Consider the following 111,418-nt stretch of genomic DNA (forward strand, 5'->3'; position numbering starts at 1 on the left):
TCCCGTTCCGCGGCGGGAATCCGGCTGGCCGCCCAGGCCGCGCCCAGCGTCGCCAGCGCGGCCAGGCCGAGGCCAAGCGGCAGCGCCTGGCGCGGATCGGCGCTGTGGCCCACCACCAGCGCCGCGCCGGCGGTGCCGACCAGGGCGCCGGTCTGGCGGATGGCGTTCAGCACGGCGGATGCGGTGCCGGACAGCTGCGGCGGCGCGCTTTCCAGCACGGTGGCGGTCATCGGCGCGATGGCGAGCGCGGTGCCCAGCGCCAGCGGCAGCATGGCCAGCAGCGACCAGGCCAGCGCATGGCCGTCGGCGAGGGCCAGCAGCAGGTAGCCGGCGGCGGAGAGCAGCAGGCCGCCGCGCATCTGGCGGCGGGCGCCCAATCTCGGCAACAGGCGTCCGGCGACGATGTTGCCGGCGATCAGGCAGGCGGCCAGCGGCAGCATGGCCAGGCCGGCATGCAGCGCGTCCAGGCCCAGACCTTGCTGCAGATAGAGGCTGAGCAGCAGCAGGCTGCCGAAATAGGCGACGCCGATGGCGAAGCCCACCCAGTTGGCGGCGGCGAAGGCCGGATGGCGGAACAGCGCCGGCGGCACCATCGCCTGCGGGTTGGCTTGCTCCAGCCGCCAGAACAGCCGGCCGCTGGCGGCGACGGCCAGCAACAGGGCGAGCAGGACGGGAGCCGGCAGGCGCGGCCCCTCGATCAGCGCGTAGCTGGCCAGCGACAGCGTCAGCATGCCGGCGGCCTGGCCCGGCAGGTCCGCGCCGCGGGACGGCGACGCCTCCCGGAACGGCACCACGAAGGGGATGGCCAGCAAGGCGGCGAGGCCAATGGGCACATTGATCAGGAAAGCGCCGCGCCAGCCCAGCGGCCCCAGCAGCAGGCCGCCCAGCACCGGACCCGCCGCCGCGGCGCTGGCGGACAGGCCGCCGTACAGGCCGACGGCGCGCGCGCGCTCGGCGGGATGGGGGAAGGCGTGTCGCAGCAGGCCGAGCGAGCTGGGGATGAACAGCGCGGCGGCCATGCCTTGCAGCAGCCGGAAGAGGATCAGCGTTTGCGCGCCGGGCGCCAGTCCGCACAGCAGCGAGGCCAGCACGAACAGAGCCAGCCCCCAGGCCAGCATCCGCCTGGGGCCGAAGCGGTCGGCCAGCCAGCCGGCGCTGAGCATCAGGCCGGCGAAGCCCAGCGCGTAGGCGTCCACGATCCAGGTGAGCTGGCTGAGGCTGGCGTTCAGGCTGCGTTGCAGCGCGGGCAGCGCCAGGTTGACGATATTGGTGTCCAGCACCGCCATGAACATGCCGGCGCTGAGCGCCAGCAGGGTGGGCAGGCCGGTCTGGATTGGCTTGGAGTCGGACATGGATGAAGTCTTCGGAAGAAACATGCCGGCCATGCTAGGCGAGAACATAATGCGAAAAAATAGACAAATATGATGAATGGTGATGCAATTTCGCATCTATTCAGTAGCAGGCAGGCGCAAAATGAACTGGGACAACGCCCGTTATTTTTTGACACTCGTCCGCGCGGGCACGCTGCGCGCCGCCGCGCAGCAGTTGGGCGTGGACCAGGCCACGGTGGGCCGGCGCCTGCAGGCCTTCGAGGCCGAGATCGGCGGACGGCTGTTTTTGCGCACGCCGCAGGGCTACCAGCTGAGCGAGTCCGGCGCGATGCTGCTGGCCGACGCCGAGCGAATGGAAGCCGCCGCCGACGCCTTCAGCCGCAAGGCCGCGCACAGCGACCGCCAGCTGGCCGGGCCGGTGCGCATCGCCGCCACCGACACTGTGGCCGAGGCTTTCGTCATTCCGGCGCTGGCCGAGCTGTCGCGGCGGCATCCTGAGCTGGAGTTCACGCTGCTGACCGGCTTGTCGCTCAGCGACGTGGCGGCCGGCGAGGTGGATTTCGCCATCCGCAGCCTGCGGCCGGACAAGGGTGAGGTGCTGGTGCGCAAGCTGGCCGCCATCGACATGAGCCTGTACGCGTCGCCGGACTACCTGGCGCGGCGCGGGCGGCCGCAGCCCGGCGACGGCTTCGCCGGCCACGAGCTGCTGATGTTCCCGCGGGACACCGTGCCGCGCCACTGGCAGCGGCTGTGCGGCGAAAGCGTGGACCAGGCGCGCATCGCGCTGCAGGCCAATTCGCAGCTGGCCCTGCGGCAGGCGGCGCTGGCCGGCATGGGCATCGCCATGCTGTCCTGCTTCATCGCCGATCAGGACGCCGGGCTGGAGCGGGTGTGGCCGGATCGGGTGGATCCGGTGGACATGTGGCTGGTATTGCATCCGGATTTGCAGCGGGTGGCGCGGGTGAGGGCGGCGATAGAGGCGGTGGCCGGCTGCTTCGCGATGAAAAAAAACGTCCCGTCGCCGGGGCGAGGGACGTCAGCGTGAGGGCGGGACGGGAATCAGCGCATGAAGCTTTGCAGCACGGTCAACAGGCTGGTCAGGTTGTCGGCAATGCCGCCCTGGCCGACTTTTTCGGTGGCGGCGGCGCCGGCCATGGTATTCAGGCTGTAGATCTGCATGATGCCCTGGTTGGCCGCCGCTTGAGCCAGCGTGTTTTGTTGCTGCTGGGCCGCCACGGCGTTCTGGAACAGAATGCCGGTGGAGTGGGCCATGGTCTGGTAGATGGAACCCATCGCCATGGCGGGCGCTTCGCCGAGCACTTTCACGTTGGATTGGGTGACGGCGTCGGTGATTTGGTCTAGTGCCATTTCACTGCTCCTGGTTTATGGGTGGGGGATTAGCGTTGGTAGCTTTGCAGCACGGTCAGCAGGCTGGTCAGGTTGTCGGCGATGCCGCCCTGGCCGACTTTTTCGGTGCCGGCAGCCCCTGCCATGGTGTCCATGCTGTACACCTGCATCACGCCCATATTGGTGGAGCTTTGGGCCAGCGTGTTTTGCTGTTGCTGCGACGAGATGGCGTTTTCGAACAGGATGCCGGTGGAGTGGGCCATGGTCTGGAAGATGGAGCCCATCGCCATGGCGGGCGATTCGGCGAGCACCTTGACGTTGGTTTGGGTGACGGCGTCGGTGATCTGCGGATTGACGGTGGTTGCCATTTACGTGACTCCTTGTTTCGGGAAGAGGGCGATTAGCGGCGGAAGGACTGCAGCACGGTCAACAGGCTGGTCAGGTTGTCGGCGATGCCGGCCTGCGACATTTTTTCGGTGCCGGCGGCGCCCGCCATCGTATCCAGGCTGTAGATCTGCATCACGCCCATGTTGGCGGCGCTTTGCGCCAGCGTGTTTTGTTGCTGCTGCGCCGAGGTGGCGTTCTCGAACAGGATGCCGGTGGAGTGGGCCATGGTCTGGAAGATGGAGCCCATCGCCATGGCCGGGGACTCGGCCAGTACCTTGACGTTGGTTTGGGTGACGGCATCGGTGATTTGCTCGTTCACGATAGTGGCCATGTGTTGCCTCCTTCAGGTTGGATTGAGAGCGCGCGAGGATCGGGGCGGGATTATCGACTGGCCGTCGACCGTTCGCGCTGCTGAATGGACGCCTAGTCGATCGGCTTGTGAATCTCTTGCGCGTCAGGCGGCATGCCCGGAGATGGGGCGGGCGGTTCGATGCCGGGGGCGGTTGCTGCGGGCGCGTTGAGGGCGGCGGCGCGCTCTTTCGCCTCCATGCGGGCCACCAGCATCTGCAGTTGCTGATTCAGCGGGCCGAAGTATTGCTCGAAGCATGTTTTCACTTCCGCGCGCGCCAGCTTGGTTAGTTGTTCGCCGATCTGCGCCATGACCAGCTGGGTGCTCGGCCGCAGGCCGGCGCCGCCCTGCTGCAATGCCGCGGGGCGCAATTCGGCCAGGGTCTTGCTGCTCTCCAGCAGCTTGAGAATCGCCTGCTCTTCGGTTTCCTGCACTTGCAGCGCCTTGGCGGAGCCGGTCTGAATCGCCTGAAGGATCTCCTTCACGCTGGATCCGGCCTTGGCCTGGTTTTGGGTGATCGCCAGCTGCGCTTGCTGTTTCGCTTGCTGGGCGGCGCCCAGAGGCGCGGGAGGCTGGCTTTGAATGTTTTGCTGCAGGGCGAGCAGCTGTTCCATTTCTTCCGCTTGCAGCGCCCTGCCCAGATATTGTTCCGAGATCTGGCGCAAGTCGGGGTGGAGCGTGTCGTCAGCCATTGCGATCTCCTCGGACTTGGACACGCAGCGCGGGGAGGCCGTTGCAACGGCGGCGCGAAGCGGCGCTGGCGGGTCTGGTCTTGCCCAGGCGACGGGCAGGCGGGGAGTTCGGATGGCGAGGGGCGTCATGCATGGCGTTTCTCCGGACGGAATGGATGGGAAATCGGCGCGCGAGGCGTTGCCTGCGGGCTGACAGCAGGACGAGCGGGAAGGCCGCTTGTGAAGCGGGAGGCGGAAACCGGCCGCGGGGGGCGGCCGGCGGCGCGGATCAGTTGGTTGGCGACTCGGACTTGGGCGCCAGGAATTGCCGCAGGGAATCGAGCAGGGCGGGGGAGAAGCCGGTCAGCAGCTGTTGCAGATCCTCCTGGTGCACGCCCATGTTTTGCCGGGCGCGCTGGTGCAGCGCGTTGACGGCCAGCAGGTCGTCGGCTCCGCCGCGGGAGTCCAGCAGATTGCGCAGCAGTTCGTAGCTTTGCTCCCGCCACAAGGTGATCAGCTTCAACTGCCAGTTCAGCAACTGATGGCCGAATTGTTGGCTGATGTCCTGGCATTGCTGGCAATAGTCGAGCCAGCCGTCGGCGTCAATATGCTGACGCCATGCTTGCCGCCATTGGCTGCTTTCGCCTTGCTGCCATTCATCCAGCCGCTGGCGCTGTTCCAGTCCGGTTTGCAGCCTGCCTTTCCAGTCGTCGTGGCCGGGGATGCCGGCGAAAAAGAATTGGCGGAACATCGGGTGCCAGGCTTGCCAGCCGGTTTCGCCGTTTTGCAGCCAGGCGTTCAGCGGATGCGCTTCCATATCGAGTTTCCTTTTCATTGGAGAGGGCTGTCCAGACGCTCCACCATCGCGCGGATGGCGGACATCTGCGGCGCGGTTCGGGCGTAGAAGTCGGGCCGGACCGGATCCTTGCTGCTATAGCCCCAGAAGTCCCAGCAACCTTGCGGGTTGCGCTTGGGGTCGGTGCGGATCTGCGGGTACAGCACGATGATGCGGTTGCGGTCGGCCATCTGGTTGTAGCCGGTGCTGGTGTAGTAGCGGTTGCCGATGCGGCTGTCTTCCTGAGTGCAGCCGTGGAATACCACGTGCACGCGGCAGCTCTGCTTGCGGCAAGCCGCCGGGACGTAGACATGGCCGATGTCGGACAAACCGGTGTAGCGGCTCTGGGAGAATTCGGTCTGGTCGAAGTCCAGCAGTTCGCCGGACAATTTGGCCGCCGGCGGCTTCAGGTCGTTGCCGTACAGTTGGCGCAGGATGTCTTGCGATTGCATGAAGCCGCAGTTGTTGAGATTGGTCTTGGTGCTGCCGGCGGCGGGCGACACGTTGACGGGACAGGCTTCGTCCCCCGGGTTGGAGGTGAGCAGCGCGTGGCCGGCATTGACGGTGTCCACGTAGCGTATCTGCGATTCCGGCACGCCAGCGTTCAGGTAAAAGGCGCGCGTCTGGGCCACCACCTTGGGATAGACCACGCTGTCGGACGCGCCGGTGAAGATATACAGCCGCTGGCGCTTGATGTTGTCCACCGGGTCGATGGCGCCGTCCCGGGCGAACTGCTGCGCCTCCTTCCAGGCGGCCGCGCCGGAGGGCGCAGCGCCTTGCGGCCGCATGCATTGATTGCTGGCGGTCAGCATGAAGCGGTCTGCGCCGCCCAGCTTGTTCAGGCCGGCGCAATAGAACGGGCCGCCGGCGACGATGCCGGCGCCGGCTACGCTGGCTGAATAGGTGACGCTGTATTGGGCCGCCATGAAGGCGCCGGATGAGAGGCCGGATACCGTGTTTTGTTTGGGATCGGCGCCCAGCGCGGGCAGTGGCGGCGCGCTTGCCGCCAGTGCCTGGCCTGAGGCCAGCGCCGCCAGCAACGCCGCGGCGCGCGACAGGCGGATGAACGCATTGCGTGTTGGATGCATGGTTTGACTCTCCAGGGGGACGATGAGATTCACTGCTCAAACTTTTGCAATTCGTTGATGCCTGACCAGCCGATGAAGATCAGCCCTAGTGCGGTGGAACCAAATGAGTATGGCAGACCGGCCAGGATGCCCATGGCTAGCCCTTTGGCCAGGGCCACGCCAAGCCCATCCCTGTCCACCCAGCGTTGGGTCAGGGTGGCGCTGAGGGTGATGAGGCCCAGCAGCAGCAGGCCGGCGCACAGAAAGAACCGTTCCTTTTCCAGCGGAGGCAGAAGCCTGGCCATGTCCGGCAGTATCGTGTCCCACAGCTTGTCCGTGGCCAGCGCGACGAGGGCGGACAGCAGATGCACTGGACTTTTGCTTAGCCCAGGGAGAGGGCCGCGGGGGGCGTCCGTTGGGTCTGGCAGGCTCATGGCTGTTTGGCTGAGGGAGGTATTCATGGCTGGACGCGCAAACCGCCGGTTTGTGAGGCGGGGCAGGACGGATGCGCGCCGCGGAGCGGCGGTGGGACGCTCCGGATGAGGAGGTCGCCGGCGGGCTCCGCGCCGGCGTTGAGGCCGGCCGGAAGGGCGCCCTCAACCGCCGCGTTTGTCCAGCAAGTCCTGATATTTGCTCAAACTCTCGTCTATCCTGTCCAGGGCGAAGTGCGCCGCTTCGGCTTCTATCGCGCCGGCGGCGGCCGCCGCCGCGGCGGCGGTGCCGACCAGCAGGTCGGTGATCAGTATGCCCAGCGCGTCTTCCGCGGCGCCCTTCAAGTCCTCCGCGGCGAACTTCTCAGTCATGTTTTTCAACAGCACGCTTTTGCTGGCGAGAGCCAGTTTGCTGGCGCCGTCGAAGTAGTTGGCGCCGGCTTGCGCCACCAGGCCGCTGGCCTGGGTGATCATCATGTTGGGCGCGACCGCGATCTGGTTGCTGGCGTAAGCGGCGGTTTCGCTGTTGGTCAGCTGCACCGCCTGCACGATTTGGCTATTCAACGCCGAGGTGTCCCCGCTTCCGGTCGGAGAGATGCCGAGCTTGGCGGTGAATTCGCGCAAGGGGTTGGCGGAGGGCGGGGCGGATGCCGCGTCGCTCGACCGGGCGGAAGCCTGCCCGCCGGAGGGGGAGGCGCCTGCCGGCTCTTGCCGGGGGCTTGCCGCCGCGCCGCTGTCCGACGCGGATTTCGCGCCGGCATCCGTCTGGGGCGGCGGGCTGCCGCTGCCTTGCGGGCTCGGTTGCGCGGTGTCGGCAGCCGGCGTTGCGGGTGTCGCCGGTTTTTTCAAACCGAATATTCCTTTCCAGTCCATGGTTCAGTTCTCCTTGACGCGGGGCGTCAGACCTTCTCGCCGACAGAGAGGATCATGGACACCGCCTTGGAAATCACCGCGCTGTTGATCTGGTTCAGCGCCTGCTGGCTGTGCACCGAGTTTTGCAGCGCCAAACCGGCCGAGTGGCTGGCTACTTGGTACAGCGCGGCCATGGCCTGGGCAGGAGCTTCGGCCACGACTTTGACGTTGGTCTGGGTGACGGCGTCGGTGATTTGTCCATTGACTGTGGTGTCTGCCATGATTGCTCCTGAATCGCGGTTGATGGGGAAGAGGCGCCATGCGCTTGCCATACGGACGCGCCGCTATGAGCCCTGTGAAAATTTCCCTGCGTTACAAATCCGGGTTGTCGCCGGAATGGCACCGCGCCTGTCCCGCGAACGCGCGGGATGGAGAATCAGGATCGCCTTGCGGGCAAGGCGCGGCGCGAACATTACCGCTCCATCCGCTTGCGCAGCGATTTGCGCAGCAGTTCCACCCGTTTGCGCGCCAGCGCTTCGTTGATTCCCAGCAGCGAGGCGATCTGCGAATAGGACAGGTCTTCCTCGAACTTCAGCTTGAACAATAATTGCTGTTGCGGCTTAAGCCCAGCGAGCGCCGTGTCCATCCAGGCGAGCTGCTGTTTCAAAGAAAGCTGCTGTTCCGGGGTGGGGGTGCCGCCGGCGTGGGCATGGACAGGGGCGCTATCCAGGTCGGAATCCGGATCGATCACCCGTCCCTCCCGGCGTTGGCTGCGGACAAAATCCAGAAACGCGTGATTCAGGGCCAGGAACAGGAATCCGGCCAGGTTTTGCACGCGCTCCGGAGAGTGCTGCAGGTAAAGGTGGACCTTGAGGGCGGTGTCCGACAGCAACTCGTCGGCGCGATGGATATCTCCTTTGCACAAGTGGCGGGCGCGGCGCTGCAGCTTGGCGTGGATTTCTCGCCAGACCGGCTCGAAACAGTGGCCAAGATTGGAGGAGGAAACAACGTTTTGGTTAAGCATGTCGCCATCCGTTCATGACAATGGGGATTGCAGGATGGCGAAGCTGGGAAATCCGCTCAGTTACCGATGTGACATTTAAATATTTTTATCATTTAAAATATTTAATTTGCCTATCTGGGTATTGGGCGATCTGTCTGAGTCGGACCGGGTCGCAGACTTGCAGCATGTGGCGGGACAGCTGGATCAACCCATTGCGCTGCCATTGCTTAAGCTGCGCGTTAAGCCGAGGGCGGCTGGCGTTGAGCATGGAGGCGAGTATGGCCTGGTTCATGTTCAGCAGCAGGATGGGGCCGTTGGGGCCGGGATGGCCGCGAAGATCGATCTCCATCAACAGATGCCTGGCCAACCGGGCCTCCAGCCGATAAAGACAGACGGTTTCGACGAAGTTGCTGATGCGCTGCAACCGTCGGCACAGTTGCTGCTGGATGCGGGACATCAGTTGAGGCGCGTCTTGCAAGGCGCGGAAATGCTTCTGATCCAGCAGCAGCAGACGGCAGTCGCGGCTCAGTTGCGCGGTGCAGTTTCGGCGGCTCAAGTGCAGCAGCGCGCTTTCCCCGACTATTTCTCCGGGGCCTGAGCGGTCGATGATGACCTCGTGGCCGTCCGGTTCCTGCAGGGTGTGGTAGACGTTGCCCTGCAGCACCAGCGCGATGAACTCTTCCGTGTCGCCTCGCAAGAACAGCAGCTTGCTCTGCCTGCCGTTGACCGGCGTGGCATGGCGTTCGATATGCTGCATCAAATCCTGGGGCAGGTTCTCGAACAGCGGAAAGCTGTCGAGCCTGGCGGGCTGAGGGGCGGGACGTGAAACGGGCTTGGGAATATGCATCGTTTTTCCGCGGTCTGGCATCCGATTTGAAGCCGGCGGCGGAGGGGAATCAGCCGATGGCGACGAAGCGATGCATCAATGTTGCTGACATTGGCCTTGAATAGGGCGTTCCATGGAGAAAACGGCGCGGGCAAGCGTCTGTGAAGGGCGGGAACGGGCATCGCGCTCGAATCGCTCTTGCCGCAAATCTCATCGCTACGGCATGCCGATGCGGATTGCGGTTTCGATGGCGGACCGGCAGAGGAGGCATCGATCGGGAAGCGGGATCCGGCGCGAAGCGCTTTCGCGCGCCGCGAGGTGTTGACAGTTATATTGCGAGCCGATAAGATGCGCCGCTCTGGAGGGGTTACCCCAGCGGTCAACGGGTCCGGACTGTAAATCCGGCGGCTAAGCCTTCGAAGGTTCGAATCCTTCTCCCTCCACCAGACTCAAACAAAAAAAAAGCCAGGCTCTCGAGCCTGGCTTTTTTGCGTCCTGGGTCGGCCTCAGGCCAGCAGGTGGCGGGCGTGGAAACGCAGGTGTTCGTCGATGAAGCTGGCGACGAAATAGTAGCTGTGGTCGTAGCCGGCGTGGCGGTGCAGCTCCAGCCGCGCGTCGCCGCGGCGCGCCGCCTGCTGCAGGGCGTCCGGCCGCAGCTGCTCGGCCAGGAAGGCGTCGGCCAGGCCGATGTCCACCCTGAGCGGCAGCGGGCAGCCGCGCTCGGCCAGCAGCAGGCTGGCGTCCCATTCGGCCCAGGCCGCCTCGTCGTCGCCCAGGTAGGCGGCGAAGGCCTTGCGGCCCCACGGCGCCTGGGTGGGCTGGCAGATCGGGCTGAACGCCGATGCCGACACGTAGTCCTGCGGCCGCCGGATCGCGCAGACCAGCGCGCCGTGGCCGCCCATCGAATGGCCGGCGATCGCGCAGCGGCCGTTCAGCGGGAAATGGCGGCGCAACAGCGCCGGCAGCTCCTGGCTGACGTAGTCGTACATCCGGTAGTGGCCGCGCCACGGCTCGCGCTCGGCGTTGAGATAGAAGCCGGCGCCCTGGCCCAGATCGTAGGCCGGATCGTCGGCCACGCCTTCGCCGCGCGGGCTGGTATCCGGCATCACCAGCGCGATGCCGAGCTCGGCCGCCAGCCGCTGCGCGCCGGCCTTGTGGCTGAAGTTCTCGTCGGTGCAGGTGAGGCCGGACAGCCATAGCAGCCACGGCAGCTTGCCGTGCTCGGTCGCCGGCGGCAGGTACACGCTGAAGCGCATCCGGCAGGACAGCGCTTCCGAGTCGTGCAGCCATTGCTGCTGGCGGCCGCCGAAGGCCAGGTTGTCGGCTATCTTCTCCAGCCCGCTCATGCCGGCTCCGGCGCGTAATGGATCACCGAACGGATGCTTTTGCCCTCGTGCATCAGCTCGAAAGCCTCGTTGACGCGCTGCAGCGGCATGGTGTGGGTGATGAAGTCGTCAAGGCGGAATTCGCCCTTCAGATAGCGCTCCACGTATTCCGGCAGCTCGGTGCGGCCGCGCACGCCGCCGAAGGCGGAGCCGCGCCATACCCGGCCGGTCACCAGCTGGAACGGGCGGGTGGAGATTTCCTGGCCGGCGCCGGCCACGCCTATGATCACCGATTCGCCCCAACCCTTGTGGCAGCACTCCAGCGCCGCGCGCATCACCTTGACGTTGCCGATGCACTCGAAGGAGAAGTCGACGCCGCCGTCGGTCATTTCCACGATCACATCCTGGATCGGCTTGTCGAAATGGCTGGGATTGACGCAGTCGGTGGCGCCCAGCTTTTTCGCCAGCTCGAACTTGCCTTCGTTGATGTCGATGCCGATGATGCGGCCGGCGCCGGCCATGCGCGCGCCGATGATGGCGGACAGGCCGATGCCGCCCAGGCCGAAGACGGCCACGCTGTCGTCGGCCTTGACCTTGGCGGTGTTGACCACCGCGCCCATGCCGGTGGTGACGCCGCAGCCCAGCAGGCACACTTCTTCCAGCGGCGCGGCCTTGTTCACCTTGGCCAGCGAGATTTCCGGCAGCACTGTGTATTCGCTGAAGGTGGAGGTGCCCATGTAGTGGTAGATGGGCTGGCCGTCCTTGGAGAAGCGGCTGGTGCCGTCCGGCATCAGGCCCTTGCCCTGGGTGGCGCGGATCTTCTGGCACAGATTGGTCTTGCCGGACAGGCAGAACTTGCACTCGCGGCATTCCGGCGTGTACAGCGGGATCACGTGGTCGCCCACCGCCACGCTGGTGACGCCGGGGCCGATCGATTCGACGATGCCGCCGCCTTCGTGGCCGAGAATGCAGGGGAACACGCCTTCCGGATCTTCGCCGGACAGGGTGAAGGCGTCGGTGTGGCAGACGCCAGTGGCTACCATCTTCACGCGCACTTCGCCGGCTTTGGGCGGATGCACTTCGATTTCTTCGATGCTCAACGGCTGGCCGGCGGCCCAGGCCACGGCGGCCTTGCAGCGGATGATGTCCTGGCTCATCAGCGATTCCTTTTCCACGTTGACGGGTATTTGGATAATCGACCATTGTATTTTTTTGCTGGTTGTCGATAATCGGCCAGATTGGTAAATGATTTTTTCCATGGAGAAAAAATGGCCAGTTGGGAAGGAATGCAGGAATTCGCCGCCGTGGCCGATAGCGGCAGCTTTACCCGGGCAGCCCGGCGGCTGGGCATCTCCATCGCCCAGGTCAGCCGCCAGGTGGGCCAGCTGGAAGAGAGGCTGGGCGCGCGGCTGCTGTACCGCACCACCCGCCAGCTCAGCCTGACCGAGGCCGGCGAGTTGTATTTGACGCACTGCCGCCAGTTGCTGGAGTCGCTGGGGGACGCCGAGCAGGCGGTGTCGCAGTTGCAGGCCGAGCCGCAAGGCCAGCTGAAGCTGACCGCGCCGCTGGCCTATGGCCACAGCCATATCGCGCCGCTGGTGCTGGAGTTCATGCAGCGCTATCCGCTGCTGGAGGTGAGCCTGGATCTGTCCAACCAGGTGCAAGACCTGGTGCACGACGGCTACGATCTGGCGATACGGATAGGCCGCCTGACCGACTCCTCGCTGATGGCGCGCAAATTGGGGCAGCGGCGCCATCACGTCTGCGCGTCGCCGGACTACCTGGCCCGCCACGGCGTGCCGCGGCGGCCGCAGGAGTTGCTGCAGCACCAGTGCCTGCAGATCGGCAACGACGGCTGGCATCTGCAGGTGAACGGCCGCCGGCAGACCTTCCGGGTGCAGGGCCGGATGCGCTGCAGCACCGCCGCGCCGCTGGCCGAGGCCGCGGTGCGGGGCATGGGCCTGGCGCAGTTGCCCGATTACTACGTGGCGGCCTATCTGGAGAGCGGCGCGCTGGTGGAGGTGCTGGCCGACTACGCCGAGCCGGAGGAGGGCATCTGGGCGCTGTACCCGCACAATCGCCAGCTCAGCCCCAAGGTGAGGCTGCTGGTGGATTTTCTCGCCGACAGTCTGGCCGGCAGCGCTTGCCAAGCCGGCGGGGCGCGACAATAATCGCGCATTCTTTTGCGGGAGCGCGGCGATGGTGATAGCGGAATCTAGAGTGGAGTGCATGGTGGTGCACCGGGTGGGCAACCCGACGCGCGGCGAGCCGCTGCAGCTGTCCGAGCGCACCACGATGGTGGACGAGGCGGTTTCCGGCCTGTTGCTGGACGGCTATCTGAAGGGCATCGTCTCCGATCGCAAGAAGCACCAGTTCGTCCACGAGACCGATCTCAACCTGAACGAGATCTACCATTACACCCGCCAGTTCTTCCGCGGCGAGGTGGATTTCCTCGAGGTGTCGCAGCGCATCGCCAAGCATTTGTACGGCCGCTCGCAGCACCCCAACATCAGCGCCGGCGACCTGCTGGTGATCCAGTTCGCCGGCTTGTCCGACGGCGACCGCGACATGCGCGCGCTGGGCGTGTTCAAGTCCGAGATCCGCGACGACTTCCTCACCATCATTGACGGCGCCGGCGTGTTCGACATCAGCCACGCCTCCGGCATCAATCCGCGTTTGATCGACAAGGGCGCGCTGATTCTGGAGCACGGCCCGACGGTGTACGCGGTGGACCGCCTGAGCCGCGAGGCCAAGTTCTGGCTGGACGATTTCCTGAAGGCGCTGCGGGTGCCGGACAAGGCGTCCAGCAGCAAGATGCTGGCCAGCGTGGTGGAGCAGCTGTCGGGCGAGATTGAAGACCCGATGCAACAAGCGCGCTTCAAGGACGAATTGCTGCAGCTGGTGGAAAGCCAGCCGGAGGAGGTGCAGGCCAAGGCGCTGACCGCAGCCGCCGAGCGCTTCGTGCCGCGCGAGCAGGTGGAAGTGGCGCTGGGCAGCGCGGCGGAGTCGTACGGCTTCGAGCTGGACGACGAAGCCAGGCTGCCGGCCAAGGGCGTGGCCAAGCAACTGGAGAAGACGCTGTCGCGCTACGGCGTCGGCCATGGCATCAGCGTGCTGCTGCCGTCGGGCATCACCTTGAAGAACATCCAATCGCAGAACGACGGCGAGGGCGGGCTCAGCCTGACGCTGTTCCTGAACAAGCGCGAGCTGTAAGCCGGCTCCGGCGGCAACAAAAACGGCGGCGGTCGCGAGACCGTCGCCGTTTGCGTTTGTTCGGCTACGCGCCTCAGCGCATGGTGAACTCGACCGACCACTCCAGCGTGGCCATGTTGTAGTAGGTGATCTCGGCATTGCAGAACGCGCCGCCGCTGCCGGTGGCGGTCTTGTTCCACTGCGGCACTTTGGGAATCACGCCATTGTTCAACAGGCCGCCCGGCTTGGGCACATTGACGAAGGTGGTGCGGAATTCGCACTGGCGCGCGCCGTCGGTGTAGCGAACGAAGGCGTAGTTGACGTCGGGGCTGAGCGGGCTGGCGATATAGTAAGTGTCGCTGCGGCCTGCCGGCACTACGGAGACGGGTTTCGGCGAGGCGTTCGCCTGGGTTTCGATTTCATTTTTGCCGATCACCTGGTATCGGACATCGGTTTTGCCTTGGTTTTTGACGGTGACGGTAACGGTCGGGCCGGCAAGGGCGATGCTGGAGCTTAATCCAAGCAGTACAGCGGCAAGCGTGATCTTGTGCATATCGTCTGTTTGTCAGTTGCTTAGTTGGGGGTCTTGTCGTCGGCGGCTAGGGGGAATTTTTGGTGCCAGTCGAAACCGTCGTTTACGACGGCCGGCTCTCTCTGGATATGGGCCTGTAATTTCTGGCTGTAGCTTGCCGGATAGAGGGATTGTTCCAGCAGGGGCAAGGCTTGGTAATGATTCAATATTTCTTCGTAGAAATGACGCCGGGACCCCGTGGCCTCGCGCTCAGCCTGGCCAGCGGCCATGACTTGCCGGCGCCAGGCCTGTTCCATGTCATAAGCCTCCAAATAAGCGGCGCGTCGTTCATTCACGGTGTAGCGGCCGCTATCGTCTGATGCCACCGCATCCAGCTCCTCGCGGTTGAGCCCGGCAAACGGGTTCAGCGCGTGTTGGCTGTTTTTTCCATCCGCCTCGAGAAATGCGTTGGCGTCGGCCGCCAGTTTTTGTCTGGCCGGATCGGGATCGGATGGTTTTTGCTGGTAATGGACGGACTTGAGCGCGTCGTAGCCCGGGCCGCAAATCGCATTCAGCGCGGAGTCGGCGATGCTGGCCATTTCGCCGCGGCTCAGCGCGCTTTCACGCTGTTGCATCAGGGACATGCTCTCGCCGAGCAAGCGGGCGAGCGGAGAGATCTGCGTCTCCACGCTGCTTGGACTTGAGGCGTTCGCCGGATTGGCGGCGGCGGGCTTGGCCGCCTCGCTGCGCGAGCTTGTCGTTATCGGGGAGGACGATGGGCTGATCGCATTAAGCATGTGCATGCTCCATCAAGAGTGGCAAGCGGAAAGAATATTTTATTTTTAAAAATTAACCCATGTAAATATTTGGATGGCTGCGAGCCGCGATGGGTATCACATGGAAGGCCATGAATGTGGGAGCTGGCCAGACTGGCTAGGGATGGAGAACGGGGTGGTGGGAAATGGCCCGGTATCGGCAGCAGGAGAGCTAAGAAAGCGGCGAGGCTTGGCGCCGCTGGTCAAAACCGGAATTGGCACCGCATCGCCATGACGTGCTGAAGTTACAATCCCTGCCAGCGCGTATTGATCCTGAGGCCTGTGAGATGACGTGTTCCTGACTCTGCCATCGAGCGGCAGGCAGGCAAGCGTCGGGGATGATGGCGTTTGCCGAATGGCGGCGAGCCTCAGCGCGCCGTCAGCCACAGCGCCAGCAGCGGCGCCAGGTTGAACACGAACACCAGGATCTTGTACAGGCCGATGCCGCCGTAGTTGAGCAGATCGAACGCCGGCTCGGATAGGCTGAACCAGCGGCTGTGCAGCCGGTACAGCCAGCCGCGGCGGAAGAAAAACAGACAGAACCAGAGGATCAACACGGCGTAGTGGAAGGCCAGGCTGATCAGCAGAAGGCGTTCGAGGTTGGCGATGTCCATGACGGCGTTTCCGGTAGGGGTAGGCTTTCAGCATAGCCCTTCCATGCAAAACGCCCCGCGCGGACGGGGCGTTCGGCAAGGCGGATCAGGCCTGCAGCGCCAGCGTGCCGCTGCGGCCGGGAATCTCTCCCATCACCACCCGGCCGGACGGCAGCTTGGCGAGATCCTGGCTGTCGAACAGATCGGCGCAGCTGACCAGTTGGTAGCCTTGCCGCTTCCAGCCGGCGAGCAGGCGCTCGAACACTTCCATCAGCCGCATGCCTTCCAGCTCCGCGTGCAGCGTGTAGACGTGGCCGGTGGCGGTCTCGGCCTCGGTCAGCTGCAGCAGGCGCTCGTGGACGTTGTCGTTGCTCAGGCCATCCAGGCCGATCAGCTCGTCCAGCGTCGGCAGCGTGGTCGGCAGCTGCGGCACGCCCAGCGGCCGGCCGGCGGCGTCCAGCGGCTGGAACGGGTGGCTGCCGCGGCCGTCGGACGCGTAGCGCATGCCCAGCTCCTGCTGGTAGGCCAGCGCCGCGTCGTTGATCTGCCAGCCGGCGGCGCCGTGGGTGCGGGCCTCCTCGCCGAAGATCTCGCGGAAGCGCCGGGCGGCCTTGTGCATCTCGGCGCGGGTCCAGGCCGCGTCCTTGCCGGCGACGTAGTCCTGCCACTTGATGTGGTCCCAGCAATGGATGCCTACCTCGAAGCCGGCGTCGCGCACGCCGCGGAGCAGGGCCGCCTCGCGGCGGCCGATGTCCGGGCCCGGCAGCACGGTGCCGTACAGCAGCGTGCGGATGCCGTAGTGTTCGACGACGGAGGTGCGCGACACCTTGGACAGGAAGCCGGGGCGGAACACGCGCTTGATCGCGCGGCCGGTGTGGTCCGGGCCCAGGCTGAACAGGAAGGTGGCGCCGGCGTCATGCCGCTTCAGCGCCTCCATCAGCCGCGGCACGCCTTCGCGGGTGCCGCGCCAGGTGTCGACGTCTATCTTCAGGGCGAGTTTTTTCATTGTTATGGCAGGTTCAAGTATTCGGAATCGCTGGCGAGTTTACCGCGCGGCGGGCTTGCCGTGCGGTTTTCCGGCCGCCATCGCCAACACGGAGGCGATAAATCCGCTCTTCGCGTCAGTGTACGCGGCGCGGTCGCCACTGTGATCGTACGCCAGTTGCCGTTTCAGATCGGCATATTGCCCGGCCAGTGGTTCATCGGCGCGCAGCGCGTCGCGGAAGGCCAGCTTGTCGCTCCAGAAGGCGCTGTCCAGCGCCACCGCGTGCAGATGGACTTCGCGCGGATGGGCGGCCGGTTTGGCGAAGTAATGCCGATCCGGCATGGCGGCGGCCATCTGCGGCTGAAGATGGAAGCCTGCCGATTTCAGAGCCGGGATATACGGCGCTATGTCGTTGAGAGCGGGCAGTCCTAGCATGATGTCGATGATGGGTTTGGCGGCGAGGCCGGGCACGGCGGTGCTGCCGATGTGCTCGATCGCGCAGGAGTCGGCTAGCGGGCCGAGGGCGGACAGGATCGACTGACGCTCGGCTTGGAAGCGTTGCGGCCAGGTTGGGGAGTAGGGGACGATCTTGATGTGGCGGCGCGTGAAGGAAAGATTCGATTGGTGTGGAGAGAACGCTTTTCTTCAGGGACGGTTCGATAGCGGAAAGAAATGGAGTCCGCTGCGCGGACGATGATTTCGATGGCGGTTCCGCCCGCCGGACGGGCAAGGGGCTGTCTCGCCAGCCCCTTAGCAATCCCAGGCGACCCCTACGGCCCGAGAAACCCCGATGAAACACTCTTGAGCCAGGCGCCGCCGATCAAAAAAACGGCGGCTCAAAGGCCCCCGGCCCAAGAGTGTTTCACCGGCTCGGGCCAAAGGGGCTTAAGGTGGCTGCCGATCAACTATCCGCTATATATCGTTGATCGGCCTGCCGGGTAGTGCTTTACTCCGACAGGTCGCGGCTGGCCGCCACCTGGTCGCGGTAGTAGTCGTAGATGCCGCGCAAGGCGTCGGCCATGGTCACCGTCGGCTTCCAGTCCAGATCGGCCATGGTGTTGGCGATTTTCGGCACGCGGTTCTGCACGTCCTGGTAGCCGTTGCCGTAGTACTGGCCGGAGGTGGTTTCCACCACTTGCACCTTGTCGGCGTTCAGCTGGTATTCCGGATAGACGCGCGCCAGGTCCAGCATCATTTGCGCCAGTTCGCGGATCGAGTAGTTGTTGACCGGGTTGCCGATGTTGTAGATCTGGCCGGAGGCCTTGCCGTCCTTGTTCTCGATGATCTTCATCAGCGCGCTGATGCCGTCGTCGACATAGGTGAAGGCGCGCTTCTGGTGGCCGCCGTCAACTAGCTTGATGGTCTCGCCGCGGACGATGTGGCCCAGGAACTGGGTGATCACGCGGCTGGAGCCTTCCTTCGGCGTATTGATGTTGTCCAGGCCGCCGCCGATCCAGTTGAACGGGCGGAACAGCGTGTAGTTCAGGCCTTCTTCCATCGCGTAGGCGTGGATCACGCGGTCCATCAGCTGCTTGGAGCAGGCGTAGATCCAGCGCGGCTTGTTGATCGGGCCGTAGACCAGCTGGGAGTTTTCCGGGTCGAACTCGGCGTCCTGGCTCATGCCGTACACTTCCGAGGTGGACGGGAACACCAGGTGCTTCTTGTACTGCACGCACTGGCGGACGATGGGCAGGTTGGCCTCGAAGTCCAGCTCGAACACGCGCAGCGGGTTGTTGACGTAGGTGGACGGGGTGGCGATGGCTACCAGCGGCAGCACCACGTCGCACTTCTTGACGTGGTACTCGATCCACTCCTTGTTGATGGTGATGTCGCCTTCGAAGAAGTGGAAGCGCGGGTGGTCCTTCCACTCGGCCACGCGGTCATCGTGCATGTCCATGCCGTAGATGTGCCAGTCGGTGGTCTCGATGATGCGTTTGGTCAGGTGGTGGCCGATGAAGCCGTTCACGCCCAGGATCAGTACTTTTTTCATTGGATGTCCTCAACCGCCCGCGGGCGGAAAATCGAATTCGGTAATCGGTTCACAGCGCCAGCGCGTCGGCGGCGACGCGGGCGGCGAAGTTGTCGGCGGTCAGCGGCTGGCCGGCCAGCTCGGCTTCCAGCACCGCCAGGCGGCCGCCGTCGGCGCAATGCAGCCACAAGCGGCCGTCGGCGCAGCGCAGCTCGGCGCGTTCAGCCGGCGCCGCGCGGCCCGCCCGCAGCGTTTTCCACAATAGCAGGCGGCCGGCGGCGGTGTCGGCGAAAGCGCCGGGGAACGGCCGGGTCAGCGCGCGGGCGAAATCGTGCAGCCGCTCGGCCGAGGCCAGCGCGTCGATGCGGCCGTCTTCCGGCTTGCGGCCGCCGAAGTAGCCGCCCAGGCTCAGATCCTGCTGGACGTGCGGCGCGTCGCCGGCGATCAGGCCGGGCAGACTGCGCCACAGCACCATTTCGGCGGCGACGGTCACCTTGGCGAACACCTCGTCGGCGGAGTCGTCCGGCAGGATGGGCACCGCCATCTGGTCGACGACCGGGCCGTTGTCCGGCTTGACGTTCATCTGGTGCAGCGTGGCGCCGGTTTCGGTCTCGCCGTGGATGACGGCCCAGTTGATCGGCACCCGGCCGCGGTACTTGGGCAGCAGCGAGCCGTGCATATTGTACGCGCCGCGCCGGGCGGCCTCCAAGAGCGGCGCCTTCAGCATGTGGCGGTAGTAGAAGGAGAACAGGAAATCGGCCTGGCAGGCCTGGACCTGCTCCACCACTTCCGGCGCGTTGGGATCGTCCGGCGTGATGACCGGGATGCCGTAATCGCGGGCGACTTGGGACACGCTGGCGAACCAGATGTTCTCGTTCGGGTTGTCCTGATGGGTGACCACCAGCGCGACCTCGACGCCGCGGCCGATCAGCGCCTTCAGGCAGCGCACGCCGACGTTGTGGTAGGCGAAGACGACGGCGCGGCTCATGCCTGGCTCTCTTTCCGCTCCAGCACCGCCTGGATCACGTAGCGCGGGCGCGAGCGCACTTCCTGGTAGATGCGGCCGATGTACTCGCCCAACAGGCCGATGCCGAACAGCGCTAGGCCGATCAGGAAGAAAGCGAGGGCGAACAGCGTGAACACGCCGCCCACTTCCGGCCCCAGGATCAGCCGGCGCAGCAGCAGGTAGACCACCAGCAGGCCGGAGCCGGCCGACACCGCCATGCCCATCAGCGAGAACCATTGCAGCGGGACGATGGAGAAGCCGGTCATCAGGTCGAAGTTCAGCCGGATCAGGCTGTACAGCGAGTACTTGGACTCGCCGGCGAAGCGCTCCTCATGGCCGACGACGATCTCGGTCGGGTGCTGCGAGAACTGGTAGGCCAGCGCCGGAATGAAGGTATGCAGCTCGTTGCACTGGTTGATGGTGTCGATGATGCGGCGGCTGTAGGCGCGCATCATGCAGCCCTGATCGGTCATCTTGATCCGGGTGAGCTTCTCGCGCAGACGGTTCATCGCCCGGCTGGCCAGGTGGCGCCACATGCTGTCGTTGCGCTGGCGGCGGATGGAGCCGACGTAGTCGTGGCCCTTGTCCATCTCGGCCAGCAGCAGCCGGATGTCTTCCGGCGGATTCTGCAGATCGGCGTCCAGCGTCACCACGCGCTCGCCGCGGCTGTGTTCGAAGCCGGCGAGGATGGCGCGGTGCTGGCCGAAGTTGCCGTTGAACAGCACCACGCGGGTGACGTCGGGGCGCTGGGAGAACTGGTCGGCCAGCATCGCCGCGCTCTTGTCGCGGCTGCCGTCGTTGATGAACACGATCTCGTAGCGCAGGTTCAGCGCGTCCAACGCCGGGTACAAGCGGTCGAACAGCGCCTGCAGCACGTCCTGCTCGTTGTAGACCGGGATGACGACGGAAAGATTGATGTCGGTATTCATGTATCTCAGTGTAAAACGGCGCGCAGCGCGGCGCTGAAGGTTTGGCAGACGCGAAGCACGTCTTCGTCGCGCATCGCGGGGAACAGCGGCAGCGTGACGGTGCGGGCGCCGATGTCTTCGGCTACTGGATATTGCCCTTCGGCGTAGCCTTTGTCGCGGAACAGCGCGAACAGGTGCATCGCCGGATAGTGGACGCCGACGCCGATGTTCTCCGCCTTCATCCGGGCGATGAACTCGCCGCGGCTGACGCGCATCCGCTCCAGCGGCAACAGCGGCTGGAACATGTGCCAGTTGCTGTTCACAAAGTCTTCCGGCGGCAGTTCGCAGCCCAGCGAGCGGTCGAAATGCTGGAAATACAGCCGGGCCAGCTCGCGGCGGCGGGCGTTGAAGCCATCCAGCTTTTTCAACTGGCCGAGGCCGATCGCCGCGGCGATGTCGGTCATGTTGGCCTTGCCGCCCAGCACGTCCACGTCCATGGTGCCGTCCGGCAGCCGGGTGACGCCTTGCAGCCGCAGTTTCTCGAACAGTCGCGCCTCTTCCGCGTTGTTCAGCACCAGGCAGCCGCCTTCGCCGCTGGTCATGTTCTTGTTGGCGTGGAAGCTGAACGACACCAGGTCGCCGCCGCGGCCGATGGCCTGGCCGTTCCAGCCGGCGCCCATGGACTGAGCGGCGTCTTCCACCACCCGCAGCTTGTGGCGGCGGGCGATGTCGTACAGCCGGTCGCGGTCCACCGGCAGGCCGGCCAGGTCCACCGGGATGATGGCGCGGGTGTTCGGCGTAATCGCGGCTTCGATCTTGGCCAGGTCGATGTTGCGGGTGGCCGGGTCGGCGTCGACGAACACCGGCGTCGCGCCCACCTTCATGATGACGTTGGCGGTGGCGATCCAGCTCAGCGGGCAGGTGATGACTTCATCGCTGGGACCGATGCCGGCGATCTGCAGCGCCATTTCCAGCGCGGCGGTGGCCGACGCCGCCAGCCGCACCGGGCGGCCGCCGCAGAAGGCCGACAGCTCGGCTTCCAACTGCTGGCAGCGCGGACCGGTGGTGATCCAGCCGGAGCGCAGCACGTCGCCGACGGCGGCGATGGTGTCCTCGTCTATCGCGGGACGGGTGAAGGGCAGGAATTCCATGTCGGACCTTTGCGAAAATCAGCTGCGGGCGACCAGCACCACGCCGACGATGATGACGGCGATGCCGACGAGCTTCTGCGCGGCCAGCGCTTCGCCGAACATCCAGTAAGCCAGGAGCGCGTTGACCACGTAGCCGATGGACAGCATCGGGTAGGCGACGCTGACTTCTACCCGCGACAGCGCCATGATCCACACCACCACGCTGATCGCGTAGCAGGACAGGCCGCCGATGATGGGCAGGTTGGTGGCCAGCGACCAGGCCGTCGGCCAGGCGTTGGCCAGCGAGAAGTCGAAGTGGCCGATCTGGCGCACGCCGGCTTTCAAACACAGCTGCGCGGCGGCGTTGAGCAGCACGCCGAACAGTATCAATCCGAATTCAATCAGTTTCATTCATTCATATCCAAAGCTTGCTTCCCAGTCTCTGCCAGGGAGGGGTTACGGTTTCGCCACCACCATCCGCCGCGGGTCCTGGTAGATCACCTTCATCGGCAGGCCCTGCTTTTGCAATTCCCGGTAAGTGTCGTCGCCCAGCATCGCCACCGCCTTGGGCGCGGCGCGCCAGCGTGCGGCGAATTGTTCGAGGCGCGGCATCCAGCGTTGCGGCTCCTGCCCCTCGCCGAACTCGAACTCGTCGACGAAGTCCACCAGCGTCACCGGTCGGCCGACATAGTAGGGGAAGGTCTGATCGTAGTAGCGGACCGAGTAGATTTCGCTGTCCGGCGTCAGGTAGGGCTGGATCTGTGCGACGATCTCCTTGCTGCCCTTCAGACGGCCGTAGCTGTCGTGGCCGCTGGCCGCCAGCGTCACCGCGATCAGGCTGCCGAAGGACAGCGCGGCGAGGGCGGCGAGCATCCGCTGCTTCCCCAGCGCGCGCCAGGCCAAGGCCGCCGCGATCAGGAACGCCGCCGCGCCGGCGGCGATGAAATGGGCGAAGGGCAGGATCACGTCCGGCGGCGAGTCGACGCTGGCGAAGCGGCCAGCGAACGGCCAGGCTGCCAGCAGCGCCAGCCACAGCAGCGCGGGCAGAACGATGTGCTTTTTCAATTCGGCCGGCGCCATGCGGCTGAAGCTGTGCGCCAGCATCAGCGCCAGCGCCGGGAACATCGGCAGGATGTAGGACGGCAGCTTGGAGCTGGACTTGCTGAAGAAGGCGAAGATGAACACGCACCAGATCAGCAGCAGGCGGCCGACGCGCAGGCTGCGTCCCCGATCGGCCCAGGCATCCTTGACCACGCGCGGCAGCAGCGTGGTCCACGGCAGCAGGCCCAGGATCAAGTAGGGCGCGAAATACCACGGCGCGCCGGTGCGCTTGTGCTCGGTGGTGAGGAAGCGCTCGAAGTGCTCGCGGATGAAGAAGAAGTGGGCGAAGTCCGGATTGCGCTCCGAAACCAGCACGAACCACGGCGCGGTGAGCGCGAAGAACAGCGCCAGGCCGCTGAGCCAGTGCATCCGTTTCCAGAATGACCATTGCCAGTTGACCAGGCTGTACAGCACCAGCGTGGCGCCGGGGATCAACAGGCCGATCAGGCCCTTGCTGAGCACCGCGCCGGCCATCGCCGCCCAGGTCAGCCACATCGCCCAGCCGGTTTCCTCGCGGGCCGCCTCCTCGCGCTGCGCCAGCAGGAAGCCGCACAAGGCTACCGTCAGGAAGAAGCTGACGCCCATGTCCAGCGACAGGAAATGGCTGTTGGCGACGATCCAGGCCATGCCGCCGGCGGCCAACGCCGCGTAGCGCCCGGCGTCGATGCCCCACAGCCGCCGCGCGGTCAGCGACACCGCCGCCACGCTGAGGAAGCCGGTCAGTCCCGGCCAGAAGCGGGCGGCGAATTCGTTGACGCCGAAGGCGGCGAAGCTCAGCGCCCCCATCCAGTATTGCAGGATGGGCTTCTCGAAATAGAGCAGGCCGTTGAGGCGGGGCGTGATCCAGTCGCCGCTGTGCAGCATGAACAGCGAGATCGTCGCGTAGCGGCCCTCGTCGGCATGGATCAGGCCGCGGTAGCCCAGGCTGCCGAACCAGATCAGCGCGAACAGCAGCCACAGCGCGATCTCCTGCGCGCGCGGCACGACGGTGGCCTTGGTGGTGTGCATCGGTATTCCGGAATCGTCGATCGAAATCGGTCAAAAAGCGAACTGGCTAGGATAACCGATCCGCCGGCCCCTGTGCGTTGCCCGTTTGTAACCGGCGGCGACTCACACCCAATCGCGCGGCGGCAGGAAGTCGGTGTACAGCCTGGCCTCCGGGCTGCCCGGCTCTGGCTGGTAGCCGTATTCCCAGCGCACCAGCGGCGGCATCGACATCAGGATGGATTCGGTGCGGCCGCCCGACTGCAAGCCGAACAGCGTGCCGCGGTCCCAGACCAGGTTGAACTCGACGTAGCGTCCGCGGCGGTATAGCTGGAACTGGCGTTCGCGGTCGCCCCAGGCCTGTTCCTTGCGCCGGGCGACGATGGGCAGGTAGGCGTCCAGATAGCCGTCGCCGACCGCGCGGGTGAAGGCGAAGCTCTGGTCGAAGCCCCATTCGTTGAGGTCGTCGAAGAACAGGCCGCCGATGCCGCGCGCCTCGTTGCGGTGCTTCAGGTGGAAGTATTCGTCGCACCATTTCTTGTAGCGCGGATAGACCTCGCCGCCGAACGGCGCGCACAAATCGCGCGCCACCGTATGCCAGTGCACGGCGTCTTCTTCTTGCGGGTAATACGGGGTCAGGTCGAAGCCGCCGCCGAACCACCACACCGGCGCCTCGCCGTCCTTTTCCGCGATGAAGAAGCGCACGTTGGCGTGGCTGGTGGGCACGTGCGGATTGGAAGGGTGTATCACCAGCGACACGCCCATCGCCTCGAAGCGGCGGCCGGCCAGCTCAGGCCGGTGCGCGGTGGCGGACGCTGGCAACGCGTCGCCGTGGACGTGGGAAAAGTTGACGCCGGCCTGCTCGAACATCTCGCCATCCTTCAGCACCCGGCTGCGCCCGCCGCCGCCGGCTTCGCGGTTCCAGGCGTCTTCGGCGAACTGGGCTTTGCCGTCGGCCTGTTCCAGCGCCGCGCAGATGCGGTCTTGGAGGTCCAGCAGGAAGGATTTGACGGCGTCGCTATGCGGGTGGCTCATGGTGGAATCTGTCTCGCAAGGAAGTTGGGGCAGATTGTAGCAGAGGCGGCATCGCGGCGATGAGGCGGAGGGGGAATGAAAATTGCCCGCCGGGCGGCGGGCAATCGGCACGGCTTAGAACTGGTAGCTCAGGCCGGCTTTGAACAGATTGATGCCATTGGTTTTCAGGCCTGCATCGTCCCCTGCCTGGTAACGGGCGGCGATGTATTCGTATTCGCCGCGCACGGACAAGCTCTTGTTGACGGCGTAGCTGGCGCCGAAGCCTACGCCGGCTTTGACATTGCTTTTCTTCTCGGAGATGGCGCCCGCGGGACCCTGCAGCTTGGTGTCGGCATGAACATTGTTCAGGCTGAGTTTGCCAAACACTTCCAGATTGTCCGCCACCGGCAGAATGCCGAGGACAGCCACGCGCTCGGCGCGCAGAGCAATCGACGGCGTGAGGGTGCCGCGAGGGGTGGCGATGTCGCCTTGCATCTTGCCGAAATCGGCGTAGGACAGTTCGGTCGCCAGGTAGGGGCTGATGCGGTAGCCGGCGCCGATTTCCCAGCTGGCGCCGCCCGCTTTGTTGTTTTGCAGTTGCACGCCTCCGGTATCGCCGAACATTTTCATTTTGCTGGTGTTGTATCCCAGGTTGCCGAACACGTAGGCGCCGTTGTCGGCGGCGTGGGCGGTCAGGGCGGACAGGCTCAACACGGATGCGATAATGATGTGTTTCATTTTAATCATTAGGTTTTATTAATAGAGTAAACATTCTCTAGGAAGAACGCGGCGGATTTGTCTGGCTTGTGATGAGGGTGAGAGTAGGTTCTGTAACTAAATGTAAAACAGGACTTACATGAACAATTTGTCATGAAGAGGTTGGCCGGGACTTGTCTCTAGGATCCGGGCGCAAACAAAACCGCCCGCAGGTTGCGGGCGGTTTTGTTTGTTGGGGAGGGAGGCCTCAGGCCGCCGCGAATGCGGTCCAGCCGCAGGCCTGCTCGACCGGTTGCGTCGGCTTGGGTTGGCTGTTGAAGAACTTCAGGCTGCGCTGCAGCACTTCGGCGCGCTCATTGTCCACCATCACCATGTGATAGCTGTTGGACAGCGGCATGAAGTCCACCGGGCCGCCCAGGTATTGCATCAGGTGGTGGGCGGAACGCGGGCTGGTGATGTCGTCCTCGTCGGCGTGGACGATCAGCGTGGGACAGGTGATTTCGGCCAGACGCGGCAGCAACTGGCGGCGCAGGCGGTCCACTTCACGGATGCACATCAGCGGGATGTAGGCGTAGTGGAAGCGGTCGCCGCGCTCGAAACGCTGCTGGATCGCCTTGCGGATGCGGGCGTTCTTGATGCCGAACGGCGACACCTCTGGCACACGCATTTTCTTGGCCAGCCGGGGAACGTGATACACCGCGTGGCGCAGCCAGGTCAGCTTGGGCAGGCTCCAGCCGTCCAGAAACACCGGCGGCGCGTACAGCGCCAGCTTGTCCTGATGCTTCTCGCGGCGCGCCACTTCCAGCGCCACCAGGCCGCCCAGGCAGACTCCGGCCAGGTGAACCACTTTGTGCTTGGCCTTCAGCGCGCGGTATTCGGCGCGAATGCTTTCCACCCAATCCTCCCAGCCTACGCCGAGCAGGTCTTCCGGCGAGCCGCCGTGACCGGGCAGCACCGGGGAGTGGGTAACGATGTCGGCGTCTTCCAGGGTGCGGCCCAGCGCGCCCAGATCATAGGCCGTGCCGCCGAGTCCATGCACCAGCAACGCCGCCGGTCGTGAGGAAACCATTCTGCATATTCCTATCATTTCTAATGATGGGGATTATCGGCAAATGGCGGCGAGCGGTCTGTGGGCTTCCTGTCGATGCTTTGTGACAATGAGTGACTTATTGCCCGCAAGGGGCCGGCTGCGCAATGATCATGCGAAAACGCGCGCCGCCCAGCTCGCTGGAGCCGGCGCTGGCGTGGCCGTGGTGGTGCTCGGCGATCAAGCGCACGAAGGACAGGCCCAGGCCATGGCCGCCGGTGGCGCGGTCGCGGCTGCGGTCCAGCCTCAGAAAGGGCTCGAACACTTTGTCGCGGTCTTCCTCCGGGATGCCGCAACCGTCGTCGTCCACTTCCATGATCAATTGAGAGCCCTGGTGATAGACCCGCATCCTCACTTGCGAGTGGGCGTACTTGAACGCGTTCAGCAGCAGGTTGCGGGTGGCGATGTACATCAGCTTGCGGTCGAAGGCGCCGTCTTCGCGCGGGCATTCCAGCGACAGCGACAAGTGCGGCGGCTTCAGCGGCGTGACCAGGTCGATCAGGTCGTCGAACCAGTCGAACAGGTCCACGGTTTCCAGGTGCAGCGGCACCTCGCTGCGGCGCAGCTTGGCGAATTCCATGCTGGTGCTGATCAGTTCTTCCAGTTCCAGCATGTCGCGCTCCATGCCGTCGCGGTAGCGCTTCCACTCCGTCGGGTCTTCCTCCTCCTCCAGCATGGTCAGGCCGAAGCGCAGCCGGGCGATGGGCGTGCGGATTTCATGGGCGATGGCGTGCGACAGCGCCTGGCGGGTTTCCAGCTGGCGCTCCAGCCGCGAGGCCATGCTGTTGAAGGCCAGCGGCAGCGGCGCGAACAGCCGGCTCTTGGCCGAGCGGGCGCGGGCGCTGAAATCGCCCTCGGCGAACACTTCGGCGGTGCGCCGCACTTCCAGCAGGTCGGTCCACAGCGGGCGCAGGATGAAGTACAGCAGGGTGCCCAGCGTGGCGCCGGACAGCAACATCCAGATCAGCAGCACCTCGATGTCTTCGCTGATCCAGTTGCTGTCGCTGGACTGCATGTCCAGCGGCCCCAGCGCCAGCAGCCTGGAGCGCGACGGCGCGGACGCGTACAGGATTTGGCTGTCCGCGTCGAGGTAGGACTGGCCGTGGCCCAGCACCGCCAGCGCCTTGTCGTCCAGCTCGGCGGGCGGCTGGTCAAGCAGCCGGATCGGGTAGCTGAAGCGGCTGGCGATGGAGGCCAGCTCGGCGTTCCAGCGCTGCGGCGGCTGCTCCCGCAGCCTGTCCTGGATCAACGTCACGGTGCCGCGCATGAACAGGGTCTTGCCGGCCTGGTCGCTCTTCTCGTACAGCTTGGTTACCAGGAAGCCGAAGCCGATGATGATCAACAGCTGTATCAGCATGGTGATCAGAAAGTAGCGGGCGAACAGCGTTCCCAGCGATGGGCGCAGCCAGCCGCGCAGGTTCTTGGACGGCATCAGCTATTCCCAGTCGCTGCGAGAAAACAAATAACCTTTGCCGCGCACGGTCTTGATCCGCGCCGGCGCGTCCGGATTGTCGCCCAGCTTGCGGCGCAGCCGCGAGATGCGGGCGTCGATCGAGCGGTCGAGGCCGTCGAAGCCTATGCCGCGCAGCTCGCTCATGATGTCGTCGCGCGACAGCACCTGGCCGGCGTGGGTGGCCAGCAGCCACAACAGGTCGAACTCGGCGGTGGTCAGCTCGATCTGCTCGTCGCCCAGCAACGCTTCGCGGGTGGCCTGGCTGATGCTGAACTGGCCGAAGATGATGCCGTCGTTTTCGATGGCGACGCCGCCGCTCTCCTGGCGGGCGCCGCCGCTGCGGCGCAACAGCGCGCGGATGCGGGCCAGCAGCCGGCGCGGTTCCACCGGCTTGGCCAGATAGTCGTCGGCGCCCAGCTCCAGGCCCAGAATCTCGTCCACGTCTTCGTCGCGCGCGGTCATCATCAGGATGCGGCCGCCGTAGTGGGGGCGGACATCGCGGCAGACGTCGAAGCCTTCCTTGCCCGGCAGCATCACGTCCAGCACCACCAGGTCCGGACGGGTTTCCAGGATGAAGGCAGGCGCGGTGTCGCCGCGTCCGTGCAGGCTGACCTGGTAACCGTGCTTGGTCAGGTAGGCGGCGATCAGTTCGGCCAGTCTGGCGTCGTCTTCGACAATCAGAATGTGTTGTGGCATTGCGAGGTATCCCGATTTCCCAGCAAAAATAGTAACACGGGCCGTTCGGGCTGGCAGGCTTGTGTTTCGGCGGCTATGCCGACAGAATCAAAGCAGCAGTACCCAAGCCGGATCGCGGCGGACAGATGGGCTGCCGCCGCAAGCGCCGGGAGAAATAGAGAGAACAGGGACTTCCTTATGCAACAGGTCAAACAGTGCGTGGTCTGGCTGCTGGTGGCGCTGGCGGGGGCGACGGCCTTCGCCGTGATGGCGCTCAACCGCGGCGAGACGATCAACGCGGTATGGCTGGTGGTGGCCGCCTTGTCGGTCTACGCGATCGCTTACCGCTTCTATGGCCGCTTCATCGCCGAAAAAGTGCTGGAGCTCGACGCGCGTCGGCTGACACCGGCCGAGAAATTCAACGACGGGCTCGATTACGTGCCCACCGACAAGTGGGTGGTGTTCGGCCACCACTTCGCCGCCATCGCCGGCGCCGGCCCGCTGGTGGGCCCGGTGCTGGCCGCGCAGATGGGCTACCTGCCGGGCACCTTGTGGATCCTGGTCGGGGTGATGCTGGCGGGCGCGGTGCAGGACTTCCTCATCCTGTTCCTGTCGATGCGCCGCGACGGCAAGTCGCTGGGCGAGATGATACGCCAGGAGATGGGCGACATCGCCGGCGTGATCGCCTCCATCGGCGTGCTGATGATCATGGTGATCCTGCTGGCGGTGCTGGCGCTGGTGGTGGTCAAGGCGCTGGCCGACAGTCCGTGGGGCACCTTCACCATCGCCTGCACCATTCCGATCGCGCTGTTCATGGGCGTGTACACCCGCTTCATCCGTCCGGGCAAGATCGGCGAGGTGTCGGTGCTGGGCTTCATCCTGTTGATGCTGGCCATCGTCTACGGCGGGGACGTCGCCAAGAGCGCGACGCTGGCGCCGCTGTTCACGCTGAAGGGCACCACGCTGGCCTGGACGCTGATCGGCTACGGCTTCATCGCCTCGGTGCTGCCGGTGTGGCTGCTGCTGGCGCCGCGCGATTACCTGTCCACCTTCCTCAAGATCGGCACCATCGTCGGCCTGGCCATCGGCATCCTGATCGTGGCGCCGCCGCTGCACATGCCGTCCGTCACCAAGTTCATCGATGGCAGCGGCCCGGTATTCGCCGGCAACCTGTTCCCCTTCCTGTTCATCACCATCGCCTGCGGCGCGGTGTCCGGCTTCCACTCGCTGGTGGCTTCCGGCACCACGCCCAAGCTGATCGAGAACGAATCCCACGCCCGCATGATCGGCTACGGCGCGATGCTGGTGGAAAGCTTCGTCGCCATCATGGCGCTGATCGCCGCCTGCGTGCTGGACCCGGGCGTCTATTTCGCGATGAACAGCCCGGCGGCCCTGATCGGCAAGACCGCGGCGGAGGCCGCCCAGGTGATCTCCGGCTGGGGCTTCGTCATCACGCCGGACGCGCTGACCCAGCTGGCGGCCGACGTCGGCGAGCATACCGTGCTGTCGCGCGCCGGCGGCGCGCCGACGCTGGCGGTGGGCATGGCCCACATCCTGTCCGGCGTGATCGGCGGCAAGACCATGATGGCGTTCTGGTACCACTTCGCCATCCTGTTCGAAGCGCTGTTCATCCTCACCACCGTAGACGCCGGCACCCGCGTGCTGCGCTTCATGATCCAGGACCTGCTGGGCGTGTTCATCAAGCCGATGGCCAACACCGAGTCTTGGGCGGCCAACTTCGTCGCCACCGGCCTCGCCGTCGCTGCCTGGGGCTACTTCCTGTACCAGGGCGTGGTGGACCCGCTGGGCGGCATCAACACCTTGTGGCCGCTGTTCGGCATCGCCAACCAGATGCTGGCCGGCATCGCGCTGACGCTGGCCACCGTGGTGCTGGTGAAAATGCTGAAGACGCGCTACGTGTGGGTGACCGCGCTTCCCACCGTCTGGCTGCTGCTGGCCACGCTGACCGCCGGCTGGCAAAAGCTGTTCGACGCCAGCCCCAAGATCAGCTTCCTGGCCCACGCCGACAAGTTCTCCGCCGCCGCCGCCAAGGGCGAGGTGTTGGCGCCGGCGAAGAATATGGCGCAAATGCAGCAGATCATCTTCAATGATTATGTGGACGCCACGCTGACCGCGCTGTTCATGGCGGTGGTGCTGGCGATGCTGGTGTTCGGCATCCAGGTGATCCGCAAGTCGCTGGCGGTGAAGTGGGTGACGGCCAAGGAAGTGCCGGCGGTATACCGGGAGGGAGGCGCCAATGGCTGAACTGTGGCGGGCGGTGGTGCATACCGCCCGGTTGATGGTGGGACAGCGCGACTACGACGTCTATGTCAGCAGCCGCCGCCGTTTCGACCCCGAGGCCCAGGTGATGAGCCGCGAGGCGTTCTTCCGCTACTGCCAGGAGCAGCGCTATGGCGGCAAGAGCGTGAAGAAGTGCCCATGTTGAGCCCTGGCGGCTCGGCATAGAAAAACGCCCGGTTTCGCCGGGCGTTTTTTCATGCGTACTTTCTTGGCGTGGAGGGGCGTCAATGCAGCAGCGCCGCGACGCCGGCGTTGATCAGGCCGCCGCCGACGATCAGCCAGCCGAACAGCGCGCTGGCCAACAGCAGCGGCTTGGCGCCGGCCTGGCGGATGGCCGAGATGTGGGTGGTCAGGCCCAGCGCGCCCATCGCGGCGGCCAAGAGCAGGTTGTCCAGCGAGATGATCTGTTGCAGCAGCGCGCGCGGCAGCAGGTCGAAGGAGTTGAAGCCGGCCACGGCGAGGAAGGCGACGGCGAACCAGGGGATGGAGATCGGCTGCTTCTGCGTTTTGCCGCCGCTGTGCTTGGCGGCCAGCCAGGCGGACAGGCCGATCAGGAACGGTGCCAGCATCATCACGCGGATCATCTTGGTGATCACCGCGGTGTTCATCGCCGCGTCGCTGACCGATTTGCCGGCGGCGACGGCCTGCGCCACTTCGTGGATGGTGGAGCCGGCGAACAGGCCGTAGCTGAATTCGGAGATGCCCAGGTGGCGCACCGCGTCGTACATCAGCGGCCACAGGAACATCGCGGCGGTGCCGAACACCACCACGGTGGCCACCGCGACGGCCACTTTCTCCGCGTGGGCCTTGATCACCGGCTCGGTGGCCAGCACCGCGGCCGCGCCGCAGATCGAGCTGCCGGCGCCGATCAGGATCACGCTTTGCTCATCCAGGCCCAGTTTTTTGCGGCCCAGCCAGAAAGCCAGCAGGAAGGTGGAGGTCAGCACCAGCGCGTCGATCAGCACGCCGGAGAAGCCGACGGCGGCGATGTCCTGGAAAGTCAGCTTGAAGCCGAACAGGATGATGCCGGCGCGCAGCAGCTTCTGCTTGGAGAAGGTGACGCCGTGGTGGCTGGGCTCGGCGATGAAACGGTAGACAGTGTTGCCGACGATCATGCCGCCGACGATGGCGAGGGTGAGGGCGGACAGGCCCAGGCTTTTCATCGCCGGCAGCTCCGCGGCCCAGATGGCCGCGCCGGCCAGGCCCAGCGACAGCGCCAGGCCGGGAATCAGGTTGCGATAATTGGTCATATGCTAATGCCTCTTTGGTATATGTCCAAGATACGCCACTGTTGATAAGTAAAAAAACGGATAAAATTAATAGATATCATTAATAAAACTGCTTAGGAGCCGGCATGAGCCTGCGCATCAGCCTGAGGGAACTAGAGGTGTTCGTCGCGGTGGCGGAATTGGACACGGTGACGCGCGCGGCGGAGCGGGTGGCGCTGACGCAGTCGGCCGCCAGCCAGGCGCTGGACAAGCTGGAGCAGGGGCTGGGCGCCAAGCTGTTCGACCGCGTCGGGCGGCGGCTGCTGATCAACGAGCACGGCCGCCTGCTGCTGCCGCGCGCCCGCGCGCTGCTGGACGCCGCCGGCGACGTTCAGGGCCTGTTCGACGGCGGCGGGCTGGCCTTGCGCATCGGCGCCAGCACCACCATCGCCAACTACCTGCTGCCGCCGCTGCTGGCCGCTTTTCGCCGGGATTGGCCGCAGGCGCGGCTGGAGCTGGAGGTGGCCAATACCCGCGACATCGTCGAGGCGGTGGCGGCGTTCCGCGTCGATTTCGGCCTGATCGAGGGGCCGTGCCACCATCCGGAACTGTTGGCCAGTCCCTGGCGGCAGGACGAGTTGCTGGTGTTCGCCGCCGTGTCGCATCCGTTGGCCGGCCGCAAGGTGGCGGCGGCGGAGCTGGCCGAGGCGGAGTGGATACTGCGCGAAGCCGGTTCCGGCACCCGGGAGGAAGTGGAGCGGGTGCTGCTGCCGCACCTGATGCGGCTATCGATCAGCATGGAGCTGGGCCATTCCGAGGCGATCAAGCATGCGGTGGCGGCGGGGCTGGGCGTCAGCTGCCTGTCGCGGCACGTGGTGGCCGATCTGCTGGCCGCCGGCAGCGTGGTGGAGGTGGACGCCGACCTGCCGCGGCTGACCCGGACGCTGTACCGCGTCCAGCACCGCGACAAGGCGATCGGCCGAGGGATGGCGGCGTTTGCAGGTTTTCTGCACTGAGGGCTAATTTATGATTACTAGCATGGCGTTTGTAACTCATCTGAATGAAATAAAGTATTTACGAAGTATTTGGTATAAATTCAATAGTCTAGACTTGCGTTGGATGAGGGTGGAGCTAAAAATAGCTGATGTTGTTCTGTTTTGGAGTAAAGATAATGCCTTATTCTATCGGTGATGTTTTCGCAAAATTAGAAAATGGGTCAGTTAATATTAGGAAAAGGTCTTCGGCTTGTTGCTCGATTGCAACTATAGATTGCAATGAGGTGAGAAAGTTGGAAAGGCTGAAAGCATTAAGTGATGAGCAAGTTAGGGGAGTAATAGGTTGGTCTGCCAATCTGGAATTAATTGTTCAGAAGTTATTGGTGGGGCGCGAAGAGAATTTTCCGATTCAGATAACGAGAAGAGAGTTGGATAGTATTGTCGATGAATTTTCTTGTCCTGAGGGTGGGTTTGGATTGAGTTCAGATGGAGGAGTGGCGCGAATTGATTTTTAAATGGATGGTCGAAATATAAAAACGGGCAAGACCTAAAAAGGTTTTGCCCGTTTCGCCATTCTGGCAGAGGCTAGTGCGCGCCGCTATCGCCGCCGGCCGCCGTGAACGGCGGCTTGGCGAACCAGACCAGCGCGATCAGCAGCACGAACAGGATGCCGGAAACCCAGAAGATCTCGTTGGCGGCCATGATGTAGCCCTGCTTGGTGATCTGCAGCTGGGTCAACGCGTGCTGCTGGCTGGGGCCCAAACCCAGCTTGCCCATGGTGTCGAACCACGACACCGAGGCCGGATCGTACTGCGTCACATGCTCGGTCAGCTTGGAGTGGTGCTGCGCTTCGCGGCGGTCCCACATCGTCGTCGTGATCGAGGTGCCGATGCTGCCCGCCAGGATGCGCAGGAAGTTCGACAGGCTGGACGCGCTGGCGATCCGCGACGGGGGCAGGCCGGACAGCGTGATCGTCGTCAGCGGCATGAAGAAGCAGGCCACGCCTATGCCCTGCACCACCTGCGGCCACACCACGTAGGAAAAGTCCATGTCGGTGTTGAAGTTGCTGCGCCAGAAGAAGCAGATGGCGTAGACGCTGAAGCTCACCGTCACTACCCAACGCATGTCCCAGCGGTGGGCGTTCTTGCCGATGATCGGCGACAGCACCACCGGGATCAGGCCGATCGGCGCGGCGGCGAGGCCGGCCCAGGTGGCGGTGTAGCCCAGCTGGGTTTGCAGCATCAAGGGCAGCAGCACCACGGCGCCGAAGTACAGCATGAAGCCCAGGCTGATCGCGACGGTGCCGACGGTGAAGTTTCGCTGGCTGAACAGCGACAGGTCGACGATGGGGTGCTCCTCGCCCAGTTCCCAGATCACCAGATAAGTCAGCGCCAGGAAGGCGATCACCGCCAGGGTGACGACCTCGGCGGAGTTGAACCAGTCCAGCTCCTTGCCGCGGTCCAGCACCATCTGCAGCGAGCCGACGCCGATCACCAGCAAGGCCAGGCCGAGCTTGTCGATGGGCAGGTCGAAAGTGTCGGTTTCGCGGCTTTTCAGGATGCGCCAGGAGATGAAGGCGGCGGCGAGGCCCACCGGCACGTTGATGAAGAAAATCCAGCCCCAGTGCCAGTTGTCGCTGATCACGCCGCCCAGAATCGGGCCGAACACCGGCGCGACGATCACCGTCATCGCCCATAGCGCCAGCGCCATGCTCTTCTTGGCCGGCGGGTAGCACGACAGCAGCAGGCTCTGCGACAGCGGAATCATCGGACCGGCCACCGCGCCTTGCAGCACGCGGAAGAAGATCAGCATTTCCAGGCTGCCGGACATGCCGCACAGCCAGGAGGTCAGCACGAACAGCAGCGTGGACGCGGTGAACAGCTTCACCTCGCCGAAGCGCTTGGCCAGCCAGCCGGTCAGCGGCACGGCGATGGCGTTGGCGACGCCGAACGAGGTGATCACCCAGGTGCCCTGGCTGGTGGCGGCGCCGAGGTTGCCCGAAATGGTGGGCAGCGCCACGTTGGCGATGGTGGTGTCCAGCACTTGCATGAACACCGACATCGACAGCGCCAGCGTGATCCAGACCAGTTTCGAGCCGCTCAGTGGCGGATGGTTCATGGGTGGGCGTCCTTACTTGCCGGCGTTGGCGGCCAGGATTTCGGCGACCAGCTTATCGGCCTGCTTCAGGTCGGGCAGGGTGCCGTTGTGTTCGCTGACCACGGTTGCCGGGGCGGCTTCGGCCAGCGATTTGCCGTCCTGGTTGCTGGTGTCCACCACCGCGTCGATCGACAGGCCGACGCGCAGCGGGTGCTCCTGCAGATCCTTGGGGTCGAGCGCGATGCGAACCGGCACGCGCTGCACCACCTTGATCCAGTTGCCGGTGGCGTTCTGCGCCGGCAGCAGCGAGAAGGCGCTGCCGGTGCCGGCGGACAGGCCCTGCACCTTGCCGTGGTAGACCACCTTGCCGCCGTACAGGTCGGACTTCAGCTCCACCGGCTGGCCGATGCGGATCTTGGCCAGCTGGCCTTCCTTGAAGTTGGCGTCCACCCACAGGTGCTCCAGCGGCACCACGGCCATCAGCGGCGTGCCGGCGGCGACGCGCTGGCCCACCTGCACGTTGCGGCGGGCGACGGTGCCGTTCACCGGCGACTTGATCTCGGTGCGCTGCAGCGCGAGCCAGGCTTCCTTCAGGCGGCTGGCGGCGGCTTTGACCGCCGGCTGATGCGCGAGCTCGTCCTTGCCCACCAGCGCCAGGCCGGCCTTGGCCTGTTCCTGCGCGGCGGCCAGCGCGGCCTGGGCGGCGGCGGCGGCATCGGCGGCGTGTCCCAGTTCTTCGGCGGACATCGCCTCGCTGCCGGCCAGCTGCTTGCGGCGTTTCAGGTCGGATTCGGCGCGGGACAGCTCGGCCTGGCGCAGCGCCACCTGGGCATCCAGCTGCAGGCTGTTGGCCATCAGCTGGCGGGTCTGGCGCACGGTCTGGGCGAATTCGTTGCGGGCGCGCTCGAAGGCCAGCTGGGCGTCGCTGTTGTCGTAGCTGACCAGCACCTGGCCGGCCTTCACCGCCACGGTGTCGTCGACCAGGATCTTGGCGACGGTGCCGCCCACTTCCGGGGTGACCTGCACCAGGTGGCCGCCGACATAGGCGTCGTCGGTGTCTTCCTGGTGGCTCAGCACCAACGACCAGTAAGCGCCGTAGCCGATGGCGATGGCGGCGAACAGGGTGGTGGCCACCAGCAGGTTGCGTTTGCGGCTCTTCGCGGTTTCCAGTTTCTGATCCATTTGATGTGTGTCCTTAGCGGGTGGCGGTCTGGTTGTCGAAACCGCCGCCCAATGCGGTGTTCAGGGTGGCCCAGGCCAGGCGGCTGGCGGCCTTGGCGTCGATGTTGGAGGATTGCTGGCTCAGCAGCGCGTCCTGAGAGTCCAGCAGCGACAGTTTGTTGATCAGGCCGGCGCGCAGGCGGGCGGCCATCGAGTCATTGGCTTTGCGGCTGCTTTGCAGCGCGCGTTCGGTCTGCCGCAGCTGGCGCTGGCTGTTCTGCCAGCCGGACACCGCGTCGGAGGCGTCGCGCAGCGCGTCGAACACCGCCTGGTTGTATTGCTGCACCGCCATGTCGTAGCCGGCCTGCTGCTTGGACAGGTTGGACTGCAGCTGGCCGGAGTGGAAGATCGGCAGGCTGATGGCCGGCATGAAGCCCCACAGCGACGATTCGCTCTTCCACAGCTGGTCCATTTGCAGCGAGCTCTGGCCGGCGAACACGGTCAGCTTGACGTTGGGGTAGAACTCGGCGCGCGCTTCCTTGACCGAGGCGGACATCGATTCGACGCGGGCGCGCTGGGCGGCGATGTCGGGACGGCGGCCCAGCAGGTTGGCGTCCAGCTTGTCCAGCGCCGGCTCCGGCGCGGCGTCCAGTTGGCCCGGGTTCAGGCCGTCCTGTTGCTGCGGCGCCTGGCCGGTCAGCGCGGCCAGCGAGTGGCGGCTGCGGGCGATGTCGTTGTCCAGCGCGCTTTGCTGCTGTTGCAGCCGCTCGATCGACACTTCGTTGCCGCGCTGGTTGTCGCCCGGCAGCAGGCCGGCGTTGATGCGGGCCTGGGTCAGCTTCTGGCGGCTCTGGGCGATGGCCAGGCGTTGGGACAGCAGCTTGGACTGGGCCAGGCTGCGCTGCAGCTGGGTGTACTGAGCGACCACGGCCTGGGTCAGCAGCAAGCGGGTCTGCTGGCCTTCGTAGGCGATGGCCTGCTGCTGGCCGAGCGCGGCGCTGACGGCCGCGTGGTTCTTGCCCCAGAAGTCGAATTCCCAACTGCCCATCAGCGCCGCGGTGTAGGCGTTGATGTAGTCCTTGTCGTTGTGCGGGATGGCTTTGAGCGGGTCGGCGTGGATCTGCACGGCGTTGGCGAGCGCGTCCAGCTGCGGGCCGTCCTTGCTTTCCACGATGCCGACGGCGGCGCGCGCCTGGCGCAGGCGCGCGTCGGCCAGCTTCAGCGACGGCGAGTCTTTCAGCGTCGCCTCCACCAGGCGGTCGAGCTCGGGGTCGTTCAATTGGCGCCACCAGTCGGCGCGGACGTTCTGTTGGCCGACGACGGCCAGCTTGAGCTGGTCGGCGCCCACCATCTGGTCGGGGGCGGCGTCTGTGCCGAAGCTGGCGCAGCCGCTCAGCACAGCGCTGATCAGCAACACCCCGGCGGCTTGTGGCCAGGATTTCTTGTTCACCTTGTCGGTCTCCATCAATGATGCATGTCGGTCCGGGGCTGATTAATCCAGTAGATAATCACCCAAGTTATTATGTGAGCGAAAAAGCGCGGGCTCAGCCGCCGAGCTTGCTCAGCAGCTTGCGCATCAGCCGTTCCAGTTCGGCTTTCTCATCGGCCTCGAAGTCCGTCCACAGCGAGCGATGGATTTCGCGCGAGTAGGGCAGCAGGCCTTCCACCAGCGCCACGCCGGCGGGTGTCAGCTCCAGCACGATCTTGCGCCTGTCCTCGGCGCTGGCCGAGCGGGCGGCCCAGCCGTTCTTCACCAATTCATCCGCGATGCGGGTGGCGTTGGTGCGCGAGGAATCCAGCGTTTCGCTGATATCCGACGGATTCAGCATCTGGTTCGGACAGGCGTACAAGGCGAGCAGCGCCATCCACACCGTCTCGTTGAGGCCGTGCTGCTTCAGGCACTCGCACAGATGGGCGGTCAGCCGCGGCACGATGTGGAAGATCAGGCGGGTCAGGATCACTTCCTGGCGTGGCACGCCGGGGAAGCGGGCTTCGACGCGGCTGATCGCCTGCTCCAACTGGGAAAAGGACTTGTTTGGACTCATGCCGCCATTTTAGTAACGTACGGTATTATTTTTCAAGTAATAGTAATCCTGCTAATGAAATGGACAGGGAAAGTGTGGCGAAATGACAATGGTCTACCTGGTGGCCGCAGGGAAATCCGGGCGGGAGAGGCTAGAAAGAGAGAGGCGGGAAGGAAAAGGCGCGGCGGCTGCGGGAGGGCCGCCGCCGCATGGGTTTATTCGCCCAGAAGCTTGAGCACCTGCTCGGGCGGGCGGCCGATCACGGCGCGGCCGCCGGCGATGGCGATGGGGCGTTCGATCAGGCTGGGGTTGTCCACCATCGCGGCGATCAGGTGCTTGCGTTCCAGCGTGATGTCGTCCAGGTAGAGGTCGGCGTATTCCTCCTCTTTCTGGCGCATCAGCTCGCGAGGCTCCAGGCCCAGCATGCCCAGCAACTGGTCCAACTCTTCATAGCTGGGGGGATGCTTCAGGTATTCGATGACTTCGACCTCGGCGCCGGCTTCTTCCAGCAGGCTGAGGGCGGCGCGGGATTTCGAGCACTTGGGATTGTGGTAGAGACGGATCATGTGGCTTCTCCCTTGTGGTTGATCCGGGCCGCTGCGGCATGATTGGCAGCATAACCCGCTGTTTGTGGGTTGGGAAGGGGCGCGCATCGTGGCATGAAAGCGCCGGCCTGCCAAGTTTCCCGACTGGGTTTGGCAAGCGCGGCATCAACCGTTACCATTCGAACATTATCCGAGATTCTTACGTCATGTCCCGCTCTTCCCGCACACACTTCGGCTTGGCCGCGCTGCTGGCCGGCTTGTCCACCCTGGGCCCGTTTTCCATCGACACCTTCCTGCCGGCGATGCGGGCCATCGGCTCCACGCTGTCCGCGTCGCCGCTGGAAATGCAGCAGGCGCTGACGGTCTATCTGTTCTGCTACGCGTTGATGATGCTGTGGCATGGCTCGATTTCGGACGCGGTGGGCCGCCGGCCGGTGATACTGGCGACCACGCTGCTGTTCGGCCTGGCTTCCGTCGGGTGCGCGTTGTCCGATACCCTGGGCCAGCTATTGTTGTTCCGCGCGCTGCAGGGGTTGTGCGGCGGCGCCGGCCTAGTGGTCGGCCGGGCCATCATCCGCGACCGGCTGGAAGGCGTGGCGGCGCAGCGGCTGATGTCTCAGGTGACCATGTTGTTTTCGCTGTCGCCGGCGATCGCGCCGGTGGTGGGTGGCTGGCTGTTCGGCGCTTTCGGCTGGCATTCCATCTTCGCGTTCATGGCGCTGATCGGCTTCGCGCTGTTCGCGCTGTGCTGGTTCGGCCTGCCGGAGACCCATCCGAAGGCGGCGCGGCAGCCCTTGCATCCGCGCCCTCTGCTGGCCAGTTATTGGACGGTCGGGCGCACGGTCAATTTCCAGTTGCTGACCGCGGCGGTGTCGTTCAATTTCGCCGGCTTCTTCCTGTATGTGCCGTCGGCGCCGGTCTTTTTGATGCAGCACCTGCATCTGGGGCCGACCGAGTTTCTGTGGCTGTTCGGGCCGGCGGTGTCGGGGATCATGTTCGGCGCTTATCTGTCAGGGCGCATGGCCGGACATTTCTCGCCGCGGGAGGTGGTGTCGCGCGCTTATCTGCTGATGTTCGCCGCGGCGCTGGCCAATCTGGCGTACAACCTGTTTGCCGCCGAGCAGACGCTGCCGTGGGCGGTGCTGCCGCTGGCGCTGTACACCACCGGCATGTCGCTGGCGGCGCCGTCTATCACGTTGAACCTGATGGATCAGTTTCCGGCGCTGCGCGGGACCGCGTCGTCGCTGCAGGGCTTTTGCCAGACCATGGTGTCCAGTCTGGTGGCCGGCGCGATCGCGCCCCTGGCTTGGGCCAGCCCCTTGAGGCTGGCCCTGGTGATGAATCTGCTGCTGGTATTGGGATTCATCTGCCGGATGGGGTATCGGCGGCGGATCCAGGCGGCGGAGAGGGCGTGAGCCGACGGGAAGGTCGGCCGGGTTTTTCAATGCTCGTTGCGCAGCGCGAGAGCGGGAGCCGGAGCCGGCTCGGGCCGTTTGAGGGTTTGCCTGTCCCCGAAGAACTTGGCGTGCAGCAAGGAGCCCACGGCGCCAAACAGAAAGCCCAGCAGCAATCCGGTGGCCAGGATCAGGCTGCGGCTGGGCTTGCTTTTCAGTTCCGGGGGCACCGCGCTGTCCAACACTTGGATCAACGACGAATCCTTGGCTTCGTCTATCTTGGCCAGTTCGTATTGCTTGGCCAATAGCTCGAAAATGGTTTCCTGATATTTGACTTCTCTCAGGCGGCGCAGGTATTCCAGGCCGCTTTGCGCCACTTTTCCGGTGGGGACCATCAGGTCGCCGCGCCCCTCTTTTCCCGTTTCCAGTTTTGTCAGTTGTTCGCGCAGCCCGCTCAACTCCTGCTCCGTGCGGATGTATAGCGGATTCTGCTGCGTGGCGTAGCTGCGCATCGCTTCCAGTTGAACCTCCTTGGCGGCGATGCTGGCGCGCAACTGAGTCACTGAGCCGACAATGGCGGGTAGTTGGCCTTCCGGTTGGATCAGGCCGGTTTTTTCCTGGGTTTGGCGCAGGGCGGTTTCCGCGCTGGTCAATTGCTCTTTGGCTTGTTTCAGCTGTTGCTCGAAGAATAGACGCCGTTTGGCGGCATCCGTCATGGCCAGAACCTGATTCAACTGTTTCAGTTCGTCGATGTAGGCGTTGGCGAGCTGGGCCGCGAATCGTGGATCGGGGTCGTCGACATTGATGTTGATCAGTCCATCTTTGCCATTGATGATGACTGTTCGGCTTTTCAGGGCTTGACGGGCCCCGTCCAGCGTTTTCTGCTGATAACGCTCCTTCAACTGGAGGCGCTTGATCAGACGGTCGGCGATGGTGCGGCTTTGCAGCATGCCGATATAGAGATCGTTGGGATTTTTCAAGCCGCTGACCCCTCCCGCCATGCCAGCCAGCCCTCCCAGTTGTCCCAGCAGCGCGCCCATGCCGCTGCTCTGCTGCTGGGGAGGCATGATGGAGCTGCTGGCGGTGAAGATGGGTTTGGCCAGCAGGCCGTAAGTTAATGCGGCGCTGCCGAACAGCACGGTGCTGATGATGATCCAGCGCTTGTACTTCTGCAACGTTGACAGCAGTACCAGCAGGTCGATTTCATCACTGGCCTGGGAGGTATTTGTCGGGCTCGTCATTTTCATTCCCTCATGCTGGAGATTGGAACTTATTTCAATACCTTCAGGCCGGCAGCGCCGAGGCCGAACTGGTACAGAATGCTGGTCCATTCCTTCAGGGACTGGGTCCAACTGCCGCTATTGAGTTCTTCCGGAACCACGATGGTGTCGCCCGGATTGACCCTCTTGCCGCTGACGCCGGAGAACCAGCCGCCGCTGTCGCTGCTGGCGACGGTGCCATCGGCGCGTAATACATAGGTGGACGATTTGTCGCCGGAATTCGTTACGCCTCCTGCGAGCGAAAGGTAATCGCCAACCGAACGCTGGGGACGGTAGATGAAGGCATTGTTCTGGTAGACGGCGCCCAGTACGTAGACGGTGCCCGGGCGGCGGGGAATTTCGACTTGGTCGCCATCCTGTAGTTCCAGATCGGGCAGATCCTTGGCTTGTGCGTCCGCGTCTTTCAACTCCAGCACCACACGACCTTCCGACTTGATCGCGCGCATTTTTTTCGCGATCTGACGCTGGCCTTCTACTTCGGCATTGACGGCGGTGATGGTGTCTTTGTCGGTGAGTTTAGCCAGTTTCAAGGATGCGTTTTGCTCCAATTCTCTTTCAAACCGGGTGGCTACTTCATCCAGTTTTTGCTGCTGCATCTGGCGTATGCTTTCCCGCTTCATGGTGGTCGCGAAGACGTAGCCGTCTTCATCCACGCCGCCCAAGCGCATGATCAGCTGGCGCAACGTCTCTCCGCGGCGGATCTGGAAAGTGCCGGTCTGCTTGACCTCTCCGCCTACGGTGACGAACTCATCCCCCCGCAGCACGCCGACTGCCTGCGCGCCCGGGACATGCAGGCGGAAGATGTCACCCGCGTTCAGCGCGACGGCGCTCAGCCCCTGGGTGGAGCTCTGGTTGCGAACGAGGTTGACGAAGCGGTTGTCCACGTTTTTTTCCAGCAGCAGCTCCTTGCCTTCGGCGGCGGACTCCAGGCCGCCGGCCCAGTGCAGCAGATCGCTGGCGGTTTCGCCGGGGCGGAATTCGTAGATGGCCGGCGTCTTGACGTCGCCCAGCAGGGCGACGCGCGGGCCGGCTGCGGGAATCTGGACCACGTCGCCGTCGCGCAAGGTCTGATCGGCGGATTTGTCGCCGTTCACCAGGATGCCGTACAGGTCGACCTTGGAGACGGCGCGGCCATCCCGCATCAGGGTCACGCTGCGCAGGCTGCCGCTGTCGTCCGGTCCCCCTGCCTTCAGCACGGCGTTGAACAGGGTGCTCATCGCGTTCAGCGTATAGCTGCCGGGCTGGCGCGCGTGGCCGACGACATAGACCTGGACCGCCCGGCTTTGCAGCAGGCTGACGCTGAGGTCGAAATTGTTGAAGACGCGGCTGACGCTCTTCTTGAGCGTCGCCTGAAGATCCCGGTAGCGCACGCCCGCCACGGCGACGCTGCCTACCCGCGGAAGGTAAATCGTGCCGTTGCGATCGACTGTCAAAGTCAGGTCGATATCCACCATGCCCCAGCCCTTGACCTGCAATTGGTCGCCGCTGCCGATCACATAGTCCGGGTTGACTTGCACGCCGTCCGCTGCCTCGAAGGCATTGCCCGGATTGCGGAACAGGCGGCTACCGAACAGCGGCAGCGTTTGTTCCGTGGCTTTTCGCACGTAGTCGGTGAAGGGGGGGAGCTTGGGTTTGCCATCAAGCGCATTGATTGCATAACCGTTGTCGTCCACCTGGTAGCCTGACAAGTATTGCGACCGGCTGTCGCCGGACTTCTTGTCCGGCACCTGGGCGGACGATGGCATGTTATTTATCGATGGAAGACCATTTAGGTTGTCGGCCTCGTAGCTGGGCATGCTGGGGTTCGGATAATTGACGGTTCCGGATCCCGCCGCATGCAGATGGATGCTGCTGCTCAGCAGCCAGAGTGCCAGAAGGGGTTTTCCACTCGATTTCAGGATACGCGCAGTCATGGTCGGAATTCCTATTGTTCAGACTTATCGGAGAGGGACGTCGATTTGCACGCCCAGCTGTTTGGGCGTGGCGATCAGGCTGCTGCGGTATCGGCTGTCGTTGCGTTGGGCTTGCCACAGCCAGCTGCCCATCGCGTAGCCAAGCAGGCTGCCTGCCGTGACGTCGGACAGCCAGTGGTCGCGGCTGGCCGCGCGCCCCGCAGCGCCCAGCGCGGCCACGCCATACAGCCAGGGTTGATCGTATTCCTTGGCGAACGGCGTGACGGAGGCGAACAGCACGGCGGAGTGGTTGGAGGTGAAGCTGCTTTGCAGCCGCGATTCTCCCGGCTCCTGGGTGCGCCATGTGCTGTCGCCGCCGCTGCCAGGACGGGCGCGATTGACGGCTAGTTTCAGAACCGAGTTGCCGGCGACGGCGGCGACGCTCGACTCCAGCGCGATCAGCCCGGTATTGCTCAGCCTGTCGTCGCCCAGCGCGAACGCGGCGCCGGACAGAGCGGCCGCGGCGATGGGAAGATCCTTGCCCAGCTTGCCCCAGTTCCGGATCAGGCGATTGTCTTGGCGCTTGCTGAAAAACCGGTCTACCGGACGATCCAGGCCTGCTGCGGCGAACGTGGCGACGGCGGCGGCGGCCAGCGCTGCGCCCTTGTCATCCAACTCCAGCCAGCGATTGCCGCTGTCTTCCAGGCGCAGGCGGATCGCAGGCCAGGGATGGTAGCTGGGCAGAGGCGGAGTGACCTGCGGCAGGTTCTGTTCGTCCGGCCGTTCGGCGAAATTGCCAAGGCCGTCGTAGCTGTCGATGTCTCGCTTTGGATCGCTGAGAATTTCGTAGAGATCACCTGGCGTCATGACCATCTGACCGACATCTCGAGTCCATGGTGATAGTGAAAAGTCTCCTACGGTGCGGGCGTCGAAGGTCAGCAGACTATTGAGCGGAATCGATAAAAACATGCCCTTGTCGTTGTAGGGCTTGGCTGGGGTGCCGGGGTTGGTAATGTCGTTGCCGTTGGTTTTGGTATACCAGAATCCGGCTTCGATGCCCGAGCGGAAGCGGCGCTTGATTTCCAGTCGGACGCCATCGTCCTTGGCCAGGAAGCGGCCAGCGCGCATCGTTGCCGTGATGCCCATTGGTAATTTGTAATGAAACGAGGCCAAGGCGGTGGTTGTCTGGTAGTCGCGCTTGCCGAACCAACCATTCACGTCGCGTTGCTGCAGTCCATCAACCGATAGGTCCACCGCCCAGTTTTTATTGAAGCCCGGGTAGTACAGGATCTGGCCGCCGGCACCGCGGAACATCTCCTCGTACAAACCGGCTGACAGGCGGGCATAGGTATTTGGCGACAACGTCATGTACTGGTTCAGCAACAGACGGTTGAGCTTGGGGGATTTGACGCGCTTGTAATCCGCGATGTCGGAGCGAACGTGGGGCAGCAGGCTGTTGGAAGACTGCTTCACTGAGGTAATGGTGTTGTATAGATCGGCGCTCAAGGCGCTGTCCAGATACAGCCCCTTGCCCAGGCGGCGCTTGTAGGTAGCTTCCGCCATGATGTCGTAATGGAGCGCGCCGCTGGGATCGTTGAAATAAACGCCCATCTTGGGCGCGAAATGGAGACGGTTGTCTTCGGTATCGTCGCTGGTGACTTGTATCAGGTCGCCTTCCTGGTTGGTCAGCAGGTTGACATCTATGCCTTCGCGCAGCGTCAGCGCCAGTGTTTTGCTATCCAGCGGTTGTACTTCCTCATCGCGTCCAGATTTGATGTTGACGGTTTGCAGGAAGCGGTCGCGGCCGATCTTGCCCAGCAGATAGTCATTCAGTGTCGGCAGATCGTAGAAATTATAGGTGGCGACGGGCTGTTCCAGCTCGGTGTAGACCACCTTGATTTCCCGTGTTTCCAGAGGCGCGAAATAGAGAGCGGTACGCACAGCCCGGCCGACTGCTCTGCCGACATTGGAAATGCGGCTGTTGCCCAGTTCGATGACCAAGTTGCCGCGTTGCATTGCGATGCGGATGTTTTTGAAGTCCTGCTTGCCAAGAGCGGTGGCCAAAGCCTTGGCGCGATCCGGGTCGTTTTGCCATTGGGTTAGGGTCGGTCTGGATGGAAGATCCGGTTCGCCGGTGTAGTAGGCCGGCTCTTGTATCTTGGGAACAAATTCTTTCAGATTGAGAGGAATATCTATTTTTGCATTGATGCTGGAGTGTGTTTTTTGGCGAGCGACCTGCAAGCCTAGCCAGCCCCATTGATATTCCAGTCCGACTGCCGGGCCCTTGTTCCGTTCTGCGGCGAATGTTCTGTAGGAGAAGGGGTCGGATCGGTAGTCGTTGGCATCGTATTCCGCAACCAAGGACCAGTTGGGGAGAAAGCTGGGCGTGAAGCGCATGCCACCGAAGGCGCCGCTGATGCGTTGCTGGCCGTAACCGAGAGAAACTTCCAAGTTGGGCCATAGATTCTTACTGGCGACCAGATAATTGCTTTTCCAGAGGCGGTTGCCTTGGATATCGGTGGTACCGAAAGCGATGGAGGGCATCCATTCCGACTCGTCCCATAGTTTTAACTTCAAATCTATGGCTTTATCTTTGTAGCGACCGTAACCGCCGCCATACTGTTGATCGGTAAAGCCCGGAACACCTTCAATGGATGTATAGCGTCCAGAGACCTCCAGCCATGGCAAAACCGTGGTGGACGTCCAAAGGATGCCGTATGGTTTGTCGTAACCATAACCCAGACTGAAGGTGCCATCCTCGCCGACGCGAGCCGATGGCATGTTGATATAACCGATTTGCCCTGTCAGCGATGGCTGGGCAAACGCGTTGCAGGCGAGGAACAACGGCAGTCCCCCCCATAAAGCCCCCGTAACCAGATAAGACCTGGATTTATTATGCATGTACCGCGGTCCAAGCTTGGATGTAGCAGGTGCTACTTAAATATGCGCGCCCAAAGGCGGCCCCTAATGTCAAGTGAAGCTAGATACCAATTTTTGGTGTTTTATAAGTAATGGGTAATATTATTTTATGCCATTAACATTAAATTTTTATAAAGAAACCCAACAAAGAAAAGAGCCTTAAAGCGAAACCAAGCCAAGCGATCCGACTTTTTATAGTCGGGCCGCTTGGCTTGCCGATACCGCTTGGCTGCTTAGTGGTGAGTAGCCGCCGAGTGGCTCGACGAGGAGTTGCTGTTGCTGGAGACGGCGACTGCGGCGGCTACAGCGGCGCCGATGGCGGCGATGGTGCCGATGCTCAGGCCGGCGATGCCCGCAGTGGTGCCGGCAGCGCCTGCCGCTGCTGCGCTGGTCGTGCCTGCGGCCGATGAGCCTGCGGCGGAAGTGCCTGCGGCTTCCTCAGCTGCGAAAGCAGAGGTAGCCAGCATGGAGGCGAGGGCGATGGTGACGATTTTTTTCAGCAGCATGGTGAACCCTTTGCTCAAAAGTTGACCTACAGAAATTCAGTTATCAGGCTACTACTCGCTTCTGATGATATGTGAATCTTCACATTTTTCAAGGCAGATCTGATGACGTTATCGTGAATCCCATGCACGCTTCGCGCAATACTGCGTTTGGACAGTGTCACGCCAACCAGAAATCCTGCCTCTGGCGATGGGCCAGAAGCAAGCCTTGGAACACGGCCGGATCCTTGGTGTAGGTGAGTTCTCCGCTTGCCGGCTGGTATTGGTCCTGCAGCCGCGATACCCAGAAGCGAAGCGCGGCGGCCCTTAGCATGACAGGCCAGCAGTCGCGTTCGGCGGCTTCCAGCGTCCGTTCGGACTGATAACCTTCCAGAAAGGCTAGCGCCAATTCGTCGTCCAGTTCGCCATCGTCGCGCCGGGCCCAGTCATTGACGGCGATGGCCACGTCGTACAGCAGGATGTCGTTGCAGGCGTAATAAAAGTCGATGAAGCCGCTGATGTGGTTTCCATCCAACAAAACGTTGTCGCGGAACAGGTCGGCGTGGATCACGCCGCTGGGCAGGTGGTCGAAGCGATGGCCATCCTGGAACTGGATCTCCTCGCTCAGCAGCGCGGCTTGGTCGGCTGGCATCTGGGGATACAGCTGCCGGGCGGCCTGGCTCCACCACCGCGGGCCGCGTGGATTCGCCATCTGCAGCGGGAAGGTGGCGCCAGCCTTGTGCATCTGGGCCAGCATCTCGCCGACTGCGCGGCATTGATCGGGGTTGGGATGGCTGACGTCTTTTCCTGACAGGCAGCTGACCAGGCAGGCAGGCTTGCCGGCCAGCATCGAGGCGAAGCTGTCGGTGTGGTCGGCGATCGGCGCCGGGCAGGCGACGCCGTGCCTGGCCAGATGGCTCATCAGCGTCAGGTAGTAGGGCAGTTCGTCGAGCCGCAGGGTTTCGAACAGCGTCAGCACGTAGCGGCCGTGGGAGGTGGTGACGAAGTAATTGGTGTTGGTGATGCCCGCCGCGATGCCTTGCAGCTCCTGCAATTGTCCCAGCGCGTAGCCTTGAAGCCAGTGTCGCAGCGATTCCTGGCCGACCGTGGTGTAAACCGACATGCCGCCTCCGTCAGAATCGCACCAGGACCCAGCGCGGGATCACGATGCGGGTGGCGGGGTCGATCTGCCTCATGTTGCCGGAGCCATTGTCGTCTATCAGGTAGTAAGGCACCCCGTGGGCCGGCGTGACCTTGACCATGTACAGCTGGCCGTTCAGGCGGTATTCCTCGATTTTCTCGTCGCCCTTCTGGATCAGGCGCACTTCCGGTTCAGCCTCGGCGGCGTTGGACGGGCTGATCGCAGGCGGCGGCGGCACCACGGCTTTGGGCGGGGTGGCGGGCGTCTCGGCGGCCAGGGCGGGAGCTAGCGGAAGGAGAAGAAGCAGGGCGGAGAGGCGGCGCATGGTTTGTCCTTTTTCGTATGTGGTTTTAGTGTCTGTTTACGATGCTTTTGCAAGCGGCGCGGCCACCTCCAGGTTGGATGGAGACGGAGCGCTCCGGCAGGGAGACACCAAGTCTCGTCCGACGGCCTGATGGCTGGGCGGCCTTCAGTGGCGGTTTTCCGCCGGCGCATGGCTTGGTCGGACGCCCATGATACTGCGGAGAGGCGTTTTCGAGCCCTGCGTCCGGCGGAAAACGGCGGCCGCCGGAAAAAGACCGCAAGCAGACTACAGGTTGAGCAACTGTTCGCGTTCTTCGGGCAGCGCGTCGAAGCCGCGGGTTTCGTAGTGTTTGAAAATGGTGTCGACGATTTGCTGCGGGTCGTCGATCAGCTGGATCAGGTTGAGGTCGTCCGGGTTGATCATGCCTTCGCTGACCAGGCGGTCTTTCACCCAGTCCAGCAGGCCGGTCCAGAACTCGTGGCAGCACAGGATGATCGGAATTTTGCGGCTCTTGCCGGTCTGGATCAGCGTCAGCGCCTCGAACATCTCGTCCAGCGTGCCGAAGCCGCCGGGCATCACCACGTAGGCGATGGCGTGTTTGACGAACATCACCTTGCGGCTGAAGAAGTGGTTGAATTTGACCGACAGATCCTGGTAATCGTTGGGTTTTTGTTCGTGCGGCAGCACGATGTTGAGCGCCACTGACGGACTTCTGCCGTAAAATGCCCCCTTGTTGGCGGCTTCCATGATGCCGGGGCCGCCGCCGGATATCACCGAGAAACCGGAGTCGGAGAGGCGGCGCGCCACGTCTTCGGTCAATTTGTAGTATTTATGATCGCGCGGCGTGCGTGCGCTGCCGAATATGCTCACCGCCGGGGTAATGCCTTGCAGTTCCTCGGCCGACTCGACAAACTCCGACAATATCTTCATCACGTGCCAGGCCTCGCGGGAACGGAAGCGCTGCATCATGGCGTGACGGTCACTGGTCTGCGGCAACTTATCGGACAAGCTCATACTTCTGCCTCTTTATGAAAACATTGTTATTGATCGACGGCTCTTCTTACTTGTACCGCGCCTTTCACGCGATGCCCGATTTGCGTTCCCCGGATGGCCGCCCGGTGGGGGCTGTCTATGGCATGGTGAACATGCTCAGGCGGCTGGAGAAAGAAGTTGAATTCGATTATAGCGCCTGCGTCTTCGACGCGAAGGGCAAGACCTTCCGCGACGACCTGTACCCCGAATACAAGGCCAATCGCCCGTCGATGCCCGAGGAGCTTGCTTCCCAGATTACGGCGGTCCACGACGTGGTGCAAGCATCCGGCTGGCCGATGCTGGTGGTGCCGGGAGTGGAGGCCGACGACGTGATCGGCACGCTGGCGCGCCTGGGGGCGGCGGCCGGCATGAAGGTGATCGTTTCCACCGGCGACAAGGACATGGCGCAGCTGGTGACGCAGGACGTCACCCTGGTCAACACCATGACCAACGAGCTGCTGGACGAGGCCGGAGTGAAGGAGAAGTTCGGCGTGCCGCCGAACCGGATCATCGACTACCTGACCCTGATCGGCGACAAGGTGGACAACGTGCCCGGCGTCGACAAGTGCGGGCCGAAGACTGCGGTGAAGTGGTTGGAGGAATACGGCAGCCTGGACGCCATCGTCGCCCAGGCAGGCAGCGTCGGCGGCAAGGTGGGCGAGAACCTGCGCGCCGCGCTGGACTGGCTGCCGATGGGCAAGCGGCTGATCACCATCGATTGCGAGGTGAATCTGGAAACCGATCTGCCGCACGGCCTGCCGGGCCTGCAGCACGGCCAGAAGGACAAGCCGCGGCTGGCCGAGCTGTTCCAGGACCTGGGCTTCCGCACCTTCTACCGCGAGGTGACCGCGGGCGAAGAGATGCCGGCTGTCGCCCAGCGCGGCGAGGACGCGCCCGCCGCGCCGCGCGGCGATCAGGCCCAGGGCGACATGTTCGCCGAACCGGCGGCCGTGTCGTCGGACAAGGCAGCCCCGGCTGAAGGCGCGCTGGCGCGCCATTACGAAACCATTCTCACCGACGCGCAGCTGGACGCCTGGCTGGCCAAGCTGGCGGCGGCCCAGGTGGTGTCGTTCGACACCGAGACCACCAGCCTGGACCCGATGCAGGCGCGCATCGTCGGCGTCAGCTTCTCGGTGGAGGCCGGCCATGCCGCCTATCTGCCGCTGGAACACCATTACGCCGGCGCGCCGGAGCAGTTGCCGCTGGACGCCACCCTGGCCAAACTCAAGCCGTGGCTGGAGGACGCAAGCCGGAAGAAGTGCGGCCAGAACCTGAAGTACGACTGCCACGTGCTGGCCAACCACGGCATCGCCCTCGCCGGCATCGTCGATGATTCGATGCTGGCCTCCTACGTGCTGGAAAGCCACCAGCGCCACAATATGGACGACCTGGCGCGCCGGCACCTGGGCGAGAACACCGTCAGCTACGAGGACATCTGCGGCAAGGGCGCCAAGCAGATCGGCTTCGGCGAGGTGGACGTCGACATCGCCGCCAACTATTCGGCCGAGGATGCCGACATCACGTTGCGCTTGAACCAGCATTTCGCCGGCGAATTGTCCGGCGATCTGGAAAAGGTCTACCGCGACATCGAGCTGCCGGTGGCCGAAGTGCTGTTCAAGATGGAGCGCCACGGCGTGCTGATCGACCGCGACAAGCTGGTCGCGCAGAGCCACCAGCTGGGCAGCCAGATGCTGGAGCTGGAGCAGCGGGCCTATGAGCTGGCCGGCCAGCCGTTCAACCTGAACTCGCCGAAGCAGCTGCAGGAAATCCTGTTCGGCAAGCTGGCGATCCCGACCAAGGGCGTCAAGAAAACGCCGAGCGGCGGTTATTCCACCGACGAGTCGGTGCTGGAACAGCTGGCGCTGGATCACCCGCTGCCGAAGTGCATCCTGGAGTACCGCGGGCTGGCCAAGCTGAAGTCCACCTATACCGACAAGCTGCCGACGCTGATTTATCCACAGACCGGCCGCGTGCACACGACTTATGCACAGGCGGTGGCGATTACCGGGCGGCTGGCCAGCAATGACCCGAACCTGCAGAACATCCCGGTGCGCACCGCCGAGGGCCGCCGCGTGCGCGAGGCCTTCATCGCGCCGGCCGGCTGGCAGATCGTGTCGGCCGACTATTCGCAGATCGAGCTGCGCATCATGGCCCACCTGTCCGACGACGAGGGCATGTTGAAGGCGTTCGCCAGCGGCGAGGACATCCACCGCGCCACTGCGGCCGAGGTGTTCGGCGTGGAGCTGGCGGCGGTGACGTCTGACCAGCGCCGCGCCGCCAAGGCGATCAACTTCGGCCTGATCTACGGCATGAGCGCGTTTGGTTTGGCCGCTCAGCTGGACATCGAGCGCAGCGCCGCCCAGCAGTACATCGATCGCTACTTCATGCGCTACCCGGGCGTGGCCGAGTACATGCAGACCACGCGCGAGAAGGCGCGCGAGCAGGGCTATGTCGAAACCGTGTTCGGCCGCCGCCTGTACTTGCCGGACATCAAGCTCAGCAACCCGGGCCGCCGCGCCGGCGCCGAGCGCGCGGCGATCAACGCGCCGATGCAGGGCACCGCCGCCGATCTGATCAAGCTGGCGATGATCGCGGTGCAGGGCTGGCTGGAGAGCGACGGTTTGCAGAGCAAGCTGATCATGCAGGTGCATGATGAGCTGGTGCTGGAAGTGCCGCAGGCCGAGCTGGAACTGGTCAAGCGCCGTCTGCCGGAAATCATGGCTGGCGCGGCTGAACTGAAGGTGCCGCTGCTGGCCGAGGTCGGCGCCGGCGACAGCTGGGAAGCCGCGCACTGACGCATCCATCGCATCCGTCCGGAACGGCGCCATTCGGCGCCGTTTTGTTTTTGCGTCAGCGTCGACCTGCACTTTCGGATATGAGCGCCGCGCGGCGGCTCCGGCTTTCGTACAGGCGGCGCTGAGCGTCGTCGTCGGCGCTCTCAGACTGGCGACTTCCCATATCGGAACGGGGCACGCGATGGACAAGCCGTGTCAGGCTGGACTGAGCTTGCTGGAAATGATGGCCGCGCTGGCGATCGCCGCCATCGGCGCCTGCCTGGCGCTGCCCGCGCTGGGACAGGCTGTGGAGCGGCAACGGCTGCGCGGCCAGGCGATGGCGTTGATGGGCTGCCTGGAGCATGCGCGCGCCGAGGCCTTGCGGCTCAACCGGCCGGTGTATCTGTGCGCGGCCAATCTGAAAGTGAACCGCGAGTTGCAGGGCTGCCTGCCGCAGCAGGGAGGCAGCGGACAATCCTGGCCCGAGGGGGCGCTGGTGTATGCGGATCAGGGCGCGGCCAACGGCTATTACGACAGCGGCGAGCGCCTGCGCCTGGCGATGTTCGACGGCGACCGGGTGGCGGTGCGCGCGGACGCCAGGCAACTGGCGCTGACGGCCGAGGGACGGCTGCAGGCATCGAAGGCGATGCGTTTCTATCTGAACGGCCGCAGCCAGTGTCTAACGCTGACCGTGACGGCCAACGGCCGGGCCCGGCTGGGGGAGGCGGGCGATGCCTGCGCCTGAGCGGGGATTCAGCCTGATCGAGGCGCTGGTCGCATTGCTGATCTGGATGGTGGCGGTGCTGGCCTTCAGCGGCGTTCAGGCGCGCGCCTTGCTGCATGCGCGGGAAACCGAACTGGGCAGCCGCATCGGCGACGCGGCCGTCAACCTCTCCAGCGCCATCCTGGCCAGTCCGGAAAGCTTGTGGCCGCTGTATCTGGAGCAGGGCTACGACGACCATCGCGCCGGCGGCGGGTGCGCGGTCGGTTGCTCGGCGCAGCAGCTCGCCGACGCCAATCTTGTTCGCTTCAAGCATGAGCTGCGCCAGGCAGGCCGGAGCGAACAGGCGCGCGGCGTTGTTTGCCGCGGCGACAGCCGGGTGCGGCCGACGCTGGACAAGCCGGGCTGCGACGGCAAAGGCGAGTTGGCGATACGGGTGGCATGGCGCACCCGGCTGGACGGCGGCTGGCGGGAGCATGCGGGTGTCTGGCCGCTGCGGCCCTGAGCGGCAACGCGGCGCCCTGCTGCTGAGCGTGTTGCTGGCGGCGGCGCTGACGTCGCTGGTGCTGGTTTTGTCGCTGACCGCGCTGGCCGCGGTGCAGCGCGGGGTGAGTGCGGCCGAGCAAAGGCTGGGCCGGAGCCAGGACGCGCGCTGGGCGTTGCGGCAACTGGCGAGGGATCTGGCCGGCCATGGGCGTTCGGGGTGCAGGTCGCGGCCGTGGCGGGCCGGCGATTTCTCCGCCGGAGAATGGCGGCTGCAATTGTCGGGGCGGGAGCTGGAGATCGTCCGCATCAACCGGTCCGGAGACGACTTGGCCGGCGTGAGCTTGGCGCCGCAGCCGTCAGAGGCCTGGCGGCCGTGGTCCAGCGTCTGGCTGGGCAGTTGCGGCGGTGGCTATGCGCTGCAGGGAAGCCGCGCCCACTGGAGGGGCGAAGCCGGCGCGCCGGAACTGGCGCTGACGCCGCCGTTGCCGGTGTCGCCGCGGGCGGAGGGTGTGCACCTGTCCTCGTTGCAGCTGTGGCTGCCGCGGGAGCGGCGCTACCGTCTGGAAGCGGCCGCGCGCGGCCATCGGTTGCTGGCGCGGGACGCCGAGGGCGGTTTGGCCGATGGCGAGGAGAGGGTTTTGCTGGATGGCGTGCAGCGCCTGGGTTTGCAGCTGTTGGCGCGGGACGGTTGCGGCGAGTCCGCCCGCTGGAGCTGGCGGGAAGCGTCGCAGTGGCCTTCCGGGCTATCGCCGCAGGCCGCCCGCGTGAGTTTGGCATGGTATCCCGACGACAAGGAGAACGAGGTGAGTCTGTTGAGTCTGGATCTGGCGTTGGAGCCGGTTCCGCCTTGCGGGGTGTCGCCGTGAACGCGCGGTGCCAGGGCGGCGGCGCGCTGCCGCTGGTGATGTCGCTGCTGGCCGTGTTGGGCTTGCTGGTGCTGACTTCGTCGCGCCAGCTGACCGGCGCGGGCCGGTTGGCGGCCAATGCCCAGGACAGGCAGCGAGCCGAGATGCTGGCCCGCCAGGCCTTGTCGGGCGCGGAGCAGTGGGTGTGGCGGATGGACCGCCGCCTGGGGCTGGATGCCGCGGATCCGGCGAAGCTATATGGGGAGGGCAGGCTGTTCCCGCCCAGTTGCGAGGGGACCGAAGGCAAGGGCCTGTGCGAACCGATGGCTCCGCCTCACCGGCGCCGTGTCGGAGGCCAGCTGCTGCTGCATCCCTGCGGCAACAGTCGCGAATACGCGCTGGAGCCGGGATTGCCGCAGACCGGCTGCCCGCAGCGGGTGCGCGGCGGCGCGCTCAGTTGGGCCAATCCGCGCTACGTGGTGGAACTGGTCGACCCGCGTTTCGGCGAGGCGGCCAAGGACAGGCTGTACCGGATCACGGTGCGCGCCTGGGGCCATCATCCGCTCAGCGTGGTGACGCTGCAAAGCTGGTACCGGGTGGGCCAGGATGCGGACGAAGGGCGGCGGCTGGACTGGCGCGAGGTGGCGGAGTGAGGCGGGGCCTGGGACAGGGGTTCAGCCTGATGGAGCTGGCCGGCTGCATGGCCATTCTGGCCATCCTGCTGGCGCTGGCGGTGCCGAGCTATCGGCAGTACCTGCAGCGGGCGCGGATGGAGGAGGCCAGGGCAGCCCTGATGGAAAACGGCCACTTCATGCAGCGCTGGTACCAACTGCGCGGCGTTTACCATCAGGAAGGACCGCTGTCCTGGCCGCCGCTGCCGGTGCTGGAAACCGGCGCCTTCGTGATCGGCTTCAGCAGCGCCGGACCGTCCTCGGACAATATCGATCAAGCCAGTTTCATCATCGAGGCCAGGGCCAAAACCGGATCGGGCCTGGAGGAGTGGATGCTGAAGCTGGACCAGGACGGCAACATCCGCCAGTGCCGGCAGGAGGATGGCGTCGAGAATTGCCGGCTGTAGCCCGGCGGCTCAGGCTTTTTCCGGCGCGGGGTCGTCGCCCCACGGCGCCACCCGCACCAGCAGCATCATCCCGGGCAGCGCCAGCGCCGTGCACAGGAAGAAGAACGAGGTCCAGCCCACCGAGTCGACGATGTAGCCGGTGGCGGCGTTGGCCAGCGTGCGCGGCACCGCCGCCAGGCTGGTGAACAGCGCGAACTGGGTGGCGGTGTAGGCCGGATGGGTGCTGCGGGCGATGAAGGCGACGAAGGCCGCGGTGCCGAGGCCGACGCCCAGCGCCTCAAAGGCGATCACCACCGCCAGCATGGACAGCTCCGTCGCGCCGACGCTGCCGAAGCGTCCGTAGCTGGACAGCCAGGCGAAGCCCAGAATCGACACCACCTGCACCACGCCGAAGGCCCACAGCGCGCGGTTGATGCCCAGCTTGATCATCCACAGGCCGCCCAGCAGGCCGCCTATCACCGCCGGCCACAGCGCCGCGTGCTTGGCCACCAGGCCGATCTGCGACTTGGCGTAACCCATGTCGAGGTAGAACGGCGTCGCCAGCGAGGTGGCCATGCTGTCGCCCAGCTTGTACAGGAAGATGAAGCCCAGTATCCACAGCGCGCCCTGCCAGCCCTGGCGGGTGAGGAATTCGTGGAAGGGCTCCACCACCGCTTCGCGCAGCGTTTTCGGGCTGCCGGGAGCCTGGGCGGGCTCTTTCACCATCAGCGTCATCAGCGCGCCGGGCAGCATGAACAGCGCGGTGACCACGAACACGCTGCCCCAGTCCAGGTGGTCGGCCAGGATCAGCGACAGCGAGCCTGGCACCAGGCCGGCCAGCCGGTAGGCGTTGATGTGCACGGTGTTGCCCAGGCCCAGCTGGACGTCGCTGAGGATCTCGCGGCGGAAGGCGTCCAGCACGATGTCCTGGCTGGCGGAGAAGAAAGCCACCGCCAGCGCCAGTCCGGCGATGCTCCAGATGTCTTGTTTGGGATCGAATAGTCCCAGCAGCGCCAGGCTTCCCAGCAGCGCCAGCTGGGTGGCCAGCATCCAGCCGCGGCGGCGGCCCAGCAGCGGCAGCGCGTAGCGGTCCAGCAGCGGCGACCACAGGAATTTCCAGGTGTATGGCAGGCCGATCAGCGCGAACAGGCCGATGGATTTGAGATCGACGCCCTCGCTGCGCAGCCAGGCCGGCAGCAGGTTGATCAGGGTGTACAGCGGCAGCCCGGAGGCGAAGCCGGTGAACACGCAGACGAGCATGGTGCGCGAGAACACGTCGCGCCGCCAGTTGATGGTGGCCAGGGTCATGTGCTTGTTGTCGTGGTGGTGGACGGGCCGCCCGCGCGAGAGGCGCGGGCGGATGTCGGCGGAGGCGGGCGCGGGGTCCGCCGGGGCGGGGTCAGCGCCGCAGCGCCTGCTCTATCTTCTGGTCGGTCTTGTACTGGCTGAGCGCGTACACCGACCACAGCGCGGCCGGCAACCAGCCGATCAGCGTCAGTTGCAGGATCAGGCAGATTACGCCGGCGAACGGCCGGCCTATGGTGAAAAACTGCAGCCAGGGCAGGAAAATGGCCAGCAACAGGCGCATGCGTCTCTCCTTGTGCGAGGCGGAATCAGTCGCGGGCCACCCGATAAAACGCCAGGCTGCCGCGCAGGTTAGGCAGCAAGGATACCCGCTTGCCCTTGTCCATGACCACCCTTTGAACCACTCGGATGCCGTTCTTGGCGCAGAGTTCCTCGAAGTCGCCCAGCATGCACCAGTGGATGTTGGGGGTGTCGTACCACTGGTAGGGGATGGTGTCGGACACCGGCATGTGGCCCTTCAGGATCTGCAGCCGGTTTTGCCAGTAGCCGAAATTGGGGAAGGTGACGATGGCCTCGCGGCCGACGCGCAGCATCTCGTTGAGGATGGCCTCGGTATGGCGCATCGCCTGTATCGTCTGCGACAGCACCACGTGGTCGAAGCGCGCATCGCCGAATTCGCACAGGCCGGTTTCCAGGTCGCCCTGCACCGCGTTGACGCCGGCGGCGACGCAGCGCACCACGTTGGCGACGTCGAAATCGACGCCGTAGCCTTGCACCTGCTTGCCGTCCTGCAGCGCCGCCAAGAGTTCGCCCCGGCCGCAACCCAAGTCCAGCACCCGGCTGCTGGGCGATATCCAGTCGTAGATCATCCGCAGATCGGGACGGAGAGTCAGTGGTTTCATGCGTTCACCTCCCTGGCCACGCGGTCCAGGTAGGCGCGCATCAGGTCCACATACGGTTGGTCGGTCATCAGGAAGGCGTCGTGGCCGTGCGCCGATTCGATTTCGGCGTAGCTGACGCGCTTGCCGGCGGCGATCAGCGCCTTCACAGTCTCGCGCGAGCGCTCCGGCGAGAAGCGCCAGTCGCTGGTGAAGCTGGCCACCATGAATTGCGCCTGGGCCGGCTTCAATGCCGCGGCCAGGTCGCCGCCGCGGTCCTTGGCCGGGTCGAAATAATCGAGCGCCTTGGTCATCAGCAGATAGGTGTTGGCGTCGAAGTAGTCGGAGAATTTGTCGCCCTGATAGCGCAGATAGCTCTCGATTTCGAACTCCACGTCGTAGCCGAAGCGGTATTCGCCCGAGCGCAGCATGCGGCCGAATTTCTCGCCCATGCCGTCGTCGGACAGATAGGTGATGTGGCCCAGCATCCGCGCCAGCCTGAGGCCGCGGCGGGGGATGGCGCTGTGTTGGTAGAAGTCGCCGCCGTGGAATTCCGGATCGGTGAGGATGGCCTGGCGCGCCACGTCGTTGAAGGCGATGTTCTGCGCCGACAGTTTGGGGGCGGAGGCGATCACCAGCGCGTGGGCGACGCGTTCCGGGTAGGCGATGCTCCAGTGCAGCGCCTGCATGCCGCCCAGCGAGCCGCCTATCACCGCGGCCCAGCGGTCTATGCCCAGGCGATCGGCCAGCCGCGCCTGCGACGTCACCCAGTCCGGCACCGTCACCACCGGGAAGGCCGAGCCCCACGGCAGGCCGGTGGCCGGATTGACGCTGGAGGGGCCGGTGCTGCCATGGCAGCCGCCCAGATTGTTGACGCCGACGACGAAGAAGCGGCGGGTGTCTATCGGTTTGCCGGGGCCTATCATATTGTCCCACCAGCCTAGCGCCTTGTCGTCGTCGCGGTAGCGTCCGGCGACGTGGTGATGGCCGGACAGCGCGTGGCAGATCAGGATGGCGTTGCTCTTGTCGGCGTTGAGTTCGCCATAGGTCTCGAAGCGCAGCTGATAGCCGGGCAGCGCGGCGCCGCTGGCGAGCGGCAGGGGGGCATCGAATGCGGCATCCTGGGCCGCGACGATGCCTACCGAACAGTTGGTGTCGGTCATTAGGGCCTCTTCTATTTGTCCGCGTCCGTCGCCCTCTGCCGGGGCTGATCTGGATGCGGTCTCCTGCGGCTACCGGTCGATTATATCCATAACATAAGCTTGCGCGGGAGTATGGCGCGCCGGGATAATCGGCCGGGTTTCCGCCACGGTCCCCATCATGTTCGGACGTCTGTTCAAATTCTTCGCGTTGTGCCTGCTGGCCTGGGTGGTCGCCCGCTGGTTCCTCAAGCCCAGCCAGCGTCGCAGCCTGCATGAGCTCATTTCGGCGCTGGCCATCGCGCTGTTGATCAGCGCCGGCCTGTTCTGCGTGCTGTACTGGCTGGGCTGGCACAATATTTGATTCAACCAGTCCTTGATCGCGCGCATTCAGCCGCCGGCGGCTCGGCGCTAGACTGCGGCCTTTTGTCGGCAGCGCGATGGACCTCACCCGCCATATCCACACTTTCGGCCATTATCTGAAACGCCGCTTCGGCGAGACTGTGCACAAACTGTCGCTGGCCGGCGATTTCACCTGTCCCAACCGCGACGGCACGCTGGGGCGCGGCGGCTGCACCTTCTGCAATGTGCGCAGCTTCGGCCGCGAGGCCGCCAGCCTGTCCGTCGCCGAACAGATCGCGCGGGAAAAGTCCAAAACCGGCCGCGCCCGGCGTTATCTCGCCTATTTCCAGGCCTATACCAGCACCTATGCCGAGGTGGAGACGCTGCGCGCGTTGTACGACGAGGCGATGGCGGCGGCCGATGTGGCGGGCCTGTGCGTCGGCACCCGGCCAGATTGCGTGCCGGACGCCGCGCTGGACCTGCTGGCCTCGTACCAGGATGGCGGCGCCGAGGTATGGCTGGAGCTGGGGCTGCAGACCGCGCACGACCGCACCCAGGCCTTGATTCGCCGCGGCCACGGGCTGGCCGACTACCGCGACGCCGTCGCCCGCGCCCACGCAAGAGGCCTCAAGGTGTGCGCGCATCTGATCGCCGGCCTGCCCGGAGAGAGTGCCGATGATGCGCATGAGACCCTGGGGACGGTGCTGGACATCGGCGCGGAGGGGTTGAAGCTGCACCCGCTGATGATAGTCCGCGGCAGCCGGATGGCGGCGCAATACCGGCGCGGCGAGATCGCGCCGATGGATCTGGACGCCTATGCCGACCTCGCCGCCGATCTGATCCGCCATACGCCGCCGGAGGTGGTCTATCACCGGATTTCGGCCACCGCCCAGGCGCCGACCCTGATCGCGCCCGATTGGTGCGGCCCGCGCTGGGCGGCTTTGCAGGCGATAGGCGAACGATTGGCGCGGAACGGCGGGCAGGGCAGCGCGCTTGGCCGCGAATGGCGGCCTTAGCATCGCGCGCGGCTTGCGCTGGCTGATCTTGGCTCAGGTATTTTGCGAGCTTGTGTTAGCGGGGCTGGGCCGGACAAAACTGTTTGCATGCGCTACTGTCAGAATCCGGAGGATGATCCGACCAAATGGAAACGACAGGAGAGCCGTCATGTTGATCAGGAAACCCGCCGACCATTTGCCGTCGGACATCACCAGCGAGTCGGTGTATTTCAACCGCCGCCAATTCATGGCCGGCGCCGCCGGCTTGTTGCTGTCGGCGGAGACGCTGGCCGGGCTGGCAGCCAGGAAGAGCCCGTTGTCTCAGCTTGCCGGCAACGACAAGCTCAACAGCCTGAAAGACATCACCAGCTACAACAATTTCTACGAGTTCGGCACCGACAAGTCCGATCCGGCGGAGAACGCGCGCACGCTGCGCACCCGGCCGTGGAGCGTGCTGGTGGACGGCGAGGTTGCCAAGCCGCGCCGCTTTACCATCGAGGAGTTGCTGAAGTTTCCGCTGGAGGAGCGCGTCTACCGGCTGCGCTGCGTCGAGGGCTGGAGCATGGTGATTCCCTGGGTGGGCTTTCCGCTCGCCAGCCTGATCAAGCAGATGAACCCCACCTCGCGCGCCAAGTACGTGTCGTTCGAGACGCTGCAGCGGCCGAGCGAGATGCCGGGCCAGCGCCAGGCGGTGCTGGACTGGCCGTACCGCGAGGGCCTGCGCATCGACGAGGCGATGCATCCGCTGGCCATCCTCGCCGTCGGCCTGTACGGCAATGTGCTGCCCAATCAGAACGGCGCGCCGATCCGGCTGGTGGTGCCGTGGAAATACGGCTTCAAGAGCATCAAGTCCATCGTGCGCATCCGGCTGCAGGAGACGATGCCGGCCACCAGCTGGAATATGGCCAACGCGCATGAGTACGGCTTCTATTCCAATGTGAATCCGGATGTCGACCACCCGCGCTGGAGCCAGGCGTCCGAGCGCCGCATCGGCGAGTTCTTCAAGCGCAAGACGCTGCCGTTCAACGGCTACGCCGAGCAGGTGGCTGGCTTGTACCGCGGCATGGACCTGAGGAAGAACTTTTGATGACGACGCTGCGCATGAAACTGCCCGCCTCCTCGGCCGACCGCCGCCTCTCCATCGGCAAGGTTTTGCTATTCATCGCCTGCCTGCTGCCGCTTTCGCGCGCGGCGTGGATCGTGCTGTCGGGCGAGGCGGTGAACCCGGTGGAGTTCATCACCCGTTCCACCGGCACCTGGACGCTGGTGTGGCTGCTGGCCACGCTGGCGATGACGCCGCTGCGCCGCCTCAGCGGCCAGGCCTGGCCGCTGAAATGCCGGCGCATGCTGGGCCTGTTCGCCTTTTTCTACGCCAGCCTGCATTTCACCACTTATGTCTGGCTGGACCAGTTCTTCGACTGGCACCACATTCTCAAGGACATCGCCAAGCGGCCGTTCATCACCGTCGGTTTCGCCGCCATCGTGCTGATGTCGCCGCTGGCGCTGACCTCCACCCAGGGCTGGATGCGGCGCCTGAAGCGCAATTGGGGCAAGCTGCACCGGCTGGTCTACCCGGTGGCCATCCTGGCGGTCACCCACTACTGGTGGCTGGTGAAGAAAGACATCACCCAGCCGCTGATCTACGCCGCCGTGCTGGCCGCGCTGTTGGGGCTGCGGTTGTGGTGGCGCGCGCGCAAGGCTTGATCCTGCCGCTTGGCAAGGGGGCAGCCGGGTTTTAAAGTGTGGCGTTTCGCATTGGAAAGAACGTCATGTCCAGCAAGGCCCCCGTCACCCAGGCTATACGCGTGCTGCGCGAGCACAAGGTCGATTACACCGAACACCTGTACAAGTACGAGGACAAGGGCGGCACCACGGTGTCGGCGCGCGAGTTGGGCGTCGACGAGCATTGCGTGGTGAAGACGCTGATCATGGAGGACGAGAACAAGCGTCCGCTGATCGTGCTGATGCACGGCGACCGCGAGGTGGGCACCGGCATGCTGGCCAAGCAGATCGGGGCCAAGAAGATCCATCCCTGCGATCCCAAGACCGCCGACAAGCACAGCGGCTACCAGGTGGGCGGCACCAGCCCCTTCGGCACCCGCCACCCGATGCCGGTGTATATGGAGGCGGGCATCGCCGAACTCGATACCATCTACATTAACGGCGGCAAGCGTGGCTTCCTGATCGGCGTCAGCCCGCGCGACGTGATCCGCGTGCTGAATCCCACCCTGGTCAACGCGGCGGCGTAGCCTCGGGAAAGTGGCGCTGGTAGATCGCCTTCAGGCTGCCGTCCTTTTCCATCTGCGCCAGCGCCCGGCCGAAGTCTTCGCGTATGCGCTCCGCCTGCGGGTAGCTGCGCGAGAACATCAGTCCCAGCGGCGTATCCTTGTCCATCGGCGTCGGGATGTAGCCGAACTCTTTTTCGTGTTCAGGCATGATGTTGTGGATCAGGTATAGCCCGCGCTCCAGCACCATCGGCACTAGGTCCATATGTCCCAGTTGCAGTTGCCGCAGCGCGTTGACTTCGTCCGGGGTCAGCAGCGTGTTGAGCCGGTGTTGCTGGAACAGAGGGATATACCAGTAGCCCAGCTGGATGGCGATGCGGTAGCCGCGCAATTCGTCCAGGGATTTGAACTGTTGCGGGGGATGGGGCAGGTGGGGCTTGTGATAGAACAGGTAGCTGTTGGCGCGCATCAGCGGCGCGGAAAAGTCGAAATCCTTTTCCCTCTCCGGCGTCGGGCGGTAGGGGAAGGCCGCCGCGGCCTTGCCGGTCTTGGTCAGCCATTCGGTTTGCGGCCAGCTCTGGAACGTTAGCTGCGCCCGGTAGCCGGCGCGGCGGAAGGCTTCGCGGACGATCTCGGTGAAAGCGCCCTGGGCCGGAAGCTGCTGCGACACGTAAGGCGGCCATTCGCCGGTGGCCAGATCCACGGTCTGCTCGGCCGCCGACGCGCGGAACGCCAGCAGGAGAGCAAAAGCGGACAACAGCAGACGCCGCATGGCGACTCCTCGAAGAGGCGGGGATACTGTGTTATCGCACAGCCTCCCGCCTCAACCAAGCGCTCACCACCACCAGAACATGAAGCCCCAGGCGCAGTCGACCAGCGCCAGCGCGCCGCAGAACGGCAGCAGCGCGGCCCAGCGGCGCAGGCCGCTGTTCCAGCGCGACAGAATGCCGAAGGCCAGCCGCAGCGCCCACAGATTGGCCCCCGCCAGCAGCGCCAGGCGCGCGTCGTTGACCCAGTGCATGCCGAAGCCTTCGGCCTTCAACAGCGTCACCGTCAGCGCCGACAAGCCGAGGAACACGCCGCAGCCGGCCAGCGGGATCAGCGCCTGCGCCAGGTGGTGCAGCCGTTGGGTTCGCCAGCGGCCGGACGCGAGCACCGCCAGCGCCAGCGAGGCCAGGATGCCGGTGCCGAGCACCAGCGCGGTGGCGGCGACGTAGGCGATCAGCGACGCGCCGTCCAGCCAGGAGAACACGTCGTTGTGCTGCGGGTAGTGGGTGAGCAGCCACCACGGCGCCTCGGTGTCCAGCGGCCACATGATGTCGCGGTCCACCAGCCATTCGGCCGCGCCCTGTTTCAGCGCGACGAACCAGGGACTCATGGTCCAGTGGAAGGCGCCCATCGCCACGCCCAAGAGGCCGTAGACGATCAGCGCGGTCTGCCAGCCGTCGGCTTCCTTCTCCGCCACGCGCACCACCTCGTCGCTGGACGAGCGCAGGCTCAGTTCGATCGCGCCGCGGTGGTCGCTGCAGCGGCCGCACATATGGCAGCCGCTGCCGCCCTGCATGTGGCGCAAGGGTTGCAGCGGCGCGCAGTCCACCGCCGGCGTCCGCTCATGCGAGGCTTTCCAGGCGGCCTCGTCGACCCGGTAGTACAGCGGCGCCAGCTTGGACAAGAGGCCGAACACGCCGTTGACCGGGCACAGGTGGCGGCACCAGGCGCGTTTGCCGCGGGTGTAGACGAAGCCGACGGCGATGGCGGCTACGGTGGAGCCGCCCAGCACCAAGAGCGCCGCTTTCGGGTATTGGTAGACGCTGACCAGCTGGCCGTAGACCGTGGTCAGCACAAAGGCGACGAAAGGCCAGCCGCCCCAGCGCATCCAGCGCGGGATCGGCCGTCCCATGCCCTTGCGCGCCGCCCATTCCGACAGCGCGCCCTCCGGGCACAGCACGCCGCACCACAGCCGGCCGAACAGCACCATCGACAGCAGCACGAACGGCCACCAGATGCCCCAGAACACGAACTGGGCGAAGATGGTCAGGTTGTCCCACATCCGCGCCGTGTCTTCAGGCAAGGACAGGCAGGCGGGGACGATCAGCAGGAAAGCGTAGACCAGCACCACCGCCCATTGCAGCTTGCGCAGCAGGGCGGCGTGGTCGCGCAGCCAGACGCCCGCGAGCGCCAGCAGGCCGCGCGGCCGCCGCTCAGGGCTACAGGAGCTGCCGCCCGACGGGGCGGCGGCGATGGGAATCACCCGTTGCGGCGGGCGCTGGGCGCGGCCGGATTTCATGCGGCGACGGCCTGGCGGCGGTTGCGCCACTGGAACAGCGACCAGATCGCCGCCCAGAACAGCGCGTAGGCGAGCAGGCTGGTCAGCGCCGGGTGCGAGCGGTAGCCGGTCAGCGCGGCCACCACGCCGCCGAAGGGGCTCATGTCGTCAAGCAGCGCAGAGCTGTCCCACAGCGGGTCCACCAGCGCCGGCAGCACGTCCATCGAGATCAGCTTCTCCACGCCGGACAGGAACAGCGACGCGCCCAACAGCAGCAGCATGATCTCGGTGACGCGGAAGAACAGCCGCCAGGACAGCACCTTGCCGCCCAGCTGCAGCAGGTAGAAGGTGAGGAAGGCCAGCAGCAGGCCGATCAGGCCGGCCGCGCCCATCTTGGCGAGCTCCATGCCCTGGGCCTCGGCCAGCATGCCGTACAGGAAGACCACGGCTTCGCTGCCTTCGCGGGCGATGGCCAGCGCGGCCAGCACGGTCACGCCCCACCAGTTGTTGCTGGCGGCTTTTTCAGACAAGCCGCTTTCCAGCTCTTTCTTCAGCGTGCGGCCGTGTTCGCGCATCCACAGCACCATTTGCACGATCAGCGCGGCGGCGATGAACACCATGCCGGTCTGGAAGTAGTCCTGAGCGCCGGCCATCAGGCTGCCGGCGGTGAACAGCGCCACGGCCAAAGCCACGGCCATCGCCAGGCCCAGCGCCACGCCGCCCCACAGATAGGGCTTGCCGGCGCGGCCGGCCGGGTTGTGGTTCATCCAGGCATTGAGGATGCCGACCACCAGCAGCGCCTCGACGCTTTCGCGCCAGACGATGAAGAGTACCTGTCCCATTCGCGTTTACCTTTTGTGTTACTTGGCGACGATCACGCCCTGGCCGGTCTTCATGTGGAATTCGTCGAAAAACTTGTATTCGCCCGGCGCCAGCGGCTGGAACACCAGGAAGGATTCGGCGCCGGGGCCCAGCACCTTTTCCTTGCGCAGCGGCGTGCTCTCGAACTCGGCCGGAGTTTTGCCGGTGTTCATCACTTCGATCTTGAATTTCTTGTTGGCCGGCACCACCAGGCGGGCCGGAATCAACTGGCCGTCCTTCATTTGCAGCTTGAATACCGGCATGTCTTCGGCGAACGCCGGGGAAGAGAGCAGGCCGGCCAGCAGGGCGGCGGCCATCAGGCGCAGAACAGTCATCGTTTCGGAGTCCCGGAATGAGAAACAGCGCGGCAGGCCCGCGCCGTCTCCAATTGTATCGCAGTCAAGAATGCTTTGCGTTCACATTCTCACTATGCGGATCAGTAGCCGCCCTTCTTGCCGATGCCGGCGAAGGTGAACTCGTAGTTGACGTCGAACGGCTTGAACCAGGCGGCGACGCCGGTTTCCTTGTCGACGTGGCGGCCGAAGTGGGCGTGCTCATTGGCGGTCGGCGGCATGATGGTGTATTTCAGCTTGTACTTGCCCGGGCCTTGCAGCTTGATGTTGTCGCCGTAGTGCGGGCCGTCGTTGGCCACCATCGGCATCAGTTCGCCTTTCTGGGTCTTGCCGCCGACCTTGGTCAGTTCGTACTTGACCACCAGGTACGGCATCCAGGCGCCTTCTTCGAAGCCGTTCGGATTGTTCTTGGTGGCGTGGATGTCGGCTTCCAGATGCACGTCGGACGCTTCCGGCTTCAGCATCATGCCTTCCGGCTCCATCTTGGTCGGCTGCAGGTAGACGGCGCCGATTTCCATGCCGTTTTTCAGGGCGGGCTTGCCGATCGGGTATTCCTTGGCCATGGCGGCGAAGGAGGCGGACAGGGCGATGCTGGCGACAGCCAGCTGGCAGACAAAGCGACGCATCATGTTTTCCTTATTTAAGTAGGGCGGCAGTACCGGCCGCTGAACTGCATGATAATGCTAGTAATTATCGTTTGCAAACCTTGACCGGCTGGAAATGGCTTGAAAAATCATCAATATATATGATTTTGTCAATTTAATTGTTGAATGGCGTCCCGGATGTCTTGCCGGCTGCGGCGGCGGCCGGACTTGGTCGCCGCCGGGAGGAGGGGCGCTGATCAGCGCAGGGTTAGGCGCAGCTGCCGCAGCTGAGCCAGGCTCTGGTCCAGAATCAGCAGTTGCAGCATCTGCTCGGCCAGATGGCCGGCGCCGTCGCGATAGGCTTGGGCGAAGGCGTCCACCGCCGCGGCGTCCAGCTGCCCCTCGGTGGCCGCGGCCAGCCGCGCGCCCAGGCCGTCGAAGCGCGGGGCCAGGCTGGTTTGCAGCCAGCCGGACAAGGGCGGGTTGAAGCCACGCTTCTTGCGCTGGAAGAAGTCGGCCGGCAGCGCCGGGTGGATCGCGCGGCGGAAGATCAGCTTGGCCGGCTTGGTGTAGCGTTCGGCGGCGGAGGTCGCCAGCAGACGTTGGTAGAAGCCGTGGTCCAGCAGCGGCGCGCGGCCTTCGAGGCCGTGGGCCATCGTGCACAGGTCGGACTTTTGCAGGATGTAGTCGGGCAGGTAGTTGGCGAAGTCCAGCTCCAGCAGCTGGTGCAGGCCGGGCGCGCCGTCTTTGGGCTCCGGGCCGATGTCGTCGGGCGCGCGCCAATGGCACAGCTTTTCCAGCTTGCGGCCGCCTTGCAGGAAGCTGCGTTGTCCCGGCGTGAAGCCGGAGAAGCGCAGCGAATAGGCGCTTTTCCAGTCCATCGCCAGCTCGGTGGCCAGCTTGCCGCGCTTGCTGTCCAGCTGCGGCTTGATCGGCAGCGGCAGGCGGATGTTTTGCCGCCAGCGGGTGCGCAGATGCTTGCCCATGCGTTTGTAGCCGGCCAGCATTTCATCGCCGCCGTCGCCCACCAGAACTACCTTGACATGCTTGGTGACCTCCCGCGCCAGATACCAGGTGGGGAAGCTGGACGGATCGGCGAAGGGCTGGTCCAGGTCGGCGACGATGCGATCGAAATCGGCGGCCAGGTTTTCTGGCATCTCCACTCGCACATTGGGCAGGCCCATGCGCTGGGCGGAGTCGGCGGCGTCGCCGGACTCGTCCATGCCCGAGCCGGGGAAGGCGGCGGTGAAGCTGGAGAATTGCGTCAGCTGCTGGGTGGCGAGCCGGCTGGCGATCACGGTGGAGTCAATGCCGCCGGACAGCAGCACGCCCAGCGGCCGGTCGGCCACGGTGCGCATCGCCACCGCGCGGTCCAGTTCCGGCAGCCAGTCGCCGGATTCCGCCTTCGGCTGCCAGTAGCGCTGCTTGCTCAACTGGCGGCTGTTCAGGTCGAATTCCAGCCGGTAGCCGTTCTCCAGCCGCTGGATGTGGCTGAACACGGTGGCCGGGGAGGGGATGTAGCGGTGGGCGAGGTAGGCGTCTATCGCCGCCGAGTTGAAATCGCGCTGGTCGGCCGGCAGGAAGGGCAGCACCGCGCGCACCAGCGAGCCGTAGGCGAAGTTTCCATCCCGCAGCGAGTACAGCAGCGGCTTCTCGCCCATGCGGTCGCGGGCCAGGTGGACCTTGCCGCTGCGCTTGTCCAGGATGGCGAAGGCGAACATGCCGCGCAGCCGCGCGAGCAGGCCCTCGATGCCCCAGGCCTGGTAGCCGCGCAGGATGAACTCGGTGTCGGCATGGGTGCGGAAGACGGCGCCGCCGGCTTCCAGTTCGGCCTTGCCGGCCTCCCAGTCGTAGACCTCGCCATTGTAGCAGATCCAGACCTGGCCGTCGTCGCTGGCCATCGGCTGGTTGGCCACCGGGCGCGGGTCGATGATGGCCAGGCGGGCGTGCAGCATCGCGTTGCGGATGGCGTCGTCGCCGGCCGGGTTCAGCGCCGCGTCCAGCAGCAGCCGGCTGGCGTCATCCGGGCCGCGGCGGCGCAACTCGTCCAGCATCGCTTGCGGGACGGCGGGATTGACGGGGCTGCGCGAGAAAAATCCGGCGATTCCACACATGATGACTGCGTTTCCAAACGCGCGGGGCGGCCAGGCGCCCCGCTTGGGTTTTCAATGCCGCGCAGTATCCGGCGCGCCGCCGGACGGTGTCAAACCCTGGCCTTGCGATGCAGGTCCGGCAGCGCCACCGCCGCGATGCCCAGCAAGGGGAGGAAGGCGCACAGCTGGTAGACGAACTCGATGCCTCTGAGGTCGGCCAGTTCGCCCAGCACCGCGGCGCCGATGCCGCCGATGCCGAAGGCGAAGCCGAAGAACATGCCGGATACCATGCCCACCTTGCCCGGCAGCAGCTCCTGAGCGTAGATCAGGATGGCCGGGAAGGCCGAAGCCAGAATGAAGCCGATGGGCAGCGACAGCGCGGCGGTCCAGAACAGGTTGGCGTGCGGCAGCGCCAGCGCCAGCGGCGCCACGCCCAGGATGGAGAAGCCGATTACCCGCTTGCGGCCGATGGCGTCGCCGATCGGGCCGCCCAGCACGGTGCCGGCGGCCACCGCGAACAGGAACAGGAACAGGTACAGCTGCGCCGACTGCATGCCCACCTGGAAATGGTGGATCAGGTAGAAGGTGTAGTAACTGGTGATGCTGGCCAGATAGAAGTGCTTGGAGAATACCAGCAGGAGCAACAGCAGCAGCGTCAGCTTGACCCGGGCGGAGGACAGGTCGGGCGGGGCGACGACGCTGGCCTTCTTGGCCTGGCGCTGCTGATGCGCGTACCACTGGCCGACGCGGAACAGCACGTACATCGCCAGCAGCGCGGCCAGGCCGAACCAGGCCACGCTGCGCTGGCCCAGCGGAATCACGATCAGCGCCGCCAGCAGCGGTCCGGTGGCGCTGCCGGCGTTGCCGCCCACCTGGAAGATGGACTGGGCGAGGCCGGGACGGCCGCCGGACGCCATCCGCGCCACCCGCGACGATTCCGGATGGAAGATGGACGAGCCGGTGCCCACCAGCGCGGCGGCCAGCAGCAGCAGTGGGAAGCTGGAGGCGCTGGACAGCAACAGCAGGCCGATCAGCGTGGAGCTCATGCCGAATACCAGCGAGTAGGGCTGGGGGCGCTTGTCGGTATAGATGCCCACCAGCGGCTGCAGCAGCGAGGCGGTGCACTGGTAGGTGAAGGTCATCAGGCCGATCTCGGCGAAGCTGAGGTGGTAGTTGCCCTTTAGCAGCGGGTATAGCGCCACCAGCAGCGACTGCAGCATGTCGTTGAGAAAATGGGAAAAACTGATCGCGCCGAGCACGCGGAAGCGGGTGTCCTGCGGGGCGGCGAGCGTGGGACTGCTGGTGGTCATCGTGCAATACTCATTCGGGGTGGTGGAACCATGCTAGCAAGCACATTCCCGCCAGTCCTGCGAAAATGAGGCAACTATCTTATCGAAAGAGGCAGAGTGGACAGCCTGGAGCCCCGAGACGAGTTCGACCTGGGAGAGGAGCCGGTGGTGGGCAAGCCGCGCGACTACCCGGCCGGCAAGGAAACCGAACGCCATCGCCATCCCACCGCCCAGCTCTTGTACGCGGTGGAGGGCCTGATGCTGGTCGGCACCGAGCGCGGCCAGTGGGTGGTGCCGCCGACGCGCGCCATCTGGCTGCCGATCGGCACCTGGCACCAGGTGAGCATGGTCAGCCCGGTGCGGATGCGCAGCATTTACGTGCGCGGCGACCGGTTGGAGGGCCTGCCTGCCGACTGCAGCGTGCTGGAGGTGTCGCCGCTGCTGCGCGAGTTGATCGTCGCCGCGGTGGCGGTGGGGCGAGTCTGTCAGTCCGGTTCGCGCGACGAGAAGGTGATGGACCTGCTGCTGGCGGAAATCGGCCGCGCGCCGGTGCTGCCGCTGTCGCTGCCGCAACCGGCGTCCGCCGCGCTGCGCCAGCTGTGCGACGTCTGGCTCGCGCATCCGGACGACGCGCGCGGCGCGGCCGAGTGGGCGCGCGAGCTGGCGCTGGACCCGCGCACGCTGCAGCGCCGCTTCCGCCGCGAAACCGGCCTCAGCTTCGGCCAGTGGCGGCGTCAGGCGCGGCTGATGCTGGCGCTGCAGCGGCTGGCTTGCGGCGACAGCGTATTGAAGGTGGCGCTGGACCTGGGCTACGCCAGCCCCAGCGCCTTCGCCACCATGTTCAAGCGCGAGCTGGGCGCGCCGCCGAGCAGCTTCTTCGCCGCCTCGTAGGGTGCGTCACCCCGCAGGGGCGGTGCACCGTGTTGTTCCCGCTTCGCGGAGAATGGTTTTTGGTGGGGTTGACCGCAAGGCAGGCGGGTAGTATTGGGTAGGGGGATGTTTAGCAACGCGCGATGTTGTGTCCACTGCGCGGACGATGTGTTAGGTGCAGGTTCCGCCCGTTTGCCGGGTGGAACCTGAACTCCAACATCGTCCTGGACGCGGATTCCTGGCGCAATTTAACTGCGCCGCCGCTCGGCGTTAGTGAGGCTCTGCGTTCGCTACCGGCAGATTATGCCTGCAACGCTTGTGGGAGACGCTGGGCTTCATTCTATCCCGTCCCGGCTGCAGATATTGCCGGATATTATTTTTGACCCAGAGTGAAGTCAGGTTCCTTGGCTTGTTTAGCCGCTGCGGCAACGGCAGCAACCGTGCCCCTCACCGCATAGAATTGTCCTGAGCTGGGGCTAGCCGTAGCGTAGCCCTGAATGCCATCCAAGGCGTTGCGGGTCACATTCGCTGCGTAAACTAAGCCAGGGGCGCTGTTGAAGTTCCAGAACACCATGCCTTCATTCTGTATCCAGCGGCCGCCTCCAGACGAGTAGGTCCAAGAACCGTCTGCATTAAAGGTCCAAACCGTGGAGCTGTTGTGAACCGGGCTGCCTGTATTGCCCCAGTCGACATAGCCAGTCCAAGTACCAACAATACTCGTTGCGGATGACATATAAGTTCTCCTTGAAACGGATATCATGGTTGAGCACTGACGAATCCAGTGCATTGCGCAAAGCCGTAGCGGGCGGACATGCAAGGATACGCGCACTACGGCAGAAAACCGCCGGAAACCAGCGGAATCAGAAGCTGGAGGTAGCCCGCAAAATCATGAGGAAGCTTTTCGTCGAGAGGCTGATAAACCATTTGGCGTGGCTATTCCCAGAGACTCGCTGGAGAATCCATGCACTGAACGACCGGGACGCGATGAAGGCAAGATCGCAAAAATCCGCAGCAAGCCTGAAATATTCTATGCATGTGGCCACATGCCAAGTCGATCGGCGCGGGCCGTGCGGCAGACAGGCGCCATCGCATGGTTTATCGGATGGACAGCTATGCTCTATCTCGCATTGAAAATGATTGTGGGATGCGGGGTAGGCTAAGAGTTGGGTATTAAAATGTCAAATGAATTATTTGGGGGTGTGCGTAGCTGGCGTCATTGACGTGATTCTCCAATGGGGCTGGAGGGGCTGGCCGTTGGGCGGCCATGCCCGCATCTGGTGCAATGTGGATTTAGACCCGCTGACAAAACTCCTGATCCTGCGTCGCGCCTCCTTGTCGTATGACTGGTACTGCCTGCGCCGGCGCGCCTTGGCTCAGGCGCGAAACGGAATGTTGTAGGCCGCTCTTATTTTGCCGCCAACTTCTCCGCCAACTCCGCCAATCGCTTCCCCTGCGCCAAGGCCAGCGCCTTCTCATGCTCGCTGATCGGCCGGTCGCTCTGGGGGCCGGCCAGATGGCTGACGCCGTAAGGCGTGCCGCCGGTCTGGGTGGCGAGCAGCGCGGCTTCGGAATAGGGCAGGCCGGCGATCACCATGCCGTGGTGCAGCAGCGGGATCATCATGGTCAGCAGCGTGGCTTCCTGGCCGCCGTGCAGCGAGGAGGTGCTGGTGAACACGCAGGCCGGCTTGCCGGACAGCGCGCCCTGCATCCATTCGCCGCTGGTGCCGTCCAGGAAGTACTTCATCGCCGACGCCATATTGCCGAAGCGGGTGGGGCTGCCCAGCGCCAGGCCGGCGCAATCGATCAAATCCTGCCGCTCGACGTAAGGCGCGCCGCCGTCGGGGATGGCCGGCTCGACCGCCTCGCATACCGAGGAGACCTTGGGCACGGTGCGCAGCCGCGCCTGGCAACCGGGCACGCCGTCCACGCCGCGGGCGATCAGCCGCGCCAGTTCGCGGGTGGCGCCGTGCTGGCTGTAATACAGCACCAGAATATCTAGCATGATGACCTCTATATCGCATTTGATCGCCGCATGATAGGGCAAAGCGGCCTGCCTTGCCTCCCTTGCTTCGCGGCGGCTTTGGCATTACCTTTGCCGCCATGCAAGTTCAACGCCTAGAACCCTATTTCGGCTTCGCCCGCTTCATCTCGCGCCGCATGAGCTGCCTGCGCGTGCTGCAGGTGTCGGGCAGCCTGACCTTCACCACGCTGCTGGCGCTGGTGCCGCTGTTCACCATCGCGCTGTCGGTGATTTCGGCGTTTCCGGTGTTTTCCGACTACAGCACCCGCTTCAAGATCATGCTGCTGTCGACGCTGGTGCCGGAATTCGCCGGCAAGGTGATCACCGTCTACATGCGCCAGTTCGCCGACAACGCGGAAAAGCTCACCGCCGCCGGCATCGTGATGCTGGGCGTCACCGCGCTGATGCTGATGTCCACCATCGAACGCACCTTCAACGCGATCTGGGGCGTGCGCCGTGGCCGGCCGTGGCTGCAGCAGAGCATGGTGTACTGGACGGTGCTGACGCTGGGGCCGCTGGTGCTGGGCGGCAGCCTGCTGTCCTGGCGTTGGCTGTTCCGCGTCACCCGTTTCGAGAGAAACCTGCCGCTGCTGGCGGGGCTGGTGGAAACCGGCGGCACTATCGTGCTGACGGCGCTGGTGCTGGCGCTGCTATACCGCATCGTGCCCAACCGCTTCGTGCCCTTCCGCCACGCGGTGTGGGGCGCGCTGGTCACCGCGGTGCTGCTGGAGCTCACCAAGATGGGCTTCGGCTTCTACATCGGCCAGGTGGCCAGCTACCAGCTGGTGTACGGAGCTTTCGCCAGCATTCCGATCTTCCTGCTGTGGGTGTATTGCCTGTGGCTGGTGGTGCTGGCCGGCGCGGTGTTCACCTCGGCGCTGTCCTATTGGGAAGGCGGCGCGTGGCGCCGCCGCAACGAGCCGCACCGCCGCTTCCAGGACGCGCTGGAACTGTTGCTGCTGCTGGATGCCGCCCATGAGCGCGGCGAGGCGATGACGCCGCGCCAGCTGCGGGAGCAGGTGAAGGTGGGGTATGACGAACTGGGCCTGGTGCTGGACCGGCTGGCGCTGCGCGGCTATGTGCAAAAGGGCCACGGCGACGCCTGGGTGCTGATGCGGCGCGCGTCGGCCATCAATCTGTCGGACCTGTTCCAGCTCTTCGTCTACCGTCGCGACGCCAGCGGCGGCGACGCGCTGGATCAGACTCTGGCCGAGCTGCTGGGGCCGCTGACCGACCAGCTTCAGGCGGTGACCGTGGCCGACTTGGCGCGGCGGGTCGGCCGGAAATAATCGGCATTGTCGTAGAAGGCCGGGTTTTCGTTGTCCGGCCACCAGCCCGGGATGCCCAGAAGCGGCAACGGGCACAGCGCGCGCGGGCTGGCGAGAAAGCCGTCGTCGTCCAGCCGCGCGGCCAGTTCCGCGTCCAGCCTGTCCGCCTGTTCTTCGGCGAGCAGCTCGAAAAAGCCTGCCTCCACTTCCATGATCAGCGCCTTGCCGCACCAGCCCAAGTGCGGCGTCAGCCCGGTTTCCATCAGCGCGTGGCCCAGCGTGTGGGCGGCGATGCGCCGCCCCCAGTCGTCGCGGCGTTCGATGAACAGCTCGCGCCAGCGCATATCGTCCAGCAATTGGCCCAGTCGCGGATCGGCGACTGCCACGATGACTCCGCATTCGTCGAGCAGGGTGGCGGCGTCGCGCAGCGGGCCGCGCTTCGCCTCGCCGCGCGCGATCGCGCGGACGTGGCGGCGGTTCAGCGCCGCCTTGGCGCGCGGCCAGGCCAGCCAGGCCAGCGCGTTGAACCAGTCGTGCCAGTTTCGCGCGCGGCTGGGGACTTCGCCGGTCGCTCCGATATGCATCTCGTAATAGGCGTCCGGCTCCAGTTCGCAGACGAAGCGCAGGCCGGCCGGCAGCGGCGCGCCGGCGGCGCGGGCGCGGTCCCGCAGCGCATCGTAGCCAGCCTGGTCGGGCCAGTCGGCTAACGGAGGGACGAAGCGCCGCGCCGGGCAGTACAGCGGATGGGACAGGTAATCGGTATGCCAGCGGTTCACGGTCAAGCGGGGATGAGCGGTTGAAGCCGGCATTCTAGCCCGAATGGGCGGGCGCCGCGCCGCTGACGCGGTTGCGGCCGTCGCGTTTGGCCTGGTACAGCTGCTTGTCGGCGCGGCCCAGCACTTCGTCGATGTCGGTCTCATCGGCGCGGCGCTCGGCGACGCCGATGCTGACGGTGTAGCCCAGCGTGCCGGTGGCGGTAGCCAGCCTGGCGGAGGAGGTGAGGCCGCGCAGGCGCTCCGCCACCTGGCGCGCGTCGTCGAGGCTGGTGTCCGGCAGCACCGCGGCGAACTCTTCGCCGCCCAGGCGGCCGCACAGGTCGCTGGCGCGCAGCACTTCGCGGCAGACCTGGGAGAAATGGCGTATCACTTCGTCGCCGATGGCGTGGCCATAGTGGTCGTTGATGTCCTTGAAGCGGTCCAGGTCCATCATCAGCACGCTCATCCGGCCGCCGTGCCGGCGGCTGCGCTCGATCTCGCGGTCGGCCAGCTCGATGAACTGGCGGCGGTTGTTCAGCTCGGTCAATCCGTCCTGGGTGGCCAGCCGGTACAGCTGTTTTTCGTGGCCGTCGCGCTGCAGCGCGATGGCGATGATGCGGGTGATGCGCTGGGCCAGCGCCAATTCTTCCTGGGACGGGCTGCGCGGCTCGCGGTAGTAGGTGGCCAGCGTGCCCAGCAACTGGCGGTCGCTGGAGAAAATGGGCATCGACCAGCAGGCGCGCAGGCCGAACGGCTGCACCTTGTGCAGCGCGTGCGCCCACAGCGGGCTATTCAGGATGTCGTCGACGACGATGGTGCGCTTCCAGTGGGCGGCGGTGCCGCAGGAGCCGACGCTGGGGCCGACCATCACGCGCTCGGACAGCTTGCGGTAGGCCGGCGGCAGGCTCAGGCCGGCGGCGAAGCGCAGCGACTGGCCGTTTTCTTCCAGCAGCAGCACGGCGCACATCGCGCCAGGCTGTTGCGACTCCATCATCTGGCAGATCTGTTCAAGGGTTTGCGGCAGCGGGTGGTTGCCGGCGATCATTTCCAGCACCTCGTTTTCCTCGGCCAGCAGCCGCTCGCCCTGGCGGGTGGCGGTGACGTCGCGATCCACCGACAGGATGGATTTGAGCATGCCGGCCTTGTCGAACTCGGGGAACAGGCGGATCTCGAAGATGTGGCGCTGTTGGCCGTGCTGCAGTTCCAGCTCGAAGCGGCGCGCCTCCCAGTTGTTGATCAGCAGCTGGCATTCCTGCTCGAAGCGGGCGCTGGCCTCGTTCGACCAGCCTTTCTCGCGCGGCGTCTTGCCCAGATGTTCTTCCAGCGGCAGTTCGGAGAAGCGGCTGACGCTGCGGTTGATGAACAGGCAGCGCAGCTCCAGATCGTAGCGGGCGATGATGTCCTCGGCGTTTTCCACCAGGGTGCGGAACTGCTGCTCGCGCTGCAGCATCGCGGCTTCGTCGTGCTTGCGCGCGGTGATCACGCGGCAGATCGCAGTCAACTGCTGCACCTTGCCGTTGCGCCAGCTGGGCTGCAAATTCATTTCCAGCCATTCCCAGTGGCCGCTGTGGTGGCGGATGCGCATTTCGTAGCCGGTTTCCGGCGTGCCCGGCGGATGCTGGAGCAGGTTGGAGAACAGCTGGCGGTCTTCGGGATGCAGCAGCATCAGCCAGCGGGCGCAGTTCATGCCGCGGGTATGGGCGGGCAGCCCCAGCAGCCGTTGCAGGGTGTGGACGCTGCCGCGCACGTATTGCTGCGCCAGATCGAATTCCAGCAATCCCAGGCAGGCATCCTGCAGGGTGGCGCGCGCCTTGCGCCGCTGATTCCGGCCGTGCAGCCACAGCGCGCCGCAGCACAGCGCGGCCAGCCAGCCGGTCTGGCCCAGCAGCAGCGCGCGCTGGTCGGCCGCCAGCGCGGATAGCAGCAGAGGCAGGCACAGCAGGGCGGAAATGGCCGATTGGCGGACAAAGGTACGGGGAATCAAACTGCGCTCCACGGCGACGGCGGCGAATCGAAACGGGAATTTTGACATCAGCGAACCCTCGGCCCCCGTATGAGTCGGCTTTGCCGCGGTTTAGCGTCGTATTTATGCAACAAATACAGTATGCTTGGACGATATTGGCGCGCCTGGCGCGCGGCGCGCGGACAAGGCGGCAATCGCCCCCTGGCATGGAGTGTGGCATGGAGTTTTTCCCGATATTTCTCAAGCTGCGGGAGCAGCGCTGCCTGGTGGTGGGCGGCGGAGAGGTGGCTTTGCGCAAGACCCGGCTGCTGTTGGCGGCCGGCGCTTCGTTGCGGGTGGTCGCGCCGGAGCTGGCGCCCGAGCTGGCCGACCTGGCCGAAAGCGGCGAGCTGGAGCATGTCTCCGGGCGCTACTCGCCCGCGTTGCTGGACGGCTTGCGGCTGGTGGTGGCCGCCACCGACGACGCCGAGGTCAACCGAGCCGTGGCGGCCGACGCCGAGGCGCGAGGCATCCTGGTTAACGTGGTGGACGACGCAGAAGCGTCGCGTTACATCAGCCCGGCGATCATCGACCGCTCGCCGCTGATGGTGGCGGTGGCCAGCGGCGGCAGCGTGCCGGTGCTGGCGCGCTCCATCCGCGCGCGGCTGGAAAGCCTGATCCCGGCCGGTTACGGCCGGCTGGCGCGCTTCGGTTCCTCGTTCCGCGACGCGGTCAAGGCGCGCTTTCCCGATGTCGACGCCCGCCGCCGCTTCTGGGAGACGGTGCTGGAAGGACCGCTTGCCGACGCGGTGATGAATGGCGACGAGGCGGCGGCGCGGGCCGAAATGGAAGCGCGCATCGCCGCCGGCGGCGCGGACCGCGCCGGCGCGGTCTATCTGGTGGGCGCCGGTCCCGGCAATCCCGATCTGCTGACCTTCCGCGCGCTGCGGCTGATGCAGCAGGCCGACGTGGTGCTGTACGACAAGCTGGTGGCGCCGGAACTGCTGGAACTGGTGCGGCGCGACGCCGAGAGGGTCTATGTCGGCAAGGCGCGCGCCAATCACGCGCTGCCGCAGGACGACATCAATCAGCTGTTGGTGGATCTGGCGCGGCAAGGCAAGCGGGTGCTGAGGCTTAAGGGTGGCGATCCGTTCACTTTCGGCCGCGGCGGCGAGGAGATCGCCACGCTGGCCGAGCACGGCATCGCCTTCGAAGTGGTGCCCGGCATCACTTCCGCCAGCGGCGCGGCCGCCTATGCCGGCATCCCGCTGACCCACCGCGATTACGCGCAGTCGGTGACCTTCGTCACCGGCCACAAGCAGGACGGCTCCATAGACCTGGACTGGCAGGCGTTGACCCGCCCGCACCAGACTGTGGTGGTGTACATGGGCGTGTCCACCGCGGCAGAGCTGTGCCAGGCCTTCGTCGACAACGGCCGCGCGGCGGCCACGCCGGCGGCGGCGGTGGAGTGGGCCACTACCGAGCGCCAGCGCGCGGTGTGCGGCACTTTGGCCACGCTGCCGGGTCTGATGGCCTCGCACGGCATCGCGTCGCCGGCGCTGATCATCGTCGGAGAAGTGGTGGAATTGGCGGACAAGCTGGCCTGGTACCGCCGCAGCGAGAATTCAGCTGTTACAATTCAGGAAGATTGATTTCGCGGATGCGCGGCGCGCCGGTTTGTCCGGCGTCGCCGCGCGGTTCAAATCAAGCGGCCGGACGGGTTCTGGCCCATCAAATCGAAGACTCGGGCATGGTAGGTGTTCTGATAATTGCACATGGGGACCTGGGACGTAGCCTGGCGGATTGCGCCAAGCACATCCTGGGCCGAGAGCCGGATAATCTGGCGGTAATGGCTGTGGACAAAACCGAAGACCCGGAGCGCAAGCTGGCCGAGGCGCAGGGCCTGGTGGACGGGTTGGACGGCGGCGATGGCGTGGTGGTGCTGACCGACATGTACGGCGGCACTCCGTCCAATATCGCCAGCCGGCTGATCCGGCCGGGCCGCGTCGAGGCGGTGGCCGGCGCCAGCCTGCCGATGGTGGTGCGAGCGCTGTGCTACAGCAGCCAGCCGCTGGAAATCGTCGTCAGCAAGGCGATCACCGGCGGCCTGGAAGGCGTGCTTTATATAATCCCGGGGGAAGGTAATGCTGCGATCTGAAGTCGAAATCATCAACAAGCTGGGCCTGCACGCGCGCGCCTCGAGCAAGTTCACCCAGCTGGCCAGCCGTTACAAAAGCGATATTTTCATTTCCCGCAACAACCGCCGCGTCAACGGCAAGAGCATCATGGGCGTGATGATGCTGGCGGCGGCCAAGGGGGCCACGATCGAGCTGGAAATCAGCGGCGATGACGAACAACAGGCGCTGGAGGCGCTGACCGCGCTGATCAACAACCGCTTCGACGAAGCGGAGTGAGAGGCGAGGGGATGGGAGGCCGGATTTCCCCGGCTTTCAGGGAGCCCGCTTGAGGCTGTCGACCCGCATGCGCGGGCCGTCCGGGATGTGGGCGGCAGGCGACGGTCAGGCACCTTTCGGGCGGAGACAGCGGCAGGCACAGCACAATAACACCGGCCTGCCAGGGAGGGGGAAATGAGCATCATCCTGCACGGGGTAGCGATAGGCGGCGGCATCGCCATCGGCCGGGCCCACTTGATTTCGCGCAGCATGGACGATGTTGCGCATTATCTGCTGGAAGACGATGAGATTCCCGCGGAAAAGACGCGTTTCGACGAGGCGGTGAAGGCCACCCGCAAGGAGCTGGAGATGCTGTGGGGCAGCATCCCGGAGAACGCCCCGGCGGAGCTCGGCGCCTTCCTGTCGTTGCACATCATGCTGCTGGGCGATGTGACCATCTCGCGCGAGCCGCGAGAGATCATCGAAAAGCAGCGTTGCAACGCCGAGTGGGCGTTGAAGCTGCAGTGCGATCACCTGATCGAGCAGTTCGACGCGATCGAGGAAGACTACCTGCGCGAACGCAAGAACGACGTGCTGCAGGTGGTCGAGCGCATTTTCAAGAATCTGGACGGCGACGCGCCGCAGTTGCCGGCGCCGGAAGACCTGGTCGACGACCACATCCTGGTCGCGCACGACCTGTCGCCGGCCGATATGGTCTATTTCAAGGATTCCAACTTCGCCGCCTTCATCACTGACGTCGGCGGCGCCACCTCGCATACCGCCATCCTCGGCCGCAGCCTGGACTTGCCGTCGGTGATCGCGCTGCACCACTCGCGGGAGCTGATCCGCGAGGATGAGATGATCATCGTCGACGGCGAGCAGGGCGTGGTGATCATCAACCCGGACGCGCTGGTGCTGACCGAATACCGCCGCCGCCAGCGCGCCTGGCGCGGCGCGCGGCGCAAGCTGTCTTCCATCCGCAAATCCAACGCGGTGACCCGCGACGGCACGGTGATCGAACTCTTGGCCAATATCGAGCGGCCGCAGGATGTGGAGGAGGTGCGCGAGTCCGGCGTGGTGGGCATCGGCCTGTTCCGCAGCGAATTCCTGTTTCTGGGGCGCGACACGCTGCCCACCGAAGACGAGCAGTTCGAGGCCTACCGCCACGTGGCGACGGCGATGAAGGGCATGCCGGTCACCATCCGCACCATGGACCTGGGCGCGGACAAGAGCCCCAAGTGGCTGAACCACTGCCAGGCGGAGAACCCGGCGCTGGGGCTGACCGGTATCCGGCTGTGCCTGGCCGAGCCCTTGATGTTCCGCGCCCAGTTGCGCGCGCTGCTGCGCGCCTCGGTGCACGGCAAGATCCGCGTACTGTTTCCGATGCTGAACTCGCTGCCGGAGCTGAAGCAGGCGCTGGTCCAGTTCGAATACGCCAAAGAGGAACTGCGCGACGAGGGCATCGCCTACGCCGACGACGTCGAAGTGGGGGCGATGATAGAAATTCCTTCGGCGGCGCTGGTGGCCGGCAGCCTGGCCAAGCACGTCGATTTCCTGTCCATCGGCACCAACGACCTGATCCAGTACACGCTGGCCATCGACCGCAACGACGATACCGTCAGCCATCTGTACGATCCCATCCATCCGGCGGTGCTGAAGCTGATCCTGCACACCATCAAGACCGGCATCAAGGCCAACCTGCCGGTGTCTGTTTGCGGCGAGATGGCGGGCGACGCGCGCCTGACGCGGCTGCTGCTGGGCATGGGCCTGCGCAAGTTTTCGATGCATCCGGCCAATCTGTTGTCTGTCAAGCAGCGGGTGCTGACCAGCCATCTGGACGAGATCGCGCCGATTGCGACGCGCATGCTTAGATCAGAAGACCCTGATAAAATAGCCGATCTGTTGCAAATGCTGAATGCAGAGCCGGATTGATCCGGCTTTTTTTAATCATGCATTTATTGGCCTCTGGAGCTGGGTTGTGCGTGCCAAATGCCGCCAAATCCTGTGGCCAGGGGCGAACGCTTGTCCGTTTCTGCCGCCTCTCTCGGGGTGCCGGGTGTCGAGCTTCTTGCTGCGAGCAGGGGGATCGTATTCATCGCTTTTGTTTAGGGTTGTCGCCGTATTCATGATTCGTTTAGCAATCGTTCGCCAAAAATACAATCCGGCCGGAGGGGCCGAGCGTTTCGTCAGTCGCGCGCTGAATGCCTTGCGCGAGCACGGCGAGCTCGACCTGCATCTGATCGCCCGCCGTTGGGAGAAACTGGAGGGCGTGACCGCGCATCCGGCCTCGCCTTTCTACCTAGGTAATGTCTGGCGCGACTGGGGGTTTGCCCGGGCCGCAAAGCGTATTTGGCTGAGGGAGCGTTTCGATCTCGTCCAGTCGCATGAACGGATTCCTGGCTGTGATGTCTATCGCGCTGGGGATGGCGTGCATCGACAGTGGCTGACGCTGCGGGCTCGCCGGATGTCTTGGCTGCGTAGGCTGTCACTCTCGCTCAATCCTTATCACCGCTATATTTGCAGCACCGAGTCCGAGATGTTTCTTCATCCGCGGCTGAGGCTGGTGATTTGCAATTCCATGATGGTCAAGCGTGAGATCATCGACTATTTCGGCCTGCCTGAAAGCCGTATCGTGGTGATATACAACGGAGTCGATCTGAACGCTTTTCACCCGAGTCTCCGTCAGACGCACCGTCAATCGATGCGGCAGGAGTGGGGGATCGCGGAGTCGGCTCCCTTGTTGTTGTATGTCGGCTCGGGGTTTGATCGAAAGGGCGTCGCGCGCGCGTTGCGCGCGGCGGCGAAACAGTCCGAGGCGCATTTGATGATCGTGGGCGGCGACAAGCGCATCGAGCGCTATCGTAGCTTGGCGCGTCGATTGGGAATGGAGGCACGGGTCCGGTTCGCCGGACCGAGGCAGGATGTCAAGCCATTCTACGGCATGGCGGATGGTTTTATTCTGCCCACGCTGTATGATCCCTTCCCCAATGTCTGCATCGAGGCGCTGGCCAGTGGCTTGCCTATCTTAACCACGAAGCAGTGCGGCGGTGCCGAGCTGGTTCGGCAGGGATGGAATGGCTGGGTTTGTGACGCGTTGGACGAGTCGGCTTTGTCGAGCCAGATTGGCGAATGGTTGAGCTTGCGTTCCCGCTGGGCGGATTTGTCGGAGGCCGCGCGCCGCTCGGCGGAGCCGCTGAGCATGGAGGTGATGGGCGCGCGCCTGCTGTCCTGCTATCGCGAGTTGCTGGGAGCCGAGGGCCTGGATATGGGTCGTTCTGCCAGCGCCTCAGCGGGAGAGGAACGTTCGCAATGAAGAAGATCCTGATGGTATCCGATATCCTGTCGGGCTTCGGAGGGACAGAGGCCGCGATCGCGCGGACGGCGCGTTTGCTGGAGCGTGAGTGTGGCGCCAAGACGGAGGTTTTTCTCCATGGCCGGTCCGGCAGCGGCGACTTCGACTGGTTGAGGGATACGAAACATACGATCTGGGCGACTGCCGTACGCAACCACAAGCTGCAGCAGCTTTTGGCAGCTTGGGCGCTGGCGCGGCGGATCCGCCAGACGCGGCCGGACATGGTACTTGCCGTCACGCCGGTTTCGTGCCGGATTGCACGTTGGGGGGTGGGCTGGTCGCGTTTGCGTCTGCCACTTGTGTCCTGGATGCACACCTGTGTGGGCTATAAAAAGCAGTATTTGTTGCTGGCGGACAGCCACCTTGCGATTAGCACGGATATCGCCGAACAGTTTCAAGCGCTGGGCGCTGACGCTCACGATGTTCACATGGTTTTTAATCCAGTCAGTGCAAGCAACATGACGATTCCGCGTCCAGAGCGCGGAGCGGAACTCGTGTATGTGGGCAGAGTCAATTTTCGCTACCAGAAGAATTTGAAGGAGTTGCTGGATGGGTGCGCCAGGCTGGTGGGCGACTGGCGCTTGCATGTTGTGGGAGACGGCCAGGACGCGGAGATATGCAAGCAATACGCGGAGAGTCTAGGCATCGCGCCGCGCGTAATCTGGCATGGCTGGCAGAGGGATCCATGGCGCTACGTTCATGACGAGATTGGATGCGCGTCTTGCATGGTGTTGTGCTCAATGGAGGAGCCATTTGGCCTAGTGTTGGTGGAGGCTTTGGCACGAGGCGTTTTTTGCGTGTCAGCCCGTTGTGTAGGCGGCCCTAGGGACATTCTGAGAGATGGGGATAACGGCATGCTGTATTCCCCTAATGACGTGGCCGCATTGACGGTGTGTCTGCAAAGAGTGGTGGATGGAATGGATTTTCCCCCAGCTCAGTATCTGAAAAGCTCTGTTAGTTGTTTTCATGATGATAAGTTTGTGCGGAATTTTTACGAAAAGCTGATGCTGGCGGAGCAAAGCTATCATCAGGTCGAGGCTAAATAGCCTCAGGGTGGATATATGAAGATATTGGTAACTGGCGCGGCAGGTTTTATTGGTCGCGCGGTATGCGAGGCGTTGTTGCGCCGTTCTGGAGTCATGGTCTTCGGCATTGACAATCTGAATGATTATTACGCGGTTGAGCTAAAAAATGCGCGGCTGGCGACTTTACAGGGGTTGCCAGGTTTTTATTTCCATAAGTTGGATATTGCCGACTGGGCGGGAATGGAGGCGTTGTTTGCACAGGAAAGATTCGATTACGTAATCCATCTGGCGGCACAGGCCGGAGTTCGTTACTCCTTGCAGAATCCGCATGCTTATGCCGAAAGCAATTTGATGGGTTTTACCAATGTACTGGAAGCCTGCCGCCGATACCCGGTGAAACATCTGGTTTTTGCTGGCTCTTCGAGCATTTACGGTAGCCGGACAGAAGTACCATTCTCCGAGGATCAGCGAGTTGATCTGCCGGTTAGCTTTTATGCGGCCACCAAACGTGCGAATGAATTGATGGCAGCTAGCTACTCGCATCTTTATGGTTTGCCAACGACCAGTCTGCGTTTCTTTACTGTATATGGGCCGTGGGGACGTCCCGATATGGCGCCATGGTTGTTTGTAGATGCTATTTTACATGGGCGCCCAATCAAGGTTTTCAATCATGGCAAAATGCAGCGTGATTTTACCTATATCGATGATATTGTCGAAGGTATTGTGCGAGTGATGGAGCATGTGCCATTTGATGAGCTGCCTCATATGATCTTCAATATTGGCAATCATCAGCCAGTCGAGTTAATGAGATTCATTGAGATTACTGAGCAGGCTTGCGGGCGAGAAGCGGTGAAAGAATATTTCCCTATGCAGGATGGCGATGTACCGATCACCTATGCCGATACTGCACGCTTGAGGGCTGCGGTGGGTTTTGCGCCCTCGACGCCGTTGGATGTTGGGATGCAGCGTTTTGTTGATTGGTTTCGTGCCTTTCACCAGTAATAGTGGTATCTCATGTCCTGTTTAAGAGTGTATCTATTTCCTTTTCCGATTTTTTTAGCTTGTTGCTTATTGATTTGGGATCCCGCGATGGGACGTACTCTTTTCTATGAGCTATCGGGTATCTCGCTTTTATTGCTGCTTGTTGGGTGGTGGCAAGGTTATTTGCAATACGACAAGCGAATTTGGCTTTGGTTGGCGCCCTTGTTGGCTTATCTGGCTATTCTGCAGCTTTGGCTATGGCGGTTCCCCTCTCCGATCCTGGACGATTTGAATCCAGTGCATTTTCGTTATGGCTACCAATTAAAGCTATGGCTGTGTAGTTTGCCTATACTGTTGTTGCCTATGCTCTGGCCGGCGCCCACGGGTTGGCAATGGCCAAGACGTTGGTTGTTGGCGGGGCTGTGGTGTGCTTCGGTTGTGTTAGCTATAGCTTTGCTGTGGGTACGTATTAGGACCGATGGTGGGGTGCCGAGGGTGACTTTGAACGGCATAGTCGAAACTTTGATGGCATTTTTGTTGGTGCCGCTTCATTTGCTTCCCCTATTGTTGACTTTAAGAGGGCGGTTGCGTAGTTGGCAATGGGGTATGTTGTTATTGGTCGTGTTGTTGCAGTTTGGATCTGTGGTTGTCACAGGTACGCGTGCCGCAATGATCGGTTATTCGATTGCCGTGGCAGCTATTGCAGTTTGGCGTTATGGCTGGCGAGGTTTATTGGGCATGGGGGTCGCATTGTTATTGGGGCTGACTTTGGCATGGGGGGGGGTCGCACAAAGAATGGCTGATGTAAAGACAGATTTACATCAGTATGAGCAGGGGCAGATGATGACTTCGCTTGGCATACGTTTTTCTTTGTGGGATTTTGGATGGCAGGCTTTACAGGAACGGCCTGGTGGACAATCTCTCCAGGCTCGTGACGATCTGATGAAAAGGCTGGTCGCGGAAAAACGTGTTGATCACGCGGCGCTTGGGATGAGCACCATACATCTGCACAATGATACGTTGGAGCTTGGTTCGACGTTAGGTTGGGCAGGCGTAATGGGATGGCTTGCGGTGTTGCTAGGTTTCAGTCTGTATACATGGCAGCGTGGCGGAGCATTGGTACCGTTGATGGCATTGAGCTTGGGCGAAGTATTTTATTTTGGCTTGGCCGACAGCATATTATGCAACTGGCAGGCTCATGCACAAGCTTTATTACTCATTGCGATCAGTTTTTATTTGGCACCATTGCTCGATAATGATGGTTGGGGGAGAGGGGTGCGATAATTTCATGTTTTTATACTTGGATGTGAATGTCGGTATAGTATTTGGTGTCTGATAAGCACTTTCTTTTTGGGCGGATTCTTCTTGTTTACCAAGTTTTTGCTTTTAGATAATTTTAAGGATATCAGAGTACTATTTCCTCCCCCTCCTTCCGTTCAAGACTTTGGTTGGTAGGGAGGAGTGTTGCTATTGCTTACTTGGCTGATCGCTTTCTATAGCGACAATATGTCCGGTATAGAAATTGTTGCCAGCGGCCGATATGGACAACCGGGTGGGATAGTTGAGAGTAGTGTTTGCCGAATAGGTTTCGATGCTGATATGTTTGTCCGCTCTTGTCATAAATACTGTAGATAAAACCCATGTTTTTCCCTGCGATCAGATGACGATGGGGATAGCGGCTACGGACTGAGTGAATGGCTTTAGAGTAGGCGATGGGCCCTGTCAGACGGAGTACGCCCGGCTGTCCAGTTTTGTCAAAGATTGGATTGTAGCGTTTGACTCTGCCTAGAACCTGCAAAAGCACTTCCTTGATGAAGGGATGGCCAGGTACGCAGGCGATGAACCATTGGATGTATTCCCCACCTGGAATATGCTTCAATTCCTTATGCAGTCCCCAGCCAATATGGGGGCTTCCTTCACTGTGATCCCATTGGGACAGAAGATAGCTGTCGCTTGGCTGAATCAGCGTATCCAGAGGCTTGAAAATACTGCTTTTTATGTCTAGGTAGACTCCGCCGAAGTGATATAGGCACAGATAGCGAAATAGATCAGCTCTAGCGGCCCCGTAGGCGGGGTCTATTCGTTTCCATGTAGCAAGAACAGCAGATCCGAAAGTGTCGAGAATTAATTTTTCGATATCATTTTGATCATACAGTCTATGCTCCCAGGTTGGATTGATTTTTCGGATGTTGTTGATATTATTTTGCAAATCCTGAGGTATGCTACTGGCGGCGGTATAAATCTGGTGTATGAGCTTGGGAATGCCTTGTTCAGGCATTTTTTGAGGCTGATGATGCTTGATCGCCTGTATTGCGGACGAAAACGACATGATGACTTTCCTAAACTTCCTAGCCGGCAAGCTATGTGAAGCACAATCAGTTACTAAATCAGTGATAAATAATGGTCTACAACCGTTTGCAGCATAAACGGAGCCAGTTGTTCACTGGTGATGCCGGGTGGTGAATCCAATATTCGCCGCATAGCGGTTGCCAACGCCGCGGAGTCGAGAGAGCTCAATCCTGCGGCTTGCATTCCGGTCAGAATTTCAGCCGGCCCCACAGGGCAGTCAGTGCTGATCACAGGTGTGCCGCAGGCCAGCGCTTCGACCAGTACATTGCCAAAACCCTCGTAATCTGAGCTCAACACCAATGCCTGGGCTGCGCGCATATAAGTATAGGGGTTGTCGCTGAATCCGGCATAGACGACCTGATCGGCGATACCCAGCGTTTGTGCTTGGAGGCGCACAGAGTTAATGTCTTCGGGGTTGCCTTGGCCCAGCAGAACGAGTTTGCCCGCGTAGCCGCTGAGCTGAAACGCTTCCAGTAGACGGTCATGGCGTTTTTGCTGGTTGAAGCGGCCCACATGCAAGAGAAAATCCTGCCCGTCGAGCGGGCAGGAATCCTGGGCAAGCTGTTGAATCTTTTTCAGGTCGAATGGGTTGTAGATGGCAACCATCTGCGAAGGGCGAATACCGCAGTTTATGACGTCGCTCTGCAAGGCCCGGCAGACTGTGATCAGCTTGCGGCCGTTGTAGGTGCGAATCAGCTGGCGTTGTTTCAGCCAGCGCCGGAATCTGTTCCTTTCCTGCAATTGTCCTGCCGTCAGTGCGCAGTGCAGGCAAAACCATGCATCGCCTAACCTGGCGCTGGCTGCGACGATGCGGTCTGTCTTTGGCAGGTTAGAGATGGCTAAGTTGATGCGGCGGTCTGCGTAGTACTTGTGCAGCGCGGCGTCGAGCTGGCGCGCGCGGCGTATGATTTCTGTTTGACGCCGCAGCGGCCCCCGGTATCGGTCTTCCACCAGCAAATAATGCACCCCGTCTGGGATGGCATAGTCCAGCTGGGGGGAAAGCGAGGCGATGGTTACATCATGTCCGAGTCGGGCCATCTCTTCAGCAAGGGTCAATACAACTCGTTCGGCGCCACCTCCGGGCAATCCATCAATGACGAATAATATGGTTTTCCTGCTCATGAATGATCTTTCCGGGGCGTGGACAGCAGCTCTTGCGCGGCGGCCAGAACCGGCCCAAGAGGGATGTGGGTCAGGTATCTTTGTTCTGTTGAGGTATCGACAGTGTCGGCGTCGATCAGTTCGCCATAGCTAGCCGCATGAATCAGGCGATGGCGTGTCATCCATGGATGCCATTCATTGACTTTGCTGGGGCCGAACAGGGCGACCGTATCTATGTCCAGGGCCGCAGCCATATGCATGGGCGCGGAATCTACTCCGATAAAGAGTCTGGACTCGCTGATGACTGCGGCGAGCTGATTCAGCGTGAGCCTGCCTGCGAGGGACTGGATTCGGCCAGAACGGGTCTGGGACAGGATGGATGTCGCCATCTGCATTTCAGACAGACTTGGCGCCGCCGTGATGACGATGTGCCACCCAAGTCCGGCAAGCGCTTCGGCCAGTTTGGCGAATCTATCGTCTTCCCAGCATTTGAAGAACCAGCGGGAGGAGGGGTGGATGACGATGAATTCCCCCGTTATGCCCGCTTCGCCCAGCATCGTCCGAACGGCGCGCCTGTCGGCTTCGTTGATCGGCATGACGCAGCGCTGTTCATCGGCAGTCGGTGTGATGCCTAATGGGGTGAGGGAAAGCAGGTTTTGGCTGACAGTGTGCAGACTGTCGCTTGGCGCGATGGGCGCCAGTGCGGTGAAGAAGCGGCGCCAGGGACTGTTGCGCCGTTTCGGATAGTCGAAGCCGATGGCATGGCTGCTGGCCAGCAATTTCGCGAATAGCGCGCCCTGAGTCTGGTCGCTCAGGTGTATCACGATTTGATAGCGGCGACGGTGTAGGGACGCCAGCAGGCGCAACAGGGCAACCAGCTTGCGCCAACCGCGCAATTTGCGGTCGATGCTCCAGATGAGGCTGAGGTCTGGATTGTCTTGCAATAACGGCGCGGTTTCCTGATATACCAACATATCGATCTCGCATTCGGGATAGCGCGATTTCAATGTTCTGGCGACGGGAGTGGTCAACAGGATATCACCGTGATGGCGCAGCTTGATGAGCAGGATCCGGTTCGGAGCTTCAGTCTGTGGCATAGAGTTGATGAGCAAATGACAATTGCCCGCCCCGCGTCCAGTTGAGACTGGAGTACTTGCGGGGAAGGGGGGGATAACCGGCAGAAAGTTTGGAGAGCTTCTGCCGAGATGATTATATACGACATGAGCTGGTTCTTATCGATGCTTGCCGCTCAAGAGCATTGCTGCGATGATTGCGCCTCTCCATATGAACTGGCGGGATGTCCACATCGTTTATGCCGATCCGGTGGGGCGCCTGTTGCAGCAAGGCGCTTGGCAGGACCCGGCTTTTGCGGAGGTGTCCCGACTAAGGTGAAATGGCGAGTAGATGAATGAGTTTGGTAAGGTGAGACACAATGCGTAATCTGTCCGATTTCGGCATGATGGAATGGCTGAGGCTGCTGCCGTGCCACGATGCGCTCAAACAATGGCGCAACGATGCATGGCAGGCCGCTTACATCGCTAAGCGGGTGGAGGGACAAGAGCGTCTGGTGTCTGAACTCCGGCAGGGCAAGGGTGCGCTGGGGTTGGTCGTGGCGTTTGAGCAGCCATGGGCGCTGAATTGGCAATTGACCCTGGCGAGCAAGAATACCCCGGATACCACAATGGTGGTGTTCGATAACTCCCGGCGACCGGAAATGCGGAGGCAAATCGCTCAGGTCTGTCTTGATAGGCAAGTGCCTTATCTGGCCCTGCCGGCCAATCCGACCCGGCATGTCAATCGTTCCCATGGTTTCGCGATGAGCTGGATCTACCACAACATCGTGCTTCCGGCCGAACCCCGTAGTTTCGCTTTCATCGATCACGACATGATTCCGGTAGCGCCCAGCCGACTGCTGGTCGATCTCGACGACCAGCCGGTGTACGGACTGCCTAACCACAGCGAGTGGGGTTGGCATTTGTGGGCCGGGTATTGCGCGTTCCGCTTCGACCACATGAAGCGACGCCGGCTCAATTTTCTGTATGACTTTTCCAATGGCCTGGATACCGGGGGCCGCAATTGGCGTTCCCTGTACCGGGAGCTCGATGCTTCCACTCTAAGAATGGCGAAGCATCGCATGCGCGAGATCACTGATCCAGTGAGCGGGCACCCCTTCACTATCCAGGTGATCGATGATTGCTGGTACCACATCGGCAGCATCAGCTATAACAATGGTTTTGAATCGCAGTTCGAGCTGTGTCAGCACCTTGAGGCCGAACTGGCGGCGGGGCGGCCTTGGGCTGAACTGTGCCCGCCCGAAGGTTGATGGGCATCCGCATGTCTGAGTTCATATTATTCTCCGAGTCTTCGCCCAATGTGGGAGGGCAGGAGTTTCAATTGATGCAGCAGATGGCCAAGCTGGGCGAGGCGGGCTACCGGCCGGTGCTGGCGTGCCGTCCTGGCACGGCGGTGGCCGATGTCGCGCGAGACAAGGGTTTGGCCATCCTGCCCTTGCGCTTTCGAAACAGCGCGCATCTGCCCACCATCGTGGGCCTATGGCGATGGATGCGGGAGCACCGGCCCAGGCTGGCGGTCTGCCACAGCGGGCATGACAGCAATAATGTGGCCCTTGCCGCCAGAATGCTGCGGGACCGGCCGTTTCTGCTGCGATCCCGTACTTACCAGGCCGGTTACCCGTCGACCTTGACCTACAATCATCTGATTGATGCGACGATGCTGCCGAGCGAGTGCTTGAGGCAAAGCCTGCTGGCGAATCCGGCCATCCGGGCAGATCGGCTGCATGTCGTGTATCCGGGGATCGACTTCGAGCGGCTGGACCAGGCTGCCGAACAGCCTTTGCCGCCGCGGATTGCCGATTGGCTCTCTAGCGGGACCGGCCCGGTGCTGGCGCATGCGGCGATGTTGCGCGGCGAGAAGGGACATCTGACTTTGCTGGGCGCGCTGGCCGAATTGAAAGACGCGTGGCCTGGCTTGCGTTACGTCATCGCCGGAGACGGCGGGGAGAGGGCGCGCATCGAAGCGGAAGTCTCTCGTTTGGGATTGCAGGAGCGTGTTTTGCTGGCCGGCATCGTCAATCCGGTTGCGGCTTTGCTCGCCAGGGCCGACATCGTCGTCATGCCTTCCACTTACGAGCCGCTGGGCATGTCGCAGATCGAGGCGCTGGGTTTGGGCATTCCCGTCATCGCCAGCGATACCGGCGGCATTCCAGAGACGGTTTCCGATGGTGTGACCGGCCTGTTGGCTGCGTCTGGCAGCGTGTCCGATTGGGCTCGCGCGCTGGCGGAAGCCTTGGCCGACTTGCCCAGGATGCGCGCGATGGCCGAGATGGGGCGTGAAGATGTCCGTCAGCGTTTCTCGGTCGAACGCAATTTGGAAAGCATTCTTCAATTAGCAGGGTTGCCGCGCTGGCCGCGCCGATGACAGGGTTTTGAATGAAAGATTCGTTTAAGAATAGTTGGGCTATATACCGGCGGCTGCTCGGATACTTGTTTGGTTACTGGAAAGTGCTGTTGCTGTCGATCCTATCGATGACTGTTGCGGCGCTGACCGAGCCTGCCGTCGCCAAGCTGCTCAAGCCGCTGATCGACGGCGGCTTTGTCAATAAAGATCCCCAGGTGATCATGTGGGTGCCGCTGACCATCATCGGCATCTACCTGATACGCGGAATGGCCGGCTTCATCAACGAATACACCGCCAGCTGGCTGACCGGGCAGCTGGTGCAGGCCTTGCGGCAGCAGATGTTCGCCAAGCTGGTGCGTTTGCCGGCGCACTATTACGACGAGCACCAGTCCGGCAGGCTGATGTCGCGGATCACCAATGATGTCAACCAGGTTACCGAGGCGGGCTTCAACGTGATCACCGTCACCGTGCGCGACGGCTTGACCGCGCTTGGCATGCTGGGCCTGATGCTGATGACCGACTGGCAGCTGACGCTGATCTGCCTGGTGGTGATGCCGGGGGTTACTTATTGCATGCGGCTGGTGGGCAAGCGTCTGCGCGGATTGGCGCGGCAGAACCAGCAGCATATGGCGCAGATGACCCAGGTGTTGGCGGAGAGCATCCAGTGCCAGCGCGCGATCAAGGTATATGGCGGCCAAGAGCGCGAAATGGCGCGGTTCGACGATACGGCGACGTCGGTGCGGCGCAACCAGGTCAAGCAAAGCGCGGCCAGCTCGGCCAATACCGGCGTCACCCAGCTGATGATCGCGTGCGCGCTGGCGGCGATCTTGTACTTTGCCGGCCTGCGCGCCCAGCATGGCGCGCTGACCGCCGGCGACTTCATGGTGTTTCTGACGGCGATGCTCGGCCTATTCGCGCCGGTCAAGCGCATTTCCAGCGTATCGCAGGCGATGCAGCGCGGCCTGGCGGCGGCGGAGTCGGTATTCTCCTTCATCGACGAGCCAGGGGAGCCCGACAGCGGCGATCGAGCCCTGCCCACGCCCAGTGGGCAGCTGCGCTTTGACGGCGTCAGCTTCGCCTATCCCAATGTGGACAACCCCGCGTTGTCCGGCATCGACTTGACGATACAGCCCGGCGAGACCGTGGCGCTGGTGGGGTCTTCCGGCAGCGGCAAGACTACGCTGGCCAGCCTGGTGCCGCGTTTCTACGAGCCGTCTTCAGGACGGCTGCTGCTGGACGGCGTGGCGCTGTCCGACATCCCGTTGAGCCAGCTGCGCGGGCATATCGCGCTGGTCAGCCAGCAGGTGGAGCTGTTCAACGATACCGTGGCGGCCAATATCGCTTACGGCCGGGAGGATGCGTCGCGCGAAGCGATCATCGATGCCGCCCGCGCGGCCAATGCGCTGGAGTTCATCGAGGCCTTGCCGGAGGGGATGGATACCATCATCGGCGAAAATGGTTCCCGCTTGTCGGGCGGCCAACGGCAGCGGCTGGCGATCGCGCGCGCGCTGTTGAAGAACGCGCCGCTGCTGATCCTGGACGAGGCGACATCGGCGCTGGACACTCAGTCGGAGCGTCTGGTGCAGGCCGCGCTGGAAAACCTGATGAAAAACCGAACTACGATCGTGATCGCGCACCGGCTGTCCACCATCGAGAACGCCGACCGCATCGTGGTGATGCATCAGGGGCAGGTGGTCGAGCAGGGGCGTCATCAGGCATTGCTGGGGCAGGGCGGCTTGTACGCCAGGTTGCACAGCCTGCAGTTCAGCGAACCGAAGGCGGTTTGAGCCGCCCAGCCCCATCGCTCTTGGCGGAAAACGACAAGGCTGCCCTGGGGCAGCCTTGTTTCGTTGGGCATTGCGCTTAAGCGCTGGAACTCAACGTTTGGAGAACAGCGGCTCCTGGGGCGCCAGTTCGCGGCCGTTTTCCCGTATCGTGTGCCAGACCGGCTGGCCTTGCACTTGAGGGTGGACGTCGCGCGCGAGCGACACATAGGCCTTGCTGTCGCGGGCGTTGGAATACGCGCGCAGCAGGGCGACTTTGGCGTGGAGATTGTCGGGATCGTCCTTCAGGGAGTCCTTCAGGACTCGGACGGCTTCGCGGGTGCGGCCATAAGCCAGGAAGACTTCGGCTTCTCCGACAGGGTCGATGCCGCGTTGAACGGGCTTGATGTAACGTAGATGACGCCAGAACTGGCGCAGCGAATAATAGACGAGCATCAGGGCCAGACTGCTGGCCAGTGCCGTAAAGACATCCATTCTATTTCTCCCCCCCTCGTGTGAAACAACATCTTATTTAGTCTGTTGATTATTCTGACGAGGCGGGCGACTTGGCAATTCGTATAAATCCGTAGCCAGGCCGCCTGGACAGCCGGGATCAGCTGTTTTCGCGCAGAATCCGGTCCAGCAAGGCGGTGTTCAATCCCGACTCTATCACGGCTTGGCCCAGCGAGCGCAACAGCACGAAGCGCACGGTGCCGGACTCGACCTTCTTGTCGTGGCTCATCAGGCTCAGCCATTGCTCGGTCGGCATGGAGGGAGCCTTGACCGGCAGGCCGGCGGCGGCGATCAGCCGGCGCACGCGCTCTAGGTCGTCCCGGCTGATCCAGCCGAGCTCGGCGGAGGCCGCGGCGGCCAAGACCATGCCGACGGCTACCGCTTCGCCGTGCAGCCACGCGCCATAGCCCAGTCCGGCCTCGATGGCGTGGCCGAAGGTATGGCCCAGATTCAAGAGCGCGCGCACGCCGTTTTCCTTCTCATCCTCGGAAACGATGGCGGCCTTCATTTCGCAGCTGCGCTTCACCGCGTATTGCAGCGCTTCGCCGTCGCGCGCGCGCAGTTTGGCCATATTGGCTTCCAGCCAGGCGAGGAAGCCGGCGTCGCCGAGCAGGCCGTACTTGATCACTTCGGCCAGGCCCGCGGACAGCTCGCGGTCGGGCAGGGTGGCCAGCAGATCCATGTCGGCGATGACGGCCTTCGGCTGGTAGAAGGCGCCGATCATGTTCTTGCCCTGCGGATGGTTGATCGCGGTTTTGCCGCCGACCGAGGAGTCCACCTGCGCGAGCAGGGTGGTGGGAATCTGGATGAAGGGCGCGCCGCGCTGGTAGCAGGCGGCGGCGAAGCCGGTCATGTCGCCTATCACGCCGCCGCCCAGCGCGATCAGCGTGGTCTTGCGCTCGGCGTTGCCCGACAGCAGCGCGTCGAAGATCAGATTCAGCGTCTGCCAGTCCTTGTGCCGTTCGCCGTCGGGCAGCACTACGCTGGCGCAGGCCACGCCGCGGGCTTCCAGCGCTTGCTGCAGCCGGGGCAGATAGAGCGGCGCGACGGTGGCGTTGCTGACGATGGCCACTTTGGGCAGCGGCAGGAGGGGCAGCAGCAGATCGACCTGTTCCAGGAGTCCGTGGCCAATGTGTATCGGGTATCGGGTATCGGGAAGGATCAGGTCGAGGGTGATCACTAGTCGGTTTCCTTGGGATGGTGCGGTGAAGCCAACAGCTGGTCGAACAGGCGGGCGACCAGCAGATTGACGTTCTGCTGGGTGGTGTCGATGATGATGTCGGCGATCTCGCGGTACAGCGGATCGCGCTCGTTGAACAGGCTTTCCAGCTTGGCGCGCGGATCGGCGATCTGCAGCAGGGGGCGGTTCTTGTCGTGCTGGGTGCGGGCGAGAAGATCGTCTATCGCGGCGCGCAGGTAGATCACGGTGCCATGGCTGGCCAGAACCTTGCGGTTTTCCTCGCGCATCACGGCGCCGCCGCCGGTGGCGAGCACGATGTCGCGCTGCTGGGCCAGGTCGCGTATCACGCAGGCTTCGCGATTGCGGAAACGCAGCTCGCCTTCGATGTCGAAGATGGTGGCCACGCGCACGCCGGTGCGCGCCTCGATCTCCTGGTCGGAATCGTAGAACGTCTTGCCGGTGCGGCGCGCCAACGCCCTGCCCACCGTGGTCTTGCCCGCGCCCATCAGACCGACCAGAAAAAAGTTGCCTGCCAGTTTCTCCATGGCAGGCATTGTAGCTGATCGTTAATGAGTCTGTCTTGGCCCTTCAGCGCGATGCGGCCACCAGGTCGTTGATCACTTTCGGGGTGATGAAAATCAGCAGCTCGCTGCGCTTGTCTATCTTCTGCGAGCTGCGGAACAGCGCGCCCAGCAGGGGGATGTCGCCGAGGAAGGGCACTTTGTTGACCACATTGTCCAGCTGCTGTTGATAGATGCCGCCTAGCACTACGGTGCCGCCGTTGTCCACCAGCACCTGGGTGGTGATTTTCTCGGTCGACAGCGATGGCGTGCCGTTCACCGTCTGCTGGAAATTGGCCGAGTCCTTGTTGACGGTGATGTCCATCATCACGTGGTTGTCGGGCGTGATCTGCGGTTTCACCTTGAGACTGAGCACCGCCTTTTTGAACGCCACCGACGTGGCGCCGCTGGAGCTGGCTTCCTGATAGGGGATTTCGGTGCCCTGCTCGATGGTGGCCTCCTGGCGGTCGGCGGTCATCACCCGCGGGCTGGATATGATGCGGCCCTTGTCTTCGGCCTGCATCGCTTGCAGTTCCAGGCCCAGGATTACCGAGTGGCCGACGTTGTACAACGCGGACAGCGTGCCGGACGGATTGGTGATCGGCAGGTTGACGCCGGCGGGCGTGGTCTGGATCACATAGGGCTGATTGGTGTTCAGGTTGGTGACGTTGTTGACGTTGGTGCCCAGCGGATTGCCGGAGATGATGCCCTTGGGGTCGGCGCGGTCATAGGTGAGCTTGATGCCCAGATCGCGCTCCCAGTTGTCAGTGGCCTCGACGATGCGGGCTTCGATCAGCACCTGTTTAACCGGGATGTCGGTCTTGGCGATCACATCGCGGATCTTATCGATCGCGGTGCCGATGTCGTTGACGATCAGGGTATTGGTCTTGGGGTCGATCAGAACGCTGCCGCGCTCCGACAGCAGGCTTTCCTTCTTGCCGGAATTGTTGTCGCCGTCCAGCACTTTCTTGAAGTCCTCGGCCGAGCGGTAGCGCAGCACGAAGGTTTCCGAACGCAGCGGCTCCAGCGTGGCCAGCTGTTGCCGCGCCTCCTGCACTTGCTTGTCGCGCGCCAAGAGTTCGTCCCGCGGCGCGATCTGGATGATGTTGCCGTTGCGGCGCTGATCCAGCCCCTTACTTTGCAGGATCAGGTCCAGCGCCTGGTCCCAGGGCACGTCCTTCAACCGGAGCGTGATGTTGCCGGTGACCGAGTCGCTGGTGACGACGTTGAGGCCGGTGAATTCGGCGATCACCTGCAGCACGGTCCGGATCTCGATGTTCTGGAAGTTGAGCGACAGCTTGTCGCCCTTGTACAGCGGTTTGCCGGCATCGCCGCCGCCCGTCATTGTCAGCGCGGGGCGCCGCACCTCGACCACCAGCTTGCCGTCGGTCTGGTAAGACGAGTACTCCCAGTCGCCCTGTGGTATCACGGTGACGCGGATGTTGCGGCCCAGATTGGCGGCGTCCACCTTGGCTACCGGGGTGCCGAAGTCTGTAACGTCGATGCGGCGCACCAACTGGGGCGGCAATGAGGCGCTGGCGATGTCGACCACCAGGTTGGCGCCGTCGCGCCGGATGTCCACCGGCGTATTGGCGCTGGGTAGCGCCAGCTCCACCCGACCCTCGCCGTTGCGGCCGCGGCGGAAATCCAGGCCGGCCGTGCCGCCCGCGGCGCTTTGCGCCTGTATGTCGGCGCGGACGGTCGGCGCGATTTCCTGAGGCGTGGAGGATGCTTGCTCTGAAGAGGTGGAGCCGTCCAGCGTCAGCAGCAGGCGGTTGCCGCTGATCTCGCTGCGGTAGCTGGCGTTGCGGGCCAGGTTGAGCACCAGCCGAGAGCGGCCGCTGGCCTCTACCGCGACGGCAGAACGCAGCAACGGACTGTCGACGCTGAGCGAGGGTTTGGACATCTTGACGCCGGTGTTGGCGAAGTCCAGCGCGATGCGGGGCGGGTTGGACAGGGAGAAGCTGTTGGGCTTGACCGCCGGGCCGTCGAAGGTGATTTGCAGCGTCTGCCGGTTGCCGTCCACCTTGCCCGCGTCCAGCGCGGTGATGGACGGCGCGGCGACGGCCAATCCCCCGGCCAGGCACAAGGCCAGGCCTGTCCACAATGCGATGCCGAGTCTTTTCATTTGTTCTGCCCTTGTTCTGCAAGATGCAGGCTGCTGCTGCGCTGCACCCACTCTCCATTCAGGTCTTCGACGGTTTCGGCAAGTTGCACTTCCGCATCGCTGATCGAGGTGACCTTGCCAAAGTTCAGCCCCAGGTAGTTGCCGGGCTGCACTCGGTAGACTGATCCTTCCGGCGTGCGGATCAGCGCGTAGATGGCGGCGCTCCGTCGTATCGTGCCCACCATCTCCAGTTTGTCCAGATCGTAATTTTCCAACGCCTCCCTCGGGCGGCTCAGGTCCGGCGCGTTGGCCGAATTCTGGCGCTTGCCCGCCTGCAGCTTCTGCGGATTGAACGGATCGGTCAGGTCGTAGGCCTGATAGTTGAATGGTTTATAGGCCTGCACTTGCGGCAACGGTTCGATCTGGCCGCGCAGGCCCAGGCTGCTGTTCGCCATCCACTGCTTGAGGTCGTCGTTGCCGCCGTCTCCGCAGGCGCCCAGCAGCAGCGGGAGCAGGCAGATCGCTATTCTTCTCATCGTCATCACTTCTGCGCCATCGCGCCGAGGCGTTCGCCAGGCTCCAGCGCCCGGTAAGTGCGGGCCGTCGCGTCCATGATCAGCCGGTTGTCCTTGCCGCTGCTTGGCGTGAGATTGATCTCGCCGATGGTGACGATGCGGGACAGTTGGGCGATGTCGTTGACGAAGGCAGCCAGGTCGTTGTACGAGCCGGTCAGGCGGATGGTGATCGGCACTTCGGCCATCTCCGCGGTGCGGGTCTCGGCTCCGGGTTTGAACAGGTCGAATTGCAGCCCGCGGCCGATGCCGGCCTGATTGATTTCTGTGAGCAGGGTATCCATGTCGGACTTGGTCGGCAGTTGCTTGAGCAAGGCGCCGAAGGAGGCGTCGATTTCCTTCAACTGTTGTTCCAGCGCGTCCAGGTTCACTGCTTGGCGTTTCTTGTCGATGAAGGTCTGCTTCAGCGTGGCTTCCTGCAGGCGGGACTGGCCCAGCTTGTCCAGTTGCTCGCCCAGCACAAAGAAATAGCCCAGCCCCACCACCAGCAGCAAGAGCAGGAACAGCATCAGCATCTGCGCCTGCAGCGGCCAGTTGGGCATGTCCTTGGGATCGAGCGCGCGCAACTCGTCCAGCGTCATGGCGTGGCTCCGGCGGGTTTGTTTGAGGGCAGGCCTTGCTTCATCGTGGCATTGAGCGTAAACGCGCTGACGCGCTGATTGTTGACGATGATCGAACTGACTTCGACCAGCACCGGCGCGTCGAAGGTTTCCGACTGGCCGAGCTGGCGCATGTAGCTGGAAACCCGGGCGCCGGATTGGGCGTAGCCGGTCAGCGTCGCCTGGTTGCCGATCTGCTTGAAGCTTTTCAGATACACGCCGTCCGGGGTCTGGCGCACCAGCTGGTCGAACAGGTGCACGGCGGAGTTTCGCCCTTCCTGCAGCCGCTCCACCAGCTGCTTGCGCGCCAGCAGGTCATCGCGTTGTTTCTTCAGCTTGCCGATGTCCTTGATCTGCCGGTCCAGCTTGCCGATTTCCGCCTGCAGCACGTGATTGCGCGCCTCCTGTTCCGAAATCTGGTGTTGCAGCACCATATAGCCTATGGTCAGCAGCACCAGCGAAACGAGGGCGGCGGCGCCCAGCAGAAGCTGGAAGCGCAGCCGGTGCGCGGCTTTCTTCTGTTCGCGGTGGGGGAGGAGGTTGACCCGGATCATTCAGTCGAACCTCCTGAGCGCCAGCCCGCAGGCGATCAGCAGCGAAGGCGCGTCCATCAGCAGCTCTTTCAGCCGGATGCCGGGCGCCTGGACCAGGGTGGTGAACGGGTTGGCGATCATGGTGCTGATCTGGGTGCGGCCGGCCACCGCGTCGTCCAGCCCGGGCAGCATGCTGCAGCCGCCGGCCAGCAGGATGTAGTCGACGCGCAGATATTGCGACACGCTGACCGTGGTGTAGAAGAATTGCAGCGCGCGCTGGATTTCCTGGGCCAGCGAGTCGATGAAGGGATGCATCAGCTCGGATTCGTAGCCGTCGGGCAGCGCCATGTTGCGCTTGCCGCTTTCGGCTTCCTCGAAGCTGATGTTGTAGCGGCGCTGGACGTCGCGCGTCAGCTGGTGTCCGCCGAACATCTGCTCGCGATAGTAGATTTGCTGGTTGTTGCGGATGATGTTGCAGTGGATGCGGGTGGCGCCGATGTCGAACAGCGCGAAGGTCTGGTTCATGCCTTCGTCCGGCAGCTGCTGCTGGATCTGCTCGAAGGCCGTCATCATCGCGAACGATTCCACGTCCACCACCTGGGCGCGCAGGCCGGCCATTTCCACCACCGCCACGCGCTCTTCCACTTTTTCCTTGCGGGCGGCGCACAGCAGCACTTCCAGATCGTCCAGGCTGGACGGCGACGGGCCCAGCACCTGGTGGTCTAGGTTCACCTCGTCTAGCGGAAAGGGGATGATCTGGTTGGCCTCGGACTCGATCAGATCGTCCATGTCTTCGGTCTGGCTGGCCGGCACCAGCAGCTTCTTGTAGATGGCCATCGGCGTGGGGATGGCGATGGCGACGCTGCGTATCGGGCTGCCCAGGCGTTTCCAGCCGTGGCGCAGCGCTTCGGAGATGCCGTCGATGTCGACCAGATTGCCGTCGTTGACCGCGTCCTTGGGCAGCGGCTCGGTCACGTAGCGCTCCACCTGGATGTTGCGGCCGTTGCGGGAGAGCTCGACCAGCTTGATCGCGGTGCTGCTGATGTCCAGCCCAAGCAGCGGCGAATTGTGGGATTTCCCCAGCCCCAGTTGTTCGAGCAAGGAGCGCCCGAGCCTCAATTTATCGATTAGCATCCGCGCCTCGATCAGGTCTCATGCAACAGAAATTCGAACTGTTGCCGCCATTGTTTGTCTTGTTGGCTTTCACAAGACGTTATAATCCGGTTTCCAGTGAAAGCCCATCGTAAATATGCTCAGACGATTTCTTGCTATTTTGGCAGGCGTATTCCTAGGTGGCGTGGTGTTGCTCGCGGGTGCCGCCGCGATTGCAATCATCATAACCTACCCGCGCCTGCAAAGCCTTGATGTAATCACGGACTACCGTCCGAAAATTCCGCTCCGCGTCTACTCCGCCGACAACCAGTTGTTGGGCGAATTCGGCGAAGAGCGGCGTTCGTTTTCCCGCATCCATGAAGTGCCGCAGCTGATGAAGCAGGCGGTGCTGGCGGCCGAGGACGAGCGCTTCTATCAGCATAGCGGCATCGACTACCTCGGCATCATGCGCGCCGCCGTCGGCAACCTGGTGTCCGGCCATGCCCGCTCCGGCGCCAGCACCATCACCATGCAGGTGGCGAAGAACTTCTTCCTGTCCAGCGAGAAAACCTTCACCCGCAAGTTCAACGAAGCGTTGCTGGCGTTCAAGATCGAGCACACGCTGAGCAAGGACCAGATTCTGGAACTGTACTTCAACCAGATCTACCTTGGGCAGCGGGCCTACGGCTTCGCCGCCGCGGCGCAGACGTATTACGGCAAGACGCTCAACGACCTGAGCCCCGCCCAGATGGCGATGCTGGCCGGCCTGCCCAAGGCGCCGTCGGCTTACAACCCCATAGTCAATCCCGACCGAGCCAAGTTGCGCCAGCAATATGTGCTGCGTCGCATGCGCGAGCTGAACTTCATCACCCAGGAGCAGTACGACCAGGCGCTGGCCGAGCCGCTGCATCTGGCCGGCCAGGTGGCGGAAACCAGCCAGCCCGGCCAGTATGTTGCGGAAATGGTACGGCAGGCGATGTACGAGCGTTACAAGGAAGCGGCGTACACCGAAGGCTTCAAGGTCTACACCACCGTGGACAGCCGCCACCAGAAATGGGCGTACGACGCGCTGCGCGCCGGTCTGATCGACTACGACCGCAAGACCGGCTACCGCGGTCCGGAGAGCTTCCTGGATCTGCCGGCCGGCGACGGCGAGGACGCCACCGAGGCATTGGACGAGGCGATGGGCGATCTGCGCGACAGCGGCGACATGCTGCCGGCCATCGTGCTGTCGGCCAGCCCGTCCGAGGTGCGCGCCTACATGCGCGGCGGCAAGATCGCGTCGATCAAGGGCGCGGGCCTCGATTTCGCCCGCCGGGGCTTGAGCAGCAAGGCGTCGCAGCAGCTGCAGATCCGCCGCGGCGCGGTGATCCGCGTGCAAGCCAACGCCAAGGGCTATTGGGAAATCGTGGAGATGCCGGAAGTGGAGGGCGCCTTTGTGTCGCTCGACACCCGCACCGGCGCGATCAAGTCGCTGATCGGCGGCTTCGACTTCAACCGCCGCAGCTTCAACCACGTGACCCAGGCCTGGCGCCAGCCGGGCTCCTCGTTCAAGCCCTTCATCTACTCGTCGGGCATCGAGCGCGGCATCACGCCGTCCACGCTGATCAACGACGCGCCATTGTCGGTGCCCGGGGTCAACGGCCAGATGTGGACGCCCAAGAACGACGACGGCAAGTTCTCCGGCATGATCACCCTGCGCCAGGGCCTGACCCGCTCCAAGAACCTGGTATCGGTGCGCGTGCTGATGGCGGTGGGCACCGACTACGCCCAGCAATACCTGCAGCGCTTCGGCTTCTCCGCCAAGCAGCATCCGGCCTATCTGCCGATGGCGCTGGGCGCGGGCTCGGTGACGCCGCTGCAGATGGTGGAGGGCTATTCGGTGTTCGCCAACGGCGGCTACCGCACCAAGGCCTTCTTCATCGACCGCATCGAAGACCAGTCCGGCCGCGTGCTGGCCAAGACCGTGCCCACCGTGGCCGGCCAGAACGCCCAGCAGGCGATCGATCCGCGCAACGCCTTCATCATGCGCTCGATGATGGGCGACGTGGTCCGCTACGGCACCGGCTTCCGCGCGATGAGCTTGGGCCGCACCGATCTGGCCGGCAAGACCGGCACCACCTCGGACTGGAAGGACGCCTGGTTCGTCGGCTTCAATCCCAATCTGGCGGCAGCCACCTGGGTGGGCTTCGACCAGCCGCGCTCGCTGGGCCGCTACGGCTACGGCGGCACCGCCGCGCTGCCGATCTGGATCAACTACATGGGCAACGCCTTGAAGGGACAGCCGGAAGTGGAGCTGCCGGTGCCGCAGGGCATCGTGGTGAAGCCGGGCGCCGGCCAGCGCGGCGGCGACGAGTACTACTACGAAGAGTTCCAGAAGACCAATCCGGAGCTGCATATCGACAACCAGGGCTCGGTGCCGGGCGGCGAAGGCGACGCCAGCGCGCCGCAGGCGGACACCGACAGCGGCAAGCCCGCCGCCCAGGACGCGGTGGAGAACGTCAAGGATCAGCTGTTCTGATCCCCTTCTCCGGGCGCAAACAACCGGCGGGACATCCCGCCGGTTTTTTTTATTGTCTGAGCCGATGCGCGGTTTCGGCGATAATCGATGCCTTTGACATGGCAGGGGGCCGGGAATGAAAGTCGCGCAATTGACCGATCTGCACCTGTTCGCGGACAAGCGGGGCCGCCTGCTGGAGCGGGATACCCACGCCGCGCTGGAAGCGGTGCTCGCCGCGGCGGCGCGGGAGCCGGGCCTGGAGGCGGTTTTGCTGACCGGGGACGTGTCGCAGGATGAATCGGAGGCGTCGTACCATCTGGCGGCGGAAGCGTTGGCCGAGCTGGACGTGCCGGTGCACTGGATCGCCGGCAACCACGACGACCCCGCGGCGATGGCCCGGGTGTTCGCCGGCTATGATTTTCTGCGGCCGCTGGAGACGCTGGCGCTGGGCGGCTGGACCTTCATCGGCGTCGACAGCTGCGTGGCCGGGCAGGATGGCGGCCGGATCGGCGACGCCGAGCTGGAGCGGCTGCGCCAGCGGCTGGACGCGGCGGGAGAGGGGTCGGCGGCCGTGGTGCTGCACCATCATCCGCTGGCGGTGGGCACGCCCTTGCTGGACGATTGCATGCTGGCGCAGGCCTCGCCATTCTGGCAGGCCGCGACGGCGGCGGAGGCGCTGAAACTGGTGATCTGCGGCCATGTGCACGGCGAGCACAGCATCGCTTACCGCGGCAAGACGCTGGAGGTGGGGCCGGCAACCTGCTTCCAGTGGAGGCGCGGCGCATGCGACATCGAGATCGACGATCGGCGCGGTTACCGGCTGTTCGACTTTTCCGCAGGCAGCTATTCGGTACGAACGGTATTTGTCTGAAAGGGTCCAAATTGCTGAAGATGCGGCCATTTTTTGTACCTTGCGGCCAGTTTCTACCCGAATAAGCCTGCGCTGATGGTCCTGTCGTTTTACAATGTCGCTCTGATTGTCTGGAGTTGCCGATGCCTTATTTCAAGATTCTGGTGGTGGCGGTTTTCGTGCTGTCCACCCTTTACGTGCATTTCCGCGGCCGCGTGCGGCTGGGATTCTGGCGCCAGTTGAGCGACCACTCCACCATCATGGCGCCGATCAACTGCTTCATGTATCTATTTTCCAAGGTGCCGCCCAAGCCCTATTTGCCGGTGGCGCGCTTCCCCGAGCTGCAGGCGCTGACCGCCAACTGGGAAAAGATCCGCGAAGAGGCGGTGGCGCTGTACGACCGCGGCAATATCAAGGCCTCGGACAAGTACGACGACCTGGGCTTCAATAGCTTCTTCAAAACCGGCTGGAAACGCTTCTACCTGAAATGGTATGGCCAGGATCACGTGTCCGCCCAGGCGCTGTGCCCGTACACCACCGAATTATTGAGGCAGTTTCCCAACATCAAGGCGGCGATGTTCGCCGCGCTGCCGCCGGGCAGCCGCCTGGTGCGCCACCGCGACCCGTTCGCCGGTTCGGTGCGCTACCACCTGGGCCTGATCACGCCCAACGACGACGGCTGCTTCATCGATGTGGACGGCGAAAAATACAGCTGGCGCGACGGCGAGGCAGTGATCTTCGACGAAACCTATCTGCACTATGCGGAGAACACCACCGATCAGAACCGCATCATCCTGTTCTGTGACGTGGAGCGGCCGATGTGGTTCTGGCCGGCGCGGGTGATCAACCGCATCGTCAGCCGCGTGCTGGTGGGCGCGGCCAATTCGCCGAACGAGGCGGGCGACCGCGTCGGCGGCCTCAATCGCGCCTTCCGCTACATCCAGCAGGTGCGCCTGCTGGGCAAGAAGATCAAGGCGCAGAGCCGCTTCACCTACTATCTGCTGAAGTGGCTGATCCTGGGCGGCCCCATCGTGCTGTGGCTGTTCTGGGGCGCTTGGCGCTGAGAATGGCTTCGCAGTGGAGCATGCAAACCGCGCTTGCTGGCGCGGTTTTTTCATGTTTGTTCAGGACAAGGTCTAGCCGGCGGCCGATCCCTCCCGCATGGCGCTGGCGACATGGAATAGCCAGCAATCTTTCCATGTATTTCAAAGCGTTAGTTATTTATTAGCCCGCGTATGCCGACAGGCGAAACCTTTGATTTGGCGCAACGTGGGGAAAGCATTGTCTCAACTAGGCTGAACTCGAGTGACGGTGAAAATTTACTAGATAAAACCAATGTCGGCAGAGAGCCGCGCCGCACGCCACTAGAAGGAGCGCGGGGATGCGCATGAATGACAGCGCGGGGCGGGGGGCCGCAGAGACTATACGATTGGGATTGCTGGCGCCGCTGAGCGGCCTGGTGGGCATGTATGGCGAGGAAATCATCCGCGCCGGGTCCATCGCCTGCGACGAAGTGAACGCAGAGGGCGGTGTGCTGGGGCTACCGCTGGAACTGGTGACTGCGGACGACGGCAGCTTTCCGGCCAGCGCGGTGCCGGCCGCCCTTGGCTTGGTGGACTTTTCCGGCTGCGCGGCGCTGATAGGCAACCTGCTGACCAACTCCCGCATCGCGGTGGCGGACAAGGTGGCCGGCCAGCGGCGCGTGCCCTATCTCAACTTCGCCTTCTACGCCGGCGGTATCGCGTCGCGTTATTTCTTCCATTTTTCCGCGCTGCCCAATCAGCAGATAGACAAGATGATCGCCTGGGCCGCCTCGTGGCTGGGGCAGAAGATGTTCTTCGCCGGCAACAACTACGAATGGCCGCGCGGCTCCATCGACGCCGCCAAGCGGGCGCTGATTCGCGTGGGCGGCGAGCCGGTGGGAGAGGTTTACCTGCCGTTCGACGCAGGGCCCAGCGCGATCGATGCCTTGCTGGATGAGGTGAGACAGTCGGGCGCCGATGTCTTCGTGCCTTACTTCGCCGGGGCCAACCAGATCGCGGTGCTGAAGCGCTTCGCCGAACGCGGCCTGAAGCGGCAGATGGCGGTGGTGATGGGCCATTTTGATGACCTGATGGCCAGCCTGCTGCCGGAAGACGCGCGGGAAGGCCTGTATGGCTGCAACACCTATTTCATGTCGGTGGACACCGGGCACAACCAGCGGCTGCTGGCGGCACTGGCTCGCCGGCCCGGCGTGGACGGATTGTGGCCGAAAGGCAATGGCTTGCTGACCAATTTCGGCGAGGGCGCCTATCTATGCGTGCATGCCTTCGCCCAGGCTGCCAGGGCAGCCGGCTCGCTGGAAACCGGGAAGCTGCTGGCCGCGCTGGAGTACGTCATCGTCAACGGGCCTCAAGGCACGGTGGTGATGGATGCCGCCAGCCATCACGCGGCGGTCAGCTGCTTTCTGGCGCAGTGTGGCCGGGAGGGCGGCTTCCGTATCCTGGAGAGCTTCGGCTGCCATGCGCCGATGATGCCAGAGCGCTGTGCTCAGTCGCTGTTACCGGCTCCATCCCGTCAGAGCTTGGCTTCGGATGGGGCGCACTCCGTCGACGGCATCGACTCGGACCAGGTGCAGCAGATACTCACGCTGGTGGACATGGCTGTTCTGTCCGCCGATGAGGAAGGCGTGATCATCGACGCCAATCCCGCCGCCTGCGAAATGTTCGCCTATACCGTGGATGAAATGCTGGGCATGCCGGTGCACCAGCTGCTGCCGCTAGCCCTCAGGCAGCGGCACGCCGAGATGATGAAGCAATTCATCACCAGCGGCGACGTGATCCGGCGCATGGCCAGCCGCAGCAATGTCACCGGCTGTCGCAAGGACGGCAGCTATTTCCCGCTGGAAATCTCCATCGCCAAATTCCGCAAGGGCGAGCGCTGGACATTGATCGCCACGCTGCACGACGTCAGCGCGCAGATGCGGACCCAGGAAGAGCTGCTGTGGAGCGCCACCCATGACGCGCTGACCGGCCTGGCCAACCGCGCACTGCTGCTGGAGCGGCTGGAGCGGGCGCTGCAGCGCTCGCGCCGGACCGGCGCCGGCATGGCGCTGTTGTTCATCGACCTGGACAACTTCAAGCTGATCAACGATACCCATGGCCACGGAGTGGGCGACCAGTTGATCCAGGCCATCGCCACCCGGCTGCTGACGCAGCTGCGGCCTGGCGACACTGTGGCGCGCTTCGCCGGCGACGAGTTTGTGGTGCTGTGCGAGCAGGTGGTACGGCCTGAGGACATTTCCGCGCTGGCGGAGCGGATCAACGTTGCGCTGCGGGAGGAAATCCGCCTGGGCGGCCTGCCGCTGGCCTGCACCGCCAGCATCGGCATCGCCATAGGCAACGGCCGTCAGCACCTAGCTGATGATCTGCTGCGGGCGGCGGACATCGCGATGCACGCGGTGAAACAGAAGGGGCGGGATGGCTGGCGCTTCTTCAACGACAGCCTGCATGGGCAGGCCAGGCAGCGGTTTTCCATCATCCAGGGCCTGCGCTCGGCGATAAAGCGGGAAGAGCTGCACGCGCGCTACCAGCCCATCGTCGACGCGGATGGCGGCAGGGTGGTCGGCGCGGAGCTACTGCTGCGCTGGCACACCGCCGGAGGAGAGATCCCGCCGGCCCTGTTCATTCCCATCGCCGAAAGCTGCGGCGCCATCGTCTCCATCGGCTACTGGGTATTCCGCCAGGCTTGCCTGGCGGAGGCGGACTGGCGGCGGCGCTGGGGCGCCGACGCGCCTTATGTGTCGGTCAACCTGTCGGCCAGGCAGCTGGACGAGGCGCGGCTGGCGGACGAGTACCGGCGCATCTTGCAGGAAACCGGGGCAGATCCGGCGCGAATCCTGCTGGAAGTGACGGAAACCGCGCTGATGGCGGACATCGACGTCAACCTGAAAGTGCTGCAGGCGCTCAATGCGCTGGGGCTGCGCGTGGCGGTGGATGATTTCGGCACCGGCTACTCCTCGCTGGCGCAACTGACGCGTCTGCCGGTAGAAGTGCTGAAGATAGACCGTGCCTTCGTGGACGGCATCGGCCGCAAGCAGCAGGACGTGACGCTGATCCGCGCCATTATCGGCCTGGGCAAGGCGCTGGGCCTGAAACTGGTGGCGGAGGGTGTGGAAAGCGACGAGCAACTGCAGACGCTGCGCCAACTGGGCTGCGATCTGATCCAGGGCTATCTGTTCCACCGGCCGATGCCGCTGGACGCGCTGCTAAGCGTGGTGGAGAACAGCTGCTCCGCCGGACGGGACGCCGCCCAGGCCTGCCCGTTGGGCGAGGGGGACGTCGAGCCGCGGTGACTGCGCGCGGGAAGCCTCGGATGCCCACCTCTGTGGCGATGCCTATCTTCGCGTTGTAGATCAGCTTCTATTTAGCCTATGTGCAGGGAAGAGCGGACGCGATTGTGGAGGTGGCTAGGAGGGGGACGTCGAGTCCTTGCGCGTCTGCTCGGCTTCGCTGCGCAGCGCCTCGGCGGTCTGGACGCGGCGGGCGGCGTTGTCGGCCAGGGTTTGCCAGGCATTGAGGTCTTGCTCGAAAGCGGCCAGGCGCTCGGTCAGGCCGGCGACGGCGAAAGCCACGGTTTCTTGGGTATTGGGGTTCTGGATATGCATGTTCTGAGTCCGGGTGCGTTTGTTGGGGGGGTAGGCGTGGCGGGAGGCGATGCGTCCAGCCATCCAGACATCGATCTCAGACGACAGCCAGGCCACGCTTTTACCGCCCAGCGGCACCGGAGCCGGAAAGCTGCCGCGCTTGATGGCGTCGTACACCGACGAGCGGGACAGGCCGCAAGTGGAGATGACTTCCGGCAAGCGCAGAAAGCGCAGCGGCTGGGCGGTGAGCGAAGGGGTAATGGTAGTCATGGGGTTGTCCTTATCGTTTTGTCTGAATATCGGTGGATGCAATCGGACACGCCGATCAGCGAACGCAGTATTTCAGAAATATCAAATCGAGTTTGGCGGGCTTGTTGTGTGGAATCGCCACACAACAACGAAACTTGAAAAGCCGGAAAAACTCAGTTTTGGCTATTGACGACAGGCGGGAAAAGCAAAATAGACAGCGGAAAATGTGAATCACAGGACCGCATCGGACTCATACGGACGGCACCGGACATACTCGGCGGCCAATTTTAGCGGGGAGCGAAAGGAAAGGGCGGAAAGGTCAATCAGCGAAAAGCGCGGCTGCATGCATGGAGTGCATGAAAACGCATGAATTGCGGCAGGGAAAAAACTAAGCGCCAGCCTATACAGCAAGGGGCTGGCGCGGGTTCATGCAGGTGCATGATTAGCGGCACATGAAGCGCGGGGGCGAGGCGGGGCTTCGATAGCGCGCGCAGGGGGCTAGGTACTTTGCTTTGATATAGTCTCTAAATACTCTTTTGAGTGAGAGAAGATTTGCTTGTAACTTGCCCTAACTATACGTTGGTTTAGTTCGGAAACCTGTAATGCTGATATGCCATGTTCAGGGTAGGTGGGGTCTTGATTAACCTCGCATAATATTAAGGCGAGGCTGGGTGATATTGGGTAGTAGATAGAAAACTCATCTTGCTGATTTGTTTCTTTTGCTTTGATGTTGATGGCAGGCTGATCACCTGTTATGAATGGAGTATTTGTGTTGTTTTCAATAATTACAAGTTTCCGTCTTTGCCTCTCTGCAAATAGGCTCCACCCAATATTTACTGCGAACATGTGAATCATCATATTCCACATTGGTGTTAAGTCGGGTAGGTTGGAATTGATGTTGGCCTGGATGGTTTTCTCTTTGATTCCTTTGGTTCGCATGTACTGAGTACATATGTAATGTAGGAAATCTATACATGAATCATCACTTAAATAAAAGCGAGTGTCTTTCTGTAAGGCTTGTTTTAGGTATGGAGCAAAAGAGGCTTCAATTTTGGCATGATAATCCTCTAGTGCATTAAGCGAGTAATTATTTAGATGTTCGTTTATTTCTTCTTGGGTTAAAGTTTTTTTTGCAATTTCCATAATTTGATATGGTGCTTGTACCATGTCAATGAAGCTGTGATGGTTTTTATCCAGAGTTTCATTGTTCCCGAAGGAAAAAAATTTCTTTAAATATATTGTCTGTGAATTATTTAGTCTGGAAACTTTGTAAAAATCTCTCTCAATAGCAACTACAGTTGTTCCTGTTGAGAATATTTTTCCGTCTTGTAGGCACCAAATCGAACCATTATTTGTCCATGGCTTCAGGTAGTGTTGCCATACGTGATGATGTCTGCGCTTAGGGTTTTGTGACTTTGACATTTTAATATCTGAGTTGGATTGAGGGGTTGGAGTTAGATGTTATGTATTCTGCCCACCACTGCATCATTTCTATTCTTTCTTTCATATATTCAGCCCTGTTGTATGCTGCGCGAACTTTGTTTGTTTCGATATGAGATAACTGGCGCTCAATTGCATCCGGGTTGAAGCCTTCTTCGTTCAGGATGGTCGATGCTGTGGAGCGGAAGCCGTGGACATCGGCTTTGCCTCTGAAGCCCATGCTGTGAAGCGCGCGGCGCAGAGTTTCCGGCGACATGGGGCGTCGCGGACTGTTGCGGTTCGGGAAGATATGTTCGCGACCGCCGCTGATGGTGTGGAGCTGGCGCAGCACTTCCAGGGCTTGCTTGGATAGCGGGACGAGATGAGGTGGCGCGGTTTTCTTGGATTTCTCCGGCAACTTGCGATGCTCTGGTGGAATGGTCCACAGTGCCTTGTCGAAGTCGATCTCTTCCCACCTGGCTACGGCCATCTCTCCGACACGGGTGAAGGTCAGCAGCATTAGCTTCATCATCAGCTTGGTTTGCATGTTGCCATCGTATTTCTCCAGCGCTTCGAGAAAGGCGGGGATGTCCTCGCGCATCAGCGCCTTGCGCGGGGTGGATTGCTGGCTCTTGAGGGCGTCGGTCAGCGGCGCGGCCGGGTCGCTGTCGCAGTGGCCGGTCAGGATGGCCAGGCGGAAGACTGCTGAGCAGCGTTGCCGCAGGCGTTTCGTGGTGTCGATGTTGCCGGCGCTTTCCACCTTGCGCAGTACTTCCAGCAGTTCCAGCGGGCGGATGTCGTTGATTGGCCTGTCGCCGATGTAAGGGAAGATGTGGGTCTTCATGGCTGACAGGACGCGCTCGCTGTGGGCGGCGGACCATTCGTGGCTTTCCCTTTCATGCCACTCCAGCGCGATGGCTTCAAATGTGTTGGCGGCAGCTGCCAGCTTGATCACCTTATCCATCTTGCGCATCGCAGCGGGGTCTTCGCCATCGGCGATCTGCTTGCGGGCGTCATCGCGCTTCAGTCTGGCTTCCTTCAGGCTCACTTCCGGGTAGACGCCCAGCGCCAACAGCTTCTCTTTGCCGTTCATCCGATACTTCAGCCGCCAATACTTCGCGCCGGTGGGCATGACCCATAGCGACAGCCCCTGTCCATCCGTGAGCTTGAGGTGTTTGCCATCCTCGCGGGGCTTGGCGCTTTTGATGGCGGCGTCGGTAAGGGGCATGGGGGTACTCCTTGTGGTGGGGGTATCGAAATATGGGGGTACACAAGATACCACCAATCATACCCCCACGTACCCCCGGCTTTGTCTGGATGGTTTCGGATGGCTTTGGACGTAAAAAAACCCGCAAAGCCTTGTGCTGTGCGGGTTTCTGGATTTTATTGGACTGCTTTGGAAGTGCTGGTGGTGCCCCCGACAGGAATCGAACCTGTAACTGCCCCTTAGGAGGGGGCCGTTATATCCATTTAACTACGGAGACGCTACAGAAAACTGGGTGCGGTCAGGCGCTGCGGTCCACCGATAGGCGGGCCAATTCGATCAGGGCCTGGCGGACTTTCGAATCGGGAATGTTCTGCAAGGAGGCGATGGCCTGTTCGGCCATTTTCACGGCTTCGTTCTTGGCGTATTCCAGCGCGCCGCAGGATTGTACCGCATTCAATACATCGTGGAAACGGTCGCGGTTGGCGTTTTCCAGCGCGTCGCGCACCAGGGCGGAGGCTTCCGGGCTGCCGTTGCGCATGGTGTAGATCAGCGGCAGGGTGGGCTTGCCTTCGGCCAGGTCGTCGCCCAGGCTCTTGCCTATGGTGTCGGCGTCGCCGCTGTAGTC

General features: G+C 63.5%; 109 protein-coding genes and 2 tRNA genes (1 of these 111 cut by a window edge). 37 read left to right on the forward strand and 74 right to left on the reverse strand.

Features of this window, described 5'->3' with window-relative positions:
- A partial coding sequence (locus VL52_RS05550; RefSeq protein ID WP_160298915.1) for an MFS transporter occupies positions 1-1,352 on the reverse strand: 1,352 nt, incomplete at its 3' end.
- Positions 1,353-1,473: 121 nt separating this feature from the next.
- Here VL52_RS05550 and VL52_RS05555 point away from each other — a divergent pair.
- Positions 1,474-2,376 carry a LysR family transcriptional regulator gene (locus VL52_RS05555; RefSeq protein ID WP_046156118.1) on the forward strand — a complete coding sequence of 301 codons (903 nt, stop codon included), beginning with the start codon at positions 1,474-1,476 and terminating at the stop codon, positions 2,374-2,376.
- 14 nt (positions 2,377-2,390) lie between these two features.
- On the opposite strand, the gene VL52_RS05560 is transcribed toward VL52_RS05555, so the two are convergent.
- From VL52_RS05560 to VL52_RS05610, 11 genes are all read right to left on the reverse strand, one after another.
- On the reverse strand, positions 2,391-2,699 hold the full coding sequence (locus VL52_RS05560) for a RebB family R body protein (RefSeq protein WP_021476926.1): 309 nt from the start codon (positions 2,697-2,699) through the stop codon (positions 2,391-2,393).
- A 29-nt stretch (positions 2,700-2,728) separates the two neighbouring features.
- Positions 2,729-3,046 carry a RebB family R body protein gene (locus VL52_RS05565; protein ID WP_021476925.1) on the reverse strand — a complete coding sequence of 106 codons (318 nt, stop codon included), beginning with the start codon at positions 3,044-3,046 and terminating at the stop codon, positions 2,729-2,731.
- Positions 3,047-3,078: 32 nt separating this feature from the next.
- Positions 3,079-3,396, reverse strand: coding sequence for a RebB family R body protein (locus VL52_RS05570; RefSeq protein WP_046156119.1), 318 nt, complete (start codon positions 3,394-3,396; stop codon positions 3,079-3,081).
- Positions 3,397-3,488: 92 nt separating this feature from the next.
- Positions 3,489-4,235, reverse strand: coding sequence for a hypothetical protein (locus VL52_RS05575; RefSeq protein WP_160298916.1), 747 nt, complete (start codon positions 4,233-4,235; stop codon positions 3,489-3,491).
- 139 nt (positions 4,236-4,374) lie between these two features.
- Positions 4,375-4,902 carry a hypothetical protein gene (locus VL52_RS05580; RefSeq protein ID WP_046156120.1) on the reverse strand — a complete coding sequence of 176 codons (528 nt, stop codon included), beginning with the start codon at positions 4,900-4,902 and terminating at the stop codon, positions 4,375-4,377.
- 14 nt (positions 4,903-4,916) lie between these two features.
- Complete coding sequence (locus VL52_RS05585) at positions 4,917-6,008, reverse strand: extracellular catalytic domain type 2 short-chain-length polyhydroxyalkanoate depolymerase (RefSeq protein WP_046156121.1); 1,092 nt, start codon at positions 6,006-6,008, stop codon at positions 4,917-4,919.
- A gap of 29 nt (positions 6,009-6,037) precedes the next feature.
- Entirely contained in the window at positions 6,038-6,358 is a 321-nt protein-coding gene (locus VL52_RS05590; protein WP_046156122.1) for a hypothetical protein, read from the reverse strand.
- A gap of 225 nt (positions 6,359-6,583) precedes the next feature.
- Positions 6,584-7,291: a hypothetical protein gene (locus VL52_RS25175; protein WP_046156123.1), complete on the reverse strand. Its 708-nt coding sequence runs from the start codon at positions 7,289-7,291 to the stop codon at positions 6,584-6,586.
- A gap of 26 nt (positions 7,292-7,317) precedes the next feature.
- The gene (locus tag VL52_RS05600) at positions 7,318-7,551 is read right to left on the reverse strand and encodes a RebB family R body protein (protein WP_021476918.1); all 234 of its coding nucleotides are present in this window, start codon (positions 7,549-7,551) and stop codon (positions 7,318-7,320) included.
- Positions 7,552-7,742: 191 nt separating this feature from the next.
- On the reverse strand, positions 7,743-8,294 hold the full coding sequence (locus tag VL52_RS05605) for an RNA polymerase sigma factor (protein WP_046156124.1): 552 nt from the start codon (positions 8,292-8,294) through the stop codon (positions 7,743-7,745).
- An 88-nt stretch (positions 8,295-8,382) separates the two neighbouring features.
- Positions 8,383-9,120, reverse strand: coding sequence for a Crp/Fnr family transcriptional regulator (locus tag VL52_RS05610; RefSeq protein ID WP_046156125.1), 738 nt, complete (start codon positions 9,118-9,120; stop codon positions 8,383-8,385).
- Positions 9,121-9,459: 339 nt separating this feature from the next.
- Between VL52_RS05610 and VL52_RS05615 the strand changes: the two genes are divergently transcribed.
- A tRNA-Tyr gene (locus tag VL52_RS05615) sits at positions 9,460-9,545 on the forward strand.
- A gap of 60 nt (positions 9,546-9,605) precedes the next feature.
- Here the strand turns inward: VL52_RS05615 and fghA are convergent.
- Positions 9,606-10,436 (reverse strand): S-formylglutathione hydrolase, encoded by an 831-nt coding sequence (fghA, locus tag VL52_RS05620; protein ID WP_046156212.1) that lies wholly within the window; start codon positions 10,434-10,436, stop codon positions 9,606-9,608.
- A 5-nt stretch (positions 10,437-10,441) separates the two neighbouring features.
- Positions 10,442-11,581 (reverse strand): S-(hydroxymethyl)glutathione dehydrogenase/class III alcohol dehydrogenase, encoded by a 1,140-nt coding sequence (locus VL52_RS05625; RefSeq protein ID WP_046156126.1) that lies wholly within the window; start codon positions 11,579-11,581, stop codon positions 10,442-10,444.
- A gap of 111 nt (positions 11,582-11,692) precedes the next feature.
- On the opposite strand from VL52_RS05625, the gene VL52_RS05630 reads away from it, so the two are divergent.
- Together VL52_RS05630 and VL52_RS05635 are read left to right on the forward strand one after the other, a co-directional pair.
- Positions 11,693-12,595 carry a LysR substrate-binding domain-containing protein gene (locus VL52_RS05630; protein WP_046156127.1) on the forward strand — a complete coding sequence of 301 codons (903 nt, stop codon included), beginning with the start codon at positions 11,693-11,695 and terminating at the stop codon, positions 12,593-12,595.
- A 28-nt stretch (positions 12,596-12,623) separates the two neighbouring features.
- On the forward strand, positions 12,624-13,637 hold the full coding sequence (locus VL52_RS05635; RefSeq protein ID WP_046156128.1) for a nucleoid-associated protein: 1,014 nt from the start codon (positions 12,624-12,626) through the stop codon (positions 13,635-13,637).
- Positions 13,638-13,710: 73 nt separating this feature from the next.
- On the opposite strand, the gene VL52_RS05640 is transcribed toward VL52_RS05635, so the two are convergent.
- From VL52_RS05640 to VL52_RS05720, 16 genes are all read right to left on the reverse strand, one after another.
- Positions 13,711-14,169, reverse strand: a complete 459-nt coding sequence (locus tag VL52_RS05640; RefSeq protein WP_046156129.1) for a hypothetical protein — start codon at positions 14,167-14,169, stop codon at positions 13,711-13,713.
- Positions 14,170-14,189: 20 nt separating this feature from the next.
- Positions 14,190-14,924 carry a hypothetical protein gene (locus tag VL52_RS05645; RefSeq protein WP_144410167.1) on the reverse strand — a complete coding sequence of 245 codons (735 nt, stop codon included), beginning with the start codon at positions 14,922-14,924 and terminating at the stop codon, positions 14,190-14,192.
- Between the two features lie 386 nt (positions 14,925-15,310).
- Positions 15,311-15,556 (reverse strand): DUF6868 family protein, encoded by a 246-nt coding sequence (locus VL52_RS05655; protein ID WP_046156131.1) that lies wholly within the window; start codon positions 15,554-15,556, stop codon positions 15,311-15,313.
- Positions 15,557-15,641: 85 nt separating this feature from the next.
- On the reverse strand, positions 15,642-16,541 hold the full coding sequence (locus tag VL52_RS05660) for a 4-deoxy-4-formamido-L-arabinose-phosphoundecaprenol deformylase (RefSeq protein ID WP_046156132.1): 900 nt from the start codon (positions 16,539-16,541) through the stop codon (positions 15,642-15,644).
- Positions 16,542-16,580: 39 nt separating this feature from the next.
- Positions 16,581-17,114 (reverse strand): GrpB family protein, encoded by a 534-nt coding sequence (locus VL52_RS23760; RefSeq protein WP_046156133.1) that lies wholly within the window; start codon positions 17,112-17,114, stop codon positions 16,581-16,583.
- Positions 17,115-17,466: 352 nt separating this feature from the next.
- A complete protein-coding gene (locus VL52_RS05670) occupies positions 17,467-18,510 on the reverse strand; it encodes a bifunctional UDP-4-keto-pentose/UDP-xylose synthase (protein ID WP_052717499.1) in 1,044 nt (347 codons plus the stop codon).
- 49 nt (positions 18,511-18,559) lie between these two features.
- A complete protein-coding gene (locus VL52_RS05675) occupies positions 18,560-19,477 on the reverse strand; it encodes a formyltransferase (protein ID WP_046156134.1) in 918 nt (305 codons plus the stop codon).
- Positions 19,474-20,424, reverse strand: coding sequence for a glycosyltransferase (locus tag VL52_RS05680; RefSeq protein WP_046156135.1), 951 nt, complete (start codon positions 20,422-20,424; stop codon positions 19,474-19,476). The genes VL52_RS05675 and VL52_RS05680 overlap by 4 nt, the downstream gene beginning before the upstream one ends.
- Positions 20,425-20,429: 5 nt before the next feature.
- The gene (locus VL52_RS05685) at positions 20,430-21,554 is read right to left on the reverse strand and encodes a DegT/DnrJ/EryC1/StrS family aminotransferase (protein WP_046156136.1); all 1,125 of its coding nucleotides are present in this window, start codon (positions 21,552-21,554) and stop codon (positions 20,430-20,432) included.
- Between the two features lie 18 nt (positions 21,555-21,572).
- A complete protein-coding gene (locus VL52_RS05690; protein WP_021476900.1) occupies positions 21,573-21,944 on the reverse strand; it encodes an SMR family transporter in 372 nt (123 codons plus the stop codon).
- Between the two features lie 45 nt (positions 21,945-21,989).
- Positions 21,990-23,642: an ArnT family glycosyltransferase gene (locus VL52_RS05695; RefSeq protein WP_046156137.1), complete on the reverse strand. Its 1,653-nt coding sequence runs from the start codon at positions 23,640-23,642 to the stop codon at positions 21,990-21,992.
- Positions 23,643-23,744: 102 nt separating this feature from the next.
- Positions 23,745-24,653, reverse strand: a complete 909-nt coding sequence (gene hemF / locus VL52_RS05700; protein ID WP_046156138.1) for an oxygen-dependent coproporphyrinogen oxidase — start codon at positions 24,651-24,653, stop codon at positions 23,745-23,747.
- Positions 24,654-24,767: 114 nt separating this feature from the next.
- Complete coding sequence (locus VL52_RS05705; RefSeq protein WP_046156139.1) at positions 24,768-25,370, reverse strand: outer membrane beta-barrel protein; 603 nt, start codon at positions 25,368-25,370, stop codon at positions 24,768-24,770.
- A gap of 226 nt (positions 25,371-25,596) precedes the next feature.
- Positions 25,597-26,418 carry an alpha/beta hydrolase gene (locus VL52_RS05710; RefSeq protein ID WP_046156140.1) on the reverse strand — a complete coding sequence of 274 codons (822 nt, stop codon included), beginning with the start codon at positions 26,416-26,418 and terminating at the stop codon, positions 25,597-25,599.
- 97 nt (positions 26,419-26,515) lie between these two features.
- Entirely contained in the window at positions 26,516-27,868 is a 1,353-nt protein-coding gene (locus VL52_RS05715; protein ID WP_046156141.1) for an ATP-binding protein, read from the reverse strand.
- 3 nt (positions 27,869-27,871) lie between these two features.
- Positions 27,872-28,585, reverse strand: coding sequence for a winged helix-turn-helix domain-containing protein (locus VL52_RS05720; RefSeq protein WP_046156142.1), 714 nt, complete (start codon positions 28,583-28,585; stop codon positions 27,872-27,874).
- 177 nt (positions 28,586-28,762) lie between these two features.
- On the opposite strand from VL52_RS05720, the gene VL52_RS05725 reads away from it, so the two are divergent.
- Together VL52_RS05725 and VL52_RS05730 are read left to right on the forward strand one after the other, a co-directional pair.
- Entirely contained in the window at positions 28,763-30,829 is a 2,067-nt protein-coding gene (locus VL52_RS05725; protein ID WP_046156143.1) for a carbon starvation CstA family protein, read from the forward strand.
- A complete protein-coding gene (locus VL52_RS05730) occupies positions 30,822-31,010 on the forward strand; it encodes a YbdD/YjiX family protein (RefSeq protein WP_021476892.1) in 189 nt (62 codons plus the stop codon). The genes VL52_RS05725 and VL52_RS05730 overlap by 8 nt, the downstream gene beginning before the upstream one ends.
- A 79-nt stretch (positions 31,011-31,089) precedes the next feature.
- On the opposite strand, the gene VL52_RS05735 is transcribed toward VL52_RS05730, so the two are convergent.
- Positions 31,090-32,115 (reverse strand): YeiH family protein, encoded by a 1,026-nt coding sequence (locus VL52_RS05735; protein WP_046156144.1) that lies wholly within the window; start codon positions 32,113-32,115, stop codon positions 31,090-31,092.
- 104 nt (positions 32,116-32,219) lie between these two features.
- Here VL52_RS05735 and VL52_RS05740 point away from each other — a divergent pair, with 104 nt between their 5' ends.
- On the forward strand, positions 32,220-33,089 hold the full coding sequence (locus VL52_RS05740; protein ID WP_082113644.1) for a LysR family transcriptional regulator: 870 nt from the start codon (positions 32,220-32,222) through the stop codon (positions 33,087-33,089).
- 155 nt (positions 33,090-33,244) lie between these two features.
- Positions 33,245-33,583: a hypothetical protein gene (locus VL52_RS24400; RefSeq protein ID WP_144410168.1), complete on the forward strand. Its 339-nt coding sequence runs from the start codon at positions 33,245-33,247 to the stop codon at positions 33,581-33,583.
- Between the two features lie 70 nt (positions 33,584-33,653).
- Here VL52_RS24400 and VL52_RS05745 read toward each other — a convergent pair whose 3' ends face one another.
- The 5 genes from VL52_RS05745 to arsC form a co-directional block, all read right to left on the reverse strand.
- A complete protein-coding gene (locus VL52_RS05745; protein ID WP_046156145.1) occupies positions 33,654-35,186 on the reverse strand; it encodes a DHA2 family efflux MFS transporter permease subunit in 1,533 nt (510 codons plus the stop codon).
- A 12-nt stretch (positions 35,187-35,198) separates the two neighbouring features.
- On the reverse strand, positions 35,199-36,347 hold the full coding sequence (locus VL52_RS05750; RefSeq protein WP_046156146.1) for an EmrA/EmrK family multidrug efflux transporter periplasmic adaptor subunit: 1,149 nt from the start codon (positions 36,345-36,347) through the stop codon (positions 35,199-35,201).
- A 13-nt stretch (positions 36,348-36,360) separates the two neighbouring features.
- Positions 36,361-37,776 carry an efflux transporter outer membrane subunit gene (locus VL52_RS05755; protein ID WP_235429213.1) on the reverse strand — a complete coding sequence of 472 codons (1,416 nt, stop codon included), beginning with the start codon at positions 37,774-37,776 and terminating at the stop codon, positions 36,361-36,363.
- Between the two features lie 94 nt (positions 37,777-37,870).
- Positions 37,871-38,371, reverse strand: a complete 501-nt coding sequence (locus VL52_RS05760; protein WP_046156148.1) for a MarR family transcriptional regulator — start codon at positions 38,369-38,371, stop codon at positions 37,871-37,873.
- 194 nt (positions 38,372-38,565) lie between these two features.
- Positions 38,566-38,916, reverse strand: a complete 351-nt coding sequence (arsC, locus tag VL52_RS05765) for an arsenate reductase (glutaredoxin) (protein ID WP_021476885.1) — start codon at positions 38,914-38,916, stop codon at positions 38,566-38,568.
- Between the two features lie 185 nt (positions 38,917-39,101).
- On the opposite strand from arsC, the gene VL52_RS05770 reads away from it, so the two are divergent.
- On the forward strand, positions 39,102-40,310 hold the full coding sequence (locus VL52_RS05770; RefSeq protein ID WP_046156149.1) for a multidrug effflux MFS transporter: 1,209 nt from the start codon (positions 39,102-39,104) through the stop codon (positions 40,308-40,310).
- A 26-nt stretch (positions 40,311-40,336) separates the two neighbouring features.
- Here the strand turns inward: VL52_RS05770 and VL52_RS05775 are convergent, their stop codons facing one another.
- From VL52_RS05775 to VL52_RS05805, 7 genes are all read right to left on the reverse strand, one after another.
- Positions 40,337-41,530, reverse strand: coding sequence for a GumC family protein (locus VL52_RS05775; RefSeq protein WP_235429214.1), 1,194 nt, complete (start codon positions 41,528-41,530; stop codon positions 40,337-40,339).
- Between the two features lie 29 nt (positions 41,531-41,559).
- Positions 41,560-43,482 carry an SLBB domain-containing protein gene (locus tag VL52_RS05780; protein WP_046156150.1) on the reverse strand — a complete coding sequence of 641 codons (1,923 nt, stop codon included), beginning with the start codon at positions 43,480-43,482 and terminating at the stop codon, positions 41,560-41,562.
- Positions 43,483-43,506: 24 nt separating this feature from the next.
- Positions 43,507-46,362, reverse strand: coding sequence for a YjbH domain-containing protein (locus VL52_RS05785; RefSeq protein ID WP_046156151.1), 2,856 nt, complete (start codon positions 46,360-46,362; stop codon positions 43,507-43,509).
- A 251-nt stretch (positions 46,363-46,613) separates the two neighbouring features.
- Complete coding sequence (locus tag VL52_RS23765) at positions 46,614-46,886, reverse strand: hypothetical protein (RefSeq protein ID WP_200895958.1); 273 nt, start codon at positions 46,884-46,886, stop codon at positions 46,614-46,616.
- 157 nt (positions 46,887-47,043) lie between these two features.
- Positions 47,044-47,985: a homoserine kinase gene (locus tag VL52_RS05795; protein ID WP_046156153.1), complete on the reverse strand. Its 942-nt coding sequence runs from the start codon at positions 47,983-47,985 to the stop codon at positions 47,044-47,046.
- Positions 47,986-47,995: 10 nt separating this feature from the next.
- Entirely contained in the window at positions 47,996-48,328 is a 333-nt protein-coding gene (locus tag VL52_RS05800; protein ID WP_046156154.1) for a DUF2782 domain-containing protein, read from the reverse strand.
- Positions 48,329-48,592: 264 nt separating this feature from the next.
- Complete coding sequence (locus VL52_RS05805) at positions 48,593-49,321, reverse strand: LOG family protein (RefSeq protein WP_046156155.1); 729 nt, start codon at positions 49,319-49,321, stop codon at positions 48,593-48,595.
- Positions 49,322-49,335: 14 nt separating this feature from the next.
- Between VL52_RS05805 and polA the strand changes: the two genes are divergently transcribed.
- The 6 genes from polA to VL52_RS05835 all read left to right on the forward strand — a co-directional run bounded on the left by polA (position 49,336) and on the right by VL52_RS05835 (position 55,243).
- Positions 49,336-52,134, forward strand: coding sequence for a DNA polymerase I (gene polA / locus VL52_RS05810; RefSeq protein ID WP_082113646.1), 2,799 nt, complete (start codon positions 49,336-49,338; stop codon positions 52,132-52,134).
- A 181-nt stretch (positions 52,135-52,315) separates the two neighbouring features.
- Positions 52,316-52,858, forward strand: coding sequence for a GspH/FimT family pseudopilin (locus VL52_RS05815; RefSeq protein WP_046156156.1), 543 nt, complete (start codon positions 52,316-52,318; stop codon positions 52,856-52,858).
- Complete coding sequence (locus tag VL52_RS05820; RefSeq protein WP_046156157.1) at positions 52,845-53,339, forward strand: prepilin-type N-terminal cleavage/methylation domain-containing protein; 495 nt, start codon at positions 52,845-52,847, stop codon at positions 53,337-53,339. The genes VL52_RS05815 and VL52_RS05820 overlap by 14 nt, the downstream gene beginning before the upstream one ends.
- Positions 53,311-54,186 (forward strand): hypothetical protein, encoded by an 876-nt coding sequence (locus VL52_RS24975; protein ID WP_046156158.1) that lies wholly within the window; start codon positions 53,311-53,313, stop codon positions 54,184-54,186. The genes VL52_RS05820 and VL52_RS24975 overlap by 29 nt, the downstream gene beginning before the upstream one ends.
- On the forward strand, positions 54,183-54,818 hold the full coding sequence (locus tag VL52_RS24980) for a pilus assembly PilX family protein (RefSeq protein ID WP_052717458.1): 636 nt from the start codon (positions 54,183-54,185) through the stop codon (positions 54,816-54,818). Before VL52_RS24975 ends, VL52_RS24980 begins: the two co-directional genes overlap by 4 nt.
- The gene (locus tag VL52_RS05835; protein WP_144408776.1) at positions 54,815-55,243 is read left to right on the forward strand and encodes a type IV pilin protein; all 429 of its coding nucleotides are present in this window, start codon (positions 54,815-54,817) and stop codon (positions 55,241-55,243) included. Before VL52_RS24980 ends, VL52_RS05835 begins: the two co-directional genes overlap by 4 nt.
- 9 nt (positions 55,244-55,252) lie before the next feature.
- On the opposite strand, the gene VL52_RS05840 is transcribed toward VL52_RS05835, so the two are convergent.
- The 4 genes from VL52_RS05840 to metX form a co-directional block, all read right to left on the reverse strand.
- Positions 55,253-56,530 (reverse strand): AmpG family muropeptide MFS transporter, encoded by a 1,278-nt coding sequence (locus tag VL52_RS05840; protein WP_046156160.1) that lies wholly within the window; start codon positions 56,528-56,530, stop codon positions 55,253-55,255.
- Positions 56,531-56,621: 91 nt separating this feature from the next.
- On the reverse strand, positions 56,622-56,810 hold the full coding sequence (locus tag VL52_RS05845) for a YqaE/Pmp3 family membrane protein (protein ID WP_046156161.1): 189 nt from the start codon (positions 56,808-56,810) through the stop codon (positions 56,622-56,624).
- Positions 56,811-56,835: 25 nt separating this feature from the next.
- Positions 56,836-57,429 carry a methionine biosynthesis protein MetW gene (metW, locus tag VL52_RS05850; RefSeq protein ID WP_046156162.1) on the reverse strand — a complete coding sequence of 198 codons (594 nt, stop codon included), beginning with the start codon at positions 57,427-57,429 and terminating at the stop codon, positions 56,836-56,838.
- On the reverse strand, positions 57,426-58,568 hold the full coding sequence (gene metX / locus VL52_RS05855) for a homoserine O-succinyltransferase MetX (protein ID WP_046156163.1): 1,143 nt from the start codon (positions 58,566-58,568) through the stop codon (positions 57,426-57,428). The genes metW and metX overlap by 4 nt, the downstream gene beginning before the upstream one ends.
- Before the next feature lie 157 nt (positions 58,569-58,725).
- On the opposite strand from metX, the gene VL52_RS05860 reads away from it, so the two are divergent.
- From VL52_RS05860 to ybaK, 5 genes are all read left to right on the forward strand, one after another.
- The gene (locus tag VL52_RS05860; RefSeq protein ID WP_046156164.1) at positions 58,726-58,908 is read left to right on the forward strand and encodes a protein MIGRI; all 183 of its coding nucleotides are present in this window, start codon (positions 58,726-58,728) and stop codon (positions 58,906-58,908) included.
- A 76-nt stretch (positions 58,909-58,984) separates the two neighbouring features.
- Entirely contained in the window at positions 58,985-59,902 is a 918-nt protein-coding gene (gene mnmL, locus VL52_RS05865) for a tRNA modification radical SAM protein MnmL/YtqA (protein ID WP_046156165.1), read from the forward strand.
- 148 nt (positions 59,903-60,050) lie between these two features.
- Positions 60,051-60,968 carry a protein-methionine-sulfoxide reductase catalytic subunit MsrP gene (msrP, locus tag VL52_RS05870; RefSeq protein ID WP_046156166.1) on the forward strand — a complete coding sequence of 306 codons (918 nt, stop codon included), beginning with the start codon at positions 60,051-60,053 and terminating at the stop codon, positions 60,966-60,968.
- On the forward strand, positions 60,968-61,585 hold the full coding sequence (gene msrQ, locus VL52_RS05875) for a protein-methionine-sulfoxide reductase heme-binding subunit MsrQ (protein WP_082113647.1): 618 nt from the start codon (positions 60,968-60,970) through the stop codon (positions 61,583-61,585). Before msrP ends, msrQ begins: the two co-directional genes overlap by 1 nt.
- A 65-nt stretch (positions 61,586-61,650) precedes the next feature.
- The gene (ybaK, locus tag VL52_RS05880) at positions 61,651-62,130 is read left to right on the forward strand and encodes a Cys-tRNA(Pro) deacylase (RefSeq protein ID WP_046156167.1); all 480 of its coding nucleotides are present in this window, start codon (positions 61,651-61,653) and stop codon (positions 62,128-62,130) included.
- On the opposite strand, the gene VL52_RS05885 is transcribed toward ybaK, so the two are convergent.
- The 7 genes from VL52_RS05885 to VL52_RS05915 form a co-directional block, all read right to left on the reverse strand.
- Positions 62,114-62,878 (reverse strand): substrate-binding periplasmic protein, encoded by a 765-nt coding sequence (locus VL52_RS05885; RefSeq protein ID WP_046156168.1) that lies wholly within the window; start codon positions 62,876-62,878, stop codon positions 62,114-62,116. The two genes, ybaK and VL52_RS05885, sit on opposite strands and share 17 nt — an antisense overlap.
- A 63-nt stretch (positions 62,879-62,941) precedes the next feature.
- A complete protein-coding gene (locus VL52_RS05890; protein ID WP_144410171.1) occupies positions 62,942-64,393 on the reverse strand; it encodes a 4Fe-4S binding protein in 1,452 nt (483 codons plus the stop codon).
- Positions 64,390-65,214, reverse strand: coding sequence for an FTR1 family iron permease (locus tag VL52_RS05895; protein ID WP_021476860.1), 825 nt, complete (start codon positions 65,212-65,214; stop codon positions 64,390-64,392). The genes VL52_RS05890 and VL52_RS05895 overlap by 4 nt, the downstream gene beginning before the upstream one ends.
- Positions 65,215-65,232: 18 nt before the next feature.
- Positions 65,233-65,568 (reverse strand): cupredoxin domain-containing protein, encoded by a 336-nt coding sequence (locus VL52_RS05900; protein ID WP_046156169.1) that lies wholly within the window; start codon positions 65,566-65,568, stop codon positions 65,233-65,235.
- 101 nt (positions 65,569-65,669) lie between these two features.
- The gene (locus tag VL52_RS05905; protein WP_021476858.1) at positions 65,670-66,215 is read right to left on the reverse strand and encodes an iron transporter; all 546 of its coding nucleotides are present in this window, start codon (positions 66,213-66,215) and stop codon (positions 65,670-65,672) included.
- A gap of 212 nt (positions 66,216-66,427) precedes the next feature.
- The gene (asnB, locus tag VL52_RS05910) at positions 66,428-68,284 is read right to left on the reverse strand and encodes an asparagine synthase (glutamine-hydrolyzing) (RefSeq protein WP_046156170.1); all 1,857 of its coding nucleotides are present in this window, start codon (positions 68,282-68,284) and stop codon (positions 66,428-66,430) included.
- A gap of 89 nt (positions 68,285-68,373) precedes the next feature.
- Entirely contained in the window at positions 68,374-69,573 is a 1,200-nt protein-coding gene (locus VL52_RS05915; RefSeq protein ID WP_046156171.1) for an MFS transporter, read from the reverse strand.
- A gap of 96 nt (positions 69,574-69,669) precedes the next feature.
- On the opposite strand from VL52_RS05915, the gene VL52_RS05920 reads away from it, so the two are divergent.
- Complete coding sequence (locus VL52_RS05920; RefSeq protein WP_046156172.1) at positions 69,670-70,443, forward strand: AraC family transcriptional regulator; 774 nt, start codon at positions 69,670-69,672, stop codon at positions 70,441-70,443.
- A 352-nt stretch (positions 70,444-70,795) separates the two neighbouring features.
- On the opposite strand, the gene VL52_RS24410 is transcribed toward VL52_RS05920, so the two are convergent.
- Positions 70,796-71,155, reverse strand: a complete 360-nt coding sequence (locus VL52_RS24410; RefSeq protein ID WP_144410172.1) for a hypothetical protein — start codon at positions 71,153-71,155, stop codon at positions 70,796-70,798.
- A gap of 672 nt (positions 71,156-71,827) precedes the next feature.
- A complete protein-coding gene (gene wrbA / locus VL52_RS05935) occupies positions 71,828-72,424 on the reverse strand; it encodes an NAD(P)H:quinone oxidoreductase (RefSeq protein ID WP_046156221.1) in 597 nt (198 codons plus the stop codon).
- A gap of 98 nt (positions 72,425-72,522) precedes the next feature.
- Here wrbA and VL52_RS05940 point away from each other — a divergent pair, with 98 nt between their 5' ends.
- A complete protein-coding gene (locus VL52_RS05940; RefSeq protein ID WP_046156222.1) occupies positions 72,523-73,731 on the forward strand; it encodes a YihY family inner membrane protein in 1,209 nt (402 codons plus the stop codon).
- On the opposite strand, the gene VL52_RS05945 is transcribed toward VL52_RS05940, so the two are convergent.
- A complete protein-coding gene (locus VL52_RS05945; protein ID WP_046156223.1) occupies positions 73,683-74,486 on the reverse strand; it encodes a DUF3025 domain-containing protein in 804 nt (267 codons plus the stop codon). The genes VL52_RS05940 and VL52_RS05945 overlap by 49 nt on opposite strands.
- A 34-nt stretch (positions 74,487-74,520) precedes the next feature.
- Positions 74,521-76,497 carry a sensor domain-containing diguanylate cyclase gene (locus VL52_RS05950; RefSeq protein WP_052729174.1) on the reverse strand — a complete coding sequence of 659 codons (1,977 nt, stop codon included), beginning with the start codon at positions 76,495-76,497 and terminating at the stop codon, positions 74,521-74,523.
- A gap of 149 nt (positions 76,498-76,646) precedes the next feature.
- Between VL52_RS05950 and cysG the strand changes: the two genes are divergently transcribed.
- From cysG to VL52_RS23770, 8 genes are all read left to right on the forward strand, one after another.
- Complete coding sequence (cysG, locus tag VL52_RS05955) at positions 76,647-78,059, forward strand: siroheme synthase CysG (protein ID WP_046156175.1); 1,413 nt, start codon at positions 76,647-76,649, stop codon at positions 78,057-78,059.
- Positions 78,060-78,157: 98 nt separating this feature from the next.
- Positions 78,158-78,565 (forward strand): PTS sugar transporter subunit IIA, encoded by a 408-nt coding sequence (locus tag VL52_RS05960; RefSeq protein ID WP_031296747.1) that lies wholly within the window; start codon positions 78,158-78,160, stop codon positions 78,563-78,565.
- Positions 78,552-78,821 carry an HPr family phosphocarrier protein gene (locus VL52_RS05965; protein ID WP_021478263.1) on the forward strand — a complete coding sequence of 90 codons (270 nt, stop codon included), beginning with the start codon at positions 78,552-78,554 and terminating at the stop codon, positions 78,819-78,821. Before VL52_RS05960 ends, VL52_RS05965 begins: the two co-directional genes overlap by 14 nt.
- Before the next feature lie 174 nt (positions 78,822-78,995).
- Positions 78,996-80,732 carry a phosphoenolpyruvate--protein phosphotransferase gene (gene ptsP, locus VL52_RS05970; RefSeq protein ID WP_046156176.1) on the forward strand — a complete coding sequence of 579 codons (1,737 nt, stop codon included), beginning with the start codon at positions 78,996-78,998 and terminating at the stop codon, positions 80,730-80,732.
- Positions 80,716-82,113 (forward strand): glycosyltransferase family 4 protein, encoded by a 1,398-nt coding sequence (locus VL52_RS05975; protein WP_235429215.1) that lies wholly within the window; start codon positions 80,716-80,718, stop codon positions 82,111-82,113. Before ptsP ends, VL52_RS05975 begins: the two co-directional genes overlap by 17 nt.
- Positions 82,110-83,198: a glycosyltransferase gene (locus tag VL52_RS05980; protein ID WP_052729175.1), complete on the forward strand. Its 1,089-nt coding sequence runs from the start codon at positions 82,110-82,112 to the stop codon at positions 83,196-83,198. Before VL52_RS05975 ends, VL52_RS05980 begins: the two co-directional genes overlap by 4 nt.
- 15 nt (positions 83,199-83,213) lie before the next feature.
- Complete coding sequence (locus VL52_RS05985; RefSeq protein WP_046156177.1) at positions 83,214-84,179, forward strand: NAD-dependent epimerase/dehydratase family protein; 966 nt, start codon at positions 83,214-83,216, stop codon at positions 84,177-84,179.
- Positions 84,180-84,266: 87 nt separating this feature from the next.
- Complete coding sequence (locus tag VL52_RS23770; protein WP_160298917.1) at positions 84,267-85,442, forward strand: O-antigen ligase family protein; 1,176 nt, start codon at positions 84,267-84,269, stop codon at positions 85,440-85,442.
- 190 nt (positions 85,443-85,632) lie between these two features.
- Here the strand turns inward: VL52_RS23770 and VL52_RS23775 are convergent, their stop codons facing one another.
- Genes VL52_RS23775 through rfaQ form a run of 3 tightly spaced genes read right to left on the reverse strand, consistent with a single transcriptional unit; the run spans position 85,633 to position 88,720 of the window.
- A complete protein-coding gene (locus tag VL52_RS23775; protein ID WP_082113649.1) occupies positions 85,633-86,487 on the reverse strand; it encodes a glycosyltransferase family 32 protein in 855 nt (284 codons plus the stop codon).
- A 53-nt stretch (positions 86,488-86,540) separates the two neighbouring features.
- A complete protein-coding gene (locus VL52_RS06000; RefSeq protein WP_046156180.1) occupies positions 86,541-87,629 on the reverse strand; it encodes a glycosyltransferase in 1,089 nt (362 codons plus the stop codon).
- A complete protein-coding gene (rfaQ, locus tag VL52_RS06005) occupies positions 87,626-88,720 on the reverse strand; it encodes a putative lipopolysaccharide heptosyltransferase III (RefSeq protein ID WP_052729176.1) in 1,095 nt (364 codons plus the stop codon). Before rfaQ ends, VL52_RS06000 begins: the two co-directional genes overlap by 4 nt.
- A 320-nt stretch (positions 88,721-89,040) precedes the next feature.
- On the opposite strand from rfaQ, the gene VL52_RS23140 reads away from it, so the two are divergent.
- The 3 genes from VL52_RS23140 to msbA are packed head-to-tail and all read left to right on the forward strand — an operon-like array spanning position 89,041 to position 92,812.
- Positions 89,041-89,931, forward strand: coding sequence for a hypothetical protein (locus tag VL52_RS23140; RefSeq protein ID WP_052729177.1), 891 nt, complete (start codon positions 89,041-89,043; stop codon positions 89,929-89,931).
- 11 nt (positions 89,932-89,942) lie between these two features.
- Positions 89,943-91,046, forward strand: a complete 1,104-nt coding sequence (locus tag VL52_RS06015) for a glycosyltransferase family 4 protein (RefSeq protein WP_046156229.1) — start codon at positions 89,943-89,945, stop codon at positions 91,044-91,046.
- Positions 91,047-91,057: 11 nt separating this feature from the next.
- A complete protein-coding gene (gene msbA / locus VL52_RS06020; RefSeq protein ID WP_046156181.1) occupies positions 91,058-92,812 on the forward strand; it encodes a lipid A export permease/ATP-binding protein MsbA in 1,755 nt (584 codons plus the stop codon).
- Between the two features lie 90 nt (positions 92,813-92,902).
- Here msbA and VL52_RS06025 read toward each other — a convergent pair whose 3' ends face one another.
- From VL52_RS06025 to VL52_RS06060, 8 genes are all read right to left on the reverse strand, one after another.
- Complete coding sequence (locus tag VL52_RS06025) at positions 92,903-93,283, reverse strand: type IV pilus assembly protein FimV (protein ID WP_021478274.1); 381 nt, start codon at positions 93,281-93,283, stop codon at positions 92,903-92,905.
- A 118-nt stretch (positions 93,284-93,401) separates the two neighbouring features.
- A complete protein-coding gene (gene aroB / locus VL52_RS06030; RefSeq protein ID WP_046156182.1) occupies positions 93,402-94,481 on the reverse strand; it encodes a 3-dehydroquinate synthase in 1,080 nt (359 codons plus the stop codon).
- A complete protein-coding gene (gene aroK, locus VL52_RS06035; protein WP_021478276.1) occupies positions 94,481-95,035 on the reverse strand; it encodes a shikimate kinase AroK in 555 nt (184 codons plus the stop codon). The genes aroB and aroK overlap by 1 nt, the downstream gene beginning before the upstream one ends.
- 34 nt (positions 95,036-95,069) lie before the next feature.
- Positions 95,070-97,169 carry a type IV pilus secretin PilQ gene (locus tag VL52_RS06040; protein ID WP_046156183.1) on the reverse strand — a complete coding sequence of 700 codons (2,100 nt, stop codon included), beginning with the start codon at positions 97,167-97,169 and terminating at the stop codon, positions 95,070-95,072.
- Entirely contained in the window at positions 97,166-97,684 is a 519-nt protein-coding gene (locus tag VL52_RS06045; protein WP_046156230.1) for a pilus assembly protein PilP, read from the reverse strand. The genes VL52_RS06040 and VL52_RS06045 overlap by 4 nt, the downstream gene beginning before the upstream one ends.
- A gap of 5 nt (positions 97,685-97,689) precedes the next feature.
- The gene (locus tag VL52_RS06050) at positions 97,690-98,301 is read right to left on the reverse strand and encodes a type IV pilus inner membrane component PilO (RefSeq protein ID WP_046156184.1); all 612 of its coding nucleotides are present in this window, start codon (positions 98,299-98,301) and stop codon (positions 97,690-97,692) included.
- On the reverse strand, positions 98,298-98,873 hold the full coding sequence (locus VL52_RS06055) for a PilN domain-containing protein (RefSeq protein ID WP_046156185.1): 576 nt from the start codon (positions 98,871-98,873) through the stop codon (positions 98,298-98,300). The genes VL52_RS06050 and VL52_RS06055 overlap by 4 nt, the downstream gene beginning before the upstream one ends.
- A complete protein-coding gene (locus VL52_RS06060) occupies positions 98,874-99,986 on the reverse strand; it encodes a pilus assembly protein PilM (protein WP_046156186.1) in 1,113 nt (370 codons plus the stop codon). It abuts the gene before it with no gap.
- Between the two features lie 166 nt (positions 99,987-100,152).
- Between VL52_RS06060 and VL52_RS06065 the strand changes: the two genes are divergently transcribed.
- The 4 genes from VL52_RS06065 to VL52_RS06080 all read left to right on the forward strand — a co-directional run bounded on the left by VL52_RS06065 (position 100,153) and on the right by VL52_RS06080 (position 107,627).
- A complete protein-coding gene (locus tag VL52_RS06065) occupies positions 100,153-102,465 on the forward strand; it encodes a penicillin-binding protein 1A (protein WP_231150130.1) in 2,313 nt (770 codons plus the stop codon).
- Between the two features lie 115 nt (positions 102,466-102,580).
- Positions 102,581-103,315 carry a metallophosphoesterase gene (locus tag VL52_RS06070; protein WP_046156188.1) on the forward strand — a complete coding sequence of 245 codons (735 nt, stop codon included), beginning with the start codon at positions 102,581-102,583 and terminating at the stop codon, positions 103,313-103,315.
- Between the two features lie 122 nt (positions 103,316-103,437).
- Positions 103,438-104,358, forward strand: coding sequence for a lipid A hydroxylase LpxO (gene lpxO, locus VL52_RS06075; RefSeq protein WP_046156189.1), 921 nt, complete (start codon positions 103,438-103,440; stop codon positions 104,356-104,358).
- Positions 104,359-104,675: 317 nt separating this feature from the next.
- Positions 104,676-107,627 (forward strand): EAL domain-containing protein, encoded by a 2,952-nt coding sequence (locus tag VL52_RS06080; RefSeq protein ID WP_082113650.1) that lies wholly within the window; start codon positions 104,676-104,678, stop codon positions 107,625-107,627.
- A gap of 114 nt (positions 107,628-107,741) precedes the next feature.
- Here the strand turns inward: VL52_RS06080 and VL52_RS25305 are convergent, their stop codons facing one another.
- The 5 genes from VL52_RS25305 to ispB all read right to left on the reverse strand — a co-directional run.
- Positions 107,742-108,188: a helix-turn-helix transcriptional regulator gene (locus tag VL52_RS25305; RefSeq protein WP_235429216.1), complete on the reverse strand. Its 447-nt coding sequence runs from the start codon at positions 108,186-108,188 to the stop codon at positions 107,742-107,744.
- 477 nt (positions 108,189-108,665) lie between these two features.
- Entirely contained in the window at positions 108,666-109,589 is a 924-nt protein-coding gene (locus VL52_RS23780; protein ID WP_082113651.1) for a DUF4238 domain-containing protein, read from the reverse strand.
- 1 nt (position 109,590) lies between these two features.
- Positions 109,591-110,814 (reverse strand): tyrosine-type recombinase/integrase, encoded by a 1,224-nt coding sequence (locus VL52_RS06090; RefSeq protein WP_046156190.1) that lies wholly within the window; start codon positions 110,812-110,814, stop codon positions 109,591-109,593.
- A 181-nt stretch (positions 110,815-110,995) separates the two neighbouring features.
- Positions 110,996-111,070 (reverse strand) — tRNA-Arg (locus VL52_RS06095).
- A 21-nt stretch (positions 111,071-111,091) separates the two neighbouring features.
- Positions 111,092-111,418, reverse strand: the 3' portion of a protein-coding gene (gene ispB / locus VL52_RS06100) for an octaprenyl diphosphate synthase (protein ID WP_046156191.1). 654 nt of this gene lie beyond the right edge of the window; 327 of the gene's 981 nt are visible here — the last part of the coding sequence; the start codon falls outside the window, past its right edge; its stop codon occupies positions 111,092-111,094.

Source organism: Chromobacterium vaccinii (assembly GCF_000971335.1).
GTDB classification, from domain to species: domain Bacteria; phylum Pseudomonadota; class Gammaproteobacteria; order Burkholderiales; family Chromobacteriaceae; genus Chromobacterium; species Chromobacterium vaccinii.

Coding starts and splice junctions, on each gene's coding strand:
- VL52_RS05555 (WP_046156118.1), top strand. CDS start 1,474: ATGAACTGGGACAACGCCCGTTATTTTTTGACACTCGTCCGCGCGGGC.
- VL52_RS05560 (WP_021476926.1), bottom strand. CDS start 2,699: ATGGCACTAGACCAAATCACCGACGCCGTCACCCAATCCAACGTGAAA.
- VL52_RS05565 (WP_021476925.1), bottom strand. CDS start 3,046: ATGGCAACCACCGTCAATCCGCAGATCACCGACGCCGTCACCCAAACC.
- VL52_RS05570 (WP_046156119.1), bottom strand. CDS start 3,396: ATGGCCACTATCGTGAACGAGCAAATCACCGATGCCGTCACCCAAACC.
- VL52_RS05575 (WP_160298916.1), bottom strand. CDS start 4,235: ATGACGCCCCTCGCCATCCGAACTCCCCGCCTGCCCGTCGCCTGGGCA.
- VL52_RS05580 (WP_046156120.1), bottom strand. CDS start 4,902: ATGGAAGCGCATCCGCTGAACGCCTGGCTGCAAAACGGCGAAACCGGC.
- VL52_RS05585 (WP_046156121.1), bottom strand. CDS start 6,008: ATGCATCCAACACGCAATGCGTTCATCCGCCTGTCGCGCGCCGCGGCG.
- VL52_RS25175 (WP_046156123.1), bottom strand. CDS start 7,291: ATGGACTGGAAAGGAATATTCGGTTTGAAAAAACCGGCGACACCCGCA.
- VL52_RS05600 (WP_021476918.1), bottom strand. CDS start 7,551: ATGGCAGACACCACAGTCAATGGACAAATCACCGACGCCGTCACCCAG.
- VL52_RS05605 (WP_046156124.1), bottom strand. CDS start 8,294: ATGCTTAACCAAAACGTTGTTTCCTCCTCCAATCTTGGCCACTGTTTC.
- VL52_RS05610 (WP_046156125.1), bottom strand. CDS start 9,120: ATGCATATTCCCAAGCCCGTTTCACGTCCCGCCCCTCAGCCCGCCAGG.
- VL52_RS05625 (WP_046156126.1), bottom strand. CDS start 11,581: ATGAGCCAGGACATCATCCGCTGCAAGGCCGCCGTGGCCTGGGCCGCC.
- VL52_RS05630 (WP_046156127.1), top strand. CDS start 11,693: ATGGCCAGTTGGGAAGGAATGCAGGAATTCGCCGCCGTGGCCGATAGC.
- VL52_RS05635 (WP_046156128.1), top strand. CDS start 12,624: ATGGTGATAGCGGAATCTAGAGTGGAGTGCATGGTGGTGCACCGGGTG.
- VL52_RS05640 (WP_046156129.1), bottom strand. CDS start 14,169: ATGCACAAGATCACGCTTGCCGCTGTACTGCTTGGATTAAGCTCCAGC.
- VL52_RS05645 (WP_144410167.1), bottom strand. CDS start 14,924: ATGCTTAATGCGATCAGCCCATCGTCCTCCCCGATAACGACAAGCTCG.
- VL52_RS05655 (WP_046156131.1), bottom strand. CDS start 15,556: ATGGACATCGCCAACCTCGAACGCCTTCTGCTGATCAGCCTGGCCTTC.
- VL52_RS05660 (WP_046156132.1), bottom strand. CDS start 16,541: ATGAAAAAACTCGCCCTGAAGATAGACGTCGACACCTGGCGCGGCACC.
- VL52_RS05670 (WP_052717499.1), bottom strand. CDS start 18,510: ATGAAAAAAGTACTGATCCTGGGCGTGAACGGCTTCATCGGCCACCAC.
- VL52_RS05675 (WP_046156134.1), bottom strand. CDS start 19,477: ATGAGCCGCGCCGTCGTCTTCGCCTACCACAACGTCGGCGTGCGCTGC.
- VL52_RS05680 (WP_046156135.1), bottom strand. CDS start 20,424: ATGAATACCGACATCAATCTTTCCGTCGTCATCCCGGTCTACAACGAG.
- VL52_RS05685 (WP_046156136.1), bottom strand. CDS start 21,554: ATGGAATTCCTGCCCTTCACCCGTCCCGCGATAGACGAGGACACCATC.
- VL52_RS05690 (WP_021476900.1), bottom strand. CDS start 21,944: ATGAAACTGATTGAATTCGGATTGATACTGTTCGGCGTGCTGCTCAAC.
- VL52_RS05695 (WP_046156137.1), bottom strand. CDS start 23,642: ATGCACACCACCAAGGCCACCGTCGTGCCGCGCGCGCAGGAGATCGCG.
- hemF (WP_046156138.1), bottom strand. CDS start 24,653: ATGAGCCACCCGCATAGCGACGCCGTCAAATCCTTCCTGCTGGACCTC.
- VL52_RS05705 (WP_046156139.1), bottom strand. CDS start 25,370: ATGAAACACATCATTATCGCATCCGTGTTGAGCCTGTCCGCCCTGACC.
- VL52_RS05710 (WP_046156140.1), bottom strand. CDS start 26,418: ATGGTTTCCTCACGACCGGCGGCGTTGCTGGTGCATGGACTCGGCGGC.
- VL52_RS05715 (WP_046156141.1), bottom strand. CDS start 27,868: ATGCCGTCCAAGAACCTGCGCGGCTGGCTGCGCCCATCGCTGGGAACG.
- VL52_RS05720 (WP_046156142.1), bottom strand. CDS start 28,585: ATGCCACAACACATTCTGATTGTCGAAGACGACGCCAGACTGGCCGAA.
- VL52_RS05725 (WP_046156143.1), top strand. CDS start 28,763: ATGCAACAGGTCAAACAGTGCGTGGTCTGGCTGCTGGTGGCGCTGGCG.
- VL52_RS05730 (WP_021476892.1), top strand. CDS start 30,822: ATGGCTGAACTGTGGCGGGCGGTGGTGCATACCGCCCGGTTGATGGTG.
- VL52_RS05735 (WP_046156144.1), bottom strand. CDS start 32,115: ATGACCAATTATCGCAACCTGATTCCCGGCCTGGCGCTGTCGCTGGGC.
- VL52_RS05740 (WP_082113644.1), top strand. CDS start 32,220: ATGAGCCTGCGCATCAGCCTGAGGGAACTAGAGGTGTTCGTCGCGGTG.
- VL52_RS24400 (WP_144410168.1), top strand. CDS start 33,245: ATGCCTTATTCTATCGGTGATGTTTTCGCAAAATTAGAAAATGGGTCA.
- VL52_RS05745 (WP_046156145.1), bottom strand. CDS start 35,186: ATGAACCATCCGCCACTGAGCGGCTCGAAACTGGTCTGGATCACGCTG.
- VL52_RS05750 (WP_046156146.1), bottom strand. CDS start 36,347: ATGGATCAGAAACTGGAAACCGCGAAGAGCCGCAAACGCAACCTGCTG.
- VL52_RS05760 (WP_046156148.1), bottom strand. CDS start 38,371: ATGAGTCCAAACAAGTCCTTTTCCCAGTTGGAGCAGGCGATCAGCCGC.
- arsC (WP_021476885.1), bottom strand. CDS start 38,916: ATGATCCGTCTCTACCACAATCCCAAGTGCTCGAAATCCCGCGCCGCC.
- VL52_RS05770 (WP_046156149.1), top strand. CDS start 39,102: ATGTCCCGCTCTTCCCGCACACACTTCGGCTTGGCCGCGCTGCTGGCC.
- VL52_RS05775 (WP_235429214.1), bottom strand. CDS start 41,530: ATGACGAGCCCGACAAATACCTCCCAGGCCAGTGATGAAATCGACCTG.
- VL52_RS05780 (WP_046156150.1), bottom strand. CDS start 43,482: ATGACTGCGCGTATCCTGAAATCGAGTGGAAAACCCCTTCTGGCACTC.
- VL52_RS05785 (WP_046156151.1), bottom strand. CDS start 46,362: ATGCATAATAAATCCAGGTCTTATCTGGTTACGGGGGCTTTATGGGGG.
- VL52_RS23765 (WP_200895958.1), bottom strand. CDS start 46,886: ATGCTGCTGAAAAAAATCGTCACCATCGCCCTCGCCTCCATGCTGGCT.
- VL52_RS05795 (WP_046156153.1), bottom strand. CDS start 47,985: ATGTCGGTTTACACCACGGTCGGCCAGGAATCGCTGCGACACTGGCTT.
- VL52_RS05800 (WP_046156154.1), bottom strand. CDS start 48,328: ATGCGCCGCCTCTCCGCCCTGCTTCTTCTCCTTCCGCTAGCTCCCGCC.
- VL52_RS05805 (WP_046156155.1), bottom strand. CDS start 49,321: ATGAGCTTGTCCGATAAGTTGCCGCAGACCAGTGACCGTCACGCCATG.
- polA (WP_082113646.1), top strand. CDS start 49,336: ATGAAAACATTGTTATTGATCGACGGCTCTTCTTACTTGTACCGCGCC.
- VL52_RS05815 (WP_046156156.1), top strand. CDS start 52,316: ATGGACAAGCCGTGTCAGGCTGGACTGAGCTTGCTGGAAATGATGGCC.
- VL52_RS05820 (WP_046156157.1), top strand. CDS start 52,845: ATGCCTGCGCCTGAGCGGGGATTCAGCCTGATCGAGGCGCTGGTCGCA.
- VL52_RS24975 (WP_046156158.1), top strand. CDS start 53,311: ATGCGGGTGTCTGGCCGCTGCGGCCCTGAGCGGCAACGCGGCGCCCTG.
- VL52_RS05840 (WP_046156160.1), bottom strand. CDS start 56,530: ATGACCCTGGCCACCATCAACTGGCGGCGCGACGTGTTCTCGCGCACC.
- VL52_RS05845 (WP_046156161.1), bottom strand. CDS start 56,810: ATGCGCCTGTTGCTGGCCATTTTCCTGCCCTGGCTGCAGTTTTTCACC.
- metW (WP_046156162.1), bottom strand. CDS start 57,429: ATGAAACCACTGACTCTCCGTCCCGATCTGCGGATGATCTACGACTGG.
- metX (WP_046156163.1), bottom strand. CDS start 58,568: ATGACCGACACCAACTGTTCGGTAGGCATCGTCGCGGCCCAGGATGCC.
- VL52_RS05860 (WP_046156164.1), top strand. CDS start 58,726: ATGTTCGGACGTCTGTTCAAATTCTTCGCGTTGTGCCTGCTGGCCTGG.
- mnmL (WP_046156165.1), top strand. CDS start 58,985: ATGGACCTCACCCGCCATATCCACACTTTCGGCCATTATCTGAAACGC.
- msrP (WP_046156166.1), top strand. CDS start 60,051: ATGTTGATCAGGAAACCCGCCGACCATTTGCCGTCGGACATCACCAGC.
- msrQ (WP_082113647.1), top strand. CDS start 60,968: ATGACGACGCTGCGCATGAAACTGCCCGCCTCCTCGGCCGACCGCCGC.
- ybaK (WP_046156167.1), top strand. CDS start 61,651: ATGTCCAGCAAGGCCCCCGTCACCCAGGCTATACGCGTGCTGCGCGAG.
- VL52_RS05885 (WP_046156168.1), bottom strand. CDS start 62,878: ATGCGGCGTCTGCTGTTGTCCGCTTTTGCTCTCCTGCTGGCGTTCCGC.
- VL52_RS05890 (WP_144410171.1), bottom strand. CDS start 64,393: ATGAAATCCGGCCGCGCCCAGCGCCCGCCGCAACGGGTGATTCCCATC.
- VL52_RS05895 (WP_021476860.1), bottom strand. CDS start 65,214: ATGGGACAGGTACTCTTCATCGTCTGGCGCGAAAGCGTCGAGGCGCTG.
- VL52_RS05900 (WP_046156169.1), bottom strand. CDS start 65,568: ATGACTGTTCTGCGCCTGATGGCCGCCGCCCTGCTGGCCGGCCTGCTC.
- VL52_RS05905 (WP_021476858.1), bottom strand. CDS start 66,215: ATGATGCGTCGCTTTGTCTGCCAGCTGGCTGTCGCCAGCATCGCCCTG.
- asnB (WP_046156170.1), bottom strand. CDS start 68,284: ATGTGTGGAATCGCCGGATTTTTCTCGCGCAGCCCCGTCAATCCCGCC.
- VL52_RS05915 (WP_046156171.1), bottom strand. CDS start 69,573: ATGACCACCAGCAGTCCCACGCTCGCCGCCCCGCAGGACACCCGCTTC.
- VL52_RS24410 (WP_144410172.1), bottom strand. CDS start 71,155: ATGTCATCCGCAACGAGTATTGTTGGTACTTGGACTGGCTATGTCGAC.
- wrbA (WP_046156221.1), bottom strand. CDS start 72,424: ATGCTAGATATTCTGGTGCTGTATTACAGCCAGCACGGCGCCACCCGC.
- VL52_RS05940 (WP_046156222.1), top strand. CDS start 72,523: ATGCAAGTTCAACGCCTAGAACCCTATTTCGGCTTCGCCCGCTTCATC.
- VL52_RS05950 (WP_052729174.1), bottom strand. CDS start 76,497: ATGTCAAAATTCCCGTTTCGATTCGCCGCCGTCGCCGTGGAGCGCAGT.
- cysG (WP_046156175.1), top strand. CDS start 76,647: ATGGAGTTTTTCCCGATATTTCTCAAGCTGCGGGAGCAGCGCTGCCTG.
- VL52_RS05960 (WP_031296747.1), top strand. CDS start 78,158: ATGGTAGGTGTTCTGATAATTGCACATGGGGACCTGGGACGTAGCCTG.
- VL52_RS05965 (WP_021478263.1), top strand. CDS start 78,552: ATGCTGCGATCTGAAGTCGAAATCATCAACAAGCTGGGCCTGCACGCG.
- ptsP (WP_046156176.1), top strand. CDS start 78,996: ATGAGCATCATCCTGCACGGGGTAGCGATAGGCGGCGGCATCGCCATC.
- VL52_RS05975 (WP_235429215.1), top strand. CDS start 80,716: ATGCAGAGCCGGATTGATCCGGCTTTTTTTAATCATGCATTTATTGGC.
- VL52_RS05980 (WP_052729175.1), top strand. CDS start 82,110: ATGAAGAAGATCCTGATGGTATCCGATATCCTGTCGGGCTTCGGAGGG.
- VL52_RS05985 (WP_046156177.1), top strand. CDS start 83,214: ATGAAGATATTGGTAACTGGCGCGGCAGGTTTTATTGGTCGCGCGGTA.
- VL52_RS23770 (WP_160298917.1), top strand. CDS start 84,267: ATGGGACGTACTCTTTTCTATGAGCTATCGGGTATCTCGCTTTTATTG.
- VL52_RS23775 (WP_082113649.1), bottom strand. CDS start 86,487: ATGTCGTTTTCGTCCGCAATACAGGCGATCAAGCATCATCAGCCTCAA.
- VL52_RS06000 (WP_046156180.1), bottom strand. CDS start 87,629: ATGAGCAGGAAAACCATATTATTCGTCATTGATGGATTGCCCGGAGGT.
- VL52_RS23140 (WP_052729177.1), top strand. CDS start 89,041: ATGCGTAATCTGTCCGATTTCGGCATGATGGAATGGCTGAGGCTGCTG.
- VL52_RS06015 (WP_046156229.1), top strand. CDS start 89,943: ATGTCTGAGTTCATATTATTCTCCGAGTCTTCGCCCAATGTGGGAGGG.
- msbA (WP_046156181.1), top strand. CDS start 91,058: ATGAAAGATTCGTTTAAGAATAGTTGGGCTATATACCGGCGGCTGCTC.
- VL52_RS06025 (WP_021478274.1), bottom strand. CDS start 93,283: ATGGATGTCTTTACGGCACTGGCCAGCAGTCTGGCCCTGATGCTCGTC.
- aroK (WP_021478276.1), bottom strand. CDS start 95,035: ATGCCTGCCATGGAGAAACTGGCAGGCAACTTTTTTCTGGTCGGTCTG.
- VL52_RS06040 (WP_046156183.1), bottom strand. CDS start 97,169: ATGAAAAGACTCGGCATCGCATTGTGGACAGGCCTGGCCTTGTGCCTG.
- VL52_RS06045 (WP_046156230.1), bottom strand. CDS start 97,684: ATGAGAAGAATAGCGATCTGCCTGCTCCCGCTGCTGCTGGGCGCCTGC.
- VL52_RS06050 (WP_046156184.1), bottom strand. CDS start 98,301: ATGACGCTGGACGAGTTGCGCGCGCTCGATCCCAAGGACATGCCCAAC.
- VL52_RS06055 (WP_046156185.1), bottom strand. CDS start 98,873: ATGATCCGGGTCAACCTCCTCCCCCACCGCGAACAGAAGAAAGCCGCG.
- VL52_RS06060 (WP_046156186.1), bottom strand. CDS start 99,986: ATGCTAATCGATAAATTGAGGCTCGGGCGCTCCTTGCTCGAACAACTG.
- VL52_RS06070 (WP_046156188.1), top strand. CDS start 102,581: ATGAAAGTCGCGCAATTGACCGATCTGCACCTGTTCGCGGACAAGCGG.
- lpxO (WP_046156189.1), top strand. CDS start 103,438: ATGCCTTATTTCAAGATTCTGGTGGTGGCGGTTTTCGTGCTGTCCACC.
- VL52_RS06080 (WP_082113650.1), top strand. CDS start 104,676: ATGCGCATGAATGACAGCGCGGGGCGGGGGGCCGCAGAGACTATACGA.
- VL52_RS25305 (WP_235429216.1), bottom strand. CDS start 108,188: ATGACTACCATTACCCCTTCGCTCACCGCCCAGCCGCTGCGCTTTCTG.
- VL52_RS23780 (WP_082113651.1), bottom strand. CDS start 109,589: ATGTCAAAGTCACAAAACCCTAAGCGCAGACATCATCACGTATGGCAA.
- VL52_RS06090 (WP_046156190.1), bottom strand. CDS start 110,814: ATGCCCCTTACCGACGCCGCCATCAAAAGCGCCAAGCCCCGCGAGGAT.